Origin of the sequence: Nocardia sp. NPDC056952 (assembly GCF_042674185.1) — a bacterium.
Taxonomy (GTDB): domain Bacteria; phylum Actinomycetota; class Actinomycetes; order Mycobacteriales; family Mycobacteriaceae; genus Nocardia.
Genome location: NZ_JBHURA010000001.1, coordinates 1,032,442 through 1,146,011 on the forward strand (window position 1 = coordinate 1,032,442; position 113,570 = coordinate 1,146,011).

Annotated in this window: 105 protein-coding genes (1 of these 105 running past the window's edge); 62 read left to right on the forward strand and 43 right to left on the reverse strand. The window is 68.8% G+C overall.

Annotated elements, in window-relative coordinates:
* Positions 1 to 92: 92 nt before the first annotated feature.
* Complete coding sequence (locus ACFTS5_RS04605; RefSeq protein WP_378627372.1) at positions 93 to 1,232, reverse strand: epoxide hydrolase family protein; 1,140 nt, start codon at positions 1,230 to 1,232, stop codon at positions 93 to 95.
* 85 nt (positions 1,233 to 1,317) lie between these two features.
* On the opposite strand from ACFTS5_RS04605, the gene ACFTS5_RS04610 reads away from it, so the two are divergent.
* Positions 1,318 to 2,280 (forward strand): helix-turn-helix transcriptional regulator, encoded by a 963-nt coding sequence (locus ACFTS5_RS04610; RefSeq protein WP_378627373.1) that lies wholly within the window; start codon positions 1,318 to 1,320, stop codon positions 2,278 to 2,280.
* A gap of 142 nt (positions 2,281 to 2,422) precedes the next feature.
* Here ACFTS5_RS04610 and ACFTS5_RS04615 read toward each other — a convergent pair whose 3' ends face one another.
* The gene (locus ACFTS5_RS04615) at positions 2,423 to 2,842 is read right to left on the reverse strand and encodes a RidA family protein (RefSeq protein ID WP_378627376.1); all 420 of its coding nucleotides are present in this window, start codon (positions 2,840 to 2,842) and stop codon (positions 2,423 to 2,425) included.
* Between the two features lie 63 nt (positions 2,843 to 2,905).
* Between ACFTS5_RS04615 and ACFTS5_RS04620 the strand changes: the two genes are divergently transcribed.
* Entirely contained in the window at positions 2,906 to 3,910 is a 1,005-nt protein-coding gene (locus ACFTS5_RS04620) for a helix-turn-helix transcriptional regulator (protein ID WP_378627378.1), read from the forward strand.
* A gap of 23 nt (positions 3,911 to 3,933) precedes the next feature.
* Here the strand turns inward: ACFTS5_RS04620 and ACFTS5_RS04625 are convergent, their stop codons facing one another.
* From ACFTS5_RS04625 to ACFTS5_RS04640, 4 genes are all read right to left on the reverse strand, one after another.
* Positions 3,934 to 8,340, reverse strand: coding sequence for an SbcC/MukB-like Walker B domain-containing protein (locus ACFTS5_RS04625; RefSeq protein WP_378627380.1), 4,407 nt, complete (start codon positions 8,338 to 8,340; stop codon positions 3,934 to 3,936).
* A 2-nt stretch (positions 8,341 to 8,342) separates the two neighbouring features.
* The gene (locus ACFTS5_RS04630; protein WP_378627382.1) at positions 8,343 to 9,713 is read right to left on the reverse strand and encodes a TIGR02678 family protein; all 1,371 of its coding nucleotides are present in this window, start codon (positions 9,711 to 9,713) and stop codon (positions 8,343 to 8,345) included.
* Between the two features lie 88 nt (positions 9,714 to 9,801).
* Entirely contained in the window at positions 9,802 to 11,304 is a 1,503-nt protein-coding gene (locus ACFTS5_RS04635; protein WP_378628335.1) for a TIGR02677 family protein, read from the reverse strand.
* Positions 11,305 to 11,436: 132 nt separating this feature from the next.
* A complete protein-coding gene (locus ACFTS5_RS04640) occupies positions 11,437 to 12,576 on the reverse strand; it encodes an XRE family transcriptional regulator (protein WP_378627384.1) in 1,140 nt (379 codons plus the stop codon).
* 348 nt (positions 12,577 to 12,924) lie between these two features.
* Between ACFTS5_RS04640 and ACFTS5_RS04645 the strand changes: the two genes are divergently transcribed.
* A complete protein-coding gene (locus tag ACFTS5_RS04645) occupies positions 12,925 to 13,230 on the forward strand; it encodes a hypothetical protein (protein WP_056809962.1) in 306 nt (101 codons plus the stop codon).
* Here the strand turns inward: ACFTS5_RS04645 and ACFTS5_RS04650 are convergent.
* Together ACFTS5_RS04650 and ACFTS5_RS04655 are read right to left on the reverse strand one after the other, a co-directional pair.
* Complete coding sequence (locus tag ACFTS5_RS04650) at positions 13,132 to 15,705, reverse strand: AMP-binding protein (protein WP_378627387.1); 2,574 nt, start codon at positions 15,703 to 15,705, stop codon at positions 13,132 to 13,134. The genes ACFTS5_RS04645 and ACFTS5_RS04650 overlap by 99 nt on opposite strands.
* Before the next feature lie 72 nt (positions 15,706 to 15,777).
* Positions 15,778 to 16,608, reverse strand: a complete 831-nt coding sequence (locus ACFTS5_RS04655) for a PAC2 family protein (protein WP_235569430.1) — start codon at positions 16,606 to 16,608, stop codon at positions 15,778 to 15,780.
* A 192-nt stretch (positions 16,609 to 16,800) separates the two neighbouring features.
* Between ACFTS5_RS04655 and metH the strand changes: the two genes are divergently transcribed.
* The 8 genes from metH to hisG all read left to right on the forward strand — a co-directional run bounded on the left by metH (position 16,801) and on the right by hisG (position 28,286).
* The gene (gene metH, locus ACFTS5_RS04660) at positions 16,801 to 20,397 is read left to right on the forward strand and encodes a methionine synthase (protein ID WP_378627390.1); all 3,597 of its coding nucleotides are present in this window, start codon (positions 16,801 to 16,803) and stop codon (positions 20,395 to 20,397) included.
* Between the two features lie 231 nt (positions 20,398 to 20,628).
* On the forward strand, positions 20,629 to 22,587 hold the full coding sequence (locus tag ACFTS5_RS04665) for a serine/threonine-protein kinase (RefSeq protein WP_378627391.1): 1,959 nt from the start codon (positions 20,629 to 20,631) through the stop codon (positions 22,585 to 22,587).
* Between the two features lie 80 nt (positions 22,588 to 22,667).
* Complete coding sequence (locus ACFTS5_RS04670; protein WP_378627393.1) at positions 22,668 to 23,339, forward strand: HAD family hydrolase; 672 nt, start codon at positions 22,668 to 22,670, stop codon at positions 23,337 to 23,339.
* Positions 23,340 to 23,519: 180 nt separating this feature from the next.
* On the forward strand, positions 23,520 to 24,383 hold the full coding sequence (locus ACFTS5_RS04675; RefSeq protein ID WP_378627394.1) for an arpA protein: 864 nt from the start codon (positions 23,520 to 23,522) through the stop codon (positions 24,381 to 24,383).
* Positions 24,384 to 24,395: 12 nt separating this feature from the next.
* Positions 24,396 to 25,211, forward strand: a complete 816-nt coding sequence (locus ACFTS5_RS04680) for a class I SAM-dependent methyltransferase (protein ID WP_378627397.1) — start codon at positions 24,396 to 24,398, stop codon at positions 25,209 to 25,211.
* Between the two features lie 9 nt (positions 25,212 to 25,220).
* Positions 25,221 to 27,041 carry a choline/carnitine O-acyltransferase gene (locus ACFTS5_RS04685; RefSeq protein WP_378627399.1) on the forward strand — a complete coding sequence of 607 codons (1,821 nt, stop codon included), beginning with the start codon at positions 25,221 to 25,223 and terminating at the stop codon, positions 27,039 to 27,041.
* 55 nt (positions 27,042 to 27,096) lie between these two features.
* On the forward strand, positions 27,097 to 27,378 hold the full coding sequence (locus ACFTS5_RS04690; RefSeq protein ID WP_174562637.1) for a phosphoribosyl-ATP diphosphatase: 282 nt from the start codon (positions 27,097 to 27,099) through the stop codon (positions 27,376 to 27,378).
* Between the two features lie 56 nt (positions 27,379 to 27,434).
* Positions 27,435 to 28,286 carry an ATP phosphoribosyltransferase gene (hisG, locus tag ACFTS5_RS04695; RefSeq protein WP_378627402.1) on the forward strand — a complete coding sequence of 284 codons (852 nt, stop codon included), beginning with the start codon at positions 27,435 to 27,437 and terminating at the stop codon, positions 28,284 to 28,286.
* Positions 28,287 to 28,355: 69 nt separating this feature from the next.
* Here hisG and ACFTS5_RS04700 read toward each other — a convergent pair whose 3' ends face one another.
* Together ACFTS5_RS04700 and ACFTS5_RS04705 are read right to left on the reverse strand one after the other, a co-directional pair.
* Positions 28,356 to 28,559 carry a hypothetical protein gene (locus ACFTS5_RS04700; RefSeq protein WP_378627403.1) on the reverse strand — a complete coding sequence of 68 codons (204 nt, stop codon included), beginning with the start codon at positions 28,557 to 28,559 and terminating at the stop codon, positions 28,356 to 28,358.
* A 292-nt stretch (positions 28,560 to 28,851) separates the two neighbouring features.
* A complete protein-coding gene (locus tag ACFTS5_RS04705; protein WP_378627406.1) occupies positions 28,852 to 29,793 on the reverse strand; it encodes an alpha/beta fold hydrolase in 942 nt (313 codons plus the stop codon).
* A gap of 152 nt (positions 29,794 to 29,945) precedes the next feature.
* Between ACFTS5_RS04705 and ACFTS5_RS04710 the strand changes: the two genes are divergently transcribed.
* Together ACFTS5_RS04710 and ACFTS5_RS04715 are read left to right on the forward strand one after the other, a co-directional pair.
* Complete coding sequence (locus ACFTS5_RS04710; RefSeq protein ID WP_266290015.1) at positions 29,946 to 30,080, forward strand: hypothetical protein; 135 nt, start codon at positions 29,946 to 29,948, stop codon at positions 30,078 to 30,080.
* Positions 30,080 to 31,207, forward strand: coding sequence for a YeiH family protein (locus ACFTS5_RS04715; protein WP_378627408.1), 1,128 nt, complete (start codon positions 30,080 to 30,082; stop codon positions 31,205 to 31,207). Before ACFTS5_RS04710 ends, ACFTS5_RS04715 begins: the two co-directional genes overlap by 1 nt.
* Before the next feature lie 19 nt (positions 31,208 to 31,226).
* Here the strand turns inward: ACFTS5_RS04715 and ACFTS5_RS04720 are convergent, their stop codons facing one another.
* Together ACFTS5_RS04720 and ACFTS5_RS04725 are read right to left on the reverse strand one after the other, a co-directional pair.
* On the reverse strand, positions 31,227 to 31,628 hold the full coding sequence (locus tag ACFTS5_RS04720) for a nuclear transport factor 2 family protein (protein WP_358182305.1): 402 nt from the start codon (positions 31,626 to 31,628) through the stop codon (positions 31,227 to 31,229).
* Between the two features lie 69 nt (positions 31,629 to 31,697).
* Positions 31,698 to 32,597, reverse strand: coding sequence for a RecB family exonuclease (locus ACFTS5_RS04725; protein ID WP_378627409.1), 900 nt, complete (start codon positions 32,595 to 32,597; stop codon positions 31,698 to 31,700).
* Positions 32,598 to 32,720: 123 nt separating this feature from the next.
* Between ACFTS5_RS04725 and ACFTS5_RS04730 the strand changes: the two genes are divergently transcribed.
* The gene (locus ACFTS5_RS04730; protein WP_358121145.1) at positions 32,721 to 33,554 is read left to right on the forward strand and encodes a tRNA (adenine-N1)-methyltransferase; all 834 of its coding nucleotides are present in this window, start codon (positions 32,721 to 32,723) and stop codon (positions 33,552 to 33,554) included.
* On the opposite strand, the gene ACFTS5_RS04735 is transcribed toward ACFTS5_RS04730, so the two are convergent.
* Together ACFTS5_RS04735 and ACFTS5_RS04740 are read right to left on the reverse strand one after the other, a co-directional pair.
* Entirely contained in the window at positions 33,555 to 34,835 is a 1,281-nt protein-coding gene (locus ACFTS5_RS04735; RefSeq protein WP_378627411.1) for an acyltransferase, read from the reverse strand.
* Positions 34,836 to 35,029: 194 nt separating this feature from the next.
* Positions 35,030 to 35,560, reverse strand: coding sequence for a hypothetical protein (locus ACFTS5_RS04740; protein WP_378627413.1), 531 nt, complete (start codon positions 35,558 to 35,560; stop codon positions 35,030 to 35,032).
* Between the two features lie 187 nt (positions 35,561 to 35,747).
* On the opposite strand from ACFTS5_RS04740, the gene arc reads away from it, so the two are divergent.
* The gene (gene arc / locus ACFTS5_RS04745; protein WP_056809924.1) at positions 35,748 to 37,508 is read left to right on the forward strand and encodes a proteasome ATPase; all 1,761 of its coding nucleotides are present in this window, start codon (positions 35,748 to 35,750) and stop codon (positions 37,506 to 37,508) included.
* A gap of 297 nt (positions 37,509 to 37,805) precedes the next feature.
* Here arc and ACFTS5_RS04750 read toward each other — a convergent pair whose 3' ends face one another.
* Both ACFTS5_RS04750 and ACFTS5_RS04755 read right to left on the reverse strand, forming a co-directional pair.
* Positions 37,806 to 38,486 carry a peptidylprolyl isomerase gene (locus ACFTS5_RS04750; protein WP_378627416.1) on the reverse strand — a complete coding sequence of 227 codons (681 nt, stop codon included), beginning with the start codon at positions 38,484 to 38,486 and terminating at the stop codon, positions 37,806 to 37,808.
* Positions 38,487 to 38,626: 140 nt separating this feature from the next.
* Positions 38,627 to 39,748 carry a methyltransferase gene (locus ACFTS5_RS04755; RefSeq protein ID WP_378627417.1) on the reverse strand — a complete coding sequence of 374 codons (1,122 nt, stop codon included), beginning with the start codon at positions 39,746 to 39,748 and terminating at the stop codon, positions 38,627 to 38,629.
* 235 nt (positions 39,749 to 39,983) lie between these two features.
* On the opposite strand from ACFTS5_RS04755, the gene ACFTS5_RS04760 reads away from it, so the two are divergent.
* Together ACFTS5_RS04760 and ACFTS5_RS04765 are read left to right on the forward strand one after the other, a co-directional pair.
* On the forward strand, positions 39,984 to 40,622 hold the full coding sequence (locus ACFTS5_RS04760; protein ID WP_378627420.1) for a TetR/AcrR family transcriptional regulator: 639 nt from the start codon (positions 39,984 to 39,986) through the stop codon (positions 40,620 to 40,622).
* Complete coding sequence (locus tag ACFTS5_RS04765) at positions 40,619 to 42,124, forward strand: glycosyltransferase family 39 protein (RefSeq protein WP_378627422.1); 1,506 nt, start codon at positions 40,619 to 40,621, stop codon at positions 42,122 to 42,124. Before ACFTS5_RS04760 ends, ACFTS5_RS04765 begins: the two co-directional genes overlap by 4 nt.
* Before the next feature lie 119 nt (positions 42,125 to 42,243).
* On the opposite strand, the gene ACFTS5_RS04770 is transcribed toward ACFTS5_RS04765, so the two are convergent.
* Entirely contained in the window at positions 42,244 to 43,638 is a 1,395-nt protein-coding gene (locus ACFTS5_RS04770; RefSeq protein ID WP_378627424.1) for a PLP-dependent aminotransferase family protein, read from the reverse strand.
* A 122-nt stretch (positions 43,639 to 43,760) separates the two neighbouring features.
* On the opposite strand from ACFTS5_RS04770, the gene ACFTS5_RS04775 reads away from it, so the two are divergent.
* Genes ACFTS5_RS04775 through ACFTS5_RS04805 form a run of 7 tightly spaced genes read left to right on the forward strand, consistent with a single transcriptional unit; the run spans position 43,761 to position 50,870 of the window.
* A complete protein-coding gene (locus tag ACFTS5_RS04775; RefSeq protein WP_378627425.1) occupies positions 43,761 to 44,600 on the forward strand; it encodes a nitrilase-related carbon-nitrogen hydrolase in 840 nt (279 codons plus the stop codon).
* Entirely contained in the window at positions 44,600 to 46,018 is a 1,419-nt protein-coding gene (gene hydA, locus ACFTS5_RS04780) for a dihydropyrimidinase (protein ID WP_378627428.1), read from the forward strand. The genes ACFTS5_RS04775 and hydA overlap by 1 nt, the downstream gene beginning before the upstream one ends.
* A gap of 28 nt (positions 46,019 to 46,046) precedes the next feature.
* Positions 46,047 to 47,090, forward strand: coding sequence for a TIGR03842 family LLM class F420-dependent oxidoreductase (locus tag ACFTS5_RS04785; RefSeq protein ID WP_378627430.1), 1,044 nt, complete (start codon positions 46,047 to 46,049; stop codon positions 47,088 to 47,090).
* 31 nt (positions 47,091 to 47,121) lie between these two features.
* Positions 47,122 to 48,066: an ABC transporter permease gene (locus ACFTS5_RS04790; protein WP_378627432.1), complete on the forward strand. Its 945-nt coding sequence runs from the start codon at positions 47,122 to 47,124 to the stop codon at positions 48,064 to 48,066.
* A gap of 47 nt (positions 48,067 to 48,113) precedes the next feature.
* The gene (locus tag ACFTS5_RS04795; protein WP_378627434.1) at positions 48,114 to 48,953 is read left to right on the forward strand and encodes an ABC transporter ATP-binding protein; all 840 of its coding nucleotides are present in this window, start codon (positions 48,114 to 48,116) and stop codon (positions 48,951 to 48,953) included.
* On the forward strand, positions 48,950 to 49,714 hold the full coding sequence (locus ACFTS5_RS04800) for an ABC transporter permease (protein WP_378627436.1): 765 nt from the start codon (positions 48,950 to 48,952) through the stop codon (positions 49,712 to 49,714). The genes ACFTS5_RS04795 and ACFTS5_RS04800 overlap by 4 nt, the downstream gene beginning before the upstream one ends.
* A 13-nt stretch (positions 49,715 to 49,727) precedes the next feature.
* A complete protein-coding gene (locus ACFTS5_RS04805) occupies positions 49,728 to 50,870 on the forward strand; it encodes an ABC transporter substrate-binding protein (protein WP_378627437.1) in 1,143 nt (380 codons plus the stop codon).
* Positions 50,871 to 50,921: 51 nt separating this feature from the next.
* On the opposite strand, the gene ACFTS5_RS04810 is transcribed toward ACFTS5_RS04805, so the two are convergent.
* A complete protein-coding gene (locus ACFTS5_RS04810) occupies positions 50,922 to 51,425 on the reverse strand; it encodes a nitroreductase/quinone reductase family protein (RefSeq protein ID WP_378627439.1) in 504 nt (167 codons plus the stop codon).
* Between the two features lie 58 nt (positions 51,426 to 51,483).
* Here ACFTS5_RS04810 and ACFTS5_RS04815 point away from each other — a divergent pair, with 58 nt between their 5' ends.
* On the forward strand, positions 51,484 to 51,852 hold the full coding sequence (locus ACFTS5_RS04815; protein WP_378627441.1) for an arsenate reductase family protein: 369 nt from the start codon (positions 51,484 to 51,486) through the stop codon (positions 51,850 to 51,852).
* Position 51,853: 1 nt separating this feature from the next.
* Here ACFTS5_RS04815 and ACFTS5_RS04820 read toward each other — a convergent pair whose 3' ends face one another.
* From ACFTS5_RS04820 to ACFTS5_RS04840, 5 genes are all read right to left on the reverse strand, one after another.
* Entirely contained in the window at positions 51,854 to 52,405 is a 552-nt protein-coding gene (locus ACFTS5_RS04820; RefSeq protein ID WP_378627443.1) for an NUDIX domain-containing protein, read from the reverse strand.
* A gap of 91 nt (positions 52,406 to 52,496) precedes the next feature.
* Complete coding sequence (gene yidC, locus ACFTS5_RS04825; protein WP_378627445.1) at positions 52,497 to 53,381, reverse strand: membrane protein insertase YidC; 885 nt, start codon at positions 53,379 to 53,381, stop codon at positions 52,497 to 52,499.
* A 93-nt stretch (positions 53,382 to 53,474) separates the two neighbouring features.
* Entirely contained in the window at positions 53,475 to 53,774 is a 300-nt protein-coding gene (locus ACFTS5_RS04830) for a DUF6412 domain-containing protein (protein WP_378627447.1), read from the reverse strand.
* Positions 53,775 to 53,856: 82 nt separating this feature from the next.
* Positions 53,857 to 54,870 carry a DUF4873 domain-containing protein gene (locus tag ACFTS5_RS04835; RefSeq protein ID WP_378627448.1) on the reverse strand — a complete coding sequence of 338 codons (1,014 nt, stop codon included), beginning with the start codon at positions 54,868 to 54,870 and terminating at the stop codon, positions 53,857 to 53,859.
* Entirely contained in the window at positions 54,867 to 55,760 is an 894-nt protein-coding gene (locus ACFTS5_RS04840; RefSeq protein WP_378627450.1) for a diiron oxygenase, read from the reverse strand. The genes ACFTS5_RS04835 and ACFTS5_RS04840 overlap by 4 nt, the downstream gene beginning before the upstream one ends.
* A gap of 110 nt (positions 55,761 to 55,870) precedes the next feature.
* On the opposite strand from ACFTS5_RS04840, the gene ACFTS5_RS04845 reads away from it, so the two are divergent.
* The gene (locus tag ACFTS5_RS04845) at positions 55,871 to 56,596 is read left to right on the forward strand and encodes a TetR/AcrR family transcriptional regulator (RefSeq protein WP_378627451.1); all 726 of its coding nucleotides are present in this window, start codon (positions 55,871 to 55,873) and stop codon (positions 56,594 to 56,596) included.
* A gap of 1 nt (position 56,597) precedes the next feature.
* Here ACFTS5_RS04845 and ACFTS5_RS04850 read toward each other — a convergent pair whose 3' ends face one another.
* Positions 56,598 to 57,779 (reverse strand): DUF418 domain-containing protein, encoded by a 1,182-nt coding sequence (locus tag ACFTS5_RS04850; RefSeq protein WP_378627453.1) that lies wholly within the window; start codon positions 57,777 to 57,779, stop codon positions 56,598 to 56,600.
* 148 nt (positions 57,780 to 57,927) lie between these two features.
* On the opposite strand from ACFTS5_RS04850, the gene dop reads away from it, so the two are divergent.
* The 5 genes from dop to pafA all read left to right on the forward strand — a co-directional run bounded on the left by dop (position 57,928) and on the right by pafA (position 62,877).
* Complete coding sequence (dop, locus tag ACFTS5_RS04855) at positions 57,928 to 59,427, forward strand: depupylase/deamidase Dop (RefSeq protein WP_378627455.1); 1,500 nt, start codon at positions 57,928 to 57,930, stop codon at positions 59,425 to 59,427.
* 119 nt (positions 59,428 to 59,546) lie between these two features.
* Positions 59,547 to 59,741, forward strand: a complete 195-nt coding sequence (locus ACFTS5_RS04860; RefSeq protein WP_019047503.1) for a ubiquitin-like protein Pup — start codon at positions 59,547 to 59,549, stop codon at positions 59,739 to 59,741.
* Positions 59,738 to 60,583 (forward strand): proteasome subunit beta, encoded by an 846-nt coding sequence (gene prcB, locus ACFTS5_RS04865; RefSeq protein ID WP_378627456.1) that lies wholly within the window; start codon positions 59,738 to 59,740, stop codon positions 60,581 to 60,583. Before ACFTS5_RS04860 ends, prcB begins: the two co-directional genes overlap by 4 nt.
* Entirely contained in the window at positions 60,580 to 61,353 is a 774-nt protein-coding gene (prcA, locus tag ACFTS5_RS04870; protein ID WP_301901013.1) for a proteasome subunit alpha, read from the forward strand. The genes prcB and prcA overlap by 4 nt, the downstream gene beginning before the upstream one ends.
* A 165-nt stretch (positions 61,354 to 61,518) precedes the next feature.
* Positions 61,519 to 62,877, forward strand: a complete 1,359-nt coding sequence (gene pafA, locus ACFTS5_RS04875; RefSeq protein WP_194824832.1) for a Pup--protein ligase — start codon at positions 61,519 to 61,521, stop codon at positions 62,875 to 62,877.
* Positions 62,878 to 62,970: 93 nt separating this feature from the next.
* On the opposite strand, the gene ACFTS5_RS04880 is transcribed toward pafA, so the two are convergent.
* Entirely contained in the window at positions 62,971 to 63,606 is a 636-nt protein-coding gene (locus ACFTS5_RS04880; protein ID WP_378627458.1) for a TetR/AcrR family transcriptional regulator, read from the reverse strand.
* Between the two features lie 128 nt (positions 63,607 to 63,734).
* On the opposite strand from ACFTS5_RS04880, the gene ACFTS5_RS04885 reads away from it, so the two are divergent.
* The 6 genes from ACFTS5_RS04885 (at position 63,735) to ACFTS5_RS04910 (ending at position 70,069) form a co-directional block, all read left to right on the forward strand.
* Complete coding sequence (locus ACFTS5_RS04885; protein ID WP_378627459.1) at positions 63,735 to 64,886, forward strand: acyl-CoA dehydrogenase family protein; 1,152 nt, start codon at positions 63,735 to 63,737, stop codon at positions 64,884 to 64,886.
* Positions 64,887 to 64,902: 16 nt separating this feature from the next.
* A complete protein-coding gene (gene fabG, locus ACFTS5_RS04890; RefSeq protein WP_378627461.1) occupies positions 64,903 to 65,655 on the forward strand; it encodes a 3-oxoacyl-ACP reductase FabG in 753 nt (250 codons plus the stop codon).
* A gap of 16 nt (positions 65,656 to 65,671) precedes the next feature.
* The gene (locus ACFTS5_RS04895) at positions 65,672 to 66,829 is read left to right on the forward strand and encodes an acyl-CoA dehydrogenase family protein (RefSeq protein ID WP_378627464.1); all 1,158 of its coding nucleotides are present in this window, start codon (positions 65,672 to 65,674) and stop codon (positions 66,827 to 66,829) included.
* Positions 66,826 to 68,025, forward strand: a complete 1,200-nt coding sequence (gene pcaF, locus ACFTS5_RS04900; RefSeq protein ID WP_378627466.1) for a 3-oxoadipyl-CoA thiolase — start codon at positions 66,826 to 66,828, stop codon at positions 68,023 to 68,025. The genes ACFTS5_RS04895 and pcaF overlap by 4 nt, the downstream gene beginning before the upstream one ends.
* A gap of 98 nt (positions 68,026 to 68,123) precedes the next feature.
* On the forward strand, positions 68,124 to 69,617 hold the full coding sequence (locus ACFTS5_RS04905; protein WP_378627468.1) for a long-chain fatty acid--CoA ligase: 1,494 nt from the start codon (positions 68,124 to 68,126) through the stop codon (positions 69,615 to 69,617).
* The gene (locus tag ACFTS5_RS04910) at positions 69,614 to 70,069 is read left to right on the forward strand and encodes a MaoC family dehydratase (RefSeq protein WP_378627470.1); all 456 of its coding nucleotides are present in this window, start codon (positions 69,614 to 69,616) and stop codon (positions 70,067 to 70,069) included. The genes ACFTS5_RS04905 and ACFTS5_RS04910 overlap by 4 nt, the downstream gene beginning before the upstream one ends.
* Before the next feature lie 50 nt (positions 70,070 to 70,119).
* Here ACFTS5_RS04910 and ACFTS5_RS04915 read toward each other — a convergent pair whose 3' ends face one another.
* From ACFTS5_RS04915 to ACFTS5_RS04925, 3 genes are read right to left on the reverse strand one after another with little or no spacing between them, the layout of a single operon-like run.
* Positions 70,120 to 70,503: a VOC family protein gene (locus ACFTS5_RS04915; RefSeq protein WP_378627473.1), complete on the reverse strand. Its 384-nt coding sequence runs from the start codon at positions 70,501 to 70,503 to the stop codon at positions 70,120 to 70,122.
* Complete coding sequence (locus ACFTS5_RS04920) at positions 70,500 to 71,315, reverse strand: helix-turn-helix domain-containing protein (RefSeq protein WP_378627475.1); 816 nt, start codon at positions 71,313 to 71,315, stop codon at positions 70,500 to 70,502. Before ACFTS5_RS04920 ends, ACFTS5_RS04915 begins: the two co-directional genes overlap by 4 nt.
* 29 nt (positions 71,316 to 71,344) lie before the next feature.
* Positions 71,345 to 71,650 carry an MTH1187 family thiamine-binding protein gene (locus tag ACFTS5_RS04925; protein WP_378627478.1) on the reverse strand — a complete coding sequence of 102 codons (306 nt, stop codon included), beginning with the start codon at positions 71,648 to 71,650 and terminating at the stop codon, positions 71,345 to 71,347.
* Between the two features lie 98 nt (positions 71,651 to 71,748).
* Here ACFTS5_RS04925 and ACFTS5_RS04930 point away from each other — a divergent pair, with 98 nt between their 5' ends.
* The 7 genes from ACFTS5_RS04930 (at position 71,749) to ACFTS5_RS04960 (ending at position 79,745) form a co-directional block, all read left to right on the forward strand.
* Positions 71,749 to 72,744, forward strand: coding sequence for a helix-turn-helix transcriptional regulator (locus tag ACFTS5_RS04930; RefSeq protein WP_378627480.1), 996 nt, complete (start codon positions 71,749 to 71,751; stop codon positions 72,742 to 72,744).
* The gene (locus tag ACFTS5_RS04935; RefSeq protein WP_378627482.1) at positions 72,741 to 73,724 is read left to right on the forward strand and encodes a helix-turn-helix transcriptional regulator; all 984 of its coding nucleotides are present in this window, start codon (positions 72,741 to 72,743) and stop codon (positions 73,722 to 73,724) included. Before ACFTS5_RS04930 ends, ACFTS5_RS04935 begins: the two co-directional genes overlap by 4 nt.
* Positions 73,721 to 74,749 (forward strand): 2-dehydropantoate 2-reductase, encoded by a 1,029-nt coding sequence (locus ACFTS5_RS04940; protein ID WP_378627483.1) that lies wholly within the window; start codon positions 73,721 to 73,723, stop codon positions 74,747 to 74,749. Before ACFTS5_RS04935 ends, ACFTS5_RS04940 begins: the two co-directional genes overlap by 4 nt.
* 92 nt (positions 74,750 to 74,841) lie before the next feature.
* Complete coding sequence (tatA, locus tag ACFTS5_RS04945) at positions 74,842 to 75,114, forward strand: Sec-independent protein translocase subunit TatA (RefSeq protein WP_378627484.1); 273 nt, start codon at positions 74,842 to 74,844, stop codon at positions 75,112 to 75,114.
* A gap of 110 nt (positions 75,115 to 75,224) precedes the next feature.
* Positions 75,225 to 76,178, forward strand: coding sequence for a twin-arginine translocase subunit TatC (gene tatC, locus ACFTS5_RS04950; RefSeq protein WP_378627485.1), 954 nt, complete (start codon positions 75,225 to 75,227; stop codon positions 76,176 to 76,178).
* A gap of 3 nt (positions 76,179 to 76,181) precedes the next feature.
* The gene (locus ACFTS5_RS04955; RefSeq protein ID WP_378627486.1) at positions 76,182 to 78,881 is read left to right on the forward strand and encodes a DEAD/DEAH box helicase; all 2,700 of its coding nucleotides are present in this window, start codon (positions 76,182 to 76,184) and stop codon (positions 78,879 to 78,881) included.
* 120 nt (positions 78,882 to 79,001) lie between these two features.
* Positions 79,002 to 79,745, forward strand: coding sequence for a DUF4333 domain-containing protein (locus tag ACFTS5_RS04960; RefSeq protein WP_378627488.1), 744 nt, complete (start codon positions 79,002 to 79,004; stop codon positions 79,743 to 79,745).
* A gap of 66 nt (positions 79,746 to 79,811) precedes the next feature.
* Here the strand turns inward: ACFTS5_RS04960 and ACFTS5_RS04965 are convergent, their stop codons facing one another.
* Positions 79,812 to 80,786, reverse strand: coding sequence for a 5'-3' exonuclease H3TH domain-containing protein (locus ACFTS5_RS04965; protein WP_378627489.1), 975 nt, complete (start codon positions 80,784 to 80,786; stop codon positions 79,812 to 79,814).
* Between the two features lie 97 nt (positions 80,787 to 80,883).
* Here ACFTS5_RS04965 and ACFTS5_RS04970 point away from each other — a divergent pair, with 97 nt between their 5' ends.
* A complete protein-coding gene (locus ACFTS5_RS04970; RefSeq protein ID WP_378627491.1) occupies positions 80,884 to 82,011 on the forward strand; it encodes a M24 family metallopeptidase in 1,128 nt (375 codons plus the stop codon).
* A gap of 51 nt (positions 82,012 to 82,062) precedes the next feature.
* On the opposite strand, the gene ACFTS5_RS04975 is transcribed toward ACFTS5_RS04970, so the two are convergent.
* Complete coding sequence (locus tag ACFTS5_RS04975; RefSeq protein WP_378627492.1) at positions 82,063 to 82,461, reverse strand: TIGR03618 family F420-dependent PPOX class oxidoreductase; 399 nt, start codon at positions 82,459 to 82,461, stop codon at positions 82,063 to 82,065.
* 110 nt (positions 82,462 to 82,571) lie between these two features.
* Between ACFTS5_RS04975 and ACFTS5_RS04980 the strand changes: the two genes are divergently transcribed.
* The 3 genes from ACFTS5_RS04980 to ACFTS5_RS04990 all read left to right on the forward strand — a co-directional run bounded on the left by ACFTS5_RS04980 (position 82,572) and on the right by ACFTS5_RS04990 (position 85,561).
* Entirely contained in the window at positions 82,572 to 83,324 is a 753-nt protein-coding gene (locus ACFTS5_RS04980) for an SDR family NAD(P)-dependent oxidoreductase (protein ID WP_378627493.1), read from the forward strand.
* Positions 83,321 to 84,595: a precorrin-6y C5,15-methyltransferase (decarboxylating) subunit CbiE gene (cbiE, locus tag ACFTS5_RS04985; RefSeq protein ID WP_378627495.1), complete on the forward strand. Its 1,275-nt coding sequence runs from the start codon at positions 83,321 to 83,323 to the stop codon at positions 84,593 to 84,595. Before ACFTS5_RS04980 ends, cbiE begins: the two co-directional genes overlap by 4 nt.
* Positions 84,596 to 84,808: 213 nt before the next feature.
* The gene (locus tag ACFTS5_RS04990) at positions 84,809 to 85,561 is read left to right on the forward strand and encodes a cobalt-precorrin-6A reductase (protein ID WP_378628338.1); all 753 of its coding nucleotides are present in this window, start codon (positions 84,809 to 84,811) and stop codon (positions 85,559 to 85,561) included.
* Between the two features lie 24 nt (positions 85,562 to 85,585).
* Here ACFTS5_RS04990 and ACFTS5_RS04995 read toward each other — a convergent pair whose 3' ends face one another.
* The 5 genes from ACFTS5_RS04995 to ACFTS5_RS05015 form a co-directional block, all read right to left on the reverse strand.
* Positions 85,586 to 86,128 carry a PadR family transcriptional regulator gene (locus tag ACFTS5_RS04995; RefSeq protein ID WP_378627497.1) on the reverse strand — a complete coding sequence of 181 codons (543 nt, stop codon included), beginning with the start codon at positions 86,126 to 86,128 and terminating at the stop codon, positions 85,586 to 85,588.
* 156 nt (positions 86,129 to 86,284) lie between these two features.
* Entirely contained in the window at positions 86,285 to 86,773 is a 489-nt protein-coding gene (locus tag ACFTS5_RS05000; protein WP_378627498.1) for a ubiquitin-like domain-containing protein, read from the reverse strand.
* A 278-nt stretch (positions 86,774 to 87,051) separates the two neighbouring features.
* Positions 87,052 to 88,638, reverse strand: a complete 1,587-nt coding sequence (gene cobJ / locus ACFTS5_RS05005; RefSeq protein ID WP_378628341.1) for a precorrin-3B C(17)-methyltransferase — start codon at positions 88,636 to 88,638, stop codon at positions 87,052 to 87,054.
* A gap of 5 nt (positions 88,639 to 88,643) precedes the next feature.
* The gene (locus ACFTS5_RS05010; protein WP_378627499.1) at positions 88,644 to 89,279 is read right to left on the reverse strand and encodes a precorrin-8X methylmutase; all 636 of its coding nucleotides are present in this window, start codon (positions 89,277 to 89,279) and stop codon (positions 88,644 to 88,646) included.
* Positions 89,280 to 89,322: 43 nt separating this feature from the next.
* Positions 89,323 to 89,796 (reverse strand): Lrp/AsnC family transcriptional regulator, encoded by a 474-nt coding sequence (locus ACFTS5_RS05015; RefSeq protein WP_378627501.1) that lies wholly within the window; start codon positions 89,794 to 89,796, stop codon positions 89,323 to 89,325.
* A 95-nt stretch (positions 89,797 to 89,891) separates the two neighbouring features.
* Here ACFTS5_RS05015 and ddaH point away from each other — a divergent pair, with 95 nt between their 5' ends.
* Both ddaH and ACFTS5_RS05025 read left to right on the forward strand, forming a co-directional pair.
* On the forward strand, positions 89,892 to 90,755 hold the full coding sequence (gene ddaH, locus ACFTS5_RS05020; RefSeq protein WP_378627502.1) for a dimethylargininase: 864 nt from the start codon (positions 89,892 to 89,894) through the stop codon (positions 90,753 to 90,755).
* Between the two features lie 35 nt (positions 90,756 to 90,790).
* Complete coding sequence (locus ACFTS5_RS05025; protein ID WP_378627504.1) at positions 90,791 to 91,999, forward strand: low temperature requirement protein A; 1,209 nt, start codon at positions 90,791 to 90,793, stop codon at positions 91,997 to 91,999.
* A 100-nt stretch (positions 92,000 to 92,099) separates the two neighbouring features.
* Here the strand turns inward: ACFTS5_RS05025 and ACFTS5_RS05030 are convergent, their stop codons facing one another.
* Entirely contained in the window at positions 92,100 to 93,191 is a 1,092-nt protein-coding gene (locus ACFTS5_RS05030; RefSeq protein WP_378627506.1) for an RNA ligase (ATP), read from the reverse strand.
* 81 nt (positions 93,192 to 93,272) lie between these two features.
* Positions 93,273 to 94,556: a precorrin-3B synthase gene (gene cobG / locus ACFTS5_RS05035; RefSeq protein WP_378627507.1), complete on the reverse strand. Its 1,284-nt coding sequence runs from the start codon at positions 94,554 to 94,556 to the stop codon at positions 93,273 to 93,275.
* Positions 94,557 to 94,760: 204 nt separating this feature from the next.
* On the opposite strand from cobG, the gene ACFTS5_RS05040 reads away from it, so the two are divergent.
* From ACFTS5_RS05040 to ACFTS5_RS05060, 5 genes are all read left to right on the forward strand, one after another.
* Positions 94,761 to 95,435 (forward strand): hypothetical protein, encoded by a 675-nt coding sequence (locus ACFTS5_RS05040; protein WP_378627509.1) that lies wholly within the window; start codon positions 94,761 to 94,763, stop codon positions 95,433 to 95,435.
* Positions 95,436 to 95,468: 33 nt separating this feature from the next.
* Positions 95,469 to 96,854 (forward strand): MerR family transcriptional regulator, encoded by a 1,386-nt coding sequence (locus ACFTS5_RS05045; protein ID WP_378627511.1) that lies wholly within the window; start codon positions 95,469 to 95,471, stop codon positions 96,852 to 96,854.
* Entirely contained in the window at positions 96,851 to 97,333 is a 483-nt protein-coding gene (locus ACFTS5_RS05050; protein WP_378627512.1) for a hypothetical protein, read from the forward strand. Before ACFTS5_RS05045 ends, ACFTS5_RS05050 begins: the two co-directional genes overlap by 4 nt.
* A 272-nt stretch (positions 97,334 to 97,605) precedes the next feature.
* Positions 97,606 to 101,268, forward strand: coding sequence for a cobaltochelatase subunit CobN (gene cobN / locus ACFTS5_RS05055; protein ID WP_378627513.1), 3,663 nt, complete (start codon positions 97,606 to 97,608; stop codon positions 101,266 to 101,268).
* Between the two features lie 91 nt (positions 101,269 to 101,359).
* Entirely contained in the window at positions 101,360 to 102,214 is an 855-nt protein-coding gene (locus ACFTS5_RS05060; RefSeq protein ID WP_378627514.1) for an acyl-CoA thioesterase domain-containing protein, read from the forward strand.
* 82 nt (positions 102,215 to 102,296) lie between these two features.
* Here the strand turns inward: ACFTS5_RS05060 and ACFTS5_RS05065 are convergent, their stop codons facing one another.
* Positions 102,297 to 102,752: a hypothetical protein gene (locus ACFTS5_RS05065; protein WP_378627515.1), complete on the reverse strand. Its 456-nt coding sequence runs from the start codon at positions 102,750 to 102,752 to the stop codon at positions 102,297 to 102,299.
* A 133-nt stretch (positions 102,753 to 102,885) separates the two neighbouring features.
* Here ACFTS5_RS05065 and ACFTS5_RS05070 point away from each other — a divergent pair, with 133 nt between their 5' ends.
* A complete protein-coding gene (locus ACFTS5_RS05070; RefSeq protein ID WP_378627516.1) occupies positions 102,886 to 103,728 on the forward strand; it encodes an NAD-dependent protein deacetylase in 843 nt (280 codons plus the stop codon).
* A gap of 237 nt (positions 103,729 to 103,965) precedes the next feature.
* A complete protein-coding gene (locus ACFTS5_RS05075; protein ID WP_378627517.1) occupies positions 103,966 to 106,374 on the forward strand; it encodes an MFS transporter in 2,409 nt (802 codons plus the stop codon).
* A 57-nt stretch (positions 106,375 to 106,431) separates the two neighbouring features.
* On the opposite strand, the gene ACFTS5_RS05080 is transcribed toward ACFTS5_RS05075, so the two are convergent.
* On the reverse strand, positions 106,432 to 106,695 hold the full coding sequence (locus tag ACFTS5_RS05080) for a helix-turn-helix domain-containing protein (protein ID WP_378627518.1): 264 nt from the start codon (positions 106,693 to 106,695) through the stop codon (positions 106,432 to 106,434).
* Between the two features lie 119 nt (positions 106,696 to 106,814).
* Between ACFTS5_RS05080 and ACFTS5_RS05085 the strand changes: the two genes are divergently transcribed.
* Together ACFTS5_RS05085 and map are read left to right on the forward strand one after the other, a co-directional pair.
* The gene (locus ACFTS5_RS05085; RefSeq protein WP_378627520.1) at positions 106,815 to 107,630 is read left to right on the forward strand and encodes a mycofactocin-coupled SDR family oxidoreductase; all 816 of its coding nucleotides are present in this window, start codon (positions 106,815 to 106,817) and stop codon (positions 107,628 to 107,630) included.
* Positions 107,631 to 107,690: 60 nt separating this feature from the next.
* Positions 107,691 to 108,458 (forward strand): type I methionyl aminopeptidase, encoded by a 768-nt coding sequence (gene map / locus ACFTS5_RS05090; protein WP_378627521.1) that lies wholly within the window; start codon positions 107,691 to 107,693, stop codon positions 108,456 to 108,458.
* Between the two features lie 39 nt (positions 108,459 to 108,497).
* Here map and ACFTS5_RS05095 read toward each other — a convergent pair whose 3' ends face one another.
* Both ACFTS5_RS05095 and ACFTS5_RS05100 read right to left on the reverse strand, forming a co-directional pair.
* The gene (locus ACFTS5_RS05095) at positions 108,498 to 109,262 is read right to left on the reverse strand and encodes a 2-phosphosulfolactate phosphatase (RefSeq protein WP_378627523.1); all 765 of its coding nucleotides are present in this window, start codon (positions 109,260 to 109,262) and stop codon (positions 108,498 to 108,500) included.
* Positions 109,263 to 109,352: 90 nt separating this feature from the next.
* Positions 109,353 to 110,141 (reverse strand): AraC family transcriptional regulator, encoded by a 789-nt coding sequence (locus ACFTS5_RS05100; RefSeq protein WP_378627524.1) that lies wholly within the window; start codon positions 110,139 to 110,141, stop codon positions 109,353 to 109,355.
* 55 nt (positions 110,142 to 110,196) lie between these two features.
* Between ACFTS5_RS05100 and ACFTS5_RS05105 the strand changes: the two genes are divergently transcribed.
* Positions 110,197 to 110,766 (forward strand): class I SAM-dependent methyltransferase, encoded by a 570-nt coding sequence (locus ACFTS5_RS05105; RefSeq protein WP_378627526.1) that lies wholly within the window; start codon positions 110,197 to 110,199, stop codon positions 110,764 to 110,766.
* A gap of 25 nt (positions 110,767 to 110,791) precedes the next feature.
* Here ACFTS5_RS05105 and ACFTS5_RS05110 read toward each other — a convergent pair whose 3' ends face one another.
* Both ACFTS5_RS05110 and ACFTS5_RS05115 read right to left on the reverse strand, forming a co-directional pair.
* Entirely contained in the window at positions 110,792 to 111,721 is a 930-nt protein-coding gene (locus ACFTS5_RS05110) for a hypothetical protein (RefSeq protein WP_378627528.1), read from the reverse strand.
* 108 nt (positions 111,722 to 111,829) lie between these two features.
* Entirely contained in the window at positions 111,830 to 112,543 is a 714-nt protein-coding gene (locus ACFTS5_RS05115; RefSeq protein WP_378627529.1) for a glyoxalase, read from the reverse strand.
* Between the two features lie 116 nt (positions 112,544 to 112,659).
* On the opposite strand from ACFTS5_RS05115, the gene ACFTS5_RS05120 reads away from it, so the two are divergent.
* Together ACFTS5_RS05120 and ACFTS5_RS05125 are read left to right on the forward strand one after the other, a co-directional pair.
* Positions 112,660 to 113,040, forward strand: coding sequence for a PPOX class F420-dependent oxidoreductase (locus ACFTS5_RS05120; protein ID WP_378627531.1), 381 nt, complete (start codon positions 112,660 to 112,662; stop codon positions 113,038 to 113,040).
* Between the two features lie 76 nt (positions 113,041 to 113,116).
* Positions 113,117 to 113,570: the 5' end (the start) of an acetyl-CoA C-acyltransferase gene (locus tag ACFTS5_RS05125; protein WP_378627533.1), read on the forward strand. It continues 836 nt past the right edge of the window; 454 of the gene's 1,290 nt are visible here — the first part of the coding sequence; it begins with the start codon at positions 113,117 to 113,119; its stop codon lies beyond the right edge, outside the window.

Sequence of the window (113,570 nt, forward strand, 5' to 3'; positions counted from 1 at the left end):
GGGGCGCGGGCCCCCGGGGGGGGCCCGTCCTCTTCACATCTTCCCCCCCCCCCCGGGGGGGGGCGGGGCCGGGGCCCCCCCCCACGACGGGCTCAGCGCAGCCCGGCGAAGAAGGTCCGGATGTCGGCGACGTGCGCCGTGGGTTCTTCCATCGCGACGAAATGGTTGCCCGGATTTCCCGACGGCCAATGGGTGATCTTGTTGCCGTGATCGGCGAGTTTGCGCATGAGCGGTGAACCGCCACCGTAGACGCCGGTCGGCACCAGGTTCTGGTCGGTGGGCCAGCCGAACCCGCCGCCGGTGCGCAGCCCGTCGTACATCGGCCACGACGAGGTGCCGGTGGTCTGGGTGAACCAGTACAGGGCGATATTGGTCAGCAGGTGGTCGCGCTCGATCACGTCTTCGGCGCGGTCGGCCATATAGGCGAACTCCTGGAACTTCTGCATCATCCACGCCAGCAGTGCGACCGGCGAATCGTTCCAGCCGAGGGCGAAGGTTTGCGGGGCCGCCCGCAACAGGGCGTGGTGGTCGACGCCGCCGGTCATCCACTGCTGCATCTCCGCCCACTGCGCGCGATCCTCGGCCGACATCGCGGGCACGTCGGCCTCGGTCGGCATGCCGATTCCGCCGTCGAGATGCACGCCGATCACATGTTCCGGGGCGGCCAGCGCCATTTCCGGCGCGATGTAGGCGCCGAGGTCACCGCCCTGCGTGCCGTAGCGGTCATAGCCGAGGCGGTCCATCAGAGTGGCCCACATCGCGGCGACCCGCGCGGTGGTCATGCCGGATTCGCGCGGTGCCGCCGAGAAGGCGAAGCCGGGGACGGACGGAATCACCACGTCGAAGGCGAGTGCGGGATCGAGGCCGTGAGCGCGCGGATCGGTGAGCGGGCCGATGGTGCGGGTGAACTCGACGAACGAGTTGGGCCAGCCGTGGGTCAGCAGCAGCGGCACCGCGTCGGGCTCGGGGGAGCGCACGTGCACGAAATGGACGTCGAGGCCGTCGATCTCGGTGATGAACTGGGGAAACGCGTTCAGCGCGGCTTCTTGTGCCCGCCAATCGAATTCGTTCGCCCAGTAGGTGGCGAGCTCGCGCAGGTACTCGGTGGGGATGCCGCGTTCCCAGCCCTCGCCCGGCAGCGGAGCCGCCCAGCGCGCCCTGCTCAGCCGGTCGTGCAGATCGTCGATGTCGGCCTGGGGGATGTCGATGCGGAACGGGCGGATGGTGGTCATCGGGACTCCTCGTCGTCGGTGTGATGTCGACGCTATCGACCATCTAGGACAGTTCTGGTCCTAGATGTGCGGAAGAATGGAAAACATGACCGACACCGCCGCCCGCCTGCTCCGACTGCTCTCCCTGTTGCAGATGCCACGGGAGTGGCCGGGCAGTGAACTGGCCGACCGGCTCGGCGTCACCGATCGGACTGTGCGACGCGACATCGACCGCCTGCGTGATCTGGGCTATCCGGTAGTCGCCGCGATGGGTGCGGCAGGCGGCTACCGGCTCACCGCGGGATCGGCGCTCCCGCCGCTGATCCTCGACGCGGACGAGGCCGTCGCCGTCGCGGTAGGGCTGAGAGTCGCCGCGGGACAGGCGGTCGCGGGCATCGAGGACGCATCGGTGCGAGCCCTGACCAAACTCGAACAAGTCCTGCCCGCGACACTGCGCAGACGAGTGCGCGTGGTCGGCGCGGCGGTCACGGTCCGAGCGGGCGAGGGCCCCACTGTCGACCCGGAGGTCCTCACCACCCTCGCCGCCGCCGTCACCAACCGAGAACGCCTCCGCTTCACCTACCGCGACGCCACCGGCACCGAATCCCGCCGCCACGCCGAACCCGCGGGCGTCGCCGCCGCAGGCCGCCGCTGGTACCTCGTCGCCTACGACCTCGACCGCGACGCCTGGCGCAGCTTCCGCGCCGACCGCATCGAAACCCCCCACCCCACCGGCGCCCGCATCACTGCACGCGACCTCCCCGCCGCCGACCCAGCCGACTACGTCGCAGGCCGCCGAACCGACTGGGCCACACCCGAATACCACGTCGACGTCACCATCGACGCAGCACCCGGCCGGATCGCGGGCCGCCTCGGCGAGCAACCGAACACCCTGCGCTCTGACGGCGACACCACCTGCCGCCTCACCGGCACCCGAGACGACGACCCCACCTGGCTCGCCGCACAACTGACGTCGCTGGGAGTGCCGTTCCGCGTCCACGCTTCACCAGAGCTGACGGCGGCATTGCGTTCCCTCACGCGTCGCCTGCACGCCGCCGTGGGTGATTGAGCGACCGGCCGTGCTCGTTCGAGCATCTCGGATCGTCACCGGCGCGGTGGCGGCTGTCGCCGATCTACCAGGTCAGGAAAGCGACCCCAGATCCGGACCCACCTGCATCCGGTCCGATTGCCTGATGCAGGTGGGCGGACACTCAGGGGCGGGCGGCGACGGCTTCGACCTCGAACAGGACGTCGGGGGTGGCCAGGCTCGCGACGCCGATGAGGGTTTGGGTGGGTGGGGTCGCGCCCCAGTTCGCCTGTACGGCACCGGCGATGGGGCCGAGTTTGCTGACGTCGTGATCGACGACGTAGGTGCGGAGCTGGACGACGTGGCGGAGGTCGAGGCCGTGGGCGGCCAGGGCGGTAGCGATGTTGCGGAAGGTTCGGTCGACCTGTTCGGTGAAGTCGGGGGAGACGACCGCGCCGTCGGGTCGGGATCCGTACTGTCCTGAGACGAGAACCAATTCGGTGCCCGCGGGGATGACCGCGGTGTGGCTGTAGCCGAAGGGGGTCGGGTCGTGCAGGCCGTCAGGGTTGACGATGGTGTGGCGCGCGTGGTCGATGTTTGTCATGGCGATGAACCTGCCAGGAATACACGACATCCTGTGTCGTGTATTCCTGGCATAGTTTTTCGTATGCGAGCTGACCGGCTGGTCTCCCTGGTGCTGCTGTTGCGGCGGCACGGGCAGTTGTCGGCCGAGACGCTCGCGCGCGAGTTGGAGGTGTCCACCCGGACCGTGCTGCGCGACATCGAGGCGCTGTCCACGGCGGGCGTTCCGGTCTATGCCCAACGTGGCAGGCATGGCGGGTTCGCGTTGCTGCCCGGGTTCCGGACCGAGCTGACCGGGCTGAACCACGAGGAGGCGCTCGCCCTGCTGATCGCCGGATCACGGCGTGGCGCACAGGCATTCGGGCTCGGCTCGGCGCTCGCGTCGGCCATGCTCAAGGTGGTCGACGCGCTGCCGGAAAGCTATCGGGAGACCGCGAGCGACGCGGCCGAGCGGTTGCTCATCGATCCCGAGACCGATCTGCTGTCGCGTCGGCTCGACGCCGAGGAATTGTCCGACACGATCGTGACCGAGGTCCGGCGCGCGGTGCTGGCCGGACACAAGCTGCGCATCCACTACGCGGCCGTCGACCAGAGCCCCGAATGGCGCACGGTGGACCCGATCGGCCTGGTGACCGTCCGAGGCCAGGGCTACTTGCTCGCCACGAGATCCGGCGCCGACCGCACCTACCGGCTGTCGCGGGTGACGGCCGCCGAGGAGCTCCCCGAACCTGCCCAGCGACCGGATCGGGTCGACCTGGACCAGGCCTGGCGGGACCGCAGCGCCCGGTTTCGCGCCGGCGGCGACCTGGTCACCGTGCGGGTTCTGCTCGACCCGGCACGACGGGAGGAGTTGCTCGGCACCGCGCTGGCTGTCCACAGCGAGGAAGCGGACGACGACGGCCGACTGCGGCTCGAGGTCACCTTCCAGGACCGCAGACACGCCGAATGGGCAATGTGGCAGCTCGCCACGAGCGCGCGAGTGCTGGACCCGCAGTGGCTGCGCACAGCCCTGCGCGAGCGCGCCGCCGCCATCGTCGCCCGCTATGACTCCTCGTTCGAGGTGATGGGCCGCGAGCCGGACAGCCGGTGAGCAGGGCGCCGGCGGTCGGCAGCTCAGCCGACCGATGCCGGTTCGCCGGGCATGCCCTCCAATGTCAATCCGCCCTCGATGGTGTTGGGCACGCGGCGGCGGTTGGGGGAGCCCAGCGCCGTGGTGAGGTCGCCGCCGTCGTGTTCGGCGAGAAGCTCACCGCTGTCCCACACGAGAAGGGTCGCGCTGACGGTGTTCTCGGCGGTGGAGTGGGCCAGGTCGTAGTGCGCGCAGCCGGGAACGTGGGCGTAGGTGATCCACAGGTCGTAGCCGGTCATGAACAGGTCCAGGTCGAATTGCACACTGAGGCCGAGCAATTCGCTGCGACCGTTGTCGTCGACGCCGGCGAAGGCTTCGTCGAGTGCCAGTAGGCGAGGGGCCTGCGGGTCGGCGGAGTCGAGCATCACGTGGGCGGCGGCGAACAGGGGCAGGTGCAGCGAGACGGACTGTTCGCCGCCGGAGAGGGCGCTGTGGCGGGCGACGGTGAGTTTGTCCTCGGTGCCGTCGCCGGAGATCAGCGTGAAGGAGAAGACTCGCCAAGTCCGGTAATCGAGAGTCGCGGCGAGGATCTCGGGGTACGAACGCTCCGGGTGCGCGGTGCGGGCGGCGCGGATCTCGGCGGCGAAGTGGGCGCGCACCGAGCCGAGGTCTTCCGGGCTCAGGGCGGTGGTGTCGCGGTCGAGGAGTTTGCACATGGAGCGCGCGGACTCCGACAACCCGTCGGCGAGGATCCAGTGCACACCGATGGTGTTGCCCGACGACATCCGCCGCTGCTTCATCTCCGCACCCATGCGGGAGATGAGTTCGCGAGCGTCGGTGGTGCGTTCGTGGATCTGCTGGGCCAGACCGGTGAGCAGCGCGTCCTCGAGGATGCGTCGCTCGGCGTCGGTGAGCAGCAGTTCCTGGTCGCGGCGGGCGGCGTCGATGCGGGCGGCGAAGTCGGCGAGGGCGGCCTGGCCGTTCTCGTCGTGGACGGCGACGACGGTGAGTCCGTCGGCGGCGTCCCAGTTCAGCCGGTAGTCGCGGCCGGAGGCGGTGAGCGCGGCGTCGAATTCCTGGAGTGCGGTGGTGACCGCGGACCGGGTGGACTTGCGGCCCGCCTCGGTGGCGCGGACCTGGCTGGTGGCGGTGTCGAGGTCGGCGAACAGGGCCGCCACCTCGTCGGGCAGCACCACCGGATCGGTTTCCGGCCCCGCGGCGACGATGCGGTACTGCAGTTGCTCCGGCGTGGACCACGCGGCATCGCTACTGGGCCAGCGGTGTTCGACCGAGGCGCCGAGCAGGCTCAACAGGTCCGGTCGGGCGTACGGGGCCAGTGAACGCACCTCGGCGAGCACTTCGGTGAGTGCGGTGGCGAGCGCTTCGTTGGCGGTGCGATAGGCAGCCTCGGCATCGCCGACCGCTTCGATGGCGGCATTGGCGGCCTTGCGCGCGGCCCGCTGCTCGGCCTTGGCCGCCTCGATGGCACCGCGAGCCAGGTCGAGATCGCGGTCGATGTCGGCGGCACTGGCGCCCAGCGCTTCGCGCAGCGTTTCGAGTTTGCGCTGCTGCTCGGTGTAGCCCAGTCGGGCGGCCTCGGCCTCTTCGGCGAACGCCTCGGCCAGTGCGCGTGCTTCGTCGTGCCGGTCGGTGCCCTCGCGTTCGCGTTCGCGTTCGCGTTCGTGTTCGGCGCGCAGGCGGAGCAGTCCCGTACCGGTGTTCTCGAAATGGCGGATCGCGGCGGCCAGCGCGTCGAGTTCGCGTGCCTCGCGAGGGGTTCGGTGCGCCTGGGCGGCGGCGCGCACCTTCTTGTCCAGGGCCGCGACTTCGGCGACGGCCTGGTCGAGTTCGCGCTCGGACTGGGTAGCGGCCTCCACCCTCGACCGCATCAGGCCGGCGGCCTCGGACACGGCACGCAGGGCAGAGGTCACCGCCGACGGGCGGGGCAGTGCCTTGGCGCCGGCCGACAGCGCGGCCAATTCGGCAGTGGCGGAACTGTCTTCGTCTCTCGCCGCCTGGTGCTCGGCAGCGGCGGCCTCGATCGCCGCCTCGATTTCGGCGAGCCTCGTCTCACGCCTGCGCGCTCGCGCGGTGGTCCCGATGAACTCGGCTTCGGGCTTGTGGTGGTGGCCGACGAGAACGCCCTGCCGGAAAGTTCCGGCGAGCCCGACCACGACCTGCGGCGCGGCGGCGGTGGTCAGCACGGTGAGGGTGGCGCCGGTGACCTCCCGGGTGGCATCGCCGGACACGGATCGTTCTGCGTCCGGCGTGTCATCGGTCGTCGTACCCGGCTGTGCGGACGTGTCGTGGAGGGCGATGGAGGCCAGCACCGCGGTAACGGTCTCGGTAGGCACGGTGAGATCGGGCGAATCGTCTTCGACGACAAGGACATCGGCGAGAGTACGGCCGGACGGGCGCTGATCGACCGGCAGGGGGAGCAGGAAGTGATCGGAGTCGATGCCGGCGGGCAGACCCGGGCCGCAGATCCAGCTGTCGAGGAGACCACTGGACTGCAGTGCCGCCTCGATACCGGCCGCGTCCCGTGGGGACACCGAGTCGGCGAACCGCACCAGCTGCCAGAGCGGCCCACCCGGAAATCCTTCGCGGACACCGGTTCTGGCGGGATGGGCCGGGGGAGCGTCGTCACGCTGGGCGGCGATCTGTGTGCGTTCGGCGACCAGGGCATCGCGGCGCACGGCGGCGGCGGTGGCACGGGAGCGCGCCTGCTCGCGGCGGGTGCGGATCTGCTCCCGCAGCGGCTCGCACCACTCGGCCAAGACCTCGGAGGCGGCGGGAATGTCCTCTACGCCCGCACCGGCCATGGCAGCGTCGAGCGCGGCGAACAAGCCGACGGCGGTATCGGACGCCACCTTTCGGCGACGTTCACCCTTACCGTCCTGTCCGTCGGGATGCGCATCCGAGCGGCCGTCGTGCGCCCCCGGTTCGGCCACGGCCCCGAAGATCTCGCTGTGCGCGTTCCACCAGGTGCGCAGGGCAGCGGCGGATTCGCTGCGGGCCAAGGCGACCGCGGCTTCGGCGTGGGCGACTTCGGCGGCGGCCGAGTCGCGCAATTCGACGGCGCGTTCGGCCAGGCGCTCGGAGCGGGTGCGGTCGGCGGCGGCGGTTTCCCACTTGCCCACTGCTTGTCGCACCGCACGCACGTCGGCGTCACGTTCCTCCGCGTGCCCACGCACCGCCGCGGTGAACTGGTCGCCGCGGCCCTCGGCGCTCGGCGGGGTCCATTCGATGCCCGCCTCTTCGGCGGCGGCGCGGACCGCGTCTTCGCCGCGGACGAGGGCGGCGGCCGCTGTGCGGACCGCTTCGGTGGCGCGAGAGGCTTCCTCGGCGCGGCGTTGCAGCGTGTGCGCTGCTTCGGCGGCCTTGTCGCGGTGGGCCGCGGCGGAGGTCTCGAGGCGGCGGACGGCGTCGGCCAGGTCGTCGAGTTGCTGTTTGCCCTCGTACGCGCTGGAGCGCTGGAGATTCTCGCGGTCGGCGATGGCCTGCTCGTAGGCCTGGTCGGCGTTCTCGGCCCTGGTCTCGGCTTCGGTGCGGTCGGTGTCGCGGCGGGTGCGCAGGGCGGTCGCGGCGAAGAGCGCGGTGGAGGCGTTGGTCACGGCATCGAGGCGGGTGCGGAGCTGGTCGACGTCCGTTTTCGCCTGTACCGCAAGGTATTTGCGGTACACGTCGACGAATCGGCGAGTGGCGGTGTCGGCTTGGACGAGCCCGTCGAGGGTGCGGCCGACCTCCTCCATATCGCTGAACGAGCGTGCGGCGTCGAGGATCAACTGCTCGTCGAGGGGCCGAAGACCGTCGGTGAGTGCCTGGGAGAGGCCGCGTGGGTCGAGATTCTTGGCGAGCTGGGGCCTGCGCAGGGTGAGGATCAGATTGATCAGCTGGTCGTAGCGCTGCACGCCGAGCCCGAACATGCGCGCGTCGATCGCCGCCCGGTACTCCACGGGCCGGTCCACGATCGCGTCGCTGCCGATCTGCTCGGCCAGCTGCTTGCGGGTGAGCGGGCGGTCGTCGGGACCGATGAGCGAGAAGTCGACTCCGGCGCGGCCGTCGGCGACGAAGTACCAGCGGGTCACCTTGTCCGAGGAGCGGGTGGCGCGCATGCCGATGCCGACGGTGACAGTCTCCGGGTCGTCCCAGCTGCCGCGCGCGAACTCCATCCACACATACGAGTAGGCCGATTCCTGCTTGCGATAGAGCAGATTCGACTTCATGGTGCGTTCTTCACCGGCGAACGGGTTCAGCCTGCGCGGTTCGATCCGCCCGTCCAGCACGAACGGGAACAACACTTCCAGGGCCTTGGTCTTGCCGGAGCCGTTGGGCCCGCGCAGCACCAGGCGCCCGTCGGCGAAACTGAATTCCTGGTCGCGGTAGTCCCACAGGTTGACGATGCCGGCACGGGTCGGGACGAACCGCACTCCGCCGTGGATGAGTGACATGCTCAGACCCCTCCCTCTCCGGTGCTGCCGTCGGTATCGGCGGCGGTGACGAACAATTCCTCGGCCTTGCGCACGCGCACGGTGACCACCGCGCCGCGATATCTGGCCAGCGCGGGCAATACCAGCAGCCCGTCCTCGACCGGCCGGATCAGCCGCAGCTTGGTGAGCAGCGCGAGGACCTCGGTGGTGAGCCCGCCGACATCGGCCTGCCACTGGGCGGCGAAGGTCGCGCCGTAGCGGTCGGTGAGCGCGGTGACGGTCGTGCGCACCCAGGCGTCGTCGAGGAACGGATAGGTGACGGGTTCGAGGTCGTCGATGTCGTCGGTGAAATCCGGGGCCTGCGTGCTGGTTTCGAGGTCCTCGGCGAGCGGGGCGAACACGCCCGCAGTGGGGATGGACGCATCGAGGTGCTCGAGCAGGGTGTCATCGGGGGTGAGCGCGCCGGGGCGCCGGGGGATCGGGTTGTCGATGTCGAGGACCGTGTCGGCGATCTCGCCGATCAGCAACAGCGCCACCTGCGCCAGGGTTCCGGTGCCGGGGAAGCGGGTGTCGGACAGTCGCCCCGAGCTGTCGATCAGCGCCACACCTTCGGCCCGGCGTTCGGCCCGCAAGCCGGTGCAGGATTCGACCTCGCCGACCAGCCGGTCCTGGCCGAGCAGCGCACTCTCGGCTGCCGACAGTTCGTCGAGATACACGACGGGGCGCTCGACCAGCGCCCGGCGAACCCGGCGAGCCTGATCTGCCTGGTCGGTGTCCTCGGCCAGCAACCCGCGCACGCTGTGCAGATGCTGCAGTGCCCGTGAGGGCCGGAACAGCGCGAACACCACCGGCCGGTCGATGTCGTAGAGTGCCTCGCCCGCCTCGGGATCACTGGCCCAACCGCCCGCGTCGCCGTCGGCCAACGTCAGCGCACCCCGCGCGCCCAGCCAGCCGACGGCATCGACGAAGGCGTCGCGATCGGCGGCTCGCTCGGTCGACAGGTCGAGGCCCGCGATCCGGCTCGCGTAATCGGCGACGTGCTCGGCCAATTCGGACAGGGTGATCTGGTCGCCTGCCCGGCCGAGCGCGGCCAGCGCCAGCGACAGATAGGCGTAGCGGCGGCGGTCGAAGACCCGATCGTTGACGCTGCGGGCGGGCCGGGCGTCGTCGAGCCGATCGTGCACCGGGTAGAGCCGGGCCGTGGTCTCGGTGACCTCCAAGCGGTAACCGAACAGTTCGGCCAGATCCTCGCGCAGTTCCGTGGCCCACCGCCGAATCAACGGCAGCGCGATCCGGTCGGGATACACCCGGGTGACCAGGTGATTGGCGAGCATCACTCGCGCCGCCCGCTGATAACTGTCGAGCGCGAGCGCATCGATCCGTTGTCGCTTCACAGTCTTGCCCCTCGTGCCGACGTCGGTCGCGCCGTCCGGAGTCGCACCGAGCGATGGTCGCCGAGATCGGGCGAGTCGATGCGCAGTGTCATCGCGCGACCCCGCGGCGGCTCGACTCGCGTACTTCGAGGCGACGATTGTTCAGATGGAGCAGCCCCGCCGCGGTCCGGATGACCGTCGACCCGTCGCAGGGGCGCACTGTCAATGTGACGCCGTTGTCGGAACCTGTTGTGCCGTCGACCTTTCCGCTCACCGGAACCCAGGCGGTCGAGGCGGCGTCGATCAGGCGCAACAGCACCTCGGTCTCACGCTGATCCAGCACTCGGTCGTGCACATTGCCCTGGGACAGCGAGGCGGCGGCCGCGGCGCGTTCACGCTGTGCCGCCAGTTGGGCCTCCCGCAGCCGCCGCACGCCCGCGTCGTTGCGCGCGATCCGGGCCGGGGCGCCCGCCGTGGGTGCGCGACCGGTTTCGGCGAGCGTGCGGGAGATCTCCAAAGGCGGCGCTTCCCACCAGGATCGGCTGGTGGGGATCAGTTCCGCATCGGGATGCTCGAGCGACAGGTGGCGCGGCTTGCCGAGCCCGAACACCGCGTCGTAGAGCGCGTGCGCACTGCCCGCGCTGGGGGTGGCGACGAACCATTCGGCCAGGTGACGCAACGCCGATTCCCGGCTGACGCCACCTCGGCGGGTCTCGGTGACCCGGCGCAGCAGCGACAGCACCGCCGCGATCGCGCTCATCGTCGCCTCGCGGAGCCGATCGGCCTCGCAGGTGTCCGACGACTCGGTGCCCGCGGCGACGAACCAGGTGCGCAGCCCGTCCCAGCGGGAACGCCAATCCGCTTCGCGCTCGTCGATACTCAACAGCACCCGCTCGTCGCACCCGGCCGCGCGGCCGATCAACTGCTCGACGCCGGTCTCCTCGACTTCGCCGATCGCGGCAGCCAGCCGCGGGGCGAACCGGGCCAGATCCATGCTGAACTCCCGCATATGTGCCAGCAGCGCGTCCTTGTGCGCGAGGAAGGATTCCGGCGTGATCTCGGTGGTGCGCACCAGGTCGCCCAGTGACAGGTAGAAGTGCGCGGCGCGCGCGGCCATGTCGGTGAGCGCGGCGTCGAGCCTGCGCAAGGTGGTGTAGACCCGCTCGGCGTCGCCGTCGCGGTTGGCGGCGGAGAGGGTGCGCAGGTCGGCGAGCAGCTCGGGCAGCACCAGCCGCGACAGCGACGCGTCCTCCATCCGGGCCGCGAGCACCCCGGCCACCGCCCGGTAGGCCTGGAACCCGGCCTGCGCGAACTGGTAGACGTAGTGCCGGTTGCGGTACTCGGCCAGGGTGGCCGCACGGGTGCCGTCGTAGCTGCGTTCGAGCACACCCCAGCGGTGCAGCTGCTCGAGCAGGGGACCGATCTCGACCGCGGGCAGTGGGACGCCCGCGGCCGCCTCGGCTCGACCGCCCGCCTCGGCTCTCGCTATCCACTCGGCGACGTCGTCGGCGTGCAACAACACCACGTAGGCGGCACGAGCGCTGTCGAAGGCGCGCAGCACCCGCAGGTAGTCGGCGCGCTTCTCGGCGGTCGCGAACGAGAACAACCGCAGACGCTCGTCCCACAGGGCGGGTACGGCGCTGGGCAGGCCGTCGGCGGAGTCGGTCACCGTAGACAGGTTAGTGGTGGCCTTCCCGTGCTCCGCCGGACCCGTCCCCGATCGGCGTGGCATCGCCGCGCGAGCTCACCCGACATTGAGCGATCGCAGCTGCTCGAGGAACGTTTGGGTGCGGTGATCTCCTGGGTACCGTTCGATGATCTCCCTGGCCGCCTCGCCCGCGATCCACGCCAGCGACGGCAGCGACTTGCGCCCCGCGGAGAACGCCGCGACACCCTCCTCGACCGCGCGCTCGAGATCGCGATCGCGCACGGCCACGACGGCCAGGGTGAGCCGCGCCTCCGAGACCCGCATGGGATTGCGGACCGAACCGTCCGGTCGGGTCGAATCGCTGATCACCTGCTGGGCGTAGCGCTCGGCCAGTCGATCCTGGCCCGCCACCCGGCAGCAGTCCATCGCGTAGAAGTCGAACTTCGTGGCGTCGACGACGAAGTGGTTGTCCAGATCGGCCGGATGACCCATCCGCGACAGGATCGCCCTGCCCTCGTCGAGGGCGGTCTGCACATTGCGGCGATCACCGAGCCGGGCCCAGCCCTTGGCGCGCTGCGCCGCCAACTGCACCCCCACGCTCGACGACGTGGTACCCGCCATCGCCTTCTCCGAGACATCGATCGCGCCACGGAAGTTGCCCTGGGTCAACGCGAACCACGCCGACATCTCCGCGGCCCACCCGACGATCTCGGCATTGCCCGCCTCGCGGCCCAGCGAATCGGCGGCTCGGCGGGTGGCCTCGGCGCCACCCCGGCGGCCCAGATCGTAGTCGACGCAACCGACCAGCAACGCGACCCAGCCTGCCAGGACGAGGATTTCGCGATGCTGGCTCAGCGTCAGTCTGCCGTCGAGCAGGGAGGTGATCCGGCGCAGCCACGCGGTCCCCTCGGTGTGCAGTGCGTAGGGGTCGGCGTAGGCGTATTCGCAGCACAGCCTTTCGGCGGTGATCCGCACCGCGTCCAGGGTGGCGCTGTTGACGTCGGACATTCTGAGTCGTCCGATGAACTCCAGAGTGTCCATACCGGTTGCCGATAACAGCTCGTCATCCCGGTTGGGACGGGACTTCGGGAAGAACGCGGCGGGGACGGTGTCGAACGCGGCCGCGATGATCGGCGCGTAGAACTCGTCAGGTCGCGATTCCCCGGATTCCCAGCGGCGCCAGTTGCGCAGCAGGGTACTGTCCGTCGGCAGGTTGTGGGAGGACTTGGCACGCATAGCGCGAACGGCATCGGCTTGCGACCACCCCCTCGCGTCACGTTCCGAGCGCATCCGAACAGCCCAGACGGGTCGATCATCAGTTGCGGTCACGGCGGTAGTATTCCACCAGTTAACGTTCGGCGTCCCGGATAGGGCATGTAGATGTCATCGGATTGACATCTGCTGCCGGGGGCCATGATTGTTCATGATGTAAGCAGGTACTCGGCTCGACAACCGGATGCCGGCTTTGCAGGAGAGCTTGCAGGGCAACGAAGTACCCCCGCGTGGCGTGCCGCGCGACGCGGGGGGATCGGTACACGACAGGTCCGACAACAGAACAGCGATCCCAATCCAACGGAGGTTCGGGTGGAAGCGTTGATCTATGGATACTTGCGGGACGATCTGGCTGATGGTCAGAGCGACCAATTGGAGGATGCGCTACGCAGCCTCGCGCGGACCGCGGGCATGTGTTTCGCCGCGACGTTCCACGAAGCACCCGCGGGTGACGGTGCGGCGTTCGCCGAACTCACCCAGGAATTGAAGCGGGCCGATGCTCACCACGTGGTGGTGCCGTCACTCGATCACCTTGCCGGTCAGACGATTCCGCGTGACCTGCTGATCGCGAAGCTGGCGCACGAGGCGGCCGCTCAAGTGCTGACCCTGGAGCGTTAGCCATGGGATCCGATGCCTGCACCGATCCACCATCTCGGTAGCGGCCGCGCCGGCGGCCAGGCAGGCCACCAGTGCGAGCAATCGCTGGTCGCCGAACGCCGGGTACACCTGCCAGTGCAGCAGATACGCGAACAACGAGCTGTCGGCCACCGCCACCGCCACCACGGCGACGACGGCGGGCACGCGCAGCGCGGGCAGCCAGATCAAGATCAGAATGCCCGCCATGACAAGGCGTTCCCGCTCGGTGACGCCGAAATATCCGGGCACACAAGCCAGCAGCACGGCGCTGACGATCAGCCGCTGCCAGACCGCCGTCGCCTTCGCTCCGGCCCAGCCGAGAACGAAGTACCAACAGGCCAGCGGTGACAACGCGATATCGCGTGCGGGATAGAGCCCGAACGAATGCCAGCGCAAGACCAGGGTGAGGCCGAGCAGGCCGAGGGCGAACCAGAACGGTGCCCGCCGCTCCCAGCCGTCGATCCGGGGGATCCGGATCAGCAGCGCGCAGGCCACGGTGCAGTACACGAGCACTTCCAGGAACCACAGGTGTCCCGCCGTGTCATTGCGGGGTCCGAGGATCTTGTTGAGCAGCAACACATTCTGCCAGCCGTAATAGCCGGGTTGCCAGACCATCGTGATCAGGACCCAGAGCGCGGTCGGCACCGCGATCATCGCCACGGCCCGCCCGGTGAGTCGCAGTCGCCGGGCGCGCGGGGCCGAACTCACCGCGAACCGGGCGAAGTTGTAGCCCGCCACGGCCAGCAGCACGTGCGCGGCGCCCCAGAGTTCGAACAGCTGGATGTGCGAGCCGAGGATCAGCACGATCCCGATCGCGCGCAGAGCCGTCGAGGAGTCGAGGGCCCGGCCGAAGCGGGCGCGGGTACGGGGAGATCGCCCCAGGTCGGCGATCGAACGTTGTGGCCAGTCGGTGGGCAGGGTGCCGAGCACCCGCTCGAGGCGTGCCGCCACGGTGACGTAACTCAGCGAACTGCCACCCAGGTCCGCGAAACTGTGTGCGGGCGAGATCGTCTCGATCGGCAGGCCGAGGGCGTCGGCGTAGATCGCGCCGACATCGTCACCCGGGCTCGCCGGTGTGATCGCGAGCGCGCGCACTGCCGGATAGTCGATTTTTCCGGTGGCCAGCCGAGGCAGTTCGTCGACGACGGCCACGCTGATCGCGGTGGCGGGCAGCCCCGTCACCTGGGCGATCAGTCGCGCGGCCGCCGCCCCGTGCGCTCGGCGCGAGGTCGCCGACGCTGCCGGGCGGGGGAGTATCGCCGCGATCACCCGGCTGCCGTCGTCGGTGCAGGCGGCGGCGAAACCGGCTGCGGCCAGCTCCGATTCGACGCGGCCCAGATCGATGCGCAGACCGAACAACTTGGCGAAGCGGCTGCGCCTGCCGACGACCTGGTACAGCCCGTCGGGGGTGCGCCGGGCCAGATCGCCGGTACGCAGGGCGTCGACCGTGCGGCCCAGGGCCAGGTCGGCCGAGCAGCGGGCGTAGCCGAGCATCACGTTCGGGCCGTGGTAGACGAGTTCCTCCGCGGCGCCGTCGTCGACCGGTGCCAAGGTGAAATGGCCGCCCGGGACGGGGATTCCGATGCAATCGGGGTGCTCGTCGGCCGATTCCGGTGGGAGATACGCCATTCGGGCGGTGGCCTCCGTCTGGCCGTACATCACGAAGAACCGCCAGCCCGCGCCCGCGCCGAGCCGCGCGTAGGTCCGGACCCTGGCCGGGTCGAGCCTGCCGCCCGCCTGGGTCACGTATCGCAGATCAGGCAGTGACATCCGCGCGAAGCCGATCCGGTCGAGGAGATCGACGGTGTAGGGCACCGCGGCGAACGAGGTGGCCCGGTGCGCGCGGAACTCGTCCCAGAACTCGGGCTCGAGCACCGAGCGCTCGGTGAGCAGCAGGCTCGCGCCGCGCAACAGATGACTGTGGACCACCGACAGGCCGTAGCAGTAGAACAGCGGCAGGGTGGTCGCCGCGCGGTCGTCCGGGCCGATGCCGAGGTACTCGGCGATGGATTCGGCGTTGGCGCTGAGATTGCGCGCCGACAGCCGCACCAGCTTCGGCGACCCTGTCGACCCGGAGGTGCTGAGCAACAGCGCCAGCTCCGGGTGCAGCCGGTGCGCCGACCGCGCGCGGTTCGCGATGACCCGGCCCCGGTCGATGATCACGTCCGGGTCGTAGGTTGCGGCCAGTTCGCCGGTGAGCTCGCCGGTGAGCAAGACCGCGCACCCCGCGTCGAGTGCGCCGAGGTAGGCGACGAGGGAGTCGAGATCGTTGCCCGCGGTGAGCGCGACGAGCCGGCGAACCGGTCCCAGTCCGGCCGAGAACTCCGCGACGCGGTCGGCGAGCTGGGCATAGGTCACCGAGGTGATGGTGCCGGTGGAGTCGGGCCCCGCCGGGTGCAGCACCGCGATGCGGTCGTCGAAACCACGCAGATGGGCGACGATCGGCAGGGTCGGCACGCGAAAAAGTCTAGGCGGCGTGCCGAGGGCGGCCGGGAGGCGCCTGTGCGGCGAACTCCCGGTGAACGAGAACTAGAGGCCGAAGCTGCCGGGCCCGCGTCTGCGCAGGTACTTCTCGAACTCGGCCGCGATGGCGTCGCCGTCGATCTTGGACATGGTCTCGTTGAGATCGATCGCCGCGTCGCCGCGCTCCTCGAGCGAGCGCACGTACTCGCTGATCTCCTCGTCGCCGAGGGTCATCTCGTTGACCGCGGCTTCCCACTCCTCGGCCTGTTTCGGCAGCTCACCGAGCGGAACCTCGATGTCGAGGACGTCTTCGACCCGGTGCAGCAGCGCGATCGTCGCCTTCGGGTTCGGCGGCTGCGACACATAGTGCGGGACGGCGGCCCAGAACGACACCGCGGGCACCCCGGCCTTCACGCACTGGTCCTGCAGTACGCCGGTGATCCCGGTCGGACCCTCGTACCTGGTCTGTTCCAGGCTGAATCGCTCGGCGGCCTCGGGGCTGTAGGCCGAACCGGTCACCGGCACCGGCCGGGTGTGGGGGGTATCGGCCAGCAGCGCGCCGAGGATGACGACCGTCTCCACGCCGAGCTGCTCGATGAACTCGAGCAGGTCGTCGCAGAAACTGCGCCATTTCATGTTCGGTTCGATGCCACGCAGCAACACCACGTCGCGGTCGCTACCGGGCGGGGAACACACCGACAGCATCGTCGAGGGCCACTGGATCTCCCTGGTCACCCCGTCGACCTGACGGACTGTCGGCCGGTTCACCTGGTAGTCGTAGTAATCCTCGGAATCGAGTTCGGCCAGCGGCTCGGCATCCCAGATCAACTCCAGATGTTCGATGGCGCCACTGGCGGCATCGCCGGCGTCGTTCCAGCCCTCGAAGGCGGCAACCATGACGGGATTGCGCAACGTCGGCAGTTCCGTCTCGGGGGTCTCACTGGCATCCACCCGGTCAGCCTAGTGTCTTGTGCGAATTGTTTTGCGGTGACCGACGGTGTTGCGTGTTTCCACCGGGAACAGTGGCGCAGGCCACTCGATTCACCCACAGTGGTCTCGTTCGTCGGGGGTGCCCTCTAGTCTTGAATCATGTCTGCGTCCTTGCCCACCGGGTTCGATACCACGCTCCTCGACACGCTGCGGCGGCGTGTCGTCATCGGCGACGGCGCGATGGGCACGATGTTGCAGGCCGCGGATCTGTCGCTCGACGACTTCCGCGGCCTCGAGGGATGCAACGAGATCCTCAACGACACCCGCCCGGATGTGCTCGCCGAGATTCACCGCGCCTACTTCGCCGCGGGCGCGGATGCGGTGGAGACCAACACCTTCGGCTGCAACCTGCCCAACCTCGCCGACTACGACATCCAGGACCGGATCCGCGATCTGTCCGAGCGTGGCACCCGCATCGCCCGCGATGTCGCCGACGAGATGGGTCCGTCCGCCGACGGCACCCCGCGCTATGTCCTCGGCTCGATGGGCCCCGGCACGAAGCTGCCGACCCTGGGCCACGCGCCGTTCGTCTCGCTGCGCGACGCCTACACCGAAGCCGCGCTCGGCATGCTCGACGGCGGTGCCGACGCCATCCTCATCGAGACCTGCCAGGACCTGCTCCAGGTCAAGGCGGCGATCACCGGCAGCCGCCGGGCGATGATCGCGGCGGGCCGCCGGATCCCGATCATCACCCACGTCACCGTGGAGACCACCGGCACCATGCTGGTCGGCAGTGAGATCGGCGCGGCGCTCACCGCGCTGGAACCGCTCGGTATCGACATGATCGGGCTGAACTGCGCGACCGGCCCCGCGGAGATGAGTGAGCACCTGCGGCACCTGTCGCGCCACGCCACCATCCCGGTGTCGGTGATGCCGAACGCCGGTCTGCCCGTGCTCGGTGCCAACGGCGCCGAGTACCCGCTCACCCCCGAAGAGCTCGCCGTCGCGATGAGCGGGTTCGTGTCCGAGTTCGGGCTCTCGCTGGTCGGTGGCTGCTGTGGTACCACCCCGGAGCACATTCGCCAGGTCGCCGAGGCGGTGCGCGAGGTCGAGAAGACGCTGCCCGCGATCGAGGATCGGCGCCACCCCGAGCACGAGCCTGCCGTCTCGAGCATGTACACTGCGGTGCCGTTCGAGCAGGACGCGTCGATCATGATGATCGGCGAGCGCACCAATGCCAACGGCTCCAAGGCTTTCCGTGACGCGATGCTGGCCGCCGACTGGCAGCGGTGCCTCGAGATCGCCAAGGACCAGACCCGCGACGGCGCGCACATGCTCGACCTCTGCGTCGACTACGTGGGCCGCGACGGTGCCGACGACATGAACGAGCTGGCCTCACGGCTGGCCACCGCCTCGACGCTGCCGATCATGCTCGACTCCACCGAGGTGCCGGTGTTGCAGGCGGGTCTGCAGCACCTGGGTGGCCGGTGTGCGGTGAACTCGGTGAACTACGAGGACGGCGCGGGCCCGGATTCGCGGTTCCAGCAGATCATGCGGCTGGTCTCCGAGCACGGTGCCGCCGTCGTCGCGCTGACCATCGACGAAGAGGGTCAGGCTCGCACGGCCGATCACAAGGTCGCGATCGCCGAGCGGCTCATCGACGACATCACCGGCAACTGGGGCCTGGCCGAGTCCGACATCATCATCGACACCCTGACGTTCACCCTGGGCACCGGGCAGGAGGAGTCGCGCAAGGACGGCGAGGAGACGATCAAGGCCATCCGCGAGCTCAAGCGCCGCCGCCCGCAGGTGCAGACCACCCTGGGTCTGTCGAATATCTCCTTCGGTCTGAACCCGGCCGCCCGGCAGGTGCTGAACTCGGTGTTCATGCACGAATGTGTCGAAGCGGGACTGGATTCGGCGATCGTGCACGCGTCGAAGATCCTGCCGATGAGCCGGATCCCCGACGAGCACCAGCAGGTGGCCCTCGATCTGATCTATGACCGCCGCACCGAGGACTACGACCCGCTGCAGAAGCTGATGGCGTTGTTCGAGGGTGTCTCGACGGCCTCGTCGAAGGCCTCGCGCGCCGAGGAAATGGCGCTGCTGCCCTTGTTCGAGCGTCTCGAGCGGCGCATCGTCGACGGTGAACGCAACGGTCTCGGTGACGATCTCGACGAGGCGATGCAGACCGTGCCGCCGCTGCAGATCATCAACGAGACCCTGCTCTCGGGCATGAAGACCGTCGGTGAACTGTTCGGTTCGGGCCAGATGCAGCTGCCGTTCGTGTTGCAGTCGGCCGAGGTGATGAAAACCGCTGTCGCGCACCTGGAACCGCACATGGAAGCCACCGACGACGCGGGTAAGGGCCGGATCGTGCTGGCCACGGTGAAGGGCGATGTCCACGACATCGGCAAGAACCTGGTCGACATCATCTTGTCCAACAACGGCTACGAGGTGGTGAACCTCGGTATCAAGCAGCCCATCGCGACCATTCTCGACGCCGCGCAGGACAAGAAGGCCGATGTGATCGGCATGTCCGGGCTGCTGGTGAAGTCGACCGTGGTGATGAAGGAGAACCTCGGCGAACTCAACTCCAAGGGTGTCGCCGAACAGTTCCCGGTGCTGCTCGGTGGTGCCGCGCTGACTCGTTCCTATGTGGAGAACGACCTCACCGCGGTCTACGACGGCGACGTGTACTACGCCCGCGACGCCTTCGAGGGCCTGCGGTTGATGGACGAGATCATGACCGTCAAGCGTGGCGGCGGGCTCGACCCGGACAGCCCGGCGGCGATCGCCGCCAAGGAGAAGGCCGCCGAGCGCAAGGCGCGTCATGAGCGGTCCAAGCGGATCGCGGCCGAGCGCAAGGCCGCCGAGGCGCCGATCGTGGTGCCCGAACGCTCCGATGTGGCCACGGATCTGCCCGTGCCGACGCCGCCGTTCTGGGGTACCCGGGTGATCAAGGGTCTGCCGCTGGCGGAGTATTCGGGTCTGCTCGACGAGCGGGCACTGTTCCTCGGCCAGTGGGGTCTGCGCGGTCAGCGTGCCGGGGACGGGCCGACCTATGAGGACCTGGTGGAGACCGAGGGCCGGCCGCGATTGCGCGCCTGGCTCGACCGGCTCGCCACCGAGGGTGTGCTCCAGCACGCGGCCCTGGTCTACGGGTACTTCCCGGCGGTGTCGGAGGGTGACGAGGTCATCGTGCTGACCGAGCCGAATCCGGATGCGCCGGAACGGTATCGGTTCACCTTTCCGCGTCAGCAGCGCGACAGGTTCCTGTGCATCGCCGACTTCATCCGCTCGCGCGAGCAGGCTCGTGCGACCGGACAGGTCGACGTGTTGCCGTTCCAGCTGGTGACGATGGGTCAGCCGATCGCCGACTTCGCGAACGCGTTGTTCGCCGCCGACAACTACCGTGACTACCTCGAGGTACACGGCATCGGTGTGCAGCTCACCGAGGCGCTGGCCGAGTACTGGCATCGCCGGGTGCGTGAGGAACTGACCGTCGACGGCAAGTCCGTCGCCGCCGACGATCCCGCCGACATCCAGGACTACTTCAAGCTCGGCTACCGGGGCGCTCGCTACTCCTTCGGCTACGGTGCCTGCCCTGACCTGGAAGATCGTGCCAAGCTGGTCGACCTGCTCGACGCGGGCCGGGTCGGGGTGACGCTGTCGGAGGAACTGCAGTTGCACCCCGAACAGTCGACGGACGCGTTCGTGCTGCTGCATCCGGAGGCGAAATACTTCAACGCCTGAGAGACTGCAGGCACAGAGATACACGCGTCGGCAGATCGGACCGGTCCCGCGGACCGGTCCGATTGTCGTTGCGGCGCATGTGAGTCTGGTCACGATGCGGCGCTGGGTCCATGGACCGGGCTGTCCCGCAACAGGATCGAAGCAGTTCAGCACGTAGGATTTTCGAAAGTTTCATCCCGCTGTGGCGCGGAGGGCGAGACGACTCAGCGGTAAGCAGGAGGGGCACACGATATGACATCGGATCGGTTGATCGCGGGACGCTATCGACTCACCGACCCGATCGGCACGGGCGCGATGGGAGTCGTGTGGCGCGCCACCGATGTCCGGCTGCGGCGCACCGTCGCGGTGAAGCAAGTGCTGCTCGCACCCGGTCTCACCGGTACGCAAGCACTCGAAGGAAAACTGCGCGCGATGCGGGAGGGCCGGATCGCGGCCCGTCTGCACCATCCCAACGCCATCACCGTCTTCGATGTGGCCGAAGAGGACGGCCAGCCGTGGCTGGTCATGGAATACATGAACGCGCCGAGCCTCGCGGTGAAGCTGGCGGGTGGGGTGACGTTGCCGCCGATCGAGGTGGCGGGGATCGGCGCCCAGGCCGCCGCGGCGCTGTCCGCCGCGCACGACGCCGGGATCATGCACCGGGATGTGAAACCGGCCAACCTGCTCGTCGGCGACGACGGCACGGTCAAACTCACCGACTTCGGCATCTCGCACGCGACCGGCGACGTCACCGTCACCGCCACCGGCTTCCTGGCGGGCACCCCCGCCTATCTGGCGCCCGAGATCGCGCGCGGCGACAACCCGAAACCCGCCGCCGACGTGTTCGCTCTCGGCTCGACGCTGTACGCCGCCTCCGAAGGCGCCCCGCCGTTCGGTGAGGGCGACAACCCCCTGGCTGTGCTGCACGCCGTCGCGCGCGGTGTGGTGCCCGAGCCGAAGAACGCGGGCCCGCTCGCCCCGGTCCTGATGTGGCTGCTGACCGCTTCCGCCGACGACCGGCCGACGATGGCGCAGGCCCGGGTCGCGCTGGAAGACGTCGCGGCGGGCCGTGTTCCGGCGCTGCCCGCCTCGGCCACGAAGATTCTGCCGATGAGCGAGGCGGCCACGACGCCGACTCCGTCGGCCGGCGCACCCGCGAACGGGGGCGCACCGGCGAAGTCGGGCGCGGCAGCGTTGTTCGGCAGCGGTCTCGCGAAGGCCAAAGCTGCCCGCTCGGCCATCTCTGGCCGAAATTCGACCGGCGTGCCGCATGCGTCCGACGTCAGCGGGGGTGCGGCGTCCGGCGCGGGCGGCAACGCCGCGGGCCGAGCGGATGGGGCAAGCGATCGAGCGGCGGCAGGCGGGGCCGGGCAGGCAGGCGCGGTGCGGCAGGCAGCGGCGGGCGATCCCGGCCTCGTTCGGCCGCGCGACGCCGTGTCCTCGGCCGCGGACGGTGTCGAACGCGCCGGTGCCCAGGCGCAGCTGCGCGCCGAGGCCGCAGCCGGGCCGACAGACGGCTCCGGCCTGCACCCCGCGTTCCCCGCCCCGCCGTCGCGCACCGACCGCGCGAACAACAGCCGCGCCGTGCTGCTGTTGGCCGCGGCCGTCGCCGCCTTCACGGTGATGCTGGTGGTGTTGGTGGTCACCCGTGACCGGGGCGGTGACTCCGATCAGCAGGCGCAGGTCCCGGCATCGCCGGTCACCGTCACCACCGTGGTCGACGGCAAGGTGAGCACGGTCGTCATCGTGCCCGAGCAGGAAACGATCACCGTGTCCGCCCCGCCCGAGGCCCTGCCTGGCGGTGCGACGAGCACCGGTGCGACCCCGACCAGCACGTCCGCCAAGCCCACCCCCACCACCTCGAAACCGACCAGCACGACCATCACCACCACGCCGTTCGGTCCACCGACCCCGGACCGGATCAACCAGTTCATCGCCGGGTACTACGGCATGCTGCCCGGCAACATCGGCGGGGCGTGGGCGCAGCTCGCTCCCGGCTACCAGGCGCAGACCGGCGGGTTCGGGCAGTACTCGTCGTTCTGGTCGTCGGTGCGGTCGGTGACTGTCGGCTCGATCACCCCCAGCGGGCCGAACCGCGCGGTCGTCACGCTCACCTATCAGCTCGCCAATGGCACCGTGACCTCGGAGAACCGGTGGATCCAGGTCTCCGGCGACGCGGGCAACCTGCAGATCGCCGGCTCGGGCGTCTGAGGCGGACCCGTTACCCTGAACGGGGTCCGGCGAGCGCCGGGCATTTCGGCGATGTGTGACGAGAACGAGGCGAGTAACAGGTGAGCGCGCGACCGGCCGCGGTGCTGTGGGACATGGACGGCACGCTGCTCGATTCGGAGAAGCTGTGGGACATCGCGGTTCGTGAACTGGCCCGCGAACACGGTCGCGAGCTGACCGACGAGGTCCGCCACGCCCTGATCGGCGCCTCCGGCCCCAACGCGCTGCGGATGCTCTTCGACGGTATCGGCCTCGACCCGTCGCCGCAGACGATCGTCGAGGCGGGGGAGTTCCTGGAGCGCCGGGTCACCGAGCTGATGCTCGGCCCGATCCCGTGGCGTCCCGGCGCCAAGGACGCGCTGGCGATGGTGCGCGAGGCGGGCATGAAGTCCGCGCTGGTGACCAACACCAAGCGTTCGCTCACCGAATACGGCCTCGACACCCTCGGCCGCGACTTCTTCGACACCTCCGTCTGCGGTGACGAGGTGGCCCACGGCAAGCCCGATCCGGCCGTCTACCGCCGCGCCGCGGAACTGCTCGGGGTCGACCCGGGTGACTGTGTCGCGATCGAGGACTCGCCGACCGGTTCGCTCGCGGCACAGGGCGCGGGCTGCGGTCTGATTGTGATTCCGTGCGAGATCGCGGTTCCCGAGGCGCCGGGGCGGGTATTCCGGGAGTCGCTGATCGGTTTGTCGGTGGATGATCTGCGAGTCGCACTCGACGCACGCGTGTGAATCTTTCGACAGCGGAGCGTGATAGGGCGTAATAGCCTACCGTGATAGTACCGAAACCCAGGTTGAATCTACGAAAACTGTTGCCGCACAGTTGATTTCGCCCGATTGTGATCTTCCCGGGATATGCCCGATTTGTCGAAACCACGGGCGCTCGCCCGAATATTCCCGCAAACTGGGTACATGACGGGCACGCGGGGGCTTGACGAAATCGTCGACATCGCACGGTATCCACTCACCGATCTCGGTGGTTCGGGCAGGCAGGCGGCTGTCGACGCCGCCCGCGCCGGGCTGGCCGAGGACGGCTGTACGGTGCTGCGCGAGTTCATTCGCCCGCAGCTGCTCGATACGCTGCGCGCCGAGGGGGAGGCGATCGCACCGCACGCCCACTACAAGGTGGAGCGGGTCAACGCCTACAACATTCCCCTCGACGCCGACCTGCCCGCCGGCCATCCGGCGCGGATCGTGCTCGATCGCGGTAACGCGTTCGTGGCCCGCGACCGGATCCCGGCCGAGGCGCTGATCCAGCGCCTCTACACCGACCCGGTGTTCCAGCGCTTCGTCGCCGACTGTTTCGAACTCGAGGATCTGCACGAATTCGCCGACCCACTGGCAGGTTTGTGCCTGAACGTGGTCGAGCCGGGGATGTCGCATCCGTGGCATTTCGACACCAACGAATTCACCGTGAGCATGCTCACGCGCAAGCCCGACGCCGGCGGCGTGTTCGAGTACTGCCCCAATATCCGCGACCCGCACGCCGAGCACCTCGACGACGTGCGCGCCGTGCTCACCGGTGACGGCACCCGGTTCATTCGCGCGCTGGAACTGCGCCCCGGCGATCTGCAGCTGTTCAAGGGCCGCTTCTCTCTGCACCGCGTCACCGAGGTGGCCGGTGCGAGCCAACGACATTCGGCGATTTTCGCCTACACGGACCGTCCAGGGGTGATCGGCACGGTCGAACGCACCAGGCAGTTGTTCGGCCGTGTCCTGCCCGACCATGTGGCCGCCGCGGCCGACGCCGTCCGAGGTGACCGACTGCTCGACTGAGAGGAACCGCCCATGTCCGTTCCGTTGCACACCACAGGCAAAGCATCCTTCGACGACATCTACGAAAGTCCGGATCCGCGTGCGTACTTCGCACGGATGAACGAGCTGGACTACCGGATCCCGGAACTGGCGAAGCCGCACTTCGCCGAGCAGCTGCGCCAGCTGCGGGCCGCTCGGCCGGGCCGGATCCCGACGGTGCTCGACCTCGGGTGCTCCTACGGGGTGAACGCGGCACTGCTGCGCACCGACACCACCGTCGACGAATTGGCCGGGCACTACCGTGATCACGTCGACACCGACAAGATCGGGCTGATCGCCGCCGACCGGGAGCGGTTGCGCGGCGATCTGATGCCCGACGTACGCTTCATCGGGATGGACGCCGCACGCCCGGCGCTGACCTACGCCCACGCCGCCGGACTCCTGCACGACTACGTGCACGCCGACCTCGAGGCCACCGAGCCCACCGAGGCGCAGCGCCGTGTGCTGGCCTCCGCCGATCTGGTGATCTCCACCGGATGCGTCGGCTACATCACCGAGAAAACCCTGTCCAGGGTCGCCCAAGCAGATCCGCGCAAGCGACCGTGGATGGCGCATTTCGTGTTGCGGATGTTCGATTTCGGTCCCATCGCCGAGGAACTGGCCGCGCTCGGCTACCGCAGCGAGCAACGTCCCGGTATGTTCCAGCAGCGGAGGTTCGCCTCGTCGCAGGAACGTGAACAAGTGCTGGATGCGTTGGCGGCCAAGGGAATCGACACCACCGACCACGAAGCCGAAGGCTGGCTCTACGCCAACCTGTTCCTGTCCCGCCCGCATCCCATCGAGACCTGAGGACTTGGATTGAACCAACCCACGTTCGCCGCCGAAGACACGCTGCCCCGGGTACCGCTGCCGAGTCTGGACGACAGTTGCGCGCGGTTCCTGCAGTGGTGTCAGCCCCTGCTCGGCGCCGAAGATTACGCCACCACCGAGGGCGCGGTAGCTGAGCTGCTGCGCCCCGGTGGGGCCGGGCGCGCGCTGCACGCCGCCCTCGCCGACTACGACGCCACCCCCGGCGTCGGTAGCTGGCTCGACGAATTCTGGCCGTCCCGGTATCTGGGCCGTCGGGACCGGATCGCGCTGAACGCCAACTTCGTGTTCCTGTTCCGTGACGACACCCCGCTGGCGGCGTCGACCGTCGCCGGGCAGGCCGAGCGGGCCGCCGCGATCATCGGGGCGGCAGTCGATTACAAGCTGGCATTGGACGCGGAGAAGATCCCACCGGTGACCCAGCGCGGGCAGGCGCTGTCGATGTGGCAGAACAAGTACCTGTTCTCCGAGACCCGGATTCCCGGCGAGATCCAGGACAGCGTCCGCAAGCCCTACAGCCCGGAATGGCCTGGCCCCTCGGATGCCCGGCACATCGCGGTCTTCTACCGCGGCAACATCTTCCGGATGGATGTCATCGGACCCGACGGCGCGCCGTACGCGTTCGACGACGTGGTCGACGGGCTGCGCGCGGTGATCAAGGGCGGCACCAAGCCCGCCGCGACCGACACCTCGGTCGGCCATCTCACCACGAAGGCCCGTGCGGCATGGGCGCGCAGCCGGGAAGTGCTGCGCACCGAGCCCGCCAATGTCGAGGCCTTCGACGCGGTGGAGACGGCGCTGTTCTCGGTGTGCCTGGAAGACTTCGCCCCGCGCGACGAACTGCACGCCTGCGATCAGCTGCTCCACGGTGACAGCGGCAACCGCTACTTCGACAAGTCGGTGTCGTTCATCGTCTTCGCCGACGGCCAGGCCGGCATCAATATCGAGCACTGCGGACTCGACGGCACCACCGTGCTGTCGTTCGTCGACGCGCTGCTCGAGCGGACCGCCCAGGATCACGCGGCGACCAGCGGCGCGCAGTCGCAGGGGCTGCCCTCGGTGGAGCCGATCGAGTTCGTGCTCGACTCCGCCGCGCGCGCCGACATCGCCGCGGCGGGCGCCGACTTCGCCCGCTTCGCCGCCGACACGGCCACCTCGCTGGTGTCGTTCGACGACTTCGGCACCGGCGAGGCCAAGAAGCTGGGCATCTCACCCGATGCCTTCGCTCAGCTCAGCTACCAGCTCGCCCACCGGCGCAGCAAGGGGCTCACCGGCGCCACCTACGAATCCATCGCCACCCGGCAGTTCCGCAACGGCCGCACCGAGGCCATGCGCGTGGTGACCCCGGAAATGGTGGCGTTCGTCGACGCGATGGTGTCCGACGACGCCGACTCCGCCACCAAGCTGGCCGCGGCGCGCACCGCCGCGTCCGCCCACGTCGCGCGGGCCAAGGAATGCCAAGCCGGGCAGGCGCCCGAGCAGCACCTGTGGGAACTGGAATGGATCCAGCGCCGCCGTGGCGAACAGCTCGGCGTCGCCGATGAGCGGATCGCGCTGTTCGACAGCCCCGGCTGGACGGTCATGCGCGACGACTACCTCTCGACCAGCTCGGCCCCGTCGAAGTACATCCGCTACTTCGGCTTCGGCTCGACCAGCCCGCGCTGCATCGGCATCGCCTACGTGCTGCTGCCGGATCGGTGGAACATCTACCTGGCCACCCCCAAATCGGTGTCCGACCAGATGTACGCCTTCGCCGATCACCTGCGCACCGCCGTAGCCGACCTGCGCGAACTGCTCGCTCAACCGGCGTGATCGTTTCCCGGCGTGCCGCACCGCGCGGTGCGCCGGGAAAACCGCTGGGTCGGGTATGAAACAATCTCTACTCGTGAAGAACTTCGAATCCCTGTTCGCCGAGCTGACCGAGCGTGCCCAGACCCGTCCCGAGGGCTCTGGCACCGTGGCCGCGCTGGACGCAGGCGTTCATTTCCAGGGCAAGAAGGTCCTGGAGGAGGCCGGCGAGATCTGGCTGGCCGCCGAGCACGAGAGCGATGAAGCGCTCGCCGAGGAGATCTCCCAGCTGCTGTACTGGGTCCAGGTGATGATGCTGGGTCGCGGGCTGAAGCTCGAGGACGTGTACCGACATCTGTGACGGCTGATCCGTCTCGATCGACACGTTTCTCACTTCCCCGAAAGGACCCCATTCCCATGTTGCGCGTCGCCGTTCCCAACAAGGGTTCGCTGTCGGAAGCCGCCACCTCCATCCTGAGCGAGGCCGGATACCGCAAACGGACCGATTCCCGCGATCTCACCGTTCTCGACCCCGCCAATCAGGTCGAGTTCTTCTTCCTGCGCCCCAAGGACATCGCCATCTACGTCGGCTCCGGTGAGCTCGACCTCGGCATCACCGGCCGTGATCTGGCCCTCGACTCCGGTTCCCCGGTGAGCGAGCGGCTGTCGCTCGGTTTCGGCCGCTCGAGCTTCCGCTACGCCGCCCCCGCCGGCGAGGACTGGAAGGTCGAGGATCTGGCGGGCAAGCGTATCGCCACCTCCTACCCGAACCTGGTCCGCGCCGACCTCGCCCGCTTCGGCATCGACGCCGAGGTGATCCGCCTCGACGGCGCGGTCGAGATCTCGATCCAGCTCGGTGTCGCCGACGCCATCGCCGACGTCGTCGGATCCGGGCGCACCCTGCGTCAGCACAACCTGGTCGCGTTCGGCGAGTCCCTGTGCGATTCCGAAGGCGTCCTCATCGAACGCACCGGGTCCGACCGCGACGATCGCGCCCGCAACCAGCTCATCAACCGCATCCAGGGCGTCGTCTTCGCCCAGCAGTACCTGATGCTCGACTACGACTGCCCCAAGTCGCTCTTCGACCAGGCCGTCGCGATCACCCCCGGACTGGAATCACCGACGGTCTCGCCGCTCACCGATCCCGAGTGGGTCGCCGTACGCGCCCTCGTTCCCCGCAAGCAGGGCAACGAACTGATGGACCGCCTCGCCGACCTCGGCGCCAAGGCCATCCTCGCCACCGACATCCGCTCCTGCCGGGCCTTCTGAGCAGTACTTCCCGAAGCCCCTCACCTGAGTTCGCGCAGGTGGGGGGCTTCGTGTTTTCGGCGCCTGAACTTACTTCGCCGAGAGACTCTCGAGCGCCTCACGCACGAAACACAACGGGCAGATCGGGTCGAACGGCGCTGTCACCGCGTCGGCGACGAGGGGCTCGACGACGGCTGGCTGTGCTGTCGAACCTGCCGATGCGACGGTCGGACAGGTCCCCATCGCCAGCGTGATGGCGGCCAGGGCGACGGCCCTGAACAGAGTGCGGTTCATTATTTCTCCTCGACTCGGTGGAGACGACCCAGCGGACGGCAGCGCGGGTGAGGCCACCGTCCATGGATTCCCGGCAGTCCGAAGGTAGCCGTCTTCGATGCGCTGGTCGAGGCCGCCGACGGGCATTCCGCCGCGGGTAGGCTGGAATCGCAGATTTGTCCGGACAATCAGTGATCGGGGCGAACATGTCGAACAAGAACGAACACGAAGAGAAGATCGAGAAGGAGCAGGTCGAGCGCGAAGAAGAGCGCCGCCGCCTGCAAGAAGAAGAGGATCGTCGCCTGCAGTAGGCCTAGCTGCCCGCGCGAGCGACGAAGGGCGCCACCACCGCGATGAGCACGTCGGGTTGCTCCACCAGCGAGCTGTGCCCGGACCCCGCGATCACCTGGGCGCGCAATCCGGCTTCAGCGAATCGAGCGACATTGGTCGCGGTCGGGGCCAGCGCGTCGTGCTCACCCCAGATCACCAGGATCGGCTTGCCCAGAGCCGCGAGACGGTCGGCCACGGCGCGTTCGTCGTTGAGCTCGACGGCGGCGGTCGAACGACATACCCCGCGGTGGGTGAGTCGTTCGAGTGACCGATGTGCCAGTGCCGGAACGGGATAGTCCGCGGCGAACGCGGTCTGCAGCGAACCATCCGTGATCGCATCGATCGGTCGCAAGCGGTCCGAGAGTGCCCCGACGATCGGCACGCAGTTTAGCGCCGCGAGCATCGGCATCGCACGCAGCCCGGGACCGCCCTGGGTGTCGATCACCGCGACCCGTTCGACGCGGCCGGGCTCCTGCTGCGCGAGCTGTGTGGCGACGTGTCCGCCCATGGAGTGCGCGACCAGGGCCGCCTGGCGGATACCGAGCGTGTCCAACGCACGCAGGACTGCCCTCGCTTGGCCCTCGGCATCGAAGTCGCCGTCGTCGCCGGTCGATTCGGAGCCGCCGTGTCCGACGAGATCGATGGCCACGACCCGGTTCCCGGCCGCCGCCAGCGCGGGGGCGACCTGTTCCCACCATTCGATCGAGGCCGAATAGCCGTGCAGCAGAACGACCGCCCGCTCGCCGATGGCCGGGCCGTACTCGCGCACATTGAGGTCGGGGCCGTCGAGGACCAGGACATGTCCGCCCGCGAAGGGTTCGGCTGCTCGGGTGTCGCGTTCGACAAGGATCGCGTTGCCGGCCAGCGCGGCAACCACCACGATCAGCACCAGTGCGACAGCGCGCATCTTCCCGGTAATGCGCACTGAACCCACCCCTGAACTCGATCGCTCTCGAACATCATGCACCCTATCGTGCGGCCGGCGGCGAGATCCGCTCAGGCTGAACACAATCGGTGTGCCCTCGCGATTCCGTTGCTACCTTGCGTTTTCTCGATGAGGAACAGCGAGGAGTCATCGTGTCGCAGACACAACCCGAGCCTCGGCCGGGCAGCGCATTCAGCTGGAACGAAGACTGGTTGGCTACCGTCGTCGGGCTCGTCCTGATCGGCCTGGTGCTGGTCGGCGCGATCCCGGATTGGCTGGTGCCGTGATGGGGGAGGTCAGGACGACGTCGGAAACCGCGGCGTTGCAGGCGAATACGCGGCCGACGGCGCGCGACATCGTGGCCGGGATCCTGCTGGTGCTCGCGCTGGGCGCGTTGACGCGGTTCTTCGACACCCATGTTCCGCAGTGGGCCGCGGATACGCCGTTCAAGCGGGTTGCGAAGACGGTCGAGTATCCGGTGTACGCGATCGCGATCGGGTTGATCGGCAATGTGGTGCTGAGCAAGATCGGCCTGCGGGACCGGCTTTCGGCCGGGTTCCGGACCGAGTTCTTCATCAAGACCGGGGTGGTGCTGCTCGGCGCTTCGATCAATCTGAAGATCCTGGTGACGGCGGCCGCTCCGTCGATCGTGCAGGCGCTGGCGTTGATCACCATCGTCTTCGGGTTCACCTGGTGGCTGGGCGGGGTGCTCGGTCTCGACGACAAGTTGCGGGCGCTGCTGTCGTCGGCGGTGTCGATCTGCGGGGTGAGCGCGGCCATCGCGGCGGCGGGTGCGGTGCAGGCGCGACGCGAGCAGATCGCCTACGCGGCGTCGCTGGTGATCATCTTCGCGTTGCCCTCGATCTTCCTGTTGCCCTGGCTCGCCGACGTTCTCGGGCTCTCCGATGCGGTGGCGGGCGCGTGGATCGGTGGCAATATCGACACCACCGCCGCGGTGGCTGCCGCGGGTGCGCTGGCGGGTGAGCAGTCGTTGCAGATCGCGACGATCGTCAAGACCACGCAGAACGCGCTCATCGGTCTCGTGGCGATCGCTCTCACCGCCTGGTTCGCGTTCCGCGTGGATCGCACCGAGGGTGCCGCTCGTCCGAGTATCGGCGAATTCTGGGCCAGGTTCCCGAAATTCGTGCTCGGATTCATCGCCGCGTCGATCATCGGCACGCTGTATCTGCAGTCGGTCGACAAGAAGACGGGTGCCGCGCACATCGCCGTCATCAACGACCTGCGCACCTGGTTCCTGATCCTGGCCTTCGTCTCCATCGGCCTGGAGTTCTCGCTGCGCGGGCTGCGCGAAGCCGGTTGGCGGCCGATCGTGGTCTTCGGATCGGCGGCGGTGGTGAACCTCGCTGTCGGCCTGGGTCTTTCGGTGCTGCTGTTCCGCGACTTCGCGGTCTGAGTACGCGCCGCGGGCAGCCTCAGGAATCAGCCCGGCTGCTCGCGGTCGCCTCGGCCTTGATCTGTTCGAACTGCGCGCCCATCCGTGCGGCCAGTGCGGTCGCGGCCGACAGCGGACGGACCATCACCATCAGCTCATCGATCTTGCCGTCCTCGTCGAGGTGGACGAAATCGCACCCGGTGAGTTGCTTGCCGTCCACGGTGGCCTCGAACACCAGGGCGTGATCGCGCCCCTCGCCGATCTCGCGCACGTAGCGGAAGTCTTCGAAGACGCGGATCACCGCGCGCAAGATGGCCGCGGTGATGGCCTTGCCGGGATAGGGCTGGAAAGCGACGGGGCTGGTGAAGACCACATTCTCGGCCAGCAATGCTTCGATGGCCGCTTCGTCTCGTGCTTCGACCGCCGTGCGGAAAGGATGCATCTGTCAGCTCACCTCATATTCAACGAGTTGCATAGGGTGTGCGTAGCTTAACCCGCGCAGTGAGTGCGGTCACACGTCTTCGGGGAGACGTTCTGTCACCAGGTCGGCCGGGACCGGGGCCTGGACCGGCCAGCCCGGATAGGGCGGGGGTGTGCCGCCGTACTCGGGGCACAGGGGCTTGAAGTCGCAGTACTTGCACATCGAATTGCGAGTGGGCGGGAAGTCTCCGGTTCGGCCCGCGTCGATGATGGCCTGCCAGAGCGCGGTGAGGATGCGCTGGAAGCGGTCCAGTTCCTCGCGCTCGGGTGTGTAGGTGAGAATGTTCTTGTCGGCCAGATAGATCAGGCGCAGTTGGGCCGGGACGATGTCGCGGGTGCGCAAGATCATCAGCGCGTAGAACTTGAGCTGGAACAGCGCTCGCGCCTCGTGCAGGGGGCCGGGGGAGCGACCGGTCTTGTAGTCGACCACGCGCAGCAGGCCGTTGGGCGCCACGTCGATGCGGTCGACGAAGCCGCGCAGCGGAATATCGCCGTCGAGGTCGACCTCGACCCGTTCCTCGAGCGCGTGCGGCTCGAATCGGCGCGGGTCCTCGAGCTCGTAATAGCTCGCGACCAGTGTGCGCACTTCGTCGAACAGCGCTTCCGGCCCACCCTCGGCGACGAGCTCGTCCACCCCGTCGCGCTCCGCGCGCACACGCTCCCACGCCCCCGGTACCAACTCGGCGGCCCGTGCCGGCTGACGCTCGGCCGCGGGCAACCCGAACAGGTCTTCCAGCACCGCGTGCACCACGGTCCCGCGTACCGCGGCTCGCGACGGCGGTTCCGGCACCCGATCGATCGCCCGTAACCGGTACTTCAGTGGGCACTGCTTGAAATCGCTTGCCCGCGAAGGCGACAACGCCGGACGCGACCGATGCACCGGCGCGTCGGCGGTGTCGTCGGTGAGGGGCACGGACAAGGGCGCTGACATGTTTCGCAGGTTAACCGCACACACCGACACGATCGCGCGGCCGCCGCGAAATAGCTGACCCGTCGATCGCGCGGATCGCCGCGCCTGGCAGGCTGACAGGTCCATTCGAAGAACGGGAGATCAATGACGGCCAGACGAACCGGTCCATTCGCTATCGGGGACCGCGTGCAGCTGACCGACGGTAAGGGACGCCTCTTCACCGTGGTGCTCGAGGAGGGTAAGGAATTCCATACCCATCGCGGCGGCATCAAGCACGACGACCTCATCGGCAACGACGAGGGCACCGTGGTGAAGTCGGTCAACGGCACCCCGTATCTGGCCCTTCGCCCGCTGCTCACCGACTACGTGCTGTCGATGCCGCGTGGCGCCGCGGTGATCTACCCCAAGGACGCCGCCCAGATCGTGCACGAGGGCGATGTGTTCCCGGGCGCGCGGGTGCTGGAAGCCGGCGCCGGTTCGGGCGCGCTGACCTGCTCGCTGCTGCGCGCGGTCGGTCCCGAGGGCGAGGTGATCTCCTACGAGATCCGCGACGACCACGCCGAGCACGCCGTCCGCAACGTGGAGACCTTCTTCGGCGAGCGGCCGGCGAACTGGTCGATCACGATCGCCGACGTGGCGCAGTACGAGGGCCCCCAGGTCGATCGTGTCGTGCTCGACATGCTGGCGCCGTGGGACGCGTTGCCCGCGGTGTCGAAGGCGCTGGTTCCCGGTGGGGTGCTGGTGGTCTACGTCGCCACCGTCACCCAGCTGTCGAAGGTGGTCGAGGCGCTGCGTGAGCAGGAATGCTGGACCGAACCGCGCTCGTGGGAGTCGATGGTGCGTGGCTGGCACGTCGTCGGCCTGGCCGTGCGCCCGGAGCATCGCATGCAGGGCCATACCGCGTTCCTGGTGAGCGCGCGGCGGCTGGCCGAGGGCACCGTCACGCCCAAGCCGCAGCGGCGTCCGTCCAAGGGCTGATCACGCGCGGGTGAGCAGGCGGGCGGCGAGCAACGCTGCCGCCGCGCCTGCGAACCAGAGCCCACCGTCTGCGGTGAGGCCCCATCGGGTGGCTTGCAGGATCGCGATCCCGGCGGCGATCACGGTCAGCACGGTGGCGGCCGAGCGGACGCCCCGCACTGCCGCGACCGGCCCGTCCCACCAGCGCAGCGGTGTGTTCTCGAGGCCACGCAGGCCGAGGAACAGCGCGCCGGTGAGTGCGGCGGTCGCGGTGAGCTGCACCGCCGTGAGCAGCCAGAATCCGGATTCGGTGGGTGCGGCGCGGTCGGCGCCTGCCAGGTGGCTGAGTACCAGCACGGTGAGCAGGGCGGGCATGTGCCACAGGTACAGCGTCATGGCGCCGGTGTTGCCGATGACGGTCGACCACCAGACGCGCGGGCGGGCGGCGAGACGCCGCAGCCAGGGCGCCACGGCGACGGCGGCGCAGCACAGCATCACCGCGTGCCCGGCCAGCAGCAGCGAGGGCGGCGCCAGATTCGACAGCCGTTGGCCCGGCACGGTGACCATGCTCACCTCGTACGGGCCGACCAGGACCAAGAGCGCGTCGGCGACCAGAACCACACCGGCCAGGACCGCCGCGGTCCGCCGGCGCAGCATGCCACGCAGATACCCGATCCCGAGCACCGCGGGCACCAGCCAGACGACCATGTTGAGGTAGCCGAGCTCGCTCGGCCCGCCGGTGAGCCGCACCGCGTCGACGATCGCCGTGCCTGCCACGATCACCGCGACCGCGGCGAACATCCGGCCACCGCTGGTGATCAGCGCCGCGAGCGACGGCACGAACGCCAGCACCGCCAGGTACGTGCCGAGAAACCACAGCAGCTGCACGCTGGTCACCGCGAGCGGACGATGCCACCCCGGCGCGAGCACCAGATCGGCCACCACCAGCAGCGCCACCGAGGCGGCCACGAAGTAGCCGAGCGGTCGGACCAGCCGCTGGGTGCGCCGGAAAAGCCAAGCGCCCCATGATGTTCCCGGCCCGATGCCGCGCGCACCCGCGGCCACGCCAGCGAAGAAGAACAGCGGAAGCACCTGCAGAACCCAGGTGAGCGGGCGCAGCATCGGCAGATCGGCGAGCACATTGCCGAAACGGACCTCGGTGCCCGACACCGTCACGGTCAGCATCAGGCAGTGACCGGCGACGACCACCACCAGCGACGAGATCCGCAGCAGATCCAGGAACCGGTCACGATCGGCCGGGGTGTTCGCGGTGACCACCGCGACACTGGGAACAACGCTCATGCCAGAGACCATCGCAGAATTCGCGCCACCGACACAGCGCGGAACTACCCCGCTCGCTGAGTGAAACTACGGGGGTGTGGCCCGCCGGCCGGCCGCGAGCGATCCAGCCCGGGTGATCTTGTGGCCTGCGTGCGGTGCACAGCGACGACAAGGCCGAGGTGGTACTCGCGGACCGTCCGGGCCGTGCCGATCGGTCAGGCGGGCGTGCAGGGGGCCTGGGCGAAGCCGAGCAGCAGGCAGCCGCTGGCGTCGGAGAGCTTCCACGTGCCGCCCTCCTGCTGCCAGGTGACCGGGAACGCGGGCGCCGTGCCGTGTGGAGAGGTGATCGTCACATCGGCGGTGGCGGTGTCACCACTGGTCGCGACGTTGTCGACGGCGAAGGTCAGGGTGTAGCCGGCGAGCATGCCGTTCATCTGATCGATGTTGGACTTGTGCGCGTCGCCGTTGACGATCAGTTTCGCCTTGTCGTCGGTGGATACTCCGGGATCGGCGAACTTGATCAGCGTCGCCTTCAGGGAATCGGCGGTGGGTGCCGCGGCGTTGTCACCCGAAGGTGCCGGAGTTGCCGAAACGCTGGACGGAGCGGCCGCGATACTGGTACTGCTCGTGGTGGCATTCGTCGAGGAATCGTCGGAATCGCCGCAACCGGTCAGTCCGACGGTGACGGCGAGCGCCGCAGCGGCGGCGGCGACGGTGACACGGATCGTGCGGGGAGGAAGGAGCATGGACAGCAACCTTTCGACTCGTTGGGCGAGTGCCCCGTACGGGGTGTTAGGGGAGCCTAACAGGTGCAAATGTGTGGTTGATGTCGTACCGACCGTACAAGATGTGATCACGACGAAACCATGTCGGAAAGCGAGAACGGACCGCGCCCGGTAGCGTTGATAGACCGGGACTGGGAGGAGCAGCATCATGAGCCCCAACGAGAATTCGGATTCGGCGGCCTGGCGAGAGCTCGAGGCGGTACGCGCCGAGTCGGCTGCTCTTCGCAGGCAACTCGCCGATTCGCCGGATCGCGCACGCGAATTGGAAGCCAGGATCGATTCGCTGACCATCCGCAACGGCAAGTTGATGGACACGCTCAAAGAAGCGCGCCAGCAGCTGATCGCGTTGCGCGAGGAAGTCGATCGTCTCGGCCAGCCGCCGAGCGGATACGGCATCGTCATCCACGCCTACGAGGATCAGACGGTCGACGTCTTCACCTCCGGTCGCAAGATGCGCCTCACCTGCTCGCCCAACATCGACGCCGACGCACTGGAATACGGCCAGACCGTGCGCCTCAACGAGGCACTCACCGTCGTCGAGGCCGGAAATTTCGACGCCATCGGCGAAATCGGCACGCTGCGTGAGATTCTCGACGACGGCAGACGCGCGCTCGTGGTCGGTCACGCCGACGAGGAGCGGGTGGTGTGGCTGTCGGGTCCGCTGTCCAAGATCGCCGAATACGACGACATGGCAGACCCCGATTCGCCGATTCGCAAACTGCGCCCGGGTGATTCGCTGCTGGTCGACACCAAGGCGGGCTTCGCGTTCGAGCGCGTTCCCAAGGCCGAGGTCGAAGACCTTGTGCTGGAAGAGGTTCCCGACGTCGACTACACCGACATCGGTGGCCTCGGCCGTCAGATCGAGCAGATCCGCGACGCGGTGGAACTGCCGTTCCTGCACAAGGATCTGTTCCGTGAGTACGCGCTTCGCCCGCCCAAGGGTGTGCTGCTCTACGGTCCCCCCGGGTGCGGTAAGACGCTGATCGCCAAGGCGGTGGCCAACTCCCTCGCCAAGAAGATCGCCGAATCGCGTGGTCAGGATGCCAAGGAAGCCAAGTCGTTCTTCCTCAACATCAAGGGCCCCGAGCTGCTCAACAAGTTCGTCGGCGAGACCGAGCGTCACATTCGGATCATCTTCCAGCGTGCGCGCGAGAAGGCCTCCGAGGGCACCCCGGTGATCGTGTTCTTCGACGAGATGGACTCGATCTTCCGCACCCGTGGTTCCGGTGTCTCCTCCGATGTGGAGACCACCGTTGTGCCGCAGCTGCTTTCGGAGATCGATGGCGTGGAGGGCCTCGAGAACGTCATCGTGATCGGTGCGTCCAACCGCGAGGACATGATCGACCCCGCGATCCTGCGGCCGGGCCGTCTCGATGTGAAGATCAAGATCGAGCGCCCCGACGCGGAGTCGGCGCAGGACATCTTCTCGAAGTACCTCACCGAGACGCTGCCGCTGCACGAGAGCGATCTGCGCGAGTTCGACGGCGACAAGCAGGCGTGCGTCGAGGCGATGATCGAGAAGGTCGTCGAGCGGATGTACGCCGAGAGCGACGACAACCGGTTCCTGGAGGTCACCTACGCCAACGGTGACAAGGAAGTCCTGTACTTCAAGGACTTCAACTCCGGCGCGATGATCCAGAACATCGTCGACCGGGCGAAGAAGTACGCGATCAAGTCGGTGCTCGACACGGGTAACCCGGGTCTGCGGATTCAGCACCTGTTCGACTCGATCGTCGACGAGTTCGCCGAGAACGAGGACCTGCCCAACACCACCAATCCCGATGACTGGGCCCGGATCTCGGGCAAGAAGGGTGAGCGGATCGTTTACATCCGCACGCTCGTCACCGGCAAGAACGCCTCGGCCAGCCGGGCGATCGACACCGAGTCCAACACCGGTCAGTACCTGTAGTCACGATCTGCGAAGGCCGCGTCCCGGTGGGGCGCGGCCTTCGCGTTTCTGTTCACTTTTTTTCACCGAAACGCTGCGCGGTGGCAAGTGAATAGGGCACGCTTCACTTGTTCGTTTCACCTGATGAGGACTTACGAGGAGCGTTGTCATGGCCGGTTCCGCCGCTGAATTGCTGACCGAGATCATCCTGCAGACCATCCAGAACCTGTTCAGTTCGATCAGCGCCGGCTGATCGAACCAGCCTGCTGCGACGAGGGCCGCGTCTCCCGAAACGGGAGGCGCGGCCCTCGTCGTGGATCAGCCCTGTGTGGTGGTCACGGCGTTGAAGACCACATCCGCCACCGGGGTGCCGTCGGCGCCGCCACCCGCGACGCCGGCGTTGGCGACGTTGGTCAGGGCGTCCAGGCCCTCGGTGATGGTGCCGAAGGGGGTGTAGTTCGGGGGCAGCTGGGTGTCGCGGTAGACCAGGAAGAACTGGCTGCCGTTGGTGCCGGGGCCCGCGTTGGCCATCGCGACGGTGCCCGCCGGGTAGACCGCGCCCGCGAGGTTCTCGTCGGTGAACTTGTAGCCGGGGCCGCCCATGCCGGTGGCGGTGGGGTCGCCGCACTGGAGCACGAAGATGCCCTGGGTGGTGAGCCGGTGGCAGCGGGTGTGGTCGAAGTAGCCCTCGCCCGCGAGGAAGGCGAAGGAGTTCACCGTGCGCGGGGCGGCGGCGGCATCGAGCGCGATCGTGACTGTGCCGCAGGTGGTTTCGAGGGTCGCGGTGTGGCTCGCCGCGGTGTCGATGGTGAGCGCCGGTTCGGTCGGCCACTGCTTGCCGTTGGGCTGACCCGCCGCGGCGGGTGTGCAGCCGGGGATCACTGCCTGACGCATCGGTGCGGTCTGCGCGGCGGGGGCGAGTGCCACCAGGGCGGCCGCGGCGATGCCGACGCCGACGAGCGCGCGAATGAAGGGTCGGTCCTGCGAAATGCTGGTCACCTTGGCGGGATCTCCTCGAGAGCGGGTGCTACCGGACGATGTACCGCGCATCCTGCCAGCCGCACCGGCTCGCGTGGGGACAGACCACCGGATCCGGACCGCTCGTCGTGTGATCGACACAGAATCCTGTGCTTTCGGGACTAGCGGGCCCGCAACCGCCACAGCGTGGTCGTCTCGGCGGTGCGGGCCGCGGCGAGGGGGTCGTCGCGATCGGTCGCGCGGGGATGGCGCGGCCGCGTGGTGAGCTTGCCGAGCACGTACAGGCCCGCGTCGTCGAGCAGGCGTGGGATGTGGTCGGCCGGGCGCAGGCCGAGCAGTTCGGCGAGGTCGGACAGCACCAGCCAGCCCTCGCCGTGGGGGGTGAGGTGCGCGCGCAGGTCGCGGGCGAATTCGGTGAGCATCGACTGATCCTGGTCGTAGACACCACGTTCCAGATCCGAAGTCGGTACGCCGGGTAGCCAGGGCGGATTGCACACCACGAGATCGGCGCGGCCGGGCGGGTACAGGGCGGGTCCGGTCACGGCGATCATCCGGCCGAAACCGAGCCGTTCGGCGTTGTCCTTCGCGCACCGCAACGCCCGCGGGTTGATGTCGGTGGCGACGATCTCGGGAACGCCGCGGGTGGCGAGCAGCGCGGCCAGCACGCCGGTGCCGGTGCCGAGATCGAACGCGGTGCGGATCTCGGGATCCAGTGGCGCGTCGGCGACGAGATCGACGTATTCGCTTCGGGTGGGCGAGAACACGCCGTATCCGGGATACACCCGCGCTCCGAGCGCGGGGACTTCGACACCCTGTTGCTGCCAGCGATAGGCGCTCACCACACCGAGTAGTTCGGTGAAGGTGACCACGCGTTCGGCGTCCGCCGGACCGTACGCCGCCTCGCACGCCGCCGCCACATCGGGAGCCCGGCGCAGCTCGAGCTCGTAGCCCTTGCCCAGCCGGATCAGGAGACTGCCGAGAATGCCCGCCCGTGCGCGCCTTCGGATTCGCTCGTGTTCGTAGAGCGCGCCGAGATCGCCGCCGGCGGGCTTCTTCGCCGGCTTGCGATCGGCGCGCCGGCCCAGCGCCTGTAACAGTTGGCGACCATTGTTGTAATCGCCCTGCCACAGCAGCGCCTCACCGGCCATGATGCGGCGATACGCGTGATCGGCCGAGAGCCGGTCGTCGGCGGTGGAGACGGCGCGCGGTGCGGGCGCGCCGTTCTCCGAATGCCAGACGGCGGAGTGCTGACTGTGGTCTTCGGTCCAGGCGATGGTGGACACGGGCTGCTCCCGGTGATCGACGGTACTGGTGACTCGAATACGCCGACGCCGGACGCGACGGCCTATTCTCGGTCGGTCGCTACGGCGTGGGAACGCGCGCGACCGCGTCGCCGAGTGCCATGTCGAGCGTCACCACTGCTGCCTTTCCGGGGGAGGGGTCCCTCATTCTGCCGTATCGGCCCAGGCTGACGTCATCTAGGGCGCGGTTACAGGCCGATCGTGCTAAATTCTGACCATGCGGCCAGAAAACAAGCCGGATGGACAACAGCGCTCGTTCATCGAGGAAGCGCGACGGCGCCAGATCATCGCGGCCACCGTCGAAGTGATCTCCGAGGTCGGGTACGGCAACGCGTCGCTGGCCCGGATCGCCGAGCACGCCGGCATCTCCAAGGGCGTGATCTCCTACCATTTCGACGGCAAAGACGAGCTGATGTCACAGGTCGTGACGCAGCTGTTCGTCTCCGGTGCCGAGTTCATGTCGCCGATCCTCACCGCCGCGATCGCCGACGGCTACCGTGCCGTCCTGCACGCCTACCTGTCGTCGAATCTGCAATTCATCGACGACAACAAGAGCTACGTCGCCGCTGTCGGCGACATCGTGCTCAATCTGCGCGGCCCGGACGGTTCGCTGCGATTCGACACCCCCGACGGTGACCGGGAGATCATCGCGCCGCTGGTCTCGGCGCTGGCCGAGGGGCAGCGCGCCGGCGAGTTCGGCGATTTCGACCCGACCGTGCTGGCGCGTCTGATCCGGGACTCGATCGACGGAATCGCGAACCGGGCGGTGCGGGAAACCGATTTCGATGTGCGCCACTACCGCACGCATCTCATCGAGATGTACGACGCGGTGACGAGGAAGGACGACGACCGATGACAACGACGACGGAATCAACCCAACCCGATGCGGTACGGGAGGTTCCGCCGTTCGCGGTGCTCGGCGTCGGCGCGATCGCGCTGGTGGCCGCGGTCGGACTGTTCGCCGTGCTCGGGCAGTACGGCTTCTTCGGCGACGAGTTGTACTTCCTCGCGGCGGGCGGGCGCCACCTGGCGGTCAGCTACGCCGACCAGGGCCCGCTACTGCCGCTGATCGCTCGGCTGATGGATTCGATCGCACCCGGTTCGCTGGTGGCGCTGCGACTTCCGGCCCTGCTGATCACGGTGGCCGGCATCGTGCTCGCCGCGGCGATCGCGCGGGAAATCGGCGGCGGACGCGGCGCGCAGCTGATCAGCGCGGTCGCCTACGCGACGTCACCGTTCCTGTTCGTGCAGGGCAGCCAGCTCTCCACCAATGCGATCGACGGACCGCTGTGGGTGCTCATCACCTGGCTGCTCGTGCGCTGGGTCCGGACTCGCGCCGATGTGCTGCTGATCATGGCCGGGGTCGTCACCGCGATCGACATGCAGGTCAAATGGCTCATCCCGTTCTTCTGGATCTGCGTCGGAATCAGCGTGCTCGTCTACGGCCCACGCGATCTGTTGCGCAGGCCCGCGCTGTGGATCGGCGCCGCGATCACCGCGGTCGCGATGGTGCCCAGCCTGCTGTGGCAGGCGGCGAACGGATGGCCGCAGCTCGCGATGGGCGGTGTGGTCAGTGCCGAGCAGGAGATGATCGGCGGGCGGTTGATCTTCGTGCCGGTCGCGCTGCTCGCGGCGGGGCTGCTCGGCGCGATCCTGCTGGTTTACGGCACGATCCGGTTGTTTCGCGCGGAATCCCTTCGCCCCTACCGGTTCTTCGGGCTGGTGGTCGTCCTGCTCGTGGTCGCGTTCGTGGCGACCGGCGGGCGGCCCTACTACGCCGTCGGCATCTATCCGATCGCGATGGCGGCCGGGGCGGTCGGGCTGGTCGAGGTGAGGGCCACGTGGCAGCGGATTGCCGCGGTTCCGGTGATCGGACTCTCGGTCGCGCTCGCCGCGTGGTCGCTGCCCTGGCAGCCGGAGTCCTCGATCCCGCCGAGCACCGGTGGCGCGGACCTGCTGCTGCACGGCAAGTTCGGCTGGTCCGACCTGGCCGCGTCGACCGACCTCGCGTACCGGACACTGTCACCGGCCGAGCGCACGCACGCGGTGATCGTCGCCGAATCCTATTGGCAGGCGGGGGCTCTCGAGACCTATCGGCAGCAGTACGGCTGGCCCGCGGTGTACAGCCCGAGTCGCGGGTACGGCTATCTCGGCACTCCGCCGGACACGGCGTCCACGGTGGTCTATGTCGGCGCGCAGCACGAGGAGTTGCGCGCGCACTTCGGATCGGTGACGCCGATCGGCCGGGCCGACGCCCGGCTCGGCTACGCGGGCGCCACCCGTGATGTGACGATCTGGCGCTGCGAACTGCCGGTCCGACCGTGGTCGCAGCTGTGGACCGACCTGCGTGAGATGTAGCACCACAACGCGACCGCGTACGGCCTCCCGTCGGAATCGGCGGACGGAGTGGGCCGCCGGCCGGGGCGGCCGGTGGGCCCAGCCCACCAGGCCGTCGCCGCGCCAGGCGTGATCAGCGTTCAGGATCTGCGGATGCGCCGGTAGGTCGGGGTGGCGGTGGCCGCGGCGGCGAGTTCGGCGGCGAGCCAAGCGATGTCGGTGTCGCCGAGTGCGCCCAGCGTCAGGCGCAGATGGTCGCCGACGGGCCGCTCGCCCGCTTCGAACGGGCCGCCCGGCGCGGCCTTGATGCCCGCGGCGGCGAGGCTGATCATCGCGGCGTTCTCGTCGGAGACCGGGAGCCAGATATTGATGCCGTCGCCCGCGGCCACGACGACATCGTGACGGGCCAGCGCGCGGCGCAGAACGGTGGCGCGCCTGCGGTATTCGAGGCGCGCGCCCGCGACGGTGGCACGAGCCCCGGCATCGTGGAGCATCGTCAACAGCACGCGCTGTAGTAGCCGGCTGGACCACCCGGGCCCGAGCATCCGGCGTTCGACCACCGGATCCAGCAGTGCCGCGGGCCCTCCCGCGACGGCCAGCCGCAGATCGGCGCCGTGGGACTTGGAATAGGAGCGGATGTAGACCCCGCGATCGGGGAATCGCGCGGCCAGGGAGCGCAGCGGGGTGGTCGCGATGCCCGCGGAGTGGTCGTCCTCGATGATCAGCGCCGGGTACGAGCGCAGTATCGCCGCCAGTTCGCGGACTCTGGCCGCGCCGAGGGAGGCGCCGGTCGGGTTGTTGGCACGCGGTTGCAGGATCACCGCGCGCGGCGCCGGTCCGTCGAACGCGCGCGCGAATTCCTCGGGCCGGAAGCCGGATTCGTCGAGACGGACGGCGATCGGACGTGCGCCGAGGCGGGCGAGCAGGTCGAGAAACGGCGGGAAGCACGGATCCTCGACGATCACCGGATCACCGAAGCTCACGTGGGCGGCAAGGAGTCGGTCCACCGCGTCGAGGGCGCCGTCGAGGACGGTCAGCCGTTCGCACGGCCACGGCCAGTCGGTACGCAGCGCTTCGGCGAGTGCGGGCAGCACCGCCTCGCCGAGATAGTGCGCCGAGAGATCGCCCGGCGCGGTGTCGCGCGAGAGCGCGTGCAGGGCGGCGGCCAGGTCGGGCAGCAGCGCCGGATCGGGGGTGCCGTGCGACAGGTCGACGCGAAAGGCGTTGTCGGAGTGCGAGTGCAGGCGCTGATACCGGCCGATCGGTGCCTCGTGTTTCTCCCCGACGAAGGTGCCCGCCCGTCCGCGCGCGGTGATCGCGCCGGTCGCGGCCAGGGCGCGCCAGGCCTGGCTGACGGTGGCGGGGGACACCCGGAGTTCGCGGGCCACCTCGCGCACGGTGGGCAGTCGGGTACCGGGAGCGAGTGCGCCCGAGCGGATGCGGCGACCGATCGCGGCGGCGATCCCGGCGGCGGTTCGTTCGTCGAGGTCCCCGGCGAAGTCCGCGGGCAGTGCGGTCGGCGAGGCTTCGGTCATTGACTCATTCTGCGGGGTTGCGCGCGGCCGATCCGGGGTGCGCGCCAACGTTTACGGCACCGAAACTGTTTCCGCGCTCTTGTAACACAACAGAATCAGTTGTAGGTGCAGTATAACAAAGCATGGGAATCGTCAGAGCGGCGCTCGTCCAGACCACCTGGACCGGTGACAAAGAATCAATGACCACGGCGCACGAGGACTACGCACGGGAGGCGGCGGCGCAGGGTGCGCAGGTGATCTGCTTCCAGGAGCTGTTCTACGGCCCGTATTTCTGCCAGCTACAGGACACCAAGTTCTACGAGTACGCCGAATCGGTACCGGGCCCGACGACGGAACGGTTCGCCGCTCTGGCCGCCGAGCTGAACATGGTGATGGTGTTGCCGGTGTACGAGCGTGAGATGGACGGGCTGCTCTACAACACGGCGGCTGTGATCGACGCCGATGGCTCCTACCTGGGCAAATACCGTAAGCACCACATCCCGCAGGTGACCGGATTCTGGGAGAAGTTCTACTTCCGGCCGGGCAATCTCGGCTGGCCGGTATTCGACACCGCGGTCGGCAAAGTAGGCGTCTATATCTGTTACGACCGCCATTTCCCGGAGGGCTGGCGAGCGCTCGGCCTCGCGGGCGCCGAAATCGTGTTCAATCCCTCGGCGACGTCGAGGGGGCTTTCCAGCTATTTGTGGAAACTCGAGCAGCCGGCCTCGGCGGTGGCCAACGAGTATTACGTCGGTGCGATCAACCGGGTCGGCATCGAGAGCGAATACGGCGACGACGACTTCTACGGCACGAGCTATTTCGTCGACCCCGAGGGGAAGTTCGTCGGCGAGGTCGCCTCCGACACTTCGCCGGAATTGGTTGTCCGTGATCTCGATATGGATCTGATCAAGATCGTGCGCGACAGATGGGCGTTCTATCGCGACCGTCGCCCGGAGGCCTACGGACCGTTGGTGACCCCCTGATGCGTACCTTCATCCACGGCGGGACCGTGGTGAGCGCCACCGGGTCCCAGCTGCTCGACGTGCTGATCGACGACGAGACGATTGTCGCTGTCCTGCAACCGGGTTCGACCGCGCTCGGCGCTGATCTGGCGGCCGACGCGGATACGGTGATCGACGCGACCGGCAAGTACGTGATCCCCGGCGGTGTCGACGGGCACACGCACATGCAGCTGCCGTTCGGCGGCACCGAGGCCAGCGACACCTTCGAAACCGGGACCAGGGCAGCGGCCTGGGGCGGCACCACCACGATCGTCGACTTCGCGGTGCAGAAGCCGGGCCAGCGGGTGCAGGACACCCTCGCGGAGTGGCACGGCAAGGCCGCCGGGCGGTGCGCGATCGACTACGGCTTCCATCAGATCATCGGCGATGTCAACGACGAATCCCTCAAGGGGATGAGCGAACTCGTCAGCGAAGGCGTCACCAGCTTCAAGCTGTTCATGGCCTATCCGGGGGTATTCTACTCCGACGACGGCCAGATCCTGCGTGCCATGCAGTCCGCGGGCGACCTCGGCGCGCTGATGATGATGCACGCGGAGAACGGCATCGCCATCGACGTCCTCGTCGAACAGTCTCTCGCCCGCGGTGACACCTCGCCCTACTTCCACGGCACCAGCCGTCCGTGGCAGATGGAAGAGGAGGCCACCCATCGCGCGATCATGCTGGCGCAGTTGACCGGTGCCCCGCTGTATGTGGTGCACGTATCGGCGAAACAGGCGATGCAGCAGATCGTCACCGCGCGTGACAACGGGCAGAACGTGTTCGCCGAGACCTGTCCGCAGTACCTGTACCTCTCACTCGAAGAACAGCTGGGCGCACCGGGTTTCGAGGGTGCCAAGTGGGTCTGCTCGACACCGCTGCGCTCGCGCGCCGAGGGACATCAGGACGAGCTGTGGCGCTTCATCCGCACCGGTGACGTCACCGCGGTGAGCACCGACCACTGCCCGTTCTGCATGAAGGACCAGAAAGAGCTCGGTGTGGGCGATTTCAGCAAGATCCCGAACGGGATCGGCGGGGTCGAGCACCGGATGGATCTGCTGTTCCAGGGTGTCAAGGACGGGCGGATCTCGCTCGAACGCTGGGTGGAGGTCTGCTGCACCACCCCGGCCCGGATGTTCGGTATGTACCCGCGCAAGGGCGTGATCAGCCCGGGTGCCGACGCCGATGTCGTGATCTACGACCCCAACGGGCACACCAGCATCGGCCTCGGCAAGACCCACCACATGAACATGGACCACTCGGCGTGGGAGGGCTTCGAGATCGACGGACACGTCGACACCGTCCTGTCACGCGGCCGGGTGATCGTCGACGACGGCGCCTACCACGGTCGCGCCGGGCACGGCCGGTTCCTCCGGCGCGGCCTGTCACAGAACCTGCTGTAGAAACCAACTGCCGAAACGGAGAGTGCCGATGGACATCGGAGTCGTCCTGCAGTGCACACCACCCTCGTCGCGGGTGATCGAACTGGCCAGAGTGGCCGAAACCCACGGGTTCTCGCACGTGTGGACCTTCGACTCGCACCTGCTCTGGCAGGAGCCCTATGTGATCTACAGCCAGATCCTGGCCGCCACCCGGAAGGTGACCGTGGGGCCCATGGTCACCAACCCGGCCACCCGGGACCAGACGGTGACCGCGTCCGTGTTCGCCACGCTCAACGAGATGTTCGGTAACCGCACGATCTGCGGCATCGGGCGTGGTGACTCGGCGGTCCGCACCGTCGGGAACAAGCCGACGACGTTGGCCACCCTGCGCGAATCGGTGGAGGTGATCAGGGAACTGGGCAACGGTCGCAGCGCCCGCGTCGGTGACGTCGAGGTGCGATTCCCGTGGGCCGCCGATTCGCGGCTCGAGGTGTGGGTGGCCGGATACGGGCCCAAGGCACTCGAGCTCACCGGGCAGGTCGCCGACGGGTTCATCCTGCAACTCGCCGACCCCGACATCACCGCATGGACCATCGGCAGGGTGCGTGCGGCGGCAGCGGCGGCAGGCCGAGATCCACTGTCGGTGAAGATCTGTGTCGCCGCGCCCGCCTACGTCACCGACGGATCGCAGGCCGCCCTGGAACACGCCCGTGACCAGTGTCGCTGGTTCGGCGGCATGGTCGGCAACCACGTCGCCGACATCGTCGCGAAATACGGTACGGGCGGCGATGTTCCGGCGGCGCTGACCGACTACATCGCCGGCAGGCAGGGCTACGACTACAACCAGCACGGGCGGGCGGGCAACACGCATGCCGATTTCGTCCCCGACGAGATCGTGGACCGGTTCTGCCTGATCGGGACCCCGGACGAGCAGCTCACCCGGTTGTGGGAGCTCGAGCAGCTCGGCGTCGGCCAATTCGCGGTGTATCTGCAGCACGATGCCAAAACGGCCACGCTCGAGGCCTATGGCGAGCAGGTGCTGCCGCGGCTGAATCGGCAGGTCACCGCGATCCGAGCGGCCGGTCTGTCATGATCGCCGGTCAACCGCGGGTGGGAGTGCGCCGATGACCACGGTGACCATCGATCCGGCGACAGCTGTTGTCCCGCAGAAGATCCGAGCCTCCACGCCCGGTCGGACCCGGTTGCTGCGCGCGGTCTACGCGGCGAGCGCGTTCGTGCTCGTGGCGGTGATCTGGGAGCTGGTGAAGGTGCTGGTGCCCGCCGACGGTGTGAGCATCGCGGGCACCCGAGTACTTCCCCGCACCAGCGACGGCGCGCTCCCGCACGTCTGGGCGGTGTTCACCGTGCTCGGCGACCCGGACGGCAAGGGCACCGTCGGCGAGACACTGCTGCGCACGGCGATGTTCACGCTGGGTCTGTCGGTGCTCGCGTTGTTGCTGGGCGCGGTGGTCGGCGTGGCGCTGGCGGTCGCGATGCAGCGCTTCGGCTGGCTCGAACGCGGCCTGCTGCCGTATGTGGTGCTGTCGCAGACGGTTCCGCTGATCGCGCTCGCGCCGCTGGTGGCGGCATGGGGCGGCAAACTGTCCATCGGTGGTGAGCCGTGGCGGCCGTGGATGAGCATCGTGGTGATCGCGGCCTATCTCGCCTTCTTCCCGATCGCCATCGGGATGCTGCGCGGGCTACAGGCGCCGTCGGCGGCCTCGGTCGAATTGATGCGTAGCTGTTCGGCCGGGTGGTGGGCGACGTTGACGCGCCTGCGGTTTCCCGCCGCTGTTCCCTCGTTGATTCCGGCACTACGCCTGGCCGCCGCGGCCGCGGTGATCGGCGCGGTCGTCGCCGAGATCTCCACCGGCACCGCGGGCGGCATCGGGCGGCAGATCATCGTGTTCTCCCAGCAGGCCACCGGCGATTCGGCCCGGCTGTACGCCGCCGTGCTCGCCGCCGCGCTGCTCGGCGTCGTCCTCACCGCGCTGGTGGGTCTGGTGGAGCTGGCGCTACGCCGCTACAGCCACCCGCCGGGCACCGACGCGTCGAGCGAGGGCCGATGAGCGCCGCCGAAACACTCTCCACGACAACGTTTCAGGAAGAAGTACCCATGACCACCTCAGTCGCCGAATCCGGCAGCCCGGGGTCGCCGGTGTCGGCCGCGGTCGAGCTGAGCCATCTCGGCAAGACCTTCGCCGCCGGTGCGGTGACGGCACTGTCGGATGTCTCGCTCACCGTCGCGGCGGGCGAATTCGTCTCGCTCATCGGACCTTCCGGCTGCGGCAAGTCCACCCTGCTGCGGATCGTCGCCGATCTCGAGACGCCCAGCAGCGGCAGTGTCACCGTGCACGGCAAGCCGGCGCGGCAGGCACGGATCGATCAGGACTACGGCATCGCGTTCCAGCAGGCCGGTCTGCTCGACTGGCGCACGGTGGCGGCCAATGTCGAACTGCCCCTGGAATTGCACAAGGTGCCGAAGGCGCAGCGCAGGGCGCGCAGTGCCGAACTGCTCGCCATGGCCGGGCTCAGCGAGTTCGCCGACCGGTATCCGGCCGAACTGTCCGGCGGCATGCAACAGCGCGTCGCGATCGCCCGCGCGCTGGCTCGCAAACCGTCGCTGCTGCTGATGGACGAACCGTTCGGTGCGCTCGACGAGATGACCAGGGAACGCATGCAGGGCGAGTTGCTGCGCATCGCGGGGGAGACCGGCGCCGCCGTCGTGTTCGTCACCCACTCGATTCCCGAGGCGGTGTACCTGTCGGACCGGGTGGTGGTGCTGTCCGCACGACCGGGCCGGATCAGCGACATCGTGGCGACCGGCGGCTGGGATCGCGAGGCGGGCACCGATGTGCGGGCGTCCGCGCAGTTCTTCGCCGCCGTCGCCGCGGTGCGCGCGGCCCTGCGCGGCGAGCACGACGACACCGCCGTGGCGGGACGGGACCTGCGATGAAGACCTGGTTGCCGCCGGTATTGGTCGGCATCGTCGTCCTCGCGCTGTGGCAGGTGCTCACCGTGGTGGCGGGCGTGCCCTCGTTCCTGCTTCCCGCGCCCAGCGCGATCGCCACCCAGTTCGGCGAGAACGCGGGCCGGATCCTGGAGGCCTCGCTCGCCACCGGCACGAACGCGCTGATCGGGTTCGTCGCCGGGACGGTACTCGCCCTGGCCGCCGCCGTTCTCGCGGTGCGATTCGGCGTGATCGACGGGCTGCTCACGCCGCTGGCCGCCGCCGCTGCCGCGGTACCGATCGTGGCGCTGGCACCACTGCTGAACTCGATGTACTCCACCACCACCGAGACGCCGCGACGGCTCGTGGTCACCATCGTCGTGTTCTTCCCGGTCTTCGTCAGCACCGCTCGCGGACTGCGGCAGGTGCCGAAGGTGCAGGCCGACCTGATGACCTCCTACGCCGCGTCGGGATGGCAGATCACCCGCACCGTGCGCCTGCCCGCCGCGCTGCCGCACCTGTTCACCGGACTGCGGATCGCGGCACCCGGCGCGGTCATCGCGGCCATCATCGCCGAGTACTTCGGCGGCCTGCAGAACGGACTCGGCAGCCGGATCACCTCCGCCGCGGCCAATACCGCCTATCCGCGGGCCTGGGCCTATGTCGTCGGCGCGATGTGCGTGGGCCTGGTGTTCCTGGCCGCCGTGCTGCTGCTCGAACAACTCACCCGTCGACCCCGAACCCCACTGCTGTCCACGATCCGATGAGGGAGATCAATCCATGACCGAGACCGCACTCCGGTTGCGCACCGCGCTGGCGGTGGCCGCCGTGGCCGCCGCCGCGCTGACCGGCTGTAGTACCACCGACAGTGGCTCCGAGACCACCGCCGACGGCCTCACCAAGGTGACCCTGCAGCTGCAATGGTTCAAACAGGGGCAGTTCGCGGGCTACCTGGCCGCGGTGGACCAGGGGTTCTACAAGGAGCAGGGCCTGTCGGTGGAGATCCTCGACGGCGGCACCGACATCGTCCCGCAGACGGTGCTCGCCCAGGGCCAGGCCGACTACGCGGTGGCCTGGGTGCCCAAGGCACTGGCGTCGCGGGAGGCGGGCGCCGGGATCACCGAGATCGCTCAGATCTTCCAGAAGTCGGGCACCAAGCAGGTTTCGTTCAAGTCCGAGAACATCGCCGGGCCCGCCGCGCTGCGGGGCAAGACCGTCGGAAACTGGGGCTACGGCAACGAATTCGAGCTCTTCGCCGGGATGACCAAGGCGGGCATCGATCCGGCCAAGGACGTGAAACTGGTCCAGCAGCAGTTCGACATGAACGCCTTCCTCGCCAAGGACATCGCCGCCGCCCAGGCCATGTCCTACAACGAGTACGCCCAGCTGCTCGAAACCAAGAATCCGGCCACCGGAAAGCTCTACACCGCAGACGATTTCAACACCATCGACTGGAACGACGAAGGTGTGGCCATGCTGCAGGACGCGCTGTGGGCCAACACCGAGAAGCTGAAGGACAGCAAGTACCAGGATCAGACGGTGAAGTTCCTGACCGCCTCGCTCCAGGGCTGGGCGTTCTGCCGCGACAACCTCGACAAGTGCCGCGACATCACCGTCGCCGCGGGCGCCACACTCGGCGCCGGGCACCAGCAGTGGCAGATCAACGAGGTGAACAAGCTGATCTGGCCCTCACCCGCGGGCATCGGCACCATCGACGAGACCGCATGGGATCGCACGGTCTCGATCGCCAAGAACACCAAGAACGCCGAGGGCGCAACGGTTCTCACCAAAGACCCCGATGCCGACGCCTACACCACCGAGTATGTCACCAAGGCGCTCGACCGATTGAAGGCCGCGGGCGTGGACGTGACGGGTGCGAGCTACCAGCCCGCGCAGGTCACCCCCACCGAGGGCGGTAAGTAGTCACCCCCACGCGACGGTCCATCGCACGGCCGATGGATCGTCGCCGTGTGTTCAGAGCGGAGTCAGGCCGATGACCACACCGCCCTGCTGCCAGGTCTGGTAGATGTCGGCCTCGGACGGTTGGCCGTCGGGGAGGTAGCCGATGCCGTTGAACTTCGCGTTCTGCTTGTTGTCGCGCGCGATCACCGCGAACAGCTCCAGGACGTGCTGTTCGTCGGTGTACACGGTGGCGGTGAAGGTTTCGGGTGCGCCGCCCCGCGACAGGCGCACCTGCGCGCCGCCCTGGAGATTCTTCACCCACGGTCGCAGCGCGGTGCCGATCAGCAAGTCGCCGCCGTGCACGGTGTAGGCCACCGGGACGTCGTAGACGACGCCGGATCTGCGTCCGACAACATGCAGGGTGGCCAGCCGTTTGCCGACGATGCCGGACAGCACCGGCACCTTCAGCAGGCCGCGGATGAGGGTATTGAGCTGGGATTGGAAGGAGCGGATCGGCTCGGGGCCGGTGGTCGTCGGTGTGCCGTAAGGGTTTTCGGGAGACGCGGAATCGCTCATGATCCCAGTATCGCCACGTGCGAGCGTGCCCGCAGTGCAGGTGACCTACGCTGCGAAGATGACATCTGGGCAGACCGAGATCTGGCACAACCCGCGCTGCACGAAGAGCCGCAACGCCACCGCGCACCTCGACGCGGCCGGCGTGGAATACACCGTGCGCCGCTACCTCGATGATCCCCCGACTGTCGAGGAACTGCGAGCGGTGCTCACGCGGCTGGGCGCGCAGCCGTGGGATATCACCCGCACCGGGGAGCAGATCGCCAAGGATCTCGGAATGGCGGAATGGGGGCGCACCGAGGCCGATCGGGACCGGTGGCTGAATGCTCTGGCGCAGCATCCGACGCTGATCCAGCGGCCCATCGTGCTCACCGCCGACGGCGGTGCGGTGGTGGCCCGCGACGAGCAATCGCTGCGCGCGCTCGACTGAGTCAGGGTCGCGAGCCGTCGTCGCCGATGAGCAGGCCGTCCAGGACTGCCCGCGTGTCGGGAACGAACGGCCATGCCGGATCACGCAGGTGCGCACGCAGTTCGGCATCGGTCCACCACCAGCCGTCCGCGATCTCGGACGGCTGGTGGACGAACGGACCGTCGCAACGGTACTCGTACCCGAACAGGTGGCAACGCAGCGCGCGGCCCGCCCAGCCGCCGTCCCAGGACGCGGTGGCGCGCAACGGAAGTACCGTGCCGGACGGGACGACGATGCCCAGCTCCTCGCGAAGTTCGCGGATCGCGGTGTCGGACGGGTTCTCACCGGCGTCGACCACCCCGCCCGCGAGGCAGTCGTGCATGCCCGCGAAGACGAGTTTGGTGTCGGTGCGCCGGTGGACGTACACGCGCATTCCGTCGGACGATCGCACGAGAACGCCCGCGCTCGCGTGCCACAGGCCGTCGCGGTAGACGGTGCCCCGATCGGCCTCGCCGATCACCAGCCCCTCGGCGTCGTAGACGGCGAGCAGTTCGTCTTCCGGATTCGCTGACACCGCCCGAGGGTAGCCGCCGGGAGCCCTGACCGGCGCGCGGTCATCGGCCGCGAGTGCGGGGCATCACGGTCCCCGCATCTCGGCCTGTGATTCACCGTTTCCGGCGCTGTGGCTTCACCCCCGGCCGCGGAGCGGCGGCTCGGGCCGCCGTGGTGACCAGCGCCTTCTTCGCGGATTCCTCGGCGGCCAGAGTGCGCCGGATCAGGTACTGCTGGCCGCAGGTCCACAGCGCGTTGGTGGCGAAATAGGTGAGCACGACGACAGGCAGGACGGCGCCGCTGACGAGCGCACCCGCCGGGAACACCCACAGCGACCAGGTGCGCATGATCGCGGCCGTGCTGTTGTCCGCGACCGCCGGGGTGAGCCGGGCCGTGAAGTGCGTGGCGAGGGCGGCGATCAGCACCAGCGGGATGGCGAGCGCCGCGACCGCGACGACAACCTCACCCGCGCCGGACAGGGTCGCCGACAGCGGTGCGCCGAACAATCTGGCATCGAGGAACGCGCGGACCTCGGGTGCGCCGAACAGGTAGTTGGCGGTGGCGTTGTTGACCTCGACCGGCAGCGGGCTGTCCGTCGAGGTGAACGGGCCGACCGCGTAGGCGCCGGTCCGGTCGAACGAGCGCAACACGTGGAACAGGCCGAGGAAGACCAGCCCCTGCGCGATCAGCGGTCCGAACCCGGCGAACATGCTGACGTTGTGCTCGCGCTGGAGCAGCCGGATCTGCTCGGCCTGGGCGCGCGGGTCGTCGCGGTGGGTGCGGCGAATGGCGTCCATCTGCGGTTGCAGCGAACGCAGGACTTGCTGGGAGCGGGCTTGCCGCAGCGCGGTGCGCACGAGCAACGCGCGGACGGTGACGACCAGCGCGACGACCGCGAGAAGCCAGGCCAGACCACTGGCCGCGCCGAGCGGGATCGCGAAGAGCTGGTGCCAGCACCACAGGACCGCGGACACGGGAAAATAGACGAAATCGAGCATGACGGGACGACCTGTCCGTGCAGCGTGCGCGAACGCACGAAAGGGGAATGGGATCACGGGATCCGACAGGCGGCGCCGACGGCGCGGCACCTGTCAGAGGTGATCGATCCCCGGAGCTCGTGGACGTGGCCGCCCGGCGGCATCCGGATTGCTCTGTCGCAGAAAGGAACCGCGCAGGCGGCGCTGTGCCGACCGCGGTGGACCCACACTCGCGACCCGGACAGGCAGGTGACTGCGGCCGGTGATCGCGACCAGCGCACACACCATCGCGGCGGCGACCGCACCGAACGCGAGCATGCGGGTGGCCTCGCCGCCCGGTGTGGAGATGAGCACGAAGGCGGGCAGCACGCACGCGAGAACCGCGTACGCCACCACCATTGCCCGTGCCTGCATGTCACCGATCATACCGACGCTGGAAGGTGCCGGTGGTTGCCCGCGGAGTCCGACAGCCCACTCGCCGTGCGTGGGCGTGGCTCTACGTCTCGAGCGCGAAGGGCGGGGTGCCGACACCGGTGACACGGAGATTGCCCCACGGGTCGCGTTCGGTGAGGTTCGCTGCCGCGGGTTCGCGGCCCGGCAGGACGAGTAGGGCGCAGGCTCGCGTCGGGTCGGGGAGCGAAGTGGACTCGGCGGGGTCGAGGCGGCCGTACCAGTGGTAGCGGCCGTCGATCGGGTCGGTATGGCCGGTGAGGGTGGCGATGACGGGATACTCGGCGCCGGGTAGATCCAGGACGGCAGGCCCGGCGTAGTCGTGATCCGAGTGTCGGTCGGCGGCGACGGTGATGTCGAAGTGGTGGGGTTTCGGGCGGCCCGGGCGACGTGTGCTCAGGGTCGGATCGAGCAGGCGGTGGTATTCGTGCTGGGTGCTGGCTCGCACTTCGATCCGGGTGCCTGATTGCCGCTGCAGAGCGCGGACCCAGGTGGCGATGAGATCGATGCGGACCGACTGGGCGCCCGGCGGCTCCTCGACGGCGAGCTCGGTATTGCCGACGAAGAACAGGTTCGGGAAGCCATGGGTCGCGATCCCGCGAAAGGTGACCGGAGCGTGCGACCACGCCGCGTCGAGCGTGCGAGCCTCACGTCCCGTCACCGGTAGTCGGACGCCGGACGCTGTCGCGGGCAGGGCGCCGCGGTGACGGTGTGCGGATTCCGATGCGGCGCCGGCCCGCAGGCGCCAGGTGGTGTCGGCGGCCAGAATCACCACCCTCGCCTGGGCGGGCGCGTTCCCGGCCGAGTGGATCAGCCAGTGGTCCCCGGCCTCGTCGAAAACGAGTTCGCTGATATCGGCCAGCCGCCGGGGGACCGGCCGATCCTCGCGAGACAGCCATCTGCGCGGTGCCGTCCACGGTGTCCGGCGCTGTCCGCCGACCGGAGATCGGGACGCATTGCCCGCTGAAACCGGTTCGTAGACACATATTCCGGCGATTCCGGCCGCTCGCAGCCGCCGCACGATCGCCCGGGATTCGGTCCCGATGACCGCGACGCTCACAGCAGACCCACCGCCCGCCACCGCCTGCGCCCGGCCGATCCGATCAGTCCGTGCTGACCCAGGAACGTCACCAGCTCCGCCGCCCCGGTTGCCCTGGATTCCCGCGCGACCGGATTACGAAGTGCCGCACGACGTGCCTGTCGACCGTCGAGGCCGGCGCGAATGTACATGTGCCGGTTGGTGATCAGCGACACGAACAGCGGTCCGGCCACCGCCACACACAGGCGGATATAGGCCCGCTCACCGGCCGACATCGCGGGCACGCGCCGCGCCAGCGCGTCCCTGGCGAAGCCGATGTGGCGTGCCTCCTCGGTGACGTGGATGCGCATGGCGCGCGCGACGATCGGCTGCAACTGCGGATCGTCGAGCATCCGTCGCTGCAGGGCGTCGAAGATCTCCTCGCCGACCAGGGCCGCCACCCACACCATCGGGCCGTGCAGCACGGCGGGTAGCGCGGTGATCGCGAGCCGCGCCGCCGGACGCGGCCAGTACGGGCGGGCCTCGACGCGCTCGATGAGTTTGCCGAACATCATCATGTGCCTGCACTCGTCGGCCATCTCGGTGAGCGTGTAGTGCGAGGTCGCGGACGTGGGATCGCCGCGCAGCAGCTCGCGCAGCAGCAGCCGGTTGAGCAGGTTCTCGAACCAGATGCCGACCGAGAGCACATTGGCCAGTTCCTGGCGCGAGAGTTCCCGCTGCTGGTCGGGCGTCATCGCCGCCCACAGGTCGGTCCCGTAGAGCGAGATGACGCGCGGTGGCAGGAACAGCTTCGCCGGGTCGAGGGGTTCGGCCCAGGCGATGTCGACCACCGGGTCGTAGGTTCTTCGCAGCGAGCCGATCAGCAGGCGCTGGGCGAAGGAATCGCGCGGGGAGGCGGTAGCGTTGCGCATCGCGGGCTCACTCTCGGCGGAACGTGCCACGCTAGGTGTTACAGCGTGTATCACCAAGGTTAGTGGAACGTGGTGTCACGGTCAATGCTGGTCCGGGTATCGTTAGCACTGTGACTGCACCATCCGCGCACGCCGATCAGACCGCCGCCGACGGTCGCGCCACCCGCTGGCACGGGCACAAAGAGCGCCGTCGTGCGGAGATGATCGACGCCGCCATCGAGGTGATCGAGGAACACGGTCTCGAGATCTCGGTACAGCTGATCGCCGAGCATCTGGCACTGCCACGGCCGGTGGTCTACCGCCATGTCGGTGGCCGGGCCGAACTCGACGCGCTCTCACGGCAGCGGATCCTGGAACTGCTGCTCGCGGAGTTGCTGCCCGCCCTGCAGTCCGAAGGCACCCTCAAAGAAGCCGTGCGCGGCGCCATCGGCACCTACCTCGGCTGGATCGAGCGCCACCCGAACCTGCACCGCTTCCTCGGCGACGCCGCACCGCAGGGTGCGCCGAGCCTGAGCGGCGCCGGCCGCGCGGTGGGTGGACAGCTCGCCGACATCTTCGCGGCCACCCTGGCCCGCTTCGGCATCGATCCGGCGCGTGGCCGGCCGATGGCGTTCGGCATGGTCGGCCTCGTCGACGGTGTGGTGGCGAGTTGGCGTGCGGAATCGGAGCCGGTGCTGACCAGCGAGCAGGTGCAGGGCATTCTGACCGAGTCGGTGCTGTCGCTGTTCGAGGGCAATGCGCGTAGTCTCGGCGTTCCGCTGCAACGGGATTCGCTCATCGCCGACCTGCTCATCGCGCCGGACGCGGCCCCGCCGCCCGACGAGCGGCTGCGCTGACTCACCCGGCCAGCGCGCGATAGGTCCGATTCCACAGCCACTCCACGGGACCGCGCTCGAAACGCCGCAACCACAGGTGCGCGAAGATGATGATCGCGACGGCCACGGCCAGGTAGATCGCCACCGTGAACGGCACCCTGGCCGAATCCGATACCCGCGCCGCCAGGCCGAAACCCCAGCCGTAGCAGAGGATTCCGGCGATCAGATTCTGCAGGATGTAGCAGCTGAGCGCGGTGCGGCCGACTTCGCTCATTCGTGTGCCCGCGAACCCAAGGCGCGGCCTGCGCAGATAGAACTCCGCGACCGCGGCCAAGATTCCGAGGGCGACGAACGGTGCCGTCGCGTACCGGGCGACGAAGACGAAGTCGCCGCCGCCCGCGATGCCGAGCGTCAGATCCAGCGGCGCGGCGACCGCGAACCCGAGCACCATGAGCCGCCGTCGAATGCGCGCGCCCTCGGGTCGGAAGACGCCCGCCCGGAACAGTCGCGCGCCGAGCAGGAACAGGGCGATCGACATCGGGAACACGAAGATCGCCTCGAGCCGGAAGATCAGCGCGTGGTCGAGGCGGAACAGCACCAGATCCCAGAAGGAGCCGTCCGCGTAGGGATTGGGATCCAGCGGCGCCGATTCGGCGCTGTCCTGCTGTGGCGCGAAGGCCAACGCGGCGGCTATCGACGTCAGCATCGTCACGTGGACCGAGGCGGCGATGATCAGCCAACGGCGTTGCGCTCGTTCGGTTGTCGCGAGTATGTAGGCGACGACGAGGCCGGTCATCGCGTAACCCATCAGGACATCGAACTCGGCGACGAACAGAAAGTTCAGCAGGCCGTCGAGGAACAGCAGCCCCGCGCGGTACGGATATCTGCCGGGCCACGGTCGGCCTGCCCGCTGTGCCGAACCCTGCTGGATGGCCAGGCCGACCCCGAACATCACCGTCAGCAGGCCGAGGAACTTGCCCTGCGCGAGCTGCTGGAGTACCCGCTCGGACCACATCCAGGCGTTCTCGGGGGCCGTGGCGAGCTCGTCGAGGTAGCCGACCATGCCCGCCGGGTTGGTGAAGATCCAGATATTTGTGCCGAGGGTGCCCAGGATCGCGATGCCGCGCAGCACATCCAGCGCGATCAGGCGAGCGGGCCGGGGCGCGACGGGCGCTTCGGTGGTGGGTGCGACGACATCGGTCATGCACCGAGTATCAGCGCGTGAGCGGCCCGGCGGATCGCTCACGAGAACGATTCCGGGGTCCCCCTCTTGGGGGAGGTTGCCGGCCTCCAGCAGCCCCGCTGGGCCGAGATGCGGGTGCGGGTACAGCGCGTCGCCTAGGCTCGACGGTATGCAGCGCATCATCGGAATCGAGGTCGAATACGGCATCTCGACCCCTACGGAGCCGACGGCCAACCCGATCCTCACCTCCACGCAGGCCGTTCTCGCCTATGCCGCCGCCGCGGGAGTGCCGCGAGCCAAGCGCACCCGCTGGGACTACGAGGTGGAATCCCCGCTGCGTGACGCGCGTGGTTTCGACCTCAGCCGGATGAGCGGGCCCGCCCCGGTCATCGACGCCGACGAGGTCGGCGCGGCCAACATGATCCTCACCAACGGCGCCCGGCTCTACGTCGACCACGCCCACCCGGAGTACTCCGCCCCCGAGGTCGTCGACCCGCTCGACGCGGTGATCTGGGACAAAGCGGGCGAGCGGGTGATGGAGGCGGCCGCCCGGCACGCGTCGAGCGTGCCGGGGGCGCCCCGGCTGCAGCTGTACAAGAACAACGTCGACGGCAAGGGCGCGTCCTACGGCACCCACGAGAACTACCTGATGAGCCGCGACACCCCCTTCAGCCACATCATCGCCGGACTGACCCCGTTCTTCGTCTCCCGCCAGGTGATCTGTGGCGCGGGCCGGGTCGGCATCGGTCAATCGGGTGACCACGCCGGTTTCCAGCTGTCCCAGCGTGCCGACTACATCGAGGTCGAGGTCGGCCTCGAGACCACGCTCAAGCGCGGCATCATCAACACCCGCGACGAACCGCACGCCGACGCCGACAAGTACCGGCGGCTGCACGTGATCATCGGTGACGCCAACCTCGCCGAGATGTCGACCTACCTCAAGGTCGGCACCACCGCGCTGGTGCTCGACATGATCGAGGCGGGCGAGGACCTCTCGGAGTTCCAGCTGGCCCGCCCGGTCACCGCCGTGCACCAGATCAGCCACGACCCGACGCTGCGCGCCACCGTCGCGCTGGCCGACGGACGCGAGCTGACCGGCCTTGCGCTGCAACGGCTCTACCACGAGCGCGTCGCCAAGTTCGTCCAGCGCGAAGCCAACGAAGACCCGCGCGTGCTCGACATCATCGACAAGTGGGCGATGGTCCTCGACCTGCTCGAGCGCGATCCGATGGACGCCGCGCACCTGCTCGACTGGCCGGCCAAACTGCGACTGCTCGAAGGCATGCGCACCAGGGAAGGCCTGGGCTGGGCCGCGCCCAAACTGCACCTGATGGACCTGCAGTACTCCGACGTTCGCCTGGACAAGGGGCTCTACAACCGGCTGGTTGCCCGCGGGTCGATGGAGCGGCTCGTCAGCGAACAGCAGGTGCTCGACGCGATGACCAACCCGCCCACCGACACCCGCGCCTACTTCCGCGGTGAGTGCCTGCGACGCTTCGGCGCCGATATCGCCGCCGCCAGTTGGGATTCGGTGATCTTCGATCTCGGTGGCGATTCGCTGGTCCGGATTCCGACGCTGGAACCGCGCCGGGGCACGAAAGCGCACGTCGGCAGGCTGCTCGATGCCTCGCGCACGGCCGCGGAACTGGTCGAGCAGCTCACCCACTGACGCGATCGAGGGGTCGACTGCGCGACAATCCGATCGCTATCGACCACCTTGTCGGATCCGCTCGGTAGGGTTGTGGGACACACACGATCATCGTGATGAGGAAGAGGAGGTCGGCTGCCATGGCACAAGAGCAGACCAAGCGCGCCGGGGGTGGCGACGAGGACGAGGGCCCCGAGGGCGTAGACGCGGCAGGGCAGGAACGCCGCGAGAAGCTCGCGGAGGAAACCGACGACTTGCTCGATGAGATCGATGACGTGCTCGAAGAGAACGCCGAAGACTTCGTGCGGGCATATGTGCAGAAGGGCGGCCAGTGACCCCAGGTGACCCCTTGCGCCTCCACGCGGGGCGGGCTCTCTCCTCGTTCACCGAACATCTCCGCATGCACGCTCCGGACCTGTTGCCCGCCAACAGGTTTCCGGTCTCGGATCTGACCGCGACGAAGGATCTGGCGCCGCACGGCACCACCATCGTCGCGGTCACCTACCGTGGCGGCGTGCTGATCGCGGGCGACCGCAGGGCCACCATGGGCAACCTGCTGGCCAGCCGCGATACCGAGAAGGTGTACATCACCGACACCTTCTCGGCCGCGGGTATCGCCGGTACCGCGGGCATCGCGATCGAGATGGTGCGGCTGTTCGCCGTGGAGCTGGAGTACTACGAGAAGATCGAAGGCGTGCCGCTCACCTTCGACGGTAAAGCCAACAAGCTGTCGAAGATGGTTCGCGACAACCTGCCTGCCGCCATGCAGGGCCTGGCCGCGATCCCGCTGCTGGTCGGTTTCGACGACCAGATTCTCGACCTCGACCGGTCCGGCCGCATCGTGTCCTACGACGTGGTCGGCGGGCGCAGCGAGGAGCGGTTCGGCTACACCGCGGTCGGCTCCGGTTCGACGTTCGCGAAGTCGTCGCTGAAGAAGCTCTACCAGCGCGGCATCGACCAGGACCGGGCGCTGCGGATCGCGGTCGAATCCCTGTTCGACGCCGCCGACGACGACACCGCCACCGGTGGTCCCGACATGCTGCGCGGGATCTACCCGACAGCGGTGGTGATCGACGCCGACGGTGCGGACGAGATCGGTGAGGATCGTCTCGCCGAGATCGCCCGCGGTGTGATCGCCGACCGGGAAGCCGCGGAAGAAGGGGGCGCCGTCCTATGACGCTGCCGTATTACGCCTCGGCCGAGCAGATCATGCGCGACAAGACCGAGCTCGCCCGCAAGGGCATCGGTCGCGGTCGCAGTGTGATCGTGCTGGTCTACGCCGACGGCGTGCTGTTCGTCGCCGAGAACCCCTCGGCGACGTTGCACAAGGTCAGCGAGCTCTACGACCGCGTCGGATTCTCCGCGGTCGGCAAGTACAACGAGTTCGAGGCCCTGCGCCGCGGCGGCATCTTGCAGGCCGACCTCAAGGGTTACCAGTACGACCGGCGCGATGTCACCGGGCGTGGGCTGGCCAACCTGTACGCGCAGACCCTGGGGTCGATCTTCACCGATCAGCTCAAGCCCTACGAGGTGGAGATCTGCGTCGCCGAGGTGGGTTATCCCGAACAGTCACCGACCTCGGTGCTGTACCGGATCACCTTCGACGGGTCCATCGTCGACGAACGCGAGTACGTCGTCATGGGCGGCACCACCGAGCCGATCCTGACCCAGCTCAAAGCCACCTACAAGCCGGGTCTGTCCCTGGACGACGCGTTGAAGGTGGCGATCGGCGCACTGCTGGCCGGTCAGCCCGAAGCCGACAAGGACAAGCGTTCGCTCGGTGAGGCCTCCCTCGAGGTGGCCACGCTCGAGCAGCAGCGGCCGCGCCGGGCGTTCCGCAGGCTGCAGGGCCCCGCCCTGGAGTCGGCGCTGGCCGCGTCGAAGTCCAAGCCCAAGCCGGTCAAAGAGGCGAAGCTGCCCGAACCCGACGACGACGCGGGGAAATAACCCACCGTCACGATCATGATCGGGCCTGCGAATCACACCGGTTCGCAGGCCCGATCTCGTCGTGTGCGCGGAGGTCGTTCGCTGTCCGAATCGTTGTGAACACGTATGCGAATGGGATGTCAGGAGCGCCGCGCGAGCACTGGTCATGGCTGTAGTGTCGATAGTGTGCAGCGACGAATCATGGGGATCGAGACCGAGTTCGGTGTGACATGCACCTTCCACGGTCACCGTCGGCTGTCCCCCGACGAGGTAGCCCGGTACTTGTTCCGCCGGGTGGTGTCCTGGGGCCGTAGCTCCAATGTCTTCCTTCGCAACGGTGCCAGGTTGTACCTCGACGTCGGATCGCATCCCGAGTACGCCACCGCCGAATGCGACAGCCTGGTGCAGTTGGTCACCCACGACCGCGCCGGCGAGCGGGTGCTGGAGGATCTGCTCATAGACGCCGAACAGCGCCTCGCCGAAGAAGGCATCGGCGGCGACATCTACCTGTTCAAGAACAACACCGACTCCGCGGGCAACTCCTACGGCTGCCACGAGAACTTCCTCGTGGTCCGGGCGGGCGAGTTCTCCCGGATCTCGGATGTGCTGCTCCCGTTCCTGGTCACCCGCCAGCTCATCTGTGGCGCGGGCAAGGTGCTGCAGACGCCGAAGGCGGCCACGTTCTGCCTGTCGCAGCGCGCCGAGCACATCTGGGAGGGTGTCTCCTCGGCGACCACCCGATCGCGCCCGATCATCAACACCCGCGACGAGCCGCACGCCGACGCCGAGAAGTACCGGCGCCTGCACGTGATCGTCGGTGACTCCAACATGGCCGAACCGACCACCATGCTCAAGGTCGGTACCGCCTCGCTGGTGCTGGAAATGATCGAGGCAGGGGTGTCGTTCCGCGATTTCGCGCTCGACAACCCGATACGGGCCATTCGCGAGGTCAGCCACGATCTCACCGGCCGCCGTCCCGTGCGCCTGGCGGGCGGCCGCCAGGCCAGTGCCCTGGAGATCCAGCGCGAGTACTACGCCCGCGCCGTCGAGCACCTGCGCAACCGCGATCGCGATCCGCAGGTCGACGCGGTGGTGGATCTGTGGGGTCGCACCCTCGACGCGGTCGAGGCGCAGGACTTCGCCAAGGTCGACACCGAGATCGACTGGGTGATCAAGCGCAAGCTGTTCCAGCGCTACCAGGACCGCTACAGCATGGAGATGTCGGATCCCAAGATCGCCCAGCTGGATCTGGCCTACCACGACATCAAGCGTGGTCGCGGGGTCTTCGACCTGCTCCAGCGCAAGGGTCTGGCCAAGCGGATCACCGAGGACGACGCCGTCGATGCCGCCGTGGACACCCCGCCGCAGACGACGCGAGCCAAGCTGCGTGGTGACTTCATCACCGCCGCGCAGGAAGCCGGCCGCGACTTCACCGTCGACTGGGTGCACCTCAAGCTGAACGATCAGGCGCAGCGCACGGTGCTGTGCAAGGATCCGTTCCGATCGGTCGACGAACGCGTCGACCGGCTGATCGCCTCGATGTAGGCGAACCCCTCAGACGGGGGGACCGACAACAGAACCGGTGGCGCATGGGAGCGATCGCGTAGGCGCCACCGGTTTTGTTGTGTGTGGGCACGCTCAGTCCGCGGTGACGACGGTCGCATAGGTGGCGGTGAGACCGGCGATGAACGCGGTGAGCGCCAATTCGAAACTGCCGTCATCGATTTCGTCGGCGATCGCCCGCAGCAGGTGTGCCTGATTCAGGTGCGGGTAGCGGTCGCGGTAGACCTGCACGTCGTCGGCGAAGCCGCCGGCGAACGAGCCCACTGTCGAACCCATGACCAGGTAGCGAGTGGCCGCGCCGATCATGGTGGCGTAGCGCGGTGGCCAGCCCGCGCCGACCAGACCGCCGTGGACGGCGTCGGCGGCGCGCAGGTTCTCGGCTCGGCGGCCCGGGCCGGTGGCCAGGTACGGCACGAAGTTCGGGTGGGTGGCCAGCGCGCCGCGATAGCTGCGCGCCCAGTCCGCGAGTGCGCGATCCCAGCTCATGGTGTCGAAGGCCGAGGTGTCGACGTGGCTCATGATGCCGGTGGCGATGTCGTCGAACAGGTCGTCCTTGTTCGGGTAGTGGCCGTAGAGCGAGGCGGCCTGCACGCCGAGTTCGGCGCCCAATTTGCGCATGGAGACTTCGGCGAGCCCGTCGCGGTCGATCAGGACCAGCGCGGCGTCGCGAATGCGCTCGCGGCTCAACAGCGGAACGCGCGGCCTCGCCATGCGGTACTCCCTCTCTCGTCGGGAATCGAACGGTATCACCGATGCCGAAAATGACTCTTGATTAACCGAACAGCGTTAGGATACGGTGCCCGAGTAAACCTAACGCCGTTTGGTTCAGGAGTGGTTCCGTGGATTTCCAGCTCACCCCCGCGCAGTCCGACCTGCGTGAACTCGCCCGAACATGGGTGGACAAGGAAGTCGTGCCGTACGCCGCGCAGTGGGATCGCGACGAATCGGTGGACCCGGCGATCGTCGGCAAACTCGGCGCTCTCGGCTTCCTCGGCATCGGGATCGCCGAGCAATACGGTGGCTCCGGCGGCGACACCTTCGACTACTGCCTGCTGCTCGAGGAGCTCGGACGCGGTGACAGCGCGGTACGCGGCATCGTGTCGGTCTCGCTCGGGCTGTTCGGCAAGTCGATCGCCGCGTACGGCACCGAGGAGCAGAAGCAGCGATTCCTGCCCGGGATCTGCGCGGGTGAACAGCTCGGCTGTTTCGCGCTGACCGAGCCCGGCACCGGCTCCGACGCGGCGAATCTGGACACCCGCGCCGTCCGCGACGGGTCGGACTGGGTTCTGTCCGGCACCAAGATCTTCATCACCAACGGGACCTGGGCCGATCACGCGCTGGTGTTCGCTCGGACCGGTGGGCCCGGCCCCCAGGGTGTCACCGCGTTCGTGGTGCCGACGGACGCGCCGGGCTTCGGCCGGACCGAGATCAAGGGCAAGCTCGGGCTGCGCGGCCAGGCCACCGCCGAATTCGTCCTCGATCGCGTCCGGGTGCCCGACGCGCTGCGCCTCGGCGAGGAGGGGCAGGGCTTCCGGATCGCGATGTCCGCGCTCGACAAGGGGCGCATCGGGGTCGCGTCCGGGTGCGTCGGCGTGGCCCGTGCCTGCCTCGAAGCCGCGGTGCGTTATGCCGGTGAGCGCGAACAGTTCGGCAAGCCGATCGCCGGCTACCAGCTGGTCCAGGAGCTGCTGTCCGATATCGCCGTCGCGACCGACGCCGCCCGGCTGCTCGCGTGGCGCGCGGCCGATCTCGCCGACCGCGGGCAAGCCTTCGGCACCGCCGCGTCGATGGCGAAGCTGTTCGCTTCCGAAGCCGCGGTCTCGGCCGCCAACAACGCGATCCAGGTGTTCGGCGGCTACGGCTACATCGACGAGTACCCCGTCGCCAAGTACCTGCGTGACGCCCGCGTACTGACCCTCTACGAGGGCACCACCCAGATCCAGAAACTGCTCATCGGGCGCGCCCTCACCGGCGTGAACGCCATTGTCTGACACAGGAGTACGACCCATGACCCACAGAACAGCCTTCGTCACCGGGGCGGCTCGCGGCATCGGCGCGGCGACCGCTGCCCGCCTGGCCGACGACGGATTCGCCGTTGCCGTCGTCGATCTCGACATCGACGCCGCGGTGCTGGCCGCCGAGAAGATCACCGCGGCGGGCGGCACCGCGATCGGCCTCGGCTGCGATGTCGCCGACGAGGCGCAGGTGGCCGATGCCGTCGCGCGCACCGTGGCCGACCTCGGCTCGCTCGACGTGCTCGTGAACAACGCGGGCGTGCTGCGCGACAACCTGCTGTTCAAGATGTCGGTCGAGGACTGGGACCTGGTGATGGCGGTGCACCTGCGCGGTGCGTTTCTGTGCAGCAAGGCCGCGCAGAAGCACATGGTGGACAACGGTGGCGGCGCCATCGTCAACACCTCGAGCGTCTCGGCGCTCGGCAATCGCGGCCAGGCCAACTACGCGGCGGCCAAAGCGGGCATCCAGGGCCTGACCCGCACCCTCGCCATGGAACTCGGCCCGTTCGGGATCCGCGTCAACGCGGTCGCGCCCGGCTTCATCGCCACCGAGATGACCGCGGCCACCGCGGCGCGCATGGGCGTGAGTGCCGAGGACTTGCAGGCGAAGACCGCCGAGATCACCCCGCTGCGACGGGTCGGCGTGCCCGCCGACATCGCGAACGTGGTGGCGTTCCTCGCCTCCGACGATGCCGGCTTCGTCACCGGACAGACCCTGTACGTCGACGGCGGACGCCGTCTCTAGATTGCGGAGAAACCTCATGCAGAGAACAGTTTTCAACGACGAGCACGAAGCATTCCGCAAGACCGTGCGGGCGTTCATCGAATCGAAGGTCTCGCCGGTCTACGACCAGTGGTACGAGGCGGGCATCGTGCCGCGCGAGTTCTACGCCGAGCTGGCCGACCTCGGGGTGTTCGGCATCGAGGTGCCCGAGCAATACGGTGGCGCCGGCATCGAATCGTTCAAGTTCCAGGCGATCCTGCTGGAGGAAACCACCCGCGCCGGTGTGTCTTTCGGCGGGTCCGGCGTGCACGTTGGCCTGTGTCTGCCGTATCTGAAGAACCTCGCGACCGAAGAACAGAAGCAGCGCTGGCTGCCGGGATTCGTCTCGGGCGAGATCATGTTCGCGATCGCGATGACCGAGCCCGGCACCGGCTCCGACCTCGCCGGAATGCGTACCACCGCACAGCTGTCCGATGACGGCACGCACTATGTGCTCAACGGGTCCAAGACCTTCATCACCGGCGGTGTACACGCCGACCGGGTGATCGTCTGCGCGCGGACCGCTCCGCCGTCGGAAACAGATCGCCGCCACGGGATCTCGCTGCTCGTCGTCGATACGAAGTCGCCGGGGTACGCGGTGGGACGCAAGCTGGACAAGCTGGGTCTGAAGGTCTCCGACACCGCCGAGCTGTCCTTCACCGACGTGCGGGTTCCGGTGTCGGACCTGCTGGGGGAGGCGAACAGGGGATTCAGCTACCTGGGCCAGAATCTGCCGCAGGAACGGCTCTCGATCGCGCTCGGCGCCTATGCCCAGGCCAAGGCGGCGATCCGGTTCACTCTCGAGTACACCAGGGGCCGTCACGTTTTCGGCCAGCCGGTCGCGCAGTTCCAGAACACCAAGTTCGAACTGGCCGCCTGTCAGGCCGAGGTCGACGCCGCCGAGGCGGTCGTCGACCGGGCACTGGAGGCCCTCGACCGCGAGGAACTCACCGCCGCCGACGCGGCCTCGGCCAAACTGTTCTGCTCCGAGGTGGCCTCGCGGGTGATCGACCGGTGCCTGCAGTTGCACGGTGGCTACGGCTACATCAACGAGTATCCGGTGGCTCGCCTGTACGCCGACAACCGGGTGAACCGGATCTACGGCGGCACCAGCGAGGTGATGAAGATGATCATCGCCAAGGACATGGGCTTGTGACGGGCACCGCGTATCTGGTGGACGGTGTGCGAACGCCGTTCGGCCGGTACGGGGGCGCGCTGGCCGGGGTGCGTCCCGACGACCTGGCCGCGCACGCGATTTCCGCCCTGGTCGAACGGCTTCCGAGCGTGGACTTCGACGCGGTCGACGATGTGGTTCTCGGTTGTGTGAACCAGGCCGGTGAGGACAATCGCAATGTCGCGCGGATGGCCGCGCTGCTGGCGGGTCTGCCGGTGACCGTGCCCGGTGTGACGGTCAACCGGCTGTGTGCTTCAGGTCTGGATGCCGTGGGCTACGCGGCCAGGGCGATCCGGGCCGGTGACGCGGATCTGGTGATCGCCGGCGGTGTGGAGTCGATGACCAGATCGCCCTATGTCCTGCCGAAAAGCGGTGCACCCTGGGATCGGTCGGCCCAGCTCGCCGACACCACGATCGGCTGGCGGTTCGTGAATCCGCGGATGCACGAACGCTACGGCACCGACACGATGCCCGAGACCGCGGAGAACATCGCCGACGAGTACACGATCGCGCGCGCTGATCAGGACGCGTTCGCCGTGCGCTCGCAGCAGCGGGCCGCGGCGGCGATCGCCCGGGGCAGGCTGGCTCGCGAGATCACCGCGGTCCCCGTGCCGCAGCGTCGTGGCGAACCGGTACTCGTCGATCGGGACGAGCATCCGCGCGAGACCAGCGCGCACTCGCTCGCCGCGTTGCGGGCGGTGGTACCCGGCGGGTCGATCACCGCGGGAAACTCCTCGGGGATCAACGACGGTGCCGCGGCGCTGTTGCTGGCTTCCGAGGATGCCGTTCGCCGGTACGGTCTCACACCGCTCGCACGAGTCGGGGCGATGTCGGCGGCGGGCGTAGCGCCGCGGACCATGGGCATCGGTCCGGTTCCCGCCGTCGAAAAACTGCTCGCTCGAACAGGTTTGACCATCGGCGAGGTCGATGTGCTCGAGCTCAACGAGGCCTTCGCCGCGCAGGCGCTCGCGGTACTGCGCGGGCTCGGCCTGCCCGACGATGCCGATCACGTGAACCCCAACGGTGGCGCGATCGCACTCGGTCATCCGCTCGGTGCCAGCGGTGCGCGACTGGCGCTCACCGCCGCGATGGAACTCGCCGACCGCGATGCCCGTCATGGGATCGCGACCCTGTGTGTCGGTGTCGGCCAAGGCCTCGCCGTCCACCTCCACCGCTGACCGGTGCGGTGATCACCGCTGGTGGTCACCGCACCCACGCCCCCGCTCCCCGCGGTGGCCGCCCCGCTTCTCGCCATCGCTGTCGTTAGGAACCACCCGTGAACGCCACCCTCTCCCTGGCGAGCATTCTCGCCGAACCCGCCCGCCGCCGACCCGACCACCTCGCCCTGATCGAAGGCGACACCCGCGTCACCTTCGCCGATCTGTGGCTGCAGGCCCGCGAGCAAGCAAGTGCCCTGATCGCGCGTGGCGTGAAACCCGGTGACCGGGTGGGCCTGCTGTGTCCGAACACCGCCGACTTCCCGCGCGCCTATTTCGCCATCCTGGCAGCGGGCGCGACCGTGGTGCCCGTGCATCTACTGCTCACCGCGCCGGAAATGGAGTACGTGTTGCGCGACAGCGGTGCCTCACTGCTGATCTGTCATCCGATGGTCGCGGCCACGGGCGCTGAAGCCGCGAGCAGCGCGGGCATCGACGTCGTCGCGCCCGAAGAGCTTGTCGGCGAGGCGATCTCGAACTTCGTCTCCCGTAGCCCGCTCGATACCGCGGTCGTCTTCTACACCAGCGGTACCACCGGCACACCCAAGGGGGCCGAACTGAGCCACCTCAACATGGTGATGTGCGCGACGGTGAACACCTTCGACGCCAACGAGATCCACCGCGACGACATCGCTCTCGGCGCGCTGCCGCTGTTCCACGTGTTCGGCCAGACGGTGTCGATGAATTCGCACTGGCGAGTCGGTGGCACCCTGGTGTTGATGCCGAGATTCGATGCCGCCGCCGCTATTTCGCTGATGGCGGCCGAGCGGGTCAACCTGTTCCACGGTGTGCCAACGATGTACCTGTCGCTGATCGAGGCGGCGGCTTCGGCACCGGCCATGCCCGAGCTGAAACTGTGCGTCAGCGGCGGCGCCGCACTGCCCGTCGCCGTGCTAGAGGAATTCGAGCGGAACTTCCACGCGCCGGTGCTCGAGGGGTACGGCCTGTCGGAGACCTCGCCGACCGCCGCGGTGAACCAGCCGTGCTTCGGCACCGAGGCGGGCACCGTGGGGCATCCGGTGTGGGGCGTCGACGTGGAGATCGCCGATCCCGCGATCACCGACCGCATCGAATTGTTGCCGATCGGCGACGTCGGGGAGGTTGTGGTGCGTGGGCACAACGTGTTCAGCGGTTACACCGGCAGGCCGGAGGCGACCGCGGCCGCGGTGGTCGACGGCTGGTTCCGCACCGGCGACCTCGGCACCCGCGACAAGACCGGTCGGGTGCGCATCGTCGACCGGATCAAGGAGATGATCCTGCGCGGCGGATTCAATGTGTATCCGACCGAGATCGAAGCGGCCCTGATGCGACACCCACGGATCGCGCAGGTGGCGGTGATCGGTGTGCCCGACCCCCATTACGGTGAGGAGATCGTGGCGGTCGTCGTGCTCGATGGCGCGCTGACCGAGCGGGAGGTGATCGACTTCGCCAAGCAGCAGGTCGCGAAGTACAAGTACCCGCGCCGCGTCGAGTTCGTCACCGAGCTACCCCTGGGCCCCACCCACAAGGTTCTCAAACGCGCACTGCGCCAACGTTTCGGAGGAACGGCATGACCACGGACTTCGCTGATGTCGACGCCCTGCGGGCGGCGGTCGGCACAGAACTCGGCCCCAGCGACTGGATCACCGTCGACCAGCGGCGCATCGACCTGTTCGCCGAGGCCACCGACGATCACCAGTGGATCCACGTCGACGCCGAACGCGCCGCCGCGGGCCCCTACGGAACCACCATCGCCCACGGCTTCCTCACCCTGTCGCTGATCGTGCCGATGACCCAGCAGATCATGACCGTCAGCGCGGCGAAGGCGGGCATCAACTACGGCCTCGACCGAGTCCGCTTCCTCACTCCCGTCCCGGTCGACAGCCGTATTCGGGCCCACCTCACGCTCACCGAGGTCACCGAGGTGCCCGGCGGCGTCCAAGTCCACCGGCACGTCACCGTCGAGCTCGAAAACGCCGACCGCCCAGCGTGTGTGGCCGACTCGATCGCCCGCTGCATGCTGTGAGATCCGGCCGTGGCGCGCGCACCCCGCGCTCGCCACGGTGGCTCGGCGGCCTATCGCAGGTCGCCGCTGAGGATCCAGAGGTGCCCGAAGGGGTCCTTCACCCTGCCCTGCCGCTTGCCGTAGGGACGGTTGTCGACGGGGATCACGACCTCGGCTCCGTGCTGCGCCATCCGCTGCGCTATCGCGTCGGGATCGGCGACAGTGAGCACGAGGAGCACCGGCGAGCCACCCACCGACCCGGGGTCGGACCACCCCCACTCCTGGACACTCTGTGCCAGGGCGAACACGACGGAGCCGAGCGTGAGTTCGGCGTGGTGGACCACCGCGTCCTCGGTGACGCGCAGACTCACCTCGGCTCCGAGCGCCTGGGTGTAGAAGGTGATCGCGGCGTCCGCGTCGGAGACCAGCAGTTTCGGGACCAGTTGGCTGTTCATCTTTCCCATGCTCGTCGAGCAGGGCGTTGCCGGCCTTGGAGATTTCGGCCCTCTTCCGCGAGCCAGCCGGTCGGCGTGGTGTTCATGAAATCGCGGAACTCGCGCACGAGGTGGCTCTGGTCGTGGTAGCCCGACTCGGCTGCCACCTGGGCCCAGGATGTCGCGCCCGTGCCGGCGCGGTGCACCGCGCACTCGAGACGGGCCACGCGGGAGGCGAATTTCGGGGTGACCCCCAGCGAACGTCGCATCACCTCGCGCAGACGCCGGGCGCTCAGGTGCACGTCGTCGGCGAGATCGTCGACCGACGCTGTTCCCCTCCCGGCTCTGATCAGATCCAGCGCGCGCAGGGCGTGGTCGGCGGTGGTGTCGTACCCGGCCCGGTTCAGCTGGTCGAGCAGCCGAATGCGCAGAACAGCCTCGCGTCGACCGGCCGGGAGCTCCGCCAACTCCGCACACATCGAACTCACCCACGGCAGTACGGCGTCGGCGATCACGCCGCCCGCGTCCACCTCACTCAGCGGCATGCCGATCAGGCGGCGCATGGCCGATGCCGACAGCTCGACATAAGCCGTCGGCTGCCTCGGCAGCAGGGTGGTGACCGGCGTCGCGAGCCCCGGCCGCAGCAAGCCGGCCACGACAGCCTGCGTGCGCAAGGTCTGTCCGTCGTAGTCGACCTCGAGCGGGGCCCCGAGACCGACAACGAGTCGAGCCGACAAGGTGGGGACGGCCCGATGCGCCCGAGCCGGGCCGACGTGCTCGCTGATCGACACCACGCCGATGCCCGCGGCACGGCATGCCGGACGGAGTTCCACCCTCGCATTCTCGCATCCGTGGGCGTCGGCTACCCGTCGGCGAGGTAGCGCTCGACCGTGTCGACCTTGCTGTGCAGCGCGTCGGTGACCCCGGGGCGGATGTCGGCCTTGAGGACCAGGCTGCAGCGGGGTGCGGTGACCAGGATGGCGTCGGTGGCGGCTTTGATCACTGCCATCACCTCGTCCCATTCGCCCTCGAGGGTGGTGAACATCGCGTCGGTGCGGTTCGGCAGGCCGGAAGCGCGTACCACCCGGACGGCCGCGGCGACCGCTTCGCCGACCGAGCCGTCGTGGTGGGCGGAACCGCTGGGAGCAACGGAGAAGGCGACGAGCATCGTGATCCTTTCGACGGGTGGGTCCCATGGTCGCGGGACCGTGGCCCAAGTGTGCGCCGACGCGCGGGGGACCGGGCGCGACCATTACCCTCTATCGAGTGGCGATATCCAAGGTCGAGCGGCTGATGAATCTGGTCATCGCGCTGCTGTCGACCAGGCAGTTCCTGAGCGCGGAACGTATTCGCGCCAGCGTGGCCGGTTACGAGGACTCCGCGACCGACGAGGCGTTCAGCCGGATGTTCGAGCGCGACAAGAACGAATTGCGCGATCTGGGCATCCCGTTGGAAGTCGGTCCGGTGGGACGGTTCTCGACACTCGAGGGATACCGGATCAACCGGGACGCCTACGAGCTGCCCGATATCGACCTGACCAGCGAGGAAGCCGCGGCGGTCGCCGTCGCGGTGCAGATGTGGGCCTCACCGGAATTGGCGGGCGCGGCCGAGGGCGCGCTGTTGAAGCTGCGCGCGGCCGGAGTCACCGTCGAGACCGACAACGTCGGGGTGTCGGTGCCCGCGGTGCCCGCCCGCACCCGAGGGTCGGAGCCGGTGTTGCGGGAACTCCTCGCGGCGATCGACGCGGGGCAGGCGGTGCGATTCGGCCACCACAGCGCCGTCACCGATCCGTTCGTGACCCGCGATGTCGAACCGTGGGGGGTGGTGACCCGCCACGGGCGCTGGTATCTGGTCGGCCACGACCGCGAACGCGATGCCGTTCGCACGTTCCGGCTCTCGCGGATCGGGGGACAGGTGCGGCCGTACGGTCCGGTCGACGCGGTCCACAAGCCCGCGCACACCGACCTGCGCGCGATCGTCGACCGGGTCACCGGCGACGCTCCCGTCACCGGGTCGGCCACCGTGTGGGTCGCGAAGGGTCGCGGTCGCGAATTGCGCCGCATCGGCACCGAAGTCGACACCCGTGACCTGGGCGGACGTCCCGGCTCGGTGCTCGAGGTGCCGGTGCGATCCCGCGATTGGGTGGCCCGGCTGATCACCGGCCTCGGTCCCGATGTTCTCGTTCTGGAACCACCGGAACTGCGCGCCGACGTGATGAACCGGCTACGGTCGGTACTCGACCACACGGAGGTCACGTCGTGAGTTCGCGTCTGTCCCTACGCCTTTCGCGCCTGTTGAACATGGTGCCGTACCTGCTCGCGCACCCGGGTATCAGCGCGGCCGAGGCCGCCGCCGAACTGGGGGTCACCACCAAACAGCTGATGAGCGACCTCAATCAGCTGTGGATGTGCGGATTGCCGGGCTACGGTCCCGGCGATCTGATCGACCTGTCGTTCTCCGAGGAGAGCATCGAGGTCACCTTCTCGGCCGGTATCGAACGGCCGCTACGGCTCACCTCCACCGAGGCCACCGCGCTGTTGGTGGCGCTGCGCTCGATCGTGGAGATGCCGGGCATGGTCGATCCGACCGCCGCGCACGCCGCCATCGCCAAGATCGAATCGGCGATCGCCAGCACCGACGCCGTCGTCACCGGCAAGCCGGTCGATGTCCCCGTCGAGAAGCCGGTGGTCGCGACCGTGCGCGCCGCGCTCGCCGACGCGCGAGCCCTGCGCCTGGTCTACTACTCCGCCAGCCGCGACGAGGTGTCCGAACGCATCGTCGACCCGATTCGCGTGGTGCTGGTCGACAACAACAGCTACCTGCAGGCCTGGTGCAGGCAGGCCGAAGGCGTTCGCCTGTTCCGGTTCGATCGGATCGAGGACGCCACCGAACTCGACGAACCCGCCCACGCGCCGAGCCACGCCGCCAACGACGCCGCGGCACTCGACCTGTTCCAGGACGACCCCGATGTGCCGCTGGCCAGGCTCCGGATTCGCGCCGACTACGCCTGGGTGCTCGACCAGTACCCCATGCACCGCATCGAATCGCGTGCCGACGGCAGCATCGAGGCGGGCATGCGCTTCGCCTCACCGGACTGGATGGCCCGGCTGCTACTCGGCTTCGGCACCGGCGTCACCGTGCTCGGGCCACCCGAACTGGTGACGGCGGTGCGCCTGCGTGCCGACGCCGCCCTGGCCGCCTACGCGGCCGCCGGACTGGTGGGGGAGACCGAACCCGCGTGAGTCAGCGAGTACTGGTCCTCGGCGCGGGCAGCGTCGGGGTTTTCGTCGGCGGTCACCTGGCCGCCGCGGGCATGGAAGTGATCTTCGTCGGCCGTCAGCGGATCCTCGACGACATCGCCGAACACGGCCTGCGCCTGACCGATCTGGACGGCGGCTCGACCGAGGTGACGCCCGACCGGTTCGGCCTCGCGCTCGAGCCCGACGAACCCGAGTTGGCCGACCTGGTCCTGGTGACCGTGAAATCGGCCGACACCGCCGCCGCGGTCCGTGCGGTCGCGGGCCGATTACGCCCCGGCACGCCGGTGGTGAGCCTGCAGAACGGCATCGGCAACGCCAGCGTGATCCGAGAGATCCTGCCGACCAGCATCGCCCTGGCCGGGATGGTGATGTTCAACGTGGTGCACAGCGGTCGCGGGTGTTTCCACCGCGCCAGCGATGGCGACCTCGCGATCCAGGACGACAAGGTCGTCGACCGCTTCGCCGACGGTTTCCGGGCGGCGGGACTGCCGCTACGCCGCCACCGCGACCTACGTCCGGTGCAATGGGCGAAACTGCTGCTCAATCTGAACAACCCGATCAACGCGCTGTCGGGCAGGCCGCTGCGCGAGGAGCTCGCCGAGCGTGACTACCGCCGCTGCCTCGCGCTGACCCAGTCCGAAGCCCTCGCTGTGATGAACACCGCGCGAATTCGGCCCGCGCAGCTCACCCCCGTTCCGCCCGAGTTGATGGTGCATTTGCTGCGCGTTCCCGACGCGGTCTTCCGGCGGGTGTTCGGTCGGGTGCTCGCCATCGATCCGCTCGCCCGCTCGTCGATGGCCGATGACCTCGCGCTCGGCCGACGGACCGAAATCGCGTGGTTGTGCGGGGAAATCGTGCGGCTCGGCGACATGGTCGGGCACCCGACGCCGGTCAACCGGAGGTTGACCGAGCTGATCAGGATCGCCGAGTCCGGCGACACCACCCGGTTCACCGGAAGCCGGTTGTTCGCCGAGCTGACCGGGGCGGCGGCCGCTGTCGCGGGTTGAACGCGTGGCGAACACCGCTGCGGCTCGGCGTCCACCACGGTGCGAACCCAGGTAGCATCGGTAATCACCACAGTCTTTGGAGGTATCTGATAATGGGCACGTTCAGCTGGACGCACCTGCTGATCATCGCGTTGCTGTTCGTTCTGCTCTTCGGCGCGAAGCGGCTTCCCGACGCGGCACGCGGTCTCGGCCGCTCGCTGCGGATCTTCAAGAGCGAGGTCGGGCAGATGCAGGCGGAGTCGTCGGCATCCGACGCACCGGCGGCCACCCCGGCCACCCCCGCGCCGCAGCAGCAGCTGTCCGCGTCGGCGCCGCAGGCACAGACCCCGATCGTCGAACCGCAGCAGGGCCACAAAACCCTCTGACCTCGGCCATCACCCCGGAGCGGTAGTCATCGCTCCGGGGCGAAGTGCTGTCTCGTCAGAAGTTGCCGCCGAGCATCCGCCGAACCGAGGGTTAGAGGCCACCACCCACCATGCGCATCCCGTTCGATCCCCGGCGCACCAAGCGCAGGACGAATCCCGACGGCACCATGTCGTTGGTCGAGCACCTGCAGGAACTGCGCACCCGGCTGCTGCTGGCACTGGCCGCCATCGCGGTGACCACCCTGATCGGCTTCTTCTGGTACGCGCACACCCTCTTCGGGATGGAGAGCCTGGGCGAGATCCTGCGCGGCCCCTACTGTGCGCTGCCCGAATCGGCGCGGGCCAGCCTGACCCCCGACGGCGCCTGCCGATTGCTCGCCACGGGACCCTTCGACCAGTTCATGCTCCGGTTGAAGGTCGGGTTCACCGCCGGTGTGGTGATCGCGACCCCGTTCTGGCTGTACCAGCTGTGGGCGTTCATCACCCCGGGGCTGTACGCGAAGGAACGCAAGCTCGCGGTCGGGTTCGTGGTGACCGGTTCGGTGCTGTTCGTGACGGGTGCCGTGCTCGCCTACGTGGTGGTCTCGCACGCGTTGTCGTTCCTGATGACCATCGGCGACAACGTCCAGATCACCGCGCTCAGCGGTAATCAGTACTTCGGATTCATCATCCAGTTGCTGATCATCTTCGGCGTCAGTTTCGAGACGCCGTTGATCATCATCGGGCTGAACCTGGTCGGGGTGCTGCCCTACACCAAGCTCAAGGCGTGGCGGCGCGGGATGATCTTCGGTCTGTTCGTCTTCGCCGCGATCGTCACACCGCAGGACCCGTTCTCGATGCTGGCGCTGGCGATCGCGCTGACCGTGCTGTTCGAGTTCGCCGTGCAGTTCGCGCGGTTCAGCGACGCGCGCAAGGCCCGCCGGGAAGAGAAGGAGGGCTGGGGCACGCTCGACGACGAACAGGCCTCTCCGCTCGAGACCCCCGAGCCGGTGGCGTCCGCCGATCCGGTGAGCGAGCCGGAGAAAACCGCGCGCCCGGTGTCGGACTACTCCGATACGCTCTGAGGGGTGACCGACACTCCGGGGCTGCCCAGCGAACTGGCGAAATTCGCCGGTGAAATCTCGTTCGATCTGGACCCCTTCCAGAGCACCGCGTGCGCGGCGTTGGAAGACGGGCACAGCGTGCTCGTGTGCGCCCCGACCGGAGCGGGCAAGACGATCGTCGGTGAGTTCGCCGTGCACATGGCGCTGGCCTCGGGCGGAAAGTGCTTCTACACCACGCCGATCAAGGCGCTGTCGAATCAGAAGTTCGCCGATCTCACCGCCCGCCACGGCCGCGACAGCGTCGGCCTGCTCACCGGTGACCAGTCGATCAACCCCGGTGCGCCGGTGGTCGTGATGACCACCGAGGTGCTGCGCAACATGCTCTACGCGTCCTCGGACTCGCTGCACGGTCTGTCCTACGTCGTGATGGACGAGGTGCACTACCTGGCCGACCGGTTCCGGGGCGCGGTGTGGGAGGAAGTGATCCTGCACCTGCCGCCGGATGTGCGACTGGTGAGCCTGTCGGCGACGGTGTCCAACGCCGAGGAGTTCGGCGCCTGGATGGAAACCGTGCGCGGCGACACCGCGGTGGTGGTCGACGAGACCAGGCCGGTGCCGCTGTGGCAGCACGTGATGGTCGGCCGGCGGATGTTCGACCTGTTCGACACCAAGTCCAGCGACCGCAAGGTCGTGGTCGACGAAGACCTCGTGCGGTTCATCCGCCAGCGCGAGAGCGCCGACCGGATGCACGGCTACGGCGGTCCGCGCGGACGGGGTGGACGCGGCGGCAATTTCCGCCCGTTGCCGCGACCGGATGTCCTGGCGCGCCTCGACGAGGAAAACCTGCTGCCCGCGATCACCTTCATCTTCAGCCGCGCGGGGTGCGACGGCGCGCTGGCCCAGTGCCTGCGCGCCCGCCTCGATCTGAGTCGTCCCGGCGAGGCCGCGCAGATCGACGAGATCATCGAGAAACACACCGGTGACCTGCCCAAGGGCGATCTGGAGGTCCTCGGCTACTGGGAGTGGCGCGAGGCACTGCAACGCGGCCTGGCAGCCCACCACGCCGGTATGCTGCCCGCGTTCCGGCACACCGTCGAGGAACTGTTCGTCAAGGGTCTGGTGCGCGCGGTGTTCGCCACCGAGACCCTGGCACTGGGCATCAACATGCCCGCCCGCACGGTGGTCCTCGAGCGGCTGGTGAAGTTCAACGGCGAAACCCATGCCGAGCTCACCCCCGGCGAGTACACCCAGCTCACCGGCCGCGCGGGCAGGCGCGGCATCGACGTCGAGGGCCACGCGGTGGTGCTGTGGCAGCCCGAGGTCGACACCAGCGCGGTGGCCGGCCTCGCCTCCACCCGCACCTATCCGCTGCGCAGCTCGTTCCGGCCCGGCTACAACATGTCGATCAACCTGATCGACCGGATGGGCGCCCAGGAGGCCCGAACGCTGCTCGAGCGGTCGTTCGCCCAGTTCCAGGCCGACCGGTCGGTCGTGGGGCTCGTGCGCGGGATCGAACGCAACGAGGGCGCGCTGCGCAAGCTGGAGAGTCAGCTCGGCGGCGTCGACGGCGACTTCATGGAGTACCTGTCGCTGCGTGACCGGATCAAGCAACGCGAACGCGATATCCAGCAGCAGGGGCGGGCCGACCGGCGCGGCGCCGCGGTGAAAGCGCTGATCGGGTTGCGCCGTGGCGACGTGGTGTCCATCCCCGTGGGCAAGCGTTCCGGGCTCGCGGTGATCCTCGAACCCGACCAGACGCCCGGCGATCCGCGTCCACTGGTATTGACCGAGGACCACTGGGCGGGTCGGGTGTCGGCGGCCGATTTCCCGGAGCCCGCCGAAGCGCTCGGGCGCATGGATCTGCCGCGCCGGGTCGATCACCGGACCGCGCGCATCCGCCGCGACCTGGCCTCGGCGTTGCGCGGCACCGGGATCTCGGCTCCGCGCCGGGGCAAGCGCAACGATCGTGTTCGAGGCGGTGAAGATCGTCAGCTCTCGACGCTGCGGCGCAGTCTGCGGTCCCATCCCGCGCACAATCGCCCCGATCGGGAGCAGCTGAGCCGCACCGGCGAGCGGTATTCGCGCCTCGCCCGTGAGACCGAGACGATGCGCCAGAAAGTTGCCGCGACCACGAATTCGCTGGCGCGCACTTTCGATCGGATCGTCGGGCTGCTCGAGGAACGCGGGTTCGTCGCCCACGGTGAGGTGACCGCCGACGGCAGGCGCCTGGCCCGGATCTACGCCGAGAGCGATCTCGTGGTCGCCGAAGCCCTGCGCCAAGGTCTGTGGCGCGGACTGGGCCCGGCCGAACTCGCCGCGGTGGTATCGACACTGGTCTACGAATCGCGCCAGGAAACCGGCCTGCTGACGCCGGCGGGGCCGACCGATCCGATCCGCCGTGCGGTCGCGGCCACCATCGAAGTGTGGTCGGATCTGCGCTCCGACGAGGCGCGACACAAACTTCCGCCCACCCGCGAACCCGATCTGGGTTTCGTCACCGGGGTCTACAAATGGGCGCGCGGCGACGCGTTGGCCGAGGCGTTGCTGGCCAGCGGCGACCCGGGTACGACGATGTCGGCGGGCGATTTCGTGCGGTGGTGCAGGCAGGTGATCGACCTGCTCGATCAGATCCACAACACCGCCGACGACCCCGAGATCGCGTCCACCGCCGCCAAGGCGGTGCGTGCGGTACGGCGGGGTGTCGTCGCGGTGGACGCCGCGTAGTCGGCACGTCTGTGATTTGATTTCTTCGCGTACCGACCGTGAGGCGGATGTCGTGCGAATGCGGCAGGCCCGGCGCGGGGGGCTACCGTATGGACTAATGATGCGAGTGGAGGCGAGTGGATGAGCGGCCCTTACGGACCGAACAACCCCGGGGAGGGGAACAACGATCCCACCCAGCACTGGGGGGGTCAGCAGGGGGCCGGTGGCGCCGGTCCCACCCAGCACTGGGGTGGCGCGCAGCAGCCGCCACCACAGGGCGCCCAGCCCACCCAGCAGTGGAAAGACCCGAACGCGCAGCAGCCACAGCAGCAGTGGGGACAACAGCCCCAGCAGCCGCAGCAGCCGTGGGGCCAGCAGCCGCAGCAGGGTGGCGTGCCGCCGCAGCAGCCGACCGGGCCGCAGCAGCAGTGGGGCCAGACCCAGCCGCCGCCGCAGGACTGGAACAACCAGGCCGCCAACGCGCAGCAGCAGTGGGGTCAGCCCGCGCCGCAGCAGCAGTGGGGCCAGCAGCCCGCCCCGCAGCAGCAGTGGGGCCAGCAGCCGTCTTCCGGTGGCAAGAGCAAGGGCCTGATCATCGGGCTCATCGCCGCGGGCGTGCTCGTGGTCGCCGCCGTGATCGGTCTGATCCTGGTCGTGTTCTCCTCGGACGAACTCGACAACGCCGCGGTACAGGACGGTGTCTCGCGCGTGCTGAAGGACTCCTACGGCATCGCCGACGTCTCCGATGTCAGCTGCCCCTCCGGTCAGGCGGTGGAGGTCGACGCGACCTTCACCTGCGACCTGAAGGTCAGCGGCGAGGCGAAGAAGGTCACCGTCAAGATCACCAAGGAAGACGGAACCTACGAGGTCGGCCGCCCCAACTAGGCGCTCGCACTACGTTTTCCGGGCCGTCCGCGCAGACTGCGGGCGGCCCGGCGTCGTTCGTCCCGGTCAGCCGGTATGTGCGGCGGTGAGCGCGGTGACGAGGCGGGTGATCGGGCTCTCGGCGTTGTACGCGGTGGCCAGCGCGAGCAGCCGGTCGGGGTCGGCGGGGCTGGCGGGCAGGACATCCGGACGCGACAGGATCACCTCCGCGTCGCGGACCACCCGCACGACCGGTGCGGCGACCTTCAGATAGTCCTGCGCGGCACCGAGTTTCGCGCGCACACCCTTGGCGATATCGGACGCCGGATCGGCGACGGCGTCCATGAGCGCGTCGAGCGAGCCGAACTTCGTGATCAACTGGGCGGCTGATTTGTCGCCGATGCCCGCCACACCGGGCAGGCCGTCGGAGGCGTCGCCGCGCAGGGTCGCCATGTCGGCGTAGGCCGGGCCCGCGTTCCGTTCGGGCACACCGTATTTCGCCGAGAGCTCCGCGGGGCCGAACAGTTCGGCCTTGGCGAGTCCCCGGCCGACGTAGAGCACGCGGACCGGTGGGGCGGGCTCGTCGCGCACCAGCTGCAGCAGGTCGCGGTCGCCGCTGACGACGACGACCGGGTCGGTGCGCTCCCGGCTCGCGAGGGTGCCGAGCACATCGTCGGCCTCGAGGCCGTCCGCGCCGCCGGTGGCGATGCCCGCCGCCTCGAGCACTTCGAGGATCATCTCGACCTGCGGGGTGAGCGTGTCGGGCACTTCCTCCGCGCCGGGCGCCGCGCCGGTGCTGGTGTCGAGTCGGTGCGCCTTGTAGGAGGGCACCAGGGCCACCCGGAACGGGGGCCGCCAATCGAGGTCGAGTCCGACGACGAGCCTGCTCGGGCGATGCTTGGTGACCAGCGAGGCCACCATGTCGGTGAATCCGCGCAGCGCGTTCACCGAGCGGCCGTCCGCGCCCCTGAGCTTGTCGGGGATGGCGTAATAGGCGCGGAACCAGAGGCTGGCGCCGTCGAGGATCAACAGGGGTCCACGGGTGCTCTCGTCAGCGGTCACCCGGTGATTGTGCCCCGAACCACCGACACCGTGGCCGTGGCCGTGGCGATGGGCTTCGGTGGCTGCCCTCGGCGCGGGGCGGGTAACGTCGGATCCTATGAGCGCGCACACGGATGCCAGGTTCGCGGCGAAGGTCTACGGTCAGCGGCTGGAGCGGGCGGTCGAGTTGATGCGCGCGGCGCATCTGGACGCCCTGCTGATCACTCCGGGCCCCGACCTGCGGTACCTGATCGGTTCGGCCGCGGAATCCTTCGAGCGGCTCACCTGCCTGGTGATCCCGGCCGACGGATCGACGCCCTCGGTGGTCATCCCGAAACTCGAGCTGGCCTCCCTCGCCGATTCCGCGGCGGGCGAACTCGGCCTGCGGGTGCTCGACTGGGTCGACGGCGTCGATCCGTACCAGCTGGTCCGCTCGATTCTGCACGCCGGTTCCCGCATCGCGGTCGCCGATGCCATGCCCGCACTGCACCTGATCCCGCTCGCCGAATCGACCACCGGTCTGCCCGCCTCGGCGACGCCGGTACTGCGCGAGTCGCGAATGATCAAGGACGAGGCCGAGATCGACGCGCTGCGCCGGGCGGGCGCGGCCATCGACCGCGTACACGCGCGGATGGGCGAGTTCCTGCGGGCCGGTCGCACCGAGGCCGAGGTGAGCGCCGATATCACCGCCGCGATAGTCGAGGAAGGCCACACCGAGGCGGCCTTCGTCATCGTGGGCAGTGGACCGCACGGCGCCGACCCGCACCACGAGGTCTCCGATCGCGTCATCGAGCAGGGCGACGTGGTGGTCATCGACATCGGTGGCCCCGTCGAACCCGGCTACTACTCGGACTCGACCCGCACCTATGTACTCGGCACCCCGCACCCGGAGATCGTCGAACAGGTGGCGGTCCTCGAGGCCGCCCAGGCCGCCGCTGTCGCGGCGGTCCGGCCGGGAGTGAGCGCGGAATCCATCGACGCCGCCGCCCGCACCGTGCTCGCCGACGCGGGCCTCGGCGACGCCTTCATCCACCGCACCGGCCACGGCATCGGCCTGTCGGTGCACGAGGAGCCCTACATCGTGGCGGGTAACGACCTCGTTCTCGAGCCGGGCATGGCGTTCAGCATCGAGCCGGGAATCTATTTCCGCGGCGAATGGGGCGCGCGGATCGAGGACATCGTGGTCGTCACCGACGACGGTGTGGAGTCGATGAACAATCGGCCGCACGGCCTGACGGTGCTGTAAGCGGGCCCCGGAGCGGCGCGCGCCCGCGCTGCGCCGAGCGGGTTCGGGAGGCTATTTCAGCGTGCCCGACGACAGCACCCGGCGCACCTGGATCGCGACGACCACACGTGTCGGGTTCTCGCGGGGGACCCGGTAGCGCTCGGTGTAGCGACGCACGGCCTCGGCGACGTCGGCGCTGTCGTCGAGTACCGTCGCCGGCCCTTCGAGGGTCAGCCAGCGCGGCCCCTCGACCTGGCTCACCGCCGCGTAGCCGCCTCGTCCGGCATTGCGTGCCTTCACCGACGCGCCGTCGGTGATCACGCGAGCGATCCCGCTCTCCGGATCCCAGGTGAAGCCCACGGCCACCACGTGCGGAGTGCCGTCGGCGCGCAGCGTGGTGAGCGTGGCCAGATGCCGCTCGGTGACGAACGCGAGGGCAGCGGGGGACAGCTGGGCGGTGGCGGTCGGCATGCCGGAAACGGTAGCCGGGCCGACCAGCGCGTTGCTGCGCGGGTTCGCGCCGTGCACACAACAGAGGCAGGCCGGCACCGGCCGCACGGGCCGGATGACAGACTGGCGCTATGGGAACGCAGCAGAACGATGGGCCGGTGCTGGTCCTGGGCGGGCGCAGTGAGATCGGCCTCGAAGTGGCGCGCAGGCTGGCACCCGGACGGGTGGTGATCCTGGCCGCTCGCCGTGCCGACGCGTTGGCGGCCGAGGTCGAGCAGGTGCGCGCGGCGGGCGCGACCGCCGTGCACACCGTGGAATTCGACGCCGACGAGACCGCCACCCACGCGCCCCTGCTGGACAAGCTCGCCGCCGAGCACGGTGGCATCGCGACAGCGGTGCTCGCCTTCGGCGTCCTCGGCGATCAGGATCGTGCCGAACACGACCCGGCGCACGCGGTGGCGGTCGTGCACACCGATTTCGTCGCCCAGGTCAGTGTCCTCACGACCCTGGCGACCGTGATGCGTGCGCAGGGATCCGGCCAGATCGTCGTCTTCAGCTCGATCGCGGGCGTGCGCGTGCGGCGGGCGAACTATGTCTACGGTTCGGCCAAAGCGGGCCTGGACGGCTTCGCCAGCGGCCTCGGCGACGCCCTGCACGGCACCGGCGTGCAGCTGTTGCTGGTGCGCTCGGGCTTCGTGATCGGGCGCATGACCACCGGCATGGAACCCGCCCCTCTGGCCAGCACTCCCGACCAGGTCGCCGACGCCGTGGTCCGCAGCCTCGGCAAGGGCGCCACCCGGGTCGCGGTCCCCGGCCGCCTTGCCCTCGCCTTCTTCGTGATGCGCCTGCTCCCGCAATCCGTCTGGCGTCGGATGCCACGGTGACCGCGTCCGGCGACGCGGCGACGGACTGGACCGGCCACCCGATCGTGGTGGCCGGCATCGGGGCCGACGGTTGGGCGGGGCTGGGGGAGAACGTCCGCCGGGCCATCGGGGACTGTGACGTGGTGTTCGGCTCCTCGCGTCAACTGGCGCTGCTCCCGGCCGGTGATATCGAGCGGGTGCCGTGGCCGACACCGCTGCTGCCCGCCCTGCCGGAGTTGTTCGGGCGCAATGCCGGTCGACGCATCGGCGTGCTGGCCAGCGGGGATCCGATGTTCTACGGCATCGGCGTCACCCTGGCGCGCCGGTTCGGCCCGGCGGCGCTGCGTGTGTTCCCGCAGCCCTCCTCGGTGTCGCTGGCGTGCGCGCGGCTCGGGTGGCCACTGGCCGAAACCCCGGTGGTGAGTGTGGTTGCCCGGCCATTGCCCACCGTGGTGCCCGAATTGTCCGAAGGTCGGCGGATTCTCGTTCTCAGCGAAGACGAGACGACACCGAGCCGAGTCGCGGAACTGCTGCGCGACAAGGGTTTCGGACCCTCCGCGCTGACGGTTCTCGAGCAACTCGGCGGCCCCGCCGAACACCGCCACACCGGCTCCGCGGCTACCTGGTCGCACCCGCCCGGCGATCCGCTCAACATCGTCGCCATCGACTGCCGCGCCGATCCCGATACCCGTCGCGACACCCGATTGCCCGGCCTGGCCGACGCTGCCTTCGCCGGTGACGGCCAGCTCACCAAGGCCGAGGTTCGTGCCCTCACCGTCACCGCTCTCGCCCCCGCACCGGGGGAAATGCTGTGGGATATCGGCGGCGGGTCGGGCAGTATCGCCATCGAATGGTGCCGTACCCATCCGCTGTGCCGCGCCGTCACGTTCGAGCGGCTGCCTGCCCGGCGGGAACAAATCGCGACCAATATCACCGCCCTCGGAGTACCGGGAATAACGATCCGCGGTGAGGTGCGCTCAGAGTTAGCCGAGGAAAAGATCTCGGTGCCGGACGCCGTATTTCTCGGCGGTGGTCTCACCCAGGACGGCATGTTCGAGCAGTGCTGGCAGCGGCTGCGCCCCGGCGGCCGCCTGGTCGCCAACGCGGTCACCGCGGAATCGGAAGCGCTGCTGCTCGACTGGTCGGCGAGGTTCGGTGGCACCCTGCGCAAATTTCAGATCTATCGGGGTGAACCGCTCGGCGGGTTCACGGCCTGGCGGCCGCACTTGCCGGTCGCTCAGTGGATTGTCCGAAAACCCGCTGGTCGCCGGAGTGTGGACGCGCAGCCCTGATCACGATCAGATCACGCGCAGATCACGGTGAATCCCTTCCCGCAGGGTCCGCACGCCGTAAAAGTTTCGGACCGAACGTGTAGAACCCACGGCTCGGGGGTAGGGTCGTTGCCGTTCCGGGTAATCCCCCGGGCCGTTTTCCACGATGGAGAGTTACATGAAGTACTCGAAGTTCGATGGCGATGCCGGTGCCGATGATTTCGGAGGGCTGTCCTGAGAGTTTTGATCCTCGGTGGCACCGGCGAAGCCAGGGAGTTGGCGCGCAGAGCGTCCGGTGAGCGTGGACTCGACATCGTGTCCTCCCTCGCCGGCCGAGTCGCCAATCCGCGGCTGCCGGTCGGTGCGGTCCGCGTGGGTGGGTTCGGTGGTGTCGAGGGCCTCCGAACCTGGCTACGCGAGAACGCGATCGACGCTGTCGTGGACGCGACCCATCCCTTCGCCGCACAGGTGAGTGCGCACGCCGCCACGGCCGCGGCCGAGCTGGATATCCCGGCGCTGCATCTGCGCCGCCCCGAGTGGGTGCAGCGGCGCGGCGACCTGTGGACCCGCGTGCCCGATCTCGCCGCGGCGGCCGCGGCACTGACCGCGCGCGACGAACAAGTCCTGCTGACCATCGGCCGCCAGGGCGTCGGCGCGTTCGCGGGTTGCACGGGTCACGGTTTCGTCATCCGCTCCATCGACGCCCCTGATGTCCCGTTGCCGCCGCGCGCCAAACTGTTGCTGGCGCGGGGGCCGTTCACGTTCGACGAGGAACTCGTGCTGATGTCGCGGCATCGCATCGACGTGCTGGTCACGAAGAACAGCGGCGGCGAGCAGACCGAGGCGAAGATCTTCGCTGCCCGCACCGCGGGGCTGCCGGTGATCATGATCGACCGGCCACCGCTGCCCGCGGGCGCCGTCACCGTGGCCGAGGTCGGCGACGCGGTCGAGTGGCTGCGGGAATCCGCATCGCACCGAGTGGGCTGAACCGAGCGGCAGGGCCGAATTCCGTCAGCGCGGGTTCGGCGGTGTGAAGATCGTCGGCAGCTGGTCGAACCAGTGCAGGACCGCGCGCTCATAGGCGATGCCGAATTCGAGGGTCGCGCGCTGGTGGGGAGCCAGGGCGGTCTCGTCTTCGTCGAGGTAGCGGTCGAGGCGATCTTGATGAATGTTCTTGTTGGCGGCGATGATCCGATCGCGATGCGCGGGATCCAGGTGCTCGCCGAAGGACAGCGTGAGCAGCAGTGGCACGCGGATGGTCTCGGCGCCGGGATCGCGCCCGATCCACTCGGCGAAGGCCTCACGCCCGATATCGGTGATCCGGTACGGCGTGCGCTCCCTGGCGCCACGTTCGCCTTTGGTCACCAGGCCCGCGGTGTCCATCGTGGACAGTTCGCGATAGACCTGGCTCTGTGTGATGGTCCAGAAGTCGCCGATGCGTTGCTGGGCCTGCGTGGCGAGATCCCAGCCCGACTTCGGGCCCTCGTGCAGGAACCCGAGTAGCGAGGCCGCGGTGGAGTTCAGTGGGCGGCGTCGAGTCGCGGTGTCGGTCAACGGTCAACTCCCTTCGAACTACATTCCTAAGTGGAATGTTACGCCTGGGTGCGCAGTCCACCAATAGTGCCGGTGTTGCGGCGCGTTCGCCGGACCGGGGTGCGGCGGTGGTGCTCGCGTGCTGAGCGCCACCGCCGCGGTGATCGACCCGTCGGGTCAGGCCAACGCGAGGTTCACGACGTCACCGTCGGCCAGTTCGTAGGACGCCAGGGTATTGGAGTCCTCGAGCTTGACTTCGCTCTCGGTGATGAGCTGCTGATCGGCCACCGGAACCCCGGTCTGTTCCTGGATGAGGCCCTTCAGGTCCTTGACCGTGGCCGTGCTGTCGATGCTGACCTGGATGGGCTCGCCGTCGAGGCCGTTCACCACCAGCGTGATGCCGGCAGCGCTTTCGGCGAGAGGTGCCCCGGGCAGACTCGGCAGGCCGGGCAATCCGGGCGCCCCGAGTGCCCCGGGCTCGGGTGCGGCCGGTGCCGCAGGTGCTGCGGGCGCGGCGGGTGCCGCTGGTGGCGCGGGCGGGGCCGGCGGTTGAGCCGAGGCGATCCCCGCGACGGGAACCGCCATGGCGGCGGCTATCAGGCCGACCGTCACACCGCGCCGTAATCGGGTACCGACAGTGTTCTGTGCGTGGTGCTGAACTCTCATCGTGGTGAATCCTTTCATCGTCCTCGTGGGACGCGTTGGGGAATCGAACCAGGAAACGAGCTGTCACGCTGTTGTGCATGCGGGCATGCCCGCGGAACAAGTGTGCCATCGCACGGGCGTGTCGCCGGGCCTCGCCGGCCGCGCGGGGTTGCCGAGGGCCGCGGAAGTCTCGGTCGACCATGGGGTCGCCAGGGTTGCCTGCGGTGCGGATTCGGTGCCCGCTCGGCCGGGGTGATGCGGGGTACCGACCGTGCGGTTTGTGTATTGTCCGACGCGGATTACCGGCTTGCTGTCGACCCGTACCTACGCGAAGTAAAAACGCGGGTGCCTTCCGGCGTGTCGAACATGGTGGTGGTCGAGGATCCGATGATCAGCAGGGTGCGCATGTCGACCTCGTCGGGATCGAGCTCACCGAGCGTGATCACCCGGACGGATTCGGTCGGACCGCCGACATCGCGACCGAGCACCACCGGTGTGTGCGGCGGGCGGTGCTCGAGCAGGACCTCGCGCATGGCGCCCACCTGCCAGCGGCGCTGCGAGGAGGCCGGGTTGTAGATCGCGATGGCCATATCCGCCGCCGCGACCGCCGAAAGGCGTTGTGCGACGACATCCCACGGCTTGAGCCGATCCGACAGCGAGATCATCGCGTAGTCGTGCCCGAGCGGTGCGCCGACCCGGCTGGCCACCGCGTTGGCGGCCGTCAGGCCGGGCAGCACCCGCACCGGGACGTCCTTGAACTGAGGTTCGGCCGACACCTCGAGGACGGCGGCCGCCATCGCGAAAACGCCCGGATCGCCCGAGGACACCACTGCGACACGCGCGCCCCGCTTGGCCAGGTCCAGCGCCATCGCGGCGCGCTCGGATTCGACCTTGTTGTCGCTGGCGTGCCGACGCTGACCCGTCCGCTCGGGGACGCGATTGATGTAGGTGGTGTACCCGACGAGGTCTGTCGCCTCGGCCAACGCGGCAGTGACCTGCGGCGTCGTCCAGTCCGCGTCGCCGGGCCCGAGGCCGACGACGACGACCTCGCCCGGCGCATTCGCCGATTCGTCAGGAAGGCCAGTCGCCGCAGCCGCAGTGCCTGTGCGGTCGTCGGCGACGGTGGGCTGACGAACGCTGGTGCCGCGAGCGGGGATCACAGTGGTCGGCGTCGGACCCGGGACCAGGGTGATCGAGAAGTACGGCACGTCGGCCTCGTCGACGTCGGCCGCGGCGAGTACTCGCTGTCGAGTGCTGCTCGCGCGTTCGACGTAGTACGCGTCGGCCAACCGGCCGGAATCCGAGAGTGCCTGGCGCACACCGGGAAACGTGCGTCCCAGCTTCATGATCGCCGCGGCGTCGGTCTCGCGCAGGCGCTCGGTCAGCTCCTCGACGGGCATGGTGCCGGGCAGCACCGTCAGCACTTGCTCACCCTCGACCAGCGGAGTTCCCAGCGCCGCGGAGGCCGCGCTCACCGAGGTGATGCCGGGGACGATCTCGGCGTCGAATCGATCGGCCAGCCGCCGGTGCATGTGCATGTAGGAGGAGTAGAACAGCGGATCACCGGCGGCGAGCAACGCGACGGTGCGCCCCGCGGCCAGATGGGTGGCCAGCCGCGCGGCCGCCTGCTCGTAGAACTCGTCGATCGCGCCCTGGTATCCGCCGGGATGATCGGTGGTCTCCACGGTGACCGGGTAGACGAGGTGCTCCTCGATCTGCCCGGCGCGCAGATACGGTTCCGCGATGGCGCGGGAGATACTGCGGCCGTGCTTGGCGCTGTGGAAGGCGACCACATCGGCTTCGGCGATGAGCCGGGCGGCCTTCACCGTCACCAGTTCCGGGTCGCCGGGACCGAGGCCGATGCCCCACAGTTTGCCGGTGCTGATCTCACTCACTCCTGTTCGCTCGCAATCGCATTCAGTGCAGACGCGGTGATCGCGCTGCCGCCGCGCCTGCCGCGGACGGTCAGATACTCGATCCCGCCGAAGTCGATCAGTGCCTGCTTGGATTCGGCGGCGCCGATGAACCCGACCGGGATGCCGATGATCGCCGCGGGTCGCGGCGCACCGGCATCGAGCATGTCGAGCAGGTGGAACAGCGCGGTCGGGGCGTTGCCGATGGCCACCACCGCGCCGTCGAGCTGGTCGCGCAGCAGCTCGAGCGCCGCCACCGAGCGTGTATTGCCCAGTCGCGCGGCGAGTTCGGGCACGCGCGGGTCGGTCAGGTTGCACAGCACCGCGTTGTCGGCGGGCAGCCGCTTGCGGGTCACCCCCGAGGCGACCATATTGGCATCGCAGATGATCGGCTTCCCCGCGTGCAGCGCGGCGCGCGCGGCGGCGACCACACCGGCGGAGAAGGCGATGTCGGGGGCCAGGTCGACCTGCCCGCAGCCGTGGATCATCCGCACCGCCACCCGTTCCACATCGGCGGGGAAACCGGCGAGATCCGCCTCGGCGCGGATCGTCGCGAACGAGCGCCGATAGATCTCGGCCCCGTCGGTGAGGTAGCTGGCACGCACGTCGGACATGGCGACAACCCTAGAACCTGGGTCTGACGTGGTGTCCGGCGGCTCAGGTGCGGGGGCGTTCGAGAATGCGCGACATCACCAGCGAGCTGCGGGTGCGCCCGACGCGCGCGTTCTCCCTGATCCGCTCGACCGTCACCTCGATCTCGGCCATATCGGTGGCCATCACATGCACGAGCGCGTCGGCCTCGCCCGCGATCGTCCACACCCCGACGACCTGTGGAATCGGTTCGAGGGTGCGGCGCAGCTCGGCCGGGGAGATGTTGTCGCGGTAGTAGACCTCGACGTAGGCCTCGGTTTTCCAGCCCAGCGCGGCCGGGTTGACCTGCGCGGTGAACCCGGTGATCTGTCCGCTCGCGACCATCTTGTCCACCCGCCGCTTCACCGCGGGCGCGGACAACCCGACCACCGAACCGATCTCCTGGAACGAGGCGCGGGCGTGGACGAGCAGCTCCGCGAGAATGCGCCGATCGATATCGTCCACGTCGCTCCTTCGCTTCGTCACGCAATGATTCCCCATTCTTACATCGAAATGCACAACGAATCGGTGTTCCGGACGCAATGGAACGGCGATTACGGTCGGTGAAACCGTCCGCGCTGCCACCAGGAGTCCTGATGACCGCCGCCAGCCCCCTTCGTGTCTCAGCACCCGCGCGGACCGCCTCCCCGCGCCGTTATGTGCTGTGCCGCCCCGACCATTTCGAGGTCACCTACGCGATCAATCCGTGGATGGATCCGGCCGCTCCGGTCGATCGGGCGCGCGCGCTCGCCCAGTGGGAGATCCTGCGCGCGACCCTCGAAGCACACGGGCACACCGTGGAAACGGTGCCCGGCGAACCCGGTCTGCCGGATATGGTCTTCGCCGCCAACAGCGGCATCGTGATCGGTGGACACGCGCTCTCGGCCCGGTTCGCCCACCCCGAACGCGCTGCCGAGGGGCCCGCTTTTCACCGGTGGTTCGGCGCACGGGAACTGCGGGCCCTGGCCGCCGCGGCCGAAACCAACGAGGGGGAGGGCGATTTCGCGTTCGCCGGACAGCGGATTCTGGCCGGTGTCGGGTTCCGCTGTTCGCTGTCCGCGCACGCGGAGGTGGAACGGTTCTTCGACGTGCCGGTGGTGTCGCTCGAGCTGGTCGACCCGCGCTTCTATCATCTCGACACCGCGCTGATGGTCCTCGACGACACCACCGTGGCCTACTACCCGGCCGCGTTCAGCCCGGCCGCTCGCGACGTGCTGACCGCGCTCTACCCCGACGCGATCCTCGCCGACGACAACGACGCGCTGTGCTTCGGCTTGAACGGACTCAGCGACGGCGAACACGTCTTCCTCGACCCCGGCGCCACCGGCCTCATCGCGCAGCTGCGTGCGCGGGGATTCGTCCCCGTTGCGCTGGATCTGTCCGAACTGCGTAAGGGCGGCGGCGGCGTGAAGTGCTGCGTGCTCGAGCTGCACACTCGCCGCGACACGATCGTGGGCTAGCCGGACCGCACCGCCACCGCCCACATACTGGGCCGATGGCACACCCCGAGCACAGCACCGAGGAGCGGCGCGCGAGCTGGACCGAGCTGTTCTTCGACCTGGTCGCCGTGGCGGGTATCGGCCAGCTCACCCACCTGTTGCACCGCGGCCCCTCGCTGGGTGAGTTCGGGCTGTATGTGGTGCTGTACCTGGCCTTCTGGGTGGTGTGGGCCTGTGTCACCGTGTACAGCAACGTCGCGGGCGAGCAGGCGCGCACCACGATGGTGTTCGGGTGCATGTTCGGTCTGTGCGTGATGATGGCCGCCGTCGACGGTGCCCCCGACGAGCACATGAACGTCTTCGCCGCCATCTATGTGCTGGTGCGGGTGGCGTCGTCGTCGGCGTGGCAGCGTGGCCAGATCGTGGTGGACTGGCCGATCGCGCAGATCGGCGCGGGCACCGTGCCCTGGCTGGTGTCGCTGTGGGTGCCCGCACCGTGGAAGTTCGTGCTGTGGGCGGTGGGGCTCGCGATCGACCTGTGGATCATGTTCGCCATCGACTCGGAACGGCTGATGGTCGACGCCGAACGGCGGGTGCGGGCCCGGGTGCGCCGCGGCGGCGGTCGGCCACCACGCGGCGGGCCGGGTCGACGCTCGCGCGAGATGACGCCACCGAAACTGCAAGCGCTGCACGCCGATGCGCCGCACCTGGGGGAACGGCTCGGCCAGTATCTGATCATCGTGCTGGGTGAAGGGGTGATCTCGGTGATCGCGGCGGTGTCGGCGGAGGAATGGACCGTCGCGGTGTGCGTCATCGGGGCGGGATCGTTCCTGTGCCTGATCGCGATGTGGGCGCTGACCTTGCGCTACGGGTTCGTGCCGCGCCTGATGGGAGAGGCGTCGGGCGCTGTCGGTATGCCCTATCAGCGGGTGATGGCCGTGCACTGCGCGATCAGTGGTGCGATCGCGACGGTCGCCGCGGGGTTGGGTCTGGTGGCGGCGCACCCGTCGGGTCATCTGCCCGCCGGGCTCGGCTGGGTGCTCGGTGGCGGTGCCGCCGCTTTCTTCCTGGTGTGCGGCCTCGGTGGGGTGCGCAGCGCCGGGGCAGGGTGGTTGCTGCGGTGGCCGGTGCCGTGCCTGGTGGCGGCGCTCGCGCTCGGTGGGGCGGCGCCGCACATCGGTGGGGTGTGGTTGGTGCTCGGCGTGCTGGTCACCCTCGCCGCCGCGGTGGTCTCGGAGACACTGCGCTCAGCGCGTCCGGCGTAGTCGGCGCGGGATCTGCTGAATGCCGCGCTACGCGTGCACTGTCCCCGTGATCGAGAAGAAATCCGATCGTCGATGGGCAGTGCACGCGTAGCGCCGTGGTTCACTCGTACTCGGTGCCGCCGTCGCGCAACAGGTACGCCTCGGAGACGATCTTGCCGATCGCCCGGCCACCGAGAATCGGCGACGGGCGTTCGGCGGCAGCCCGCACCACCAGGCCCTCGCGGATGTTGGCGCCCGCGCCGCTGACGGTTTCGGTGCCCTCGGCCAACTCCATGAGCAACTCGGCGTCGTAGGCGCCCTCGTAGAGGACCGGCACGCGCGAGACGGTGAGGCCGAGATCGTCGAGCAGGGCGCTGATCTCGTGATGGTCGAGCCAGCGGACCGGCGCCGCGCCCGCGTCCACCGCGATGTCGAACAGCCCGAAGCCGAGCGACTCGTCGTGCGCGGCGGACGCGCCGTAGTGCAGGTCCTGCACGCCCGCGCCGTACACCTCGCCGAACAGGCCGATGCGGTCCGCGTCGAGCGCGGCGGCGAGTTTGCGAGCGGCTTCGTCGAGCCCGTGGGCGCGCATGGCGCGCCAGTACAGGTTGCCGTCGGCCTCGGTCAGCGACAGCGACCGACCACCGACACCCTTGGACGACACCAGGATTCGGTCGCCGTCACGCACATGGGTGAGCAGGCAGGCGGTGCCGTGGATCTTCTCGGTCGCCACCACCGGCTCCCCGGCGGTGAAGATGTCGGGAAACCGCTTGATGTTCTCGACGTCGACCCACTGCAGCAGATCCGGCGCCGACTCGACCTGTCCCGACATCGAGACCGGTACCGGCGGAACCCATTTCACGATCCTCAGCGACTCGGCGAAGTCGGTCCGCTCGATCGCGGCGGCCGCGAGATCCGCTCCGTCCAGCGCGGCCGGGGTGCACACGATGCCCTGCGACAGCTCACCACGCAACCGGACCGCCTTCACCCGATTGCGCAGCGAGCCCGCGAGTTTCCCGGTCAGGCCGAGCTCGGCGATCAGCTCCTCGGGCAGCACCGACTGTTCCGGAATGTAGATCGCGTGATCCCCGGTCGCGAACTGGCCCTTGGCGACCACGGCCCGGTACAGCCCCACCTGGGCCAGCTCGAGCCGATCGGCATTCGGATGTGGCACGACAACGAGCCGCTCGGCCGTCACCTGCAGTGTGGACATGGGAACCCCCTCGTAGTGAGAAGGCAAGGGTACGAAACGATTCCGCGACCGTCGATCGAGTTTCGCTCGGCCGGGGTGGGGTCAGGACGTGGTGGTCGCGTCGTCGGTGTCGACGCGATAGCCGTGATCGGTGGCGACGACATCGGTCACGGGACCGCGTGGGCGACCGCAGCGTCGATCGCACCCGGACCAGTGCTGGCGACCCGCCACGGTGACGGATTCGGCCGGAACGAGTTCCTTCGTGGGCAGCCGCTGCTCGGAGGTCTCGGTGGCGGTGCCGTTCTCGGGATCGGCCGATGCGGCGGTGGTCGACCGCCCGAGTCCGGCCGCCTCGGGGAGAACGCGATCGGATTCGATGGCGGCGGCCAGGTCGGCGCGGACATCGGTGTGCGATTTCGCGCAGCCGGGTTGCCCGGCGCATGCGCTGACCTGCAACCACGGGGAATTCGCATCGAAGATCAGACCCATCGGCGCGAGCACGCGCACCACGGTTTCGGCGGGCCCCTCGTCGAGGTCGGTGATCACCAGGCTGCGCCAGGGGGTGACGAAGACGGGCCGTTCGACAGCGGCGAGGAATTCGGTCGTCCTGGCCGACAACGTACCCAGTGGTACCCCGGCGCCGAGCGTGACGCGGCCGTCCTCCTGATCGAGCCAGCCGATCGGAACAGCGTGTGTCGCACCGAGTTCGAGAGGTTCGCCGACGGGAGAGCGGTCGAGCGTCTCGACCACCGATTCGACCCCGCCCGGAATCTCGTGCAACCGCCACTGCCCCGACTCGCTGGTTCCCCGCAGATCGAGAAAGCCGCGCGCCGCGTCGAGCATCACGTCGACCGCTTCGCCCGCGGTGACCCGAAGCCCGGTGTCGGCGCCCGCCAGCAGCAGCGCGAACTCGTCGGCGCCCACCGCCTGAACGCCGATGTCACCGCGCAGCGTGCTCACATCACCGCGTCCGTCGTCGAGGGTGAACAGCACGCGTCCCGGCAGCTGCGCCAGCTGCGGATCGCCGCGCAATCCGGCGTCGAGGTCGATCGCGAGCCCGTGCACGTCCGCGAACCCGCCGACTCGCCCGGACAGCGGTGAGGCCACGATATTGCGCACCCGCTCGTGGGTCTCGCTGGGCAGCAGACCCGCCTCGTCCAGCCGTTGCGCGAGTTCGGAGGCGTCCCGGACCTGCCGCAGCTGGATATTTCCCCGCGAGGTCAGCTCGAGGTTCCCGTTGCCCAGGTCGCGCGCCGCGTCGGCCAATGCCTGCAACTGCGCCGATGTCAACCGCCCGCCCGGCACGCGGATCCGCGCCAACGGCCCGTCGGCAGCTTGATGCAACCGCAGAACCCCTGGGCAAGAATCGGGCGCGCTCCTGGTCATGATGCTCAAGCCTACGACGCACCCGCTACGCCCCGTACCTCAGCGTGATGGGCCGCCGCTCACTCCACCCTGCGGTGCGGTCGACCGGCCGCGCGGCCCGGCGGATGTGACGAGGCCGTCTCGCGTGACACTGCGATTCGCGGGTAGTCGCTAGGGTGAGTGGCGGATCCTTCGCCAGCCGAGTACCGACAGGAGAGTCGCCGCATGCTACGTGAATTCGTGGACAAGCGTGTCGTTCCCGCGCTCGACAGGGTCGCGCAGGCGCAAGCGCCGGTGGTGCACCGCTACGTCGACTGGCTGGGCCGCAGACACCCGCAGGACGCGCCGGTGGAGATCGTGCAGCGGCTCTCGCGCCAGTACCTGGTGGTCGTCACCGCCAGCGGGGTCACGGTGGGGCTCACCGCCGCGGTGCCGGGGGTGGGCACGGTGCTCGGCCTGGCCGCGACCGGAGTGGACACCCTCGTGTTCCTCGAGGCGTCCACGGTGCTGTCCGTCGGCGCCGCCGCGGCGTACGGCCTCGATCCCGACGATTCGCGGCAAGCGCGTCTGGTGTCGAAGGTCGTGCTCGGCGACGCGGGCACCAAGGTGCTCGACGAGACCGCGGGCCACAAGACGGGCCAGTGGCTCTCGGTCGTCACCGACCACATCCCCGGTCTGGCGAGCATGCCCGACTCCCCGGCCAAGCGGTTCATCGTCAACTACCTGGTCAAACGCACACTGCTGCTGTTCGGCACCCTGATTCCGGCGGGTATCGGTGCGGTGATCGGTGGCGTCGGCAACAACGCCCTCGGTCAGCTGGTGGTCGCGAACGTGTACCGCAATCTCGGCACGGGTTCCCCGGAGATGGTCGCCGCGGGCACCGACCGATCGACGACTTGACCTTCGACTCACTCGAACCCCGATCATGAACCGGTGCCCGACACCGAGCTGATCACCATCGGAGCCTTCGCCCGCGCCTGCGGCCTGAGCGCCAGTGCCCTGCGCTTCTACGCGGACGCCGGCATCCTCGCCCCTGCCGTCGTCGACGCGGTCACCGGCTACCGCTACTACGCCCCGGAGCAGTCCGCTCCCGCCCGCCTCCTGCGTCACCTGCGCGCGATGGACATGCCACTACCCGCGGTGACCGCCCTGCTCGCCGAACCCGACCCCGCCCGTGCGCTCGTCCTCCTCGACGAGCACCTCGCCGACCTGGACCGGCACCAGGGCGAGGTCCGCGCCGCCGCCGCGGCCGCCCTCGGCGCCCTCCTGTCCACCCACGGATCGGCGTCCGCATTCGGTGGGAGCGGGCACCGCGACCAGATCTCGGTGCCGACCGGTGATCGAGGCAGTACTCGATCGCCGCTCGTGCGAAACCCGGAGTCGGAGCGAGGTCTGCCGGGAACGCGCGACGACGTGTGGGTGCGCGGACCGGTGCTGGCGGCGGCGATCGACCAGGTCGCGACGGCCACCGTCGCCGATCCGGATCTGGCGGTACTCGACACGATGCTGTTCGAGACCGACGGGCACCAGCTGATCCTCACCGCGACGGATCGCTACCGCCTGGCGACCCGCACCGTCCGCCCCACCCGCGTCGGTGCCGCGGTCTGGGACGCGACGGTGGACGTCGACGACCTCCGTGCGGCCGCGTCCTGGTTGCGTCGCCGGCACGCCGTCGCGATCCGCCCCCATCGCGACAGCATCGAATTCCGCATGGCCACAACGGATTCAGTCGACCGAGACCGCGCCGACGGAGACGGCGAGCCGCCGACGCGCCACGCCGCCCAGCCGGACGACACCCGCCGCTGCTGCCGCCGCTCGACCCACGACTTCCCCGACTACCGAGCGATGCTGGCCGCCCTCGCCCCGGTGCGCACCCGAGTCGTGCTCACTCGTGCGGCGCTGCTCGACGCCATGGAACACGCCGACTCGCCCACCGTGGTCCTGCACACGACCGCCACCGGCACCGTATCCGTGACGGCCTCCAGCTCGTGGAGGGAGCACGCCTCACCGACAGTCACCGCCTCGCCAGGCGGCCGTATCGCGCACGAGAGTTCGAGCGCCGCGGCCGCTGCGTGCCAGGCACCGGAACCGGGTGCGGCGCGGCACATCCCGCAGGCCAGGGCCACCGGCCCTGCCATGACGATCCATTTCGCCGTCACCACCCTCTACCCGGCCGTCGCCACCGCCGTCGGGCCCGACGTGATGCTCGACCTCATCGCCCCCGACCAACCTGTTCTGATCCGCTCCGCCGACGACGGCGACCTGTCGACCCTGGCCATGCCGTGCAGACCCGAACCCACCGAGGAGACCTCCCGATGACCACCGCCGACCCGATCATGGACCGAATCACCCAGGGGGTCAACGACTTCCGCATCGGCGACGCCGAACGTGCCCGCACGACTCTGCTCGAAGTCTGGGCCGAGGTGGGCCCCGCCGGTGACCCGCTGCACCGCTGCACCCTCGCCCACTACCTGGCCGACGTCTACGACGACCCGGCCGAAGCCCTGGTCTGGGACGTTCGCGCCCTCGACGCCGCCGACGCCCTCACCGACACCCGCCTGAACGACCACCACGCGGGCCTCCAGGTCGCCGGCTTCTACCCCTCGCTGCACCTCAATCTCGCCGACAACTTCCGCCGCCTCGGCGCGTTCCCCGCCGCCACCCGGCACCTCGACGCCGCCCGCGAACGCCTGGACATCCTTCCGGACGACGACTACGGCGCAGTGATCCGCGGCGTCGTCGCCGAGCTCGCCGTGTCCATCGCGGCCGAAGACACCACCCGGCGGCCCACCCATTGACGACAGCGACCGGCTGAGCACCGCCTCGCGGATCGAGATCATCAGGCAGTGGCGCGGAGCCCTCGCGCCATCGCCTGCTGATCGATTGTCCAGCGGCGGGGAGCGGGCTGGAAAGTTGCGGGCGGGACAGGCCCAGTAGCATCGACTTGCTCGGCGGGCGTCGAGGAAACCGGTGGAAATCCGGTGCGGTCGCGCCACTGTGAACAGCCAGACCCTCCCCGGCGAGCACCGCATACCCCGATGGGCGCGTAACCCGAGGAAGGTCTCACCCTGTGATCCTGCTGCTGTCCACCTCCGACACCGACCTGCTGAGCGCCCGCGCGAGCGGCGCCGAGTACCGCTGGGGCAATCCCGCGCGGCTGCTCGTGGAGGATCTGCCGGAACTGCTCGACGGCGCTGATCTGGTGATCGTGCGAATCCTCGGTGGCAAGCGCGCCTGGGAAGAGGGTCTCGACGCGATCCGGGCGAGCGGCGTGCCGATGGTGGCGCTGGGTGGCGAGATCGCACCCGACGCCGAGCTGATGGAATGCTCGACGGTGCCGGTCGGTGTCGCGGCCGACGCGCACAACTACCTCGCCGCGGGCGGCGCCGAGAACCTGCTGCAGCTGCACAACTTCCTGTCCGACACGGTGTTGCTGACCGGGCACGGTTTCGAATCGCCCGCGCAGCTGCCCACCTGGGGCGAGCTCGACCGGTCCTCGCGGATCCTCGAACCGCACGCCCCGACTGTCGCCGTGGTCTACTACCGCGCCCAGCATCTCGCGGGCAACACCGCCTACATCGAGGCGCTGTGCAAGGCGATCGAGGCCAAGGGCGCTCGCCCGCTCCCGGTCTACGCGGCCTCGCTGCGCACCGCCGAACCCGAACTCCTCAGCCTGCTCGGTCGTGCCGACGCCCTCGTGGTGACGGTCCTCGCGGCGGGTGGCAGCAAGCCCGCGACCGCCTCGGCCGGCGGTGACGACGAGGCCTGGGACGTGGCCGCGCTCGCCGCGCTGGACGTGCCGATCCTGCAGGGCCTGTGCCTGACCAGCGGGCGCGCGCAATGGGAAGCCAACGACGACGGCCTGTCGCCGCTCGACGTCGCGACCCAGGTCGCGGTGCCCGAATTCGACGGCCGCATCATCACGGTGCCGTTCTCCTTCAAGGAGTTCGACGCCGACGGTCTGTCCGCCTATGTTCCCGACGCCGAACGGTGTGCCCGCGTGGCGGGGATCGCCGTCCGGCACGCCCGCCTGCGCCACATCCCGGCCGCGGACAAGCGGATCGCGATCATGCTCTCGGCGTACCCGACCAAGCACGCCCGCATCGGCAATGCCGTCGGTCTCGACACCCCGGCCAGCGCGATCCGCCTGCTCACCGAATTGCGCGCCGCCGGTTACGATCTCGGCGATATCGACGAGATCCCCGGCCTGGTGGAACGAGACGGCGACGCGCTGATCCACGCCCTGATCGCGGCGGGCGGTCAGGACCCGGAGTGGTTGAGCGCGGAACAGCTGGAGGGCAACCCGATTCGCATCGGCGCCGCCACCTACACCCGCTGGTTCGAGTCACTGCCCGAAGACCTGCGCGAGGCCGTCGTCGAGGCGTGGGGGCCGCCGCCGGGCGAACTCTACGTCGACCGGTCGGCCGATCCCAAGGGCGAGATCGTCATCGCCGCACTGCGTTTCGGCAATGTGGTGCTGATGGTGCAGCCGCCTCGCGGGTTCGGGGAGAACCCCGTCGCGATCTACCACGATCCCGATCTGCCGCCGAGTCACCACTATCTCGCCGCCTACCGCTGGCTGTCCGCGCCCGACGGTTTCGGCGCCGACGCGATGGTGCACCTGGGCAAGCACGGCAACCTGGAGTGGCTGCCCGGCAAGACCCTCGGCATGTCCGCCTCCTGCGGTACCGACGCGGCGCTGGGCGATCTGCCGCTGATCTACCCGTTCCTGGTCAACGATCCCGGCGAGGGCACCCAGGCCAAGCGTCGCGCCCACGCCACCCTCGTCGACCATTTGATCCCGCCGATGGCGCGCGCTGAAACCTATGGCGACATCTCCCGCCTGGAGCAGTTGCTCGACGAGCACGCCAACATCTCCGCCCTCGATCCCGCCAAACTGCCCGCCATCCGCCAGCAGATCTGGACGCTGATGCGCGCGGCCGAGATGGACCACGACCTCGGTCTCGCCGAACGCCCCGAAGAGGACGTCTTCGACGACATGCTCCTGCACGTCGACGGCTGGTTGTGCGAGATCAAGGACGTCCAGATCCGCGACGGCCTGCACATCCTGAGCCAGGCTCCCGAGGGGGAGATGGAACTCGACCTGGTACTGGCCATGCTGCGTGCCCGTCAGCTGTGGGGCGGCGAGCAGAATGTGCCCGGCCTGCGAGAGACGCTGGGGCTCAGTGAATCCGGCGACGAGGCCCGCGTTCGCGTGGATGTGGTCGAGGCCCGTGCTCGCGAACTGCTCGGTGCGTTGCAGGCGACGGACTGGTCGGTCGACGCGGTCGAGCAGCTGGTCGCGGACTTCGAGACCGCGATCCTGGACGGGCACCGCGCCGCGGCGTCGAGCACGAACCTCGCCGTGGTGGTCGCCGACGCCGAGCGGCTGGACCAGGTCGCCACCATCTTGCGGTTCGCCGCCACCGAGGTCGTGCCGCGCCTGCGTGAGACCAGCATCGAGATCCCGCGTGTGCTGCATGCGCTCAACGGCGGGTTCGTTCCGGCGGGCCCCAGCGGTTCCCCGCTGCGTGGTCTGATCAACGTGCTGCCGACCGGTCGCAACTTCTACTCGGTCGACCCCAAGGCTGTCCCGTCGCGGTTGGCCTGGGAAACCGGTCAGGCGATGGCGGAATCGCTGCTGGCCCGCTACCTGGCCGACCACGGCGAGTACCCGAAGTCGGTCGGGTTGTCGGTGTGGGGCACCTCGGCCATGCGCACCTCCGGCGACGACATCGCCGAAGTGTTCGCGCTGCTCGGTGTCCGGCCGGTGTGGGACGAGGCGAGCCGCCGCGTCACCTCGCTCGCGGTGATCGATCTCGAAGAACTCGGGCGCCCGCGCGTCGACGTCACGGTGCGCATCTCCGGGTTCTTCCGCGACGCCTTCCCGCACGTGCTGGCGCTGCTCGACGACGCGGTCCGCCTCGTCGCCGATCTCGACGAGCCCGCCGAGTCGAATTACATTCGCGCACACGCGCAATCGGACCTCGCCGAGCACGGTGACACCCGGCGCGCCACCACGCGCATCTTCGGGTCCAAGCCGGGTACCTACGGCGCCGGCCTGCTCCAGCTCATCGATTCCAAGAGCTGGCGCACCGACGACGACCTCGCGCAGGTCTACACCACCTGGGGCGGCTACGCCTACGGCCGCGATCTCGACGGCGCCCCCGCCGCCGACGACATGCGCACCGCGTACAAGCGCATCGCGGTCGCCGCCAAGAACACCGACACCCGCGAACACGACATCGCCGACTCCGACGACTACTTCCAGTACCACGGCGGCATGGTCGCGACCGTTCGCGCGCTGACCGGCAAGAACCCCGAGGCCTACATCGGCGACTCGACCCGCCCCGATGCCGTGCGCACCCGCACGCTCTCGGAGGAGACCGCCCGCGTGTTCCGTGCGCGCGTGGTGAACCCGCGGTGGCTCGAGGCGATGCGCCGGCACGGGTACAAGGGCGCCTTCGAGATGGCCGCCACCGTCGACTACCTGTTCGGCTACGACGCCACCACCAATGTCGTCGCCGACTGGATGTACGAAAAGCTCTCCGAGAGTTACGTGTTCGACGACGTGAACCGCAAGTTCATGGAGCAGTCCAACCCGTGGGCGCTGCACGGCATCGCCGAACGGCTCCTGGAAGCCGCCGAGCGCAAGCTGTGGGAGCACCCCGAGCAGGAGACCTTGGACAAACTGCGGCAGGTCTACCTGGAAACCGAGGGTGAGCTGGAGTGACCGCACTTGCCGCAAAACTGCAACACGTTCTAGTGTGAGGCATGGTGTGCCGCGGCGATCCCGCCCGGCACCCGCGGAGGAAAGGGGCACGATGAGTACCTCCCCTGGCTATTTCACGCACGCGGACGGCGTCTACACGCCGATGCGGTACTCGCTGAGCCTGTGGTCGCCCAGCACGCTGTCCGGGCCGCCGGTGTGCGGGTTGATGGCGCGCGAGGTGGAGGCGGGTTACTGCGCCGACGGGTTCGCCCCGGCGCGGTTGACCGTCGACCTGCACCGTCCGGTGCCCGCCGTGCCGCTGACCATCGCCAGCGAACTGGTGCGCGACGGAAATCGGGTCCGCTCGGTGTCCATCGTCGTGCGCGCCGACGGCGAGATCGTCGCCCGCGGCAGCGCGCTCCTGCTGAAGCGTTCGACCCAGCCCCCGGGCGAGGTGTGGCGCCCTGACCGGGATCGGCCGCTGCCGCCGCCGAGCGTGCTGGCCACCATCGACCAGACGATGCACCTGTTCGGCAGTGACGGGCAGGGCTGGTCGATGAATATGACCGAACATCAGAACGACGCTCGCAAACGCAAGTGGGTGCGCAATATCCCGGTCGTCGCGGGGGAGCCGTCGTCGCCGTTCTGCTACGCGGCGATGACCGGCGAGCAGACCAGCCTGGTCACCAACTGGGGCACCGAGGGCATCGGTTTCATCAACACCGATGTGTCGATCACGTTCTCGCGCATGCCCGTCGGCGACGAGATGGGCCTCGAGGCGGAGAGCCACCTCAGCGACGACGGGATCGCGGCGGGCGCGGCGGTGCTCTACGACGAGCAGGGCGCGTTCGGCATCTGCACGACGACCGCGCTGGCCAACGAACGCAGGCAGATCCGCGGCGATGTCATCGACGAGCTGTCGGAGTCGTTCGTGGCGGACGCGATCAGGCAGCCGCAGGTCCGGTGAACGCCACCGCGACCGTCGCCGCGCACAGGATCGTGCCGGTCGTCGTGGTGGCGAGCAGGTAGCCCGGCGCGATCGTCGCCGGCTATGCGGAGATCAGGGTCACGATGAGTTCGTCGGCGATCGACTCGGCCTTCACCATGCCGGTGCCCAGGTAGAGGGTTGCCGCGCGGGGGCGGCCGTCGGCCAGCGGTACGACCGAGACCGCGTCGACGCGGCGGCCCGCGAGCTCGTCGTAGGGTGACTCGTCGGTGACGTCGAAGGCGGTGTACTTGCCGGAGTTGGCGACGTATTCGATGTTCACCGGGTCGACCAGCGGCTCGAACGGGTCGCGCCACGGTGCGCCGCCGATGCGCAGTTCCGCACCGTCGACGCCGGCGTCGAAGAGCAGGGTCGAACCGTTGTGGAAGGTGAATTCGATCGGGCCCTCGGTGCGGTCGATCTCGTCGCCCAGGACATAGAACATCCGGCGGACGGCGACGATGGTCCCGTCGACCGCGGCATTGAGCGCGGTGCGGCCGTGCTCATCGGTGTCGGACATAGGTTTTCCTCTGCAGCGGTCGATGCCGGGCGGATGAAACATCATGTCGCCGCGCGCCCACCACACGCAACTCGGCCCCGGCGTGTTCGTCCCGCGCACGACGCGCCGCCGCCCCGCTCGTAGAGTGGAACCCATGGTGGACCACGACACCACCGACGCGGTGGCGCGCGCGGCCGAGTTGCTGCGCGGGCGCCGCACTGTGGTGATCTCCGGCGCCGGGCTGAGCACCGACAGCGGGATTCCCGATTACCGTGGTCCCGGCTCGCCGCCGCGCACGCCGATGACCTATCAGCAGTTCGTCGGTGACCCGGTGTTCCGGCAGCGGTATTGGGCGCGTAACCACATCGGCTGGCGGCGGATGGACGCTGCCCGGCCCAACCCCGGTCATCGCGCTGTCGCGCGGCTCGAGCGGGCGGGCGTGGTGTCGGGAGTGATCACCCAGAACGTGGACCTGCTGCACATGAAGGCGGGGGCGCGTCAGGTGATCGATCTGCACGGAACGTACGCGCGAGTGCGTTGCCTGCGGTGCGAGAATCTGATCTCCCGAATGACCCTCGCGCAACACCTCGAGGCGGCCAATCCCGGTTTCGCGGAAAATGTTTCGGCGGGCGCCACCGGTATCGAAGTGGCACCCGACGCGGACGCCGTGGTGACCGATACCGATCGATTCCGGATGGTCGATTGCCTGGCATGCGGCGGAATGCTCAAACCCGACATCGTGTATTTCGGCGAGAATGTGCCGCCGGACCGGGTGGCAGCCGCTTTCGGCATGGTCGAACGAGCGCAGGCGATACTGGTGGCCGGTTCCTCGCTGACGGTGATGTCGGGCCTGCGATTCGTGCGCAGAGCCGCGAAAAGCGGTGTGCCAGTGGTGATCGTGAATCGTGGACGTACCCGCGGCGACGATCTCGCCACCCTTCGGATCGACGCGGGCTGTTCGGAAACTCTGTGCGCGCTGGCCGAACTCGGCTGCTGAATTCCCGCATGCCGAACTGACAGTTCACTGCCCCGCGGCCTATCGTTTCCGTGTGAAATGAACGGTAACTTGATCCCTCGGTGAAGGCGGCGAATCCGACGTGGGTAAGCTCTGCGCACCAGTGCATGAAGAGTTCCACCCGCGGCGCAATGTTTTCCTCGCAGCGGGGTTGTCGGCCCTCGTGTGGGCCGAATGATCGACCCCCACTTGCCAGCCGATCAGAACCAGGGCTTTTCCATGACCGATACCGTCGTTGCCGAATCACGCCTCACGCACCGCCAGACACTCACCATTCTGTCCGGGCTGCTACTGGGGGTGTTCCTCGCCGCGCTCGACCAGAACATCGTCAGCGTCGCCATCGTCCGGATCGCGAACAGTCTCGACGGGTTCGACGAACAGGCATGGGCGACAACGGCATACCTGATCACCGCCACCGTCACCACGCCGCTCTACGGCAAGCTCGCCGACATCTACGGGCGCAAACCGTTCTATCTGCTGGCGATCGCCCTGTTCGTGATCGGTTCGGCCGCCTGCTGCTTCGCGACCACCATGTATCAGCTGGCCGGGTGCAGGGCCTTCCAGGGGCTGGGCGCGGGCGGGTTGATGTCGCTGGCGTTCACCATCGTCGGTGACATTGTGCCGCCGCGCGAACGGGTCCGCTACCAGGGGTATTTCCTCATGGTGTTCGGCATCGCGACAGTGCTCGGCCCGGTGGTCGGTGGCTTCCTGTCCGACTACGAGAGCCTCGGTGGCATCGAGGGCTGGCGCTGGGTGTTCCTGGTGAACGTGCCCGTCGGGGTGCTGGCGTTCCTCGTGGTCGCGAAGGTGCTGAACGTGGGGCACACCCGCCAGCGCAGCCGGATCGACTGGTTCGGCGCGATCACCCTCATCGTGGGTGTGGTGCCGCTGCTGATCGTGGCCGAGCAGGGTCGGATCTGGGGATGGACCGAGCCGAAATCGCTGCTCTGCTACGGCATCTGCGCGGGCGGTCTGCTGCTGTTCGTCCTGGTCGAATTCCTCATGAAGGACTCGGCGCTGATCCCGCTGCGGCTGTTCCGCAGCTCCACGTTCAGCATCGCGATCCTCGGCGGGTTCCTCGTGGGCGTCGCGATGTTCGGCGCGATCACGATGGTTCCGCAGTATCTGCAGGTCGTGCGTGGTTTCTCGCCGACCGAGGCGGGGCTGCTGATGTTGCCGCTGGTTCTCGGGATCATGGTGGGCGCGCAGATCTCGGGGCTGATCACGAAAGCCACCGGGCGCTACAAGGTGCTGCCGGTCCTCGGCGCGCTGATCCTGGCGATCGGGTGCGCGCTGTTCGCCAGGATCACCTACGACGGTCCGCTGTGGCAGCCGCTGGCCTTCAGCGCGATCATGGGTTTCGGGCTCGGCGGCTGCATGCAGACGCTGGTCATCGCCGCGCAGAACGCGGTCGGGCGCACCGAGATGGGTGTGTCGACCGCGGCGGCGACGTTCTTCCGCCAGCTCGGCGGGACCCTCGGGGTCGCGGTGTTCCTGACCGTGCTGTTCGACCGTCTGCCCGCGTCGATCCTGGAAGCCTTCGGAGGGAGTCTGCCGCCCGGATTCGACGGCGCGCGCCTCGAAGGGCTGTTGAGCGATACCAGCGGCATCGCCACGCTGCCCGACGAGTTGCGGATCCCGATCCTCGAAGGATTCACCGACTCGATGCACAGCGTGTTCCTGCTCGCCGCCGACCTCGCGGTGGTGGCCTGCCTGGTGCTGGTCTTCATGAAAGAGATTCCGCTGCAGGAGGATCCGGCGCCGGACGATCGGTCCGATGCCACCGCGCTGCGCGATGTGAGCCTGCACGACGCGCACGAGATGGCGGGCGAACTGCACCCCGTCGCCACCGGTCGGGTGATCGCGGGGCTGTTGCGACGCGACGACGCGCGCCCGGTACCCGCCGCGACGCTCACCCTGATCGATCAGCACGGGCATCAGGTGGCCCGCGGCAACGGCGACGCCGACGGCGCGTACGTGATCGAGGCGCCCCGGCCGGGCAACTATGTACTCATCGCCGCGGCGGCCGGTCATCAGCCCGAAGCGGTGAGCGTGTCGATCGGGGAGCGCGCCCAGCACGTCGACCTGATGCTCACCGGCGCGGGTGAACTCACCGGGATCGTGCGCTCGGCGCGGCGCGGCGAACCGCTCTGGGGCGCCACGATCACGCTGACCGATCCCGAGGGCGAGGTGGTGGGCGCGGCGATCACCGGCGAAGACGGCACCTACGTGTGCCGCGACGTCGTGAGCGGTACCTACACCCTGGTCGCGGTCGCCGATCACATGCGGCCGGCGGCAGTCGCGCTGACCGTGCCGGAGACGGGCTCGCTGCATCGCGACATCGACCTCGAACCGATGGCCATCCTCCTCGGCTCGGCGTGGGTGGACGGCGACCGCCCCGTCCCCGACGTGCAGATCACGGTCCTGGACTCGGGTGGCGATCCGGCAGCGACGGCCCGTACCGACGAGAAGGGGCGATACCTGGTGCCGGACCTGCCGGAGGGGGAGTACACGGTGGTCGCCCGCGGCTACCCGCCCGTCGCGAGTCAGGTATCGGTGACCCGCGGCGAGATCACCCATGATGTGACGCTGGGATACGAGAACGAGGAGTCGATGAACCGCCGGTAGGCGGGTCGAGCGCAGCATCGGGCAGTGTGCGCGGCGTGCCGCGCAGGCCGTCGCCGATCAGGCGGACTCGGCGACCTGTTCGTCGCGGTAGGACTCGGCCAGCTCGGTCAGGGGAATCGAGAGGGCCTCGGCCAGGCCGACGACCGTGCCGAAGGCCGGTGAGGGCAGCCGTCCCGACTCGATCTTGCGCAGCGTCTCCGGGGAAATACCCGCTCGCAGGGCCACCTCGGCGAGGTCGCGGTCGCCGCGAGCGGTGCGCAGGCGGCGGCCGAGACGGCGGCCTGCTTCGACCTGCGCGGGGCTGAGCGGGAGTCGGACCATGCGACCGATGGTATGTCCTCGGGAACGCGATGGCCAAGCTGAGTAGGGATCTCCGTTTTCGCCTCGCCCGGGCGGTGGCGGTGGTAGGTGTCAGGGGAGGACATCGAAGTTCGAAAGGTATGGGTATGACACGACGGTTCGAGGGCAAGGTCGTTTTCGTGACGGGAGCGGCGCGCGGGCAGGGCAGGGCGGAGGCGGTGCGTTTCGCCGAGGAGGGTGCGGACGTGATCGCGATCGACGCGTGCGCGGAGTTCGCCAGCACCAGCTACGCGGGCGCGACGGAGGCGGATCTGGCCGAGACCGTGAAGCTCGTCGAAGCGGCCGGCGGCAAGATCGTCGCGAGCAAGGTCGATGTGCGCGATTTCGACGGGTTGTCCGCGGCGTTGGCGGCGGGCATCGAGCAGCTGGGCAGACTCGATGTGGTGGTGGCCAACGCGGGCATCTGTTCGGCGGCGATGTCGTGGGAGATCACCGCCGAGCAGTGGCAGGAGACCATCGACGTCAACCTGACGGGCGTCTTCCATACCGCGAAAGCCGCTGTGCCCCACCTGATCGCGCAGGGCGAGGGTGGCGCGATGGTGTTCACCAGTTCGGTGGCGGGTCTGAAGGGCACGCCGTTCACCGGCCACTATGTCGCGACCAAGCACGCGATCACGGGTCTGGCCAAGACGATGGCGAACGAGCTCGGCGCGCACCGGATCCGGGTGAACACCGTCCATCCCGCGGGCGTGGCGAGCGGCATGCAGATCAACGAGATGGGCCCGCTGTTCGAGGAGTACGGTGCCACTCTCGCACCCATCTTCATGAACGCCCTGCCCAGCCACATCTGTCAGCCCGAGGAGATCGCGGCGACCGTGGCCTGGTTGTGCTCGTACGAGGCGAGCCAGATCACCGGTGCGCAGATTCCGGTGGACATGGGCAACCTGAACCGCTGATTTTGGTATTTTTATACCGGCGCGGCTAGTGTCGGTATGAAAATACCAATTGGAGGCGTGATGGTGGAGCTGAAATCACCCGCAGAGATCGAGCGCATGCGGGTGACCGGCCGGTTCGTCGCCGACGTGCTGGCCGGGGTGCGCGACCGCGCGGCGGTCGGGGTGAACCTGCTCGAACTGGAAGCGTATGTGCGGGAACGGATTCGCGAGCGCGGGGCCGTGTCGTGCTACTGGGACTACTCGCCGTCGTTCGGACGCGGGCCGTTCCGCAATACGGTGTGTCTGGCCGTGAACGATGCTGTGCTGCACGGGCTTCCGCACGACTACGTCTTGCGCGACGGTGACCTGCTGACGGCCGATCTGGCCGTGTCGATCGACGGCTGGGTCGCCGACTCGGCGATCTCGTTCATCGTCGGTACCCCCTCGCCCGCGGACCAGCGACTGGTCCGGGCCACGGAAGAGGCCCTGACCGCCGGCATCGCGGCCGCACAACCCGACAACCGGATCGGCGATATCTCCGCCGCGATCGCGAACGTCGCTCGCGGGTACGGATACCCGGTCAATACCGAGTTCGGCGGGCACGGGCTCGGACGGACGATGCACGAGGATCCCCATATCGCCAACGACGGCAGGGCCGGGCGCGGGTTCCGGCTGCGGCCCGGTCTCACGGTGGCCATCGAGCCGTGGTTCGCGGCGAGCACGGCGAAGGTCTACACCGACGCCGACGGATGGACCATCCGCTCGGCCGACGGCTCCCGCTGCGCGCACAGCGAGCACACCATCGCCGTCACCGCCGACGGCCCACGGATCCTCACTTCCCAAGACTGATCGATCGGCCCCGGACGCGCCGAAGCTCGCGGGCCCTTGCTAGCGGGGTCGGCGGTCGACGAAGGCGTCGCCGGTGAGAACCGGGACGGTGGTGTCGGCGTCGCGTTCGATCGCGATGGCCACATCCTCGGCGAAGCCGATCGCGGCGAGTTCGCGGCCGGACGCGCATTCCGTGATCAGCGCGCCCACGTCGGCTGTCGTCTCGAATGCTGCCGCAGCCGTGTGTGTTTCGGGGGACGGAGTAGTGATTCCGCGATCGATCAGCGCGGCGGCGAGCGCACCGGCACCGAGCCAGTCCTCGAGCGCGGGCCGCACGGTGTCGGTGCCCGGCCAGTGCTCGCCCGCCGCGATGATCGCGATCGGTCGATCGGGAGTGCCCCAGTGCTGGGCGACGAGCCAGTCGGCGACCGCGCTGACATTGCGCAGGCAGGCGGCGACGACCGGCGTCTCCTCGACAGCGGCGGCGATGGTGGAACCGTTGGGCGAGGGCAGCACCAGGCGTGGCGTGAACGGCGCGCGCCGGATCGCCGCCGGCGACAGCGACCAGGGACCGGCCTCCCGCCGTCCGACGGCCAGTGCGGCGGCATTCTCCGCGGCGAAGGACCGCGCCGACTCGTCACGCCACCGATACGGGTACACCGCGGTACCCGCGGCGGTAGCGACGGACACCGACGTCGTGAACGACAACACGTCGATCACCACCAGACACCCGGCCCCGGGCCCGAGTACCGCCGCGCCGGTTCGCCCCCACTCCACCCGAATCCCGAATCCGTCCTGCCGTGCCCACTGCGGTGCCGATCGCACGCTGACCTCCCGATAGCCGAATCCGCCAGTCCACCACGGCGGTCGACGATGCGCCACCGCTGGCCTCACCACGCGTGAAACCCCGGCCGATCAGGACGGCCGATTGCCACCGGAGCCGGCGAAGTACTGTCCCGGCGACGTGCCGACGGCCCGCCGGAACGCCGCCACATACGCGCTCGCGCTGCGATAGCCGACCCGGGCGGCGATGCGGGTCACCGGTACACCGTCGGCCAGCGGGGTGAGCGAGGCCGCCAGGCGGATCTGGGTCCGCCATTGTGCGAAGGTCAGGCCGGTCTCGGTGCGGAACGCGCGAGCCAGGGTGCGCGAGCTGGCCGCGGCGTGCCTGCCCAGTTCGGCGAGGGTGCGGTCGTCGGCGGGATTGTCGAGCAGGACCTCGGCGACCACGCGTGCACGGGGGTCGCTCGGCAGTGGCGCGCCGACCGGAATGACCTCGACCGGCTCGAGCAGATCGAACACCATCGCTTCGGCCCGCGTCCGTCCGTCGTCTGTCAGCTGCCGTGATGTCATGTGGTCGAAGAGTTCTCGCAGGAGCGGGGAGACACTCAGCAGCGTGGGACCGGGAAACAGTGCCGGGCACCGGTCGGGTTCGACGAAGATGCCGCTCATATCGGCCCCGGCCGTCGTTCCGGTGCGATGCGCGACGCCGCCGGGGATCCACAGGGCTCTGGTCGGCGGGAGCACCCAGTGGTTGGCGCCGATGTCGATCCCGATGACTCCTCTGCCCGCCCAGGCGATCTGATGCTGGGGGTGGCGGTGCTCATCGAACCAGTATCCGGCGGGCAGGATTCCCGCGCCGAGCACCATGGCCGTCGGACCGGTGTCCGCGGCCAGCAGCAGGTCATGTCCGTTCTGCGACATAGTCTGTCAGCGTAGTGACTGTCAGCCACGGCCCCCGGCTTCTACCGTCGTAGCTATGGCGATGAATTACTGGCACAGGCTGTTGTGCAGGTCCACGGCGTGGGAATGGGTGACGGCGACGAAGATCGTGCCGTGGGTGATGCGCGACATCGACCTCGGGGCGTCCGCGTTGGAGATCGGCCCCGGTTTCGGCGCGAACATAGCGCCACTGCGCGACCGCGCGGCCTCGCTCACCGGTCTGGAAATCGACCCTGTGCTGGCCGCGCGCCTGCGCACCCGGTTCGCGCGGGATCTGCGGGTGGTCGACGGTGACGCGACCGCGATGCCGTTGCCGGACAAGGAGTTCGACTCCGTGGTCTGCTTCACGATGCTGCACCACGTCCCCTCACCCGCACAGCAGGACGACCTGTTCGCCGAAGCGCTGCGGGTGTTGCGACCCGGCGGGGTGTTCGCCGGGTCGGACGGACTCGACAGTCCGCTGTTCCGGCTCCAGCATGTGGGTGACACGTGCGTACCGGTCCCGGCGGACACGCTCGCCGACCGGCTGGCGGTCGCGGGATACACGGGCATCGACGTGGAAACCGGCCTCGGAATGTTCCGGTTCCGGGCCGAGCGGCCCCGCTGACCCTTCGCTCGGAGCTTGCTCGTGCTCAGCGCAGGAACGACGGAGTGAGGTCGATACCGGGTGGTGGCCGCAGGCGGCGGAGTGTGCCGTCGATGCTGGTGACATAGAGCGACCACGCTCCGGTGGTGAGGTCGGGGGCCAGGCGGGCCGAGGTGGGCCCGATCGGTGGCGGGCTGGGGAGCGAGCCCCTGGGAGTGGTCCAGCCGGTGGCGAGCGTGCACCAGGCGCCGGTGGCCGGGTCGACCTGGTAGACGCTGCCGGAGTAGTCGCCGGTGACGAAGGCGAGCCCGGCGGCGGTGACATCGAGGTCGTCCAGTCCGGGCAGGAGACCGTCGTTCACGGTGGCGATGGGAGTGGCCTGGTCGGGGGTGTCGAGGGGGACGCGAACGAGCTGGGAGGTGAGGACGTCCTCGGTGATGACCGCCCGGTGGTCGGGGGTGAGAGCGAGGCCGTTGGGGCGGGGGACAGGGGACCAGGCGAGGGTGAATTCGCCGGTGGCGGGGCGGTAGCGGCTGATGCCGACCGGGGGCCAGGGAACGGAGAGCTGGGAGATGAGCAGGTCGCCGTCGGGCAGCAGCAGTAATCCGTTGGGCTGCACCAGGTTCGGGAGCACGACGGTGACGTCGCCGGTGGCCGTGTCGAGTCGGCTGAGGGTGCCGCCGCCGTTCGGTGTGGTGCCGTCACCGGTGACGAAGTAGAGATCGCCGCCGATCAGCCGCAGTCCGGCGGGATTGTCGAGGCCGGTGCGGATCGTGGTGACCCGGCCGTCGGCGGCGACGTGCAGGATCTCCCCGCGGACGATGCCGCTGACGTAGAAGCCGCCGCGGCCGTCGTATTCGAGGTTCTCCAGTCCGCCGAGATCGGCCGCCAGCACGTCGATGTGCCAGCCGTCGGCGCACGACGGCGCACCTGCGTGCGCCGTACCGGGCGGGCCCACCCCGAGGGCGGCGGCCACCGTGACTGCTGTTGCCAGACAACGGATCAGCCGCCCACGGGTGGTGCTTTCATGCCATCGACCTCGCATAGCCGAACCCTACTGGCCGAGCGCCCCGATGGCCCGGGTTCAGTCGGTCGCGGTGAGCAACGCGGTGAGGAGATCGGAGGCCTCGGCGGCGATCGCCGTGCGCTCCTCGGTGGTCAACTCGACCGAGTCGAGTTCGGACTTCCAGTGCGCAACCCGGTCGGTGTCCGCGGCGACGACGGCGAGTTCGGCGAGCGCGGCATAGGCACGGGCCCGCTCGAGCGCGCTCGCGGCGGCGCCGAAACGGCGCAAGCCCGCCTCCAGGGCTCGGGTCGCCGCGCGGTCGTCGTTCTTGAAATCGCGCAGGATGCGGGCATTGTCGAGCACCCGGGCCAGCCCCTCCAGCGTGCGCGAGCCACCGTACTCGAGTTCCGTGGGCTCGTCGCGCTGGATCACCAGGACGGTGTTGCCGACCGGGTCGACCAGGGAGAACCGGGACTGGCCCGGCCGGAATCGGGTGATCCGCGGACAGCCCTTGCTCGGGATCTTGCCGTAGTGCGCGCGCAGTGCGGCCGTGTACTCGGCATGACGGGCGGCGACGTCGTCGACCATCACCAGCGCGCCCGCATGCTCCACCGGCAGTTCGATGCCCGGTGGCGCGGGTGCGAAATGCAGGGCGCAGCCGTGTTGTTCGATCGCGCCGTACACGTAGGGGCGGGTTTGCTCATGGGTGACGGTGTAGCCGAGCGCCCGGTAGAACTCGAGGGTGCTCGGCAGGTCGCCGCTCCAGAGCAGGGGCACCGCGGTATCGGTCATCGTCGGCCTTTCGCCAGAGAGTCGATTCGCCCCAGAGGTTACGAACAGTTTCGCGAAAGCGCCCGTACTCTTTTTGCCGCTCGGCCGCGGATCGCCGCGCCCACTAGGCTGTGGGCATGACGAACCGCCTCGGCGAACTGGCGACCGCGAATTACGTACTGCTCACCACCTTCCGCAAGGACGGCACGCCCGTGGGAACACCCGTCTGGGCGGTGGCTCGCGACGACAAGCTGTTCGTCTGGACGGTCACCGACAGCTGGAAGGTCAAGCGCGTCCGGCGCAACCCCGAGGTGACGGTGCAACCCTGCAACGTGCGCGGGGATGCGCACGGCGACATCGTGACCGGCACCGCACGGCTGCTCGACGCGGCCGAGACCGACGAACTCCGCTCGGTGCTGCGCAAGAAGTACTGGCTGACCGGCCCGCTCGTGATTCTCGGCAGCAATCTGCGCCGGGGCAAGGCGGGCACGATCGGCATCGAGATCACGCCTTCCTGATTTGCGTCGATCCGATATGTAGAACCGCCGGTATCGGATACTGTGAGTCTTCGGCAGCACTTCCGAAGGGACTCACATGGCCGACAAACGCAACCGAGCCGTCGTCGTCGGGGGCGCGCGGACGCCGTTCGTGCGCGCGTTCACCGACTTCACCCGCCTCGACAGCATCGCGCTGGCCGGTGCGGCCGTCCGCGGGCTGATCGAGCGGACCGGGATCGCGCCCGGCGAGATCCAGTCCATCGTCTGGGGCGGCGTGGTCCTGCCCAGTCACGCGCCCAATATCGCGCGCGAGATCGCCCTCGACCTGAACCTGGACTTCGGGTGCGAGGGGTACACGGTCACCCGCGCGTGCGCGTCCGGATTGCAGGCGGTGACCTCGGCGGCCGCGGCGATCGAACGCGGCGAGTACGACATCATGATCGCCGGTGGCAGCGACTCCACCAGCAACGCCGAGATCAAGCTGCCGCAGAAGGTCGTGCACGCGGTCGCGCCGGTCGCGCTCGGCAAGCCCAAGGCGACGGATTACCTCG

Excerpts from the sequence above, each read along its gene's own strand:
- ACFTS5_RS04605 (WP_378627372.1), bottom strand. The coding sequence starts at position 1,232 with ATGACCACCATCCGCCCGTTCCGCATCGACATCCCCCAGGCCGACATC.
- ACFTS5_RS04610 (WP_378627373.1), top strand. The coding sequence starts at position 1,318 with ATGACCGACACCGCCGCCCGCCTGCTCCGACTGCTCTCCCTGTTGCAG.
- ACFTS5_RS04615 (WP_378627376.1), bottom strand. The coding sequence starts at position 2,842 with ATGACAAACATCGACCACGCGCGCCACACCATCGTCAACCCTGACGGC.
- ACFTS5_RS04620 (WP_378627378.1), top strand. The coding sequence starts at position 2,906 with ATGCGAGCTGACCGGCTGGTCTCCCTGGTGCTGCTGTTGCGGCGGCAC.
- ACFTS5_RS04625 (WP_378627380.1), bottom strand. The coding sequence starts at position 8,340 with ATGTCACTCATCCACGGCGGAGTGCGGTTCGTCCCGACCCGTGCCGGC.
- ACFTS5_RS04640 (WP_378627384.1), bottom strand. The coding sequence starts at position 12,576 with ATGCGTGCCAAGTCCTCCCACAACCTGCCGACGGACAGTACCCTGCTG.
- ACFTS5_RS04655 (WP_235569430.1), bottom strand. The coding sequence starts at position 16,608 with ATGGTTGCCGCCTTCGAGGGCTGGAACGACGCCGGCGATGCCGCCAGT.
- metH (WP_378627390.1), top strand. The coding sequence starts at position 16,801 with ATGTCTGCGTCCTTGCCCACCGGGTTCGATACCACGCTCCTCGACACG.
- ACFTS5_RS04665 (WP_378627391.1), top strand. The coding sequence starts at position 20,629 with ATGACATCGGATCGGTTGATCGCGGGACGCTATCGACTCACCGACCCG.
- ACFTS5_RS04675 (WP_378627394.1), top strand. The coding sequence starts at position 23,520 with ATGACGGGCACGCGGGGGCTTGACGAAATCGTCGACATCGCACGGTAT.
- ACFTS5_RS04680 (WP_378627397.1), top strand. The coding sequence starts at position 24,396 with ATGTCCGTTCCGTTGCACACCACAGGCAAAGCATCCTTCGACGACATC.
- ACFTS5_RS04690 (WP_174562637.1), top strand. The coding sequence starts at position 27,097 with ATGAAACAATCTCTACTCGTGAAGAACTTCGAATCCCTGTTCGCCGAG.
- hisG (WP_378627402.1), top strand. The coding sequence starts at position 27,435 with ATGTTGCGCGTCGCCGTTCCCAACAAGGGTTCGCTGTCGGAAGCCGCC.
- ACFTS5_RS04700 (WP_378627403.1), bottom strand. The coding sequence starts at position 28,559 with ATGAACCGCACTCTGTTCAGGGCCGTCGCCCTGGCCGCCATCACGCTG.
- ACFTS5_RS04715 (WP_378627408.1), top strand. The coding sequence starts at position 30,080 with ATGGGGGAGGTCAGGACGACGTCGGAAACCGCGGCGTTGCAGGCGAAT.
- ACFTS5_RS04720 (WP_358182305.1), bottom strand. The coding sequence starts at position 31,628 with ATGCATCCTTTCCGCACGGCGGTCGAAGCACGAGACGAAGCGGCCATC.
- ACFTS5_RS04725 (WP_378627409.1), bottom strand. The coding sequence starts at position 32,597 with ATGTCAGCGCCCTTGTCCGTGCCCCTCACCGACGACACCGCCGACGCG.
- ACFTS5_RS04730 (WP_358121145.1), top strand. The coding sequence starts at position 32,721 with ATGACGGCCAGACGAACCGGTCCATTCGCTATCGGGGACCGCGTGCAG.
- ACFTS5_RS04735 (WP_378627411.1), bottom strand. The coding sequence starts at position 34,835 with ATGAGCGTTGTTCCCAGTGTCGCGGTGGTCACCGCGAACACCCCGGCC.
- ACFTS5_RS04740 (WP_378627413.1), bottom strand. The coding sequence starts at position 35,560 with ATGCTCCTTCCTCCCCGCACGATCCGTGTCACCGTCGCCGCCGCCGCT.
- arc (WP_056809924.1), top strand. The coding sequence starts at position 35,748 with ATGAGCCCCAACGAGAATTCGGATTCGGCGGCCTGGCGAGAGCTCGAG.
- ACFTS5_RS04760 (WP_378627420.1), top strand. The coding sequence starts at position 39,984 with ATGCGGCCAGAAAACAAGCCGGATGGACAACAGCGCTCGTTCATCGAG.
- ACFTS5_RS04765 (WP_378627422.1), top strand. The coding sequence starts at position 40,619 with ATGACAACGACGACGGAATCAACCCAACCCGATGCGGTACGGGAGGTT.
- ACFTS5_RS04770 (WP_378627424.1), bottom strand. The coding sequence starts at position 43,638 with ATGACCGAAGCCTCGCCGACCGCACTGCCCGCGGACTTCGCCGGGGAC.
- ACFTS5_RS04775 (WP_378627425.1), top strand. The coding sequence starts at position 43,761 with ATGGGAATCGTCAGAGCGGCGCTCGTCCAGACCACCTGGACCGGTGAC.
- hydA (WP_378627428.1), top strand. The coding sequence starts at position 44,600 with ATGCGTACCTTCATCCACGGCGGGACCGTGGTGAGCGCCACCGGGTCC.
- ACFTS5_RS04785 (WP_378627430.1), top strand. The coding sequence starts at position 46,047 with ATGGACATCGGAGTCGTCCTGCAGTGCACACCACCCTCGTCGCGGGTG.
- ACFTS5_RS04790 (WP_378627432.1), top strand. The coding sequence starts at position 47,122 with ATGACCACGGTGACCATCGATCCGGCGACAGCTGTTGTCCCGCAGAAG.
- ACFTS5_RS04795 (WP_378627434.1), top strand. The coding sequence starts at position 48,114 with ATGACCACCTCAGTCGCCGAATCCGGCAGCCCGGGGTCGCCGGTGTCG.
- ACFTS5_RS04800 (WP_378627436.1), top strand. The coding sequence starts at position 48,950 with ATGAAGACCTGGTTGCCGCCGGTATTGGTCGGCATCGTCGTCCTCGCG.
- ACFTS5_RS04805 (WP_378627437.1), top strand. The coding sequence starts at position 49,728 with ATGACCGAGACCGCACTCCGGTTGCGCACCGCGCTGGCGGTGGCCGCC.
- ACFTS5_RS04810 (WP_378627439.1), bottom strand. The coding sequence starts at position 51,425 with ATGAGCGATTCCGCGTCTCCCGAAAACCCTTACGGCACACCGACGACC.
- ACFTS5_RS04815 (WP_378627441.1), top strand. The coding sequence starts at position 51,484 with ATGACATCTGGGCAGACCGAGATCTGGCACAACCCGCGCTGCACGAAG.
- yidC (WP_378627445.1), bottom strand. The coding sequence starts at position 53,381 with ATGCTCGATTTCGTCTATTTTCCCGTGTCCGCGGTCCTGTGGTGCTGG.
- ACFTS5_RS04830 (WP_378627447.1), bottom strand. The coding sequence starts at position 53,774 with ATGCAGGCACGGGCAATGGTGGTGGCGTACGCGGTTCTCGCGTGCGTG.
- ACFTS5_RS04840 (WP_378627450.1), bottom strand. The coding sequence starts at position 55,760 with ATGCGCAACGCTACCGCCTCCCCGCGCGATTCCTTCGCCCAGCGCCTG.
- ACFTS5_RS04850 (WP_378627453.1), bottom strand. The coding sequence starts at position 57,779 with ATGACCGATGTCGTCGCACCCACCACCGAAGCGCCCGTCGCGCCCCGG.
- dop (WP_378627455.1), top strand. The coding sequence starts at position 57,928 with ATGCAGCGCATCATCGGAATCGAGGTCGAATACGGCATCTCGACCCCT.
- ACFTS5_RS04860 (WP_019047503.1), top strand. The coding sequence starts at position 59,547 with ATGGCACAAGAGCAGACCAAGCGCGCCGGGGGTGGCGACGAGGACGAG.
- prcA (WP_301901013.1), top strand. The coding sequence starts at position 60,580 with ATGACGCTGCCGTATTACGCCTCGGCCGAGCAGATCATGCGCGACAAG.
- ACFTS5_RS04880 (WP_378627458.1), bottom strand. The coding sequence starts at position 63,606 with ATGGCGAGGCCGCGCGTTCCGCTGTTGAGCCGCGAGCGCATTCGCGAC.
- fabG (WP_378627461.1), top strand. The coding sequence starts at position 64,903 with ATGACCCACAGAACAGCCTTCGTCACCGGGGCGGCTCGCGGCATCGGC.
- ACFTS5_RS04895 (WP_378627464.1), top strand. The coding sequence starts at position 65,672 with ATGCAGAGAACAGTTTTCAACGACGAGCACGAAGCATTCCGCAAGACC.
- ACFTS5_RS04910 (WP_378627470.1), top strand. The coding sequence starts at position 69,614 with ATGACCACGGACTTCGCTGATGTCGACGCCCTGCGGGCGGCGGTCGGC.
- ACFTS5_RS04915 (WP_378627473.1), bottom strand. The coding sequence starts at position 70,503 with ATGAACAGCCAACTGGTCCCGAAACTGCTGGTCTCCGACGCGGACGCC.
- ACFTS5_RS04925 (WP_378627478.1), bottom strand. The coding sequence starts at position 71,650 with ATGCTCGTCGCCTTCTCCGTTGCTCCCAGCGGTTCCGCCCACCACGAC.
- tatA (WP_378627484.1), top strand. The coding sequence starts at position 74,842 with ATGGGCACGTTCAGCTGGACGCACCTGCTGATCATCGCGTTGCTGTTC.
- tatC (WP_378627485.1), top strand. The coding sequence starts at position 75,225 with ATGCGCATCCCGTTCGATCCCCGGCGCACCAAGCGCAGGACGAATCCC.
- ACFTS5_RS04960 (WP_378627488.1), top strand. The coding sequence starts at position 79,002 with ATGAGCGGCCCTTACGGACCGAACAACCCCGGGGAGGGGAACAACGAT.
- ACFTS5_RS04970 (WP_378627491.1), top strand. The coding sequence starts at position 80,884 with ATGAGCGCGCACACGGATGCCAGGTTCGCGGCGAAGGTCTACGGTCAG.
- ACFTS5_RS04975 (WP_378627492.1), bottom strand. The coding sequence starts at position 82,461 with ATGCCGACCGCCACCGCCCAGCTGTCCCCCGCTGCCCTCGCGTTCGTC.
- ACFTS5_RS04980 (WP_378627493.1), top strand. The coding sequence starts at position 82,572 with ATGGGAACGCAGCAGAACGATGGGCCGGTGCTGGTCCTGGGCGGGCGC.
- ACFTS5_RS05000 (WP_378627498.1), bottom strand. The coding sequence starts at position 86,773 with ATGAGAGTTCAGCACCACGCACAGAACACTGTCGGTACCCGATTACGG.
- ACFTS5_RS05010 (WP_378627499.1), bottom strand. The coding sequence starts at position 89,279 with ATGTCCGACGTGCGTGCCAGCTACCTCACCGACGGGGCCGAGATCTAT.
- ACFTS5_RS05015 (WP_378627501.1), bottom strand. The coding sequence starts at position 89,796 with ATGGGGAATCATTGCGTGACGAAGCGAAGGAGCGACGTGGACGATATC.
- ddaH (WP_378627502.1), top strand. The coding sequence starts at position 89,892 with ATGACCGCCGCCAGCCCCCTTCGTGTCTCAGCACCCGCGCGGACCGCC.
- ACFTS5_RS05025 (WP_378627504.1), top strand. The coding sequence starts at position 90,791 with ATGGCACACCCCGAGCACAGCACCGAGGAGCGGCGCGCGAGCTGGACC.
- ACFTS5_RS05030 (WP_378627506.1), bottom strand. The coding sequence starts at position 93,191 with ATGTCCACACTGCAGGTGACGGCCGAGCGGCTCGTTGTCGTGCCACAT.
- cobG (WP_378627507.1), bottom strand. The coding sequence starts at position 94,556 with ATGACCAGGAGCGCGCCCGATTCTTGCCCAGGGGTTCTGCGGTTGCAT.
- ACFTS5_RS05040 (WP_378627509.1), top strand. The coding sequence starts at position 94,761 with ATGCTACGTGAATTCGTGGACAAGCGTGTCGTTCCCGCGCTCGACAGG.
- ACFTS5_RS05050 (WP_378627512.1), top strand. The coding sequence starts at position 96,851 with ATGACCACCGCCGACCCGATCATGGACCGAATCACCCAGGGGGTCAAC.
- ACFTS5_RS05060 (WP_378627514.1), top strand. The coding sequence starts at position 101,360 with ATGAGTACCTCCCCTGGCTATTTCACGCACGCGGACGGCGTCTACACG.
- ACFTS5_RS05065 (WP_378627515.1), bottom strand. The coding sequence starts at position 102,752 with ATGTCCGACACCGATGAGCACGGCCGCACCGCGCTCAATGCCGCGGTC.
- ACFTS5_RS05070 (WP_378627516.1), top strand. The coding sequence starts at position 102,886 with ATGGTGGACCACGACACCACCGACGCGGTGGCGCGCGCGGCCGAGTTG.
- ACFTS5_RS05075 (WP_378627517.1), top strand. The coding sequence starts at position 103,966 with ATGACCGATACCGTCGTTGCCGAATCACGCCTCACGCACCGCCAGACA.
- ACFTS5_RS05080 (WP_378627518.1), bottom strand. The coding sequence starts at position 106,695 with ATGGTCCGACTCCCGCTCAGCCCCGCGCAGGTCGAAGCAGGCCGCCGT.
- ACFTS5_RS05085 (WP_378627520.1), top strand. The coding sequence starts at position 106,815 with ATGGGTATGACACGACGGTTCGAGGGCAAGGTCGTTTTCGTGACGGGA.
- map (WP_378627521.1), top strand. The coding sequence starts at position 107,691 with ATGGTGGAGCTGAAATCACCCGCAGAGATCGAGCGCATGCGGGTGACC.
- ACFTS5_RS05100 (WP_378627524.1), bottom strand. The coding sequence starts at position 110,141 with ATGTCGCAGAACGGACATGACCTGCTGCTGGCCGCGGACACCGGTCCG.
- ACFTS5_RS05105 (WP_378627526.1), top strand. The coding sequence starts at position 110,197 with ATGGCGATGAATTACTGGCACAGGCTGTTGTGCAGGTCCACGGCGTGG.
- ACFTS5_RS05115 (WP_378627529.1), bottom strand. The coding sequence starts at position 112,543 with ATGACCGATACCGCGGTGCCCCTGCTCTGGAGCGGCGACCTGCCGAGC.
- ACFTS5_RS05120 (WP_378627531.1), top strand. The coding sequence starts at position 112,660 with ATGACGAACCGCCTCGGCGAACTGGCGACCGCGAATTACGTACTGCTC.